At 63.0% G+C, this 112750-nt stretch carries 104 protein-coding genes, 2 tRNA genes and 1 riboswitch (2 of these 107 cut by a window edge); of the genes, 45 read left to right on the top strand and 61 right to left on the bottom strand.

Annotated features, from left to right (window positions below; genetic code table 11):
* The 9 genes in view from LDO29_RS15025 to LDO29_RS14985 are tightly spaced (at most 16 nt apart) and all read left to right on the top strand, a layout consistent with a single transcriptional unit that may run on beyond the window.
* On the top strand, window positions 1-662 hold the 3' portion of the coding sequence (locus LDO29_RS15025; protein ID WP_224080579.1) for an ABC transporter permease. 136 nt of this gene lie to the left of the window's left edge; only the last 662 of its 798 coding nucleotides appear in the window; the start codon falls outside the window, past its left edge; its stop codon occupies window positions 660-662.
* Window positions 662-1882 (top strand): ABC transporter ATP-binding protein, encoded by a 1221-nt coding sequence (locus tag LDO29_RS15020; RefSeq protein WP_224080578.1) that lies wholly within the window; start codon window positions 662-664, stop codon window positions 1880-1882. The genes LDO29_RS15025 and LDO29_RS15020 overlap by 1 nt, the downstream gene beginning before the upstream one ends.
* An 8-nt stretch (window positions 1883-1890) precedes the next feature.
* The gene (locus LDO29_RS15015; protein WP_224080577.1) at window positions 1891-2844 is read left to right on the top strand and encodes a class I SAM-dependent methyltransferase; all 954 of its coding nucleotides are present in this window, start codon (window positions 1891-1893) and stop codon (window positions 2842-2844) included.
* On the top strand, window positions 2841-4226 hold the full coding sequence (locus LDO29_RS15010; protein ID WP_224080576.1) for an FkbM family methyltransferase: 1386 nt from the start codon (window positions 2841-2843) through the stop codon (window positions 4224-4226). Before LDO29_RS15015 ends, LDO29_RS15010 begins: the two co-directional genes overlap by 4 nt.
* The gene (locus tag LDO29_RS15005; RefSeq protein WP_224080575.1) at window positions 4226-8011 is read left to right on the top strand and encodes a glycosyltransferase; all 3786 of its coding nucleotides are present in this window, start codon (window positions 4226-4228) and stop codon (window positions 8009-8011) included. Before LDO29_RS15010 ends, LDO29_RS15005 begins: the two co-directional genes overlap by 1 nt.
* The gene (gmd, locus tag LDO29_RS15000) at window positions 8008-9042 is read left to right on the top strand and encodes a GDP-mannose 4,6-dehydratase (protein ID WP_224080574.1); all 1035 of its coding nucleotides are present in this window, start codon (window positions 8008-8010) and stop codon (window positions 9040-9042) included. The genes LDO29_RS15005 and gmd overlap by 4 nt, the downstream gene beginning before the upstream one ends.
* Window positions 9002-9931, top strand: a complete 930-nt coding sequence (locus LDO29_RS14995) for a GDP-mannose 4,6-dehydratase (RefSeq protein WP_224080573.1) — start codon at window positions 9002-9004, stop codon at window positions 9929-9931. The genes gmd and LDO29_RS14995 overlap by 41 nt, the downstream gene beginning before the upstream one ends.
* An 11-nt stretch (window positions 9932-9942) precedes the next feature.
* Window positions 9943-11052, top strand: coding sequence for a glycosyltransferase family 4 protein (locus LDO29_RS14990; RefSeq protein ID WP_224080572.1), 1110 nt, complete (start codon window positions 9943-9945; stop codon window positions 11050-11052).
* A 16-nt stretch (window positions 11053-11068) separates the two neighbouring features.
* Window positions 11069-12187: a glycosyltransferase family 4 protein gene (locus LDO29_RS14985; RefSeq protein ID WP_224080571.1), complete on the top strand. Its 1119-nt coding sequence runs from the start codon at window positions 11069-11071 to the stop codon at window positions 12185-12187.
* 178 nt (window positions 12188-12365) lie between these two features.
* Here the strand turns inward: LDO29_RS14985 and LDO29_RS14980 are convergent, their stop codons facing one another.
* The 12 genes from LDO29_RS14980 to LDO29_RS14925 form a co-directional block, all read right to left on the bottom strand.
* Window positions 12366-14705 carry a hypothetical protein gene (locus tag LDO29_RS14980; RefSeq protein WP_224080570.1) on the bottom strand — a complete coding sequence of 780 codons (2340 nt, stop codon included), beginning with the start codon at window positions 14703-14705 and terminating at the stop codon, window positions 12366-12368.
* Complete coding sequence (locus tag LDO29_RS14975) at window positions 14698-15642, bottom strand: hypothetical protein (protein WP_224080569.1); 945 nt, start codon at window positions 15640-15642, stop codon at window positions 14698-14700. Before LDO29_RS14975 ends, LDO29_RS14980 begins: the two co-directional genes overlap by 8 nt.
* Window positions 15597-16238: a class I SAM-dependent methyltransferase gene (locus tag LDO29_RS14970; RefSeq protein ID WP_224080568.1), complete on the bottom strand. Its 642-nt coding sequence runs from the start codon at window positions 16236-16238 to the stop codon at window positions 15597-15599. Before LDO29_RS14970 ends, LDO29_RS14975 begins: the two co-directional genes overlap by 46 nt.
* Window positions 16235-17248 carry a glycosyltransferase family 2 protein gene (locus tag LDO29_RS14965; RefSeq protein ID WP_224080567.1) on the bottom strand — a complete coding sequence of 338 codons (1014 nt, stop codon included), beginning with the start codon at window positions 17246-17248 and terminating at the stop codon, window positions 16235-16237. Before LDO29_RS14965 ends, LDO29_RS14970 begins: the two co-directional genes overlap by 4 nt.
* Before the next feature lie 447 nt (window positions 17249-17695).
* Complete coding sequence (locus LDO29_RS14960) at window positions 17696-19378, bottom strand: hypothetical protein (RefSeq protein WP_224080566.1); 1683 nt, start codon at window positions 19376-19378, stop codon at window positions 17696-17698.
* A gap of 307 nt (window positions 19379-19685) precedes the next feature.
* The gene (locus LDO29_RS14955; protein WP_224080565.1) at window positions 19686-20084 is read right to left on the bottom strand and encodes a GtrA family protein; all 399 of its coding nucleotides are present in this window, start codon (window positions 20082-20084) and stop codon (window positions 19686-19688) included.
* Window positions 20084-21079, bottom strand: a complete 996-nt coding sequence (locus tag LDO29_RS14950; protein WP_224080564.1) for a glycosyltransferase family 2 protein — start codon at window positions 21077-21079, stop codon at window positions 20084-20086. The genes LDO29_RS14955 and LDO29_RS14950 overlap by 1 nt, the downstream gene beginning before the upstream one ends.
* A gap of 447 nt (window positions 21080-21526) precedes the next feature.
* Window positions 21527-22747: a glycosyltransferase family 4 protein gene (locus LDO29_RS14945; protein WP_224080563.1), complete on the bottom strand. Its 1221-nt coding sequence runs from the start codon at window positions 22745-22747 to the stop codon at window positions 21527-21529.
* 188 nt (window positions 22748-22935) lie between these two features.
* Complete coding sequence (locus LDO29_RS14940) at window positions 22936-24024, bottom strand: glycosyltransferase family 4 protein (protein ID WP_224080562.1); 1089 nt, start codon at window positions 24022-24024, stop codon at window positions 22936-22938.
* Complete coding sequence (locus LDO29_RS14935) at window positions 24021-25277, bottom strand: oligosaccharide flippase family protein (RefSeq protein ID WP_224080561.1); 1257 nt, start codon at window positions 25275-25277, stop codon at window positions 24021-24023. The genes LDO29_RS14940 and LDO29_RS14935 overlap by 4 nt, the downstream gene beginning before the upstream one ends.
* The gene (locus tag LDO29_RS14930) at window positions 25270-26418 is read right to left on the bottom strand and encodes a glycosyltransferase (protein WP_224080629.1); all 1149 of its coding nucleotides are present in this window, start codon (window positions 26416-26418) and stop codon (window positions 25270-25272) included. Before LDO29_RS14930 ends, LDO29_RS14935 begins: the two co-directional genes overlap by 8 nt.
* A gap of 37 nt (window positions 26419-26455) precedes the next feature.
* Window positions 26456-27742, bottom strand: a complete 1287-nt coding sequence (locus LDO29_RS14925) for an exopolysaccharide biosynthesis polyprenyl glycosylphosphotransferase (RefSeq protein ID WP_224080560.1) — start codon at window positions 27740-27742, stop codon at window positions 26456-26458.
* A 299-nt stretch (window positions 27743-28041) separates the two neighbouring features.
* On the opposite strand from LDO29_RS14925, the gene LDO29_RS14920 reads away from it, so the two are divergent.
* From LDO29_RS14920 to LDO29_RS14905, 4 genes are all read left to right on the top strand, one after another.
* Window positions 28042-29427, top strand: a complete 1386-nt coding sequence (locus LDO29_RS14920; protein ID WP_224080559.1) for a phosphomannomutase/phosphoglucomutase — start codon at window positions 28042-28044, stop codon at window positions 29425-29427.
* Between the two features lie 82 nt (window positions 29428-29509).
* Window positions 29510-30649: a lipopolysaccharide heptosyltransferase I gene (waaC, locus tag LDO29_RS14915; protein WP_224080558.1), complete on the top strand. Its 1140-nt coding sequence runs from the start codon at window positions 29510-29512 to the stop codon at window positions 30647-30649.
* Complete coding sequence (gene waaA / locus LDO29_RS14910) at window positions 30649-31938, top strand: lipid IV(A) 3-deoxy-D-manno-octulosonic acid transferase (RefSeq protein ID WP_224080557.1); 1290 nt, start codon at window positions 30649-30651, stop codon at window positions 31936-31938. The genes waaC and waaA overlap by 1 nt, the downstream gene beginning before the upstream one ends.
* 195 nt (window positions 31939-32133) lie before the next feature.
* Complete coding sequence (locus LDO29_RS14905) at window positions 32134-32901, top strand: DUF4377 domain-containing protein (RefSeq protein WP_396022672.1); 768 nt, start codon at window positions 32134-32136, stop codon at window positions 32899-32901.
* A 184-nt stretch (window positions 32902-33085) separates the two neighbouring features.
* Here the strand turns inward: LDO29_RS14905 and LDO29_RS14900 are convergent, their stop codons facing one another.
* The 9 genes from LDO29_RS14900 to LDO29_RS14860 all read right to left on the bottom strand — a co-directional run bounded on the left by LDO29_RS14900 (window position 33086) and on the right by LDO29_RS14860 (window position 42641).
* Window positions 33086-33643, bottom strand: coding sequence for a recombinase family protein (locus LDO29_RS14900; RefSeq protein WP_224080555.1), 558 nt, complete (start codon window positions 33641-33643; stop codon window positions 33086-33088).
* Window positions 33644-33707: 64 nt separating this feature from the next.
* Window positions 33708-34094 (bottom strand): HepT-like ribonuclease domain-containing protein, encoded by a 387-nt coding sequence (locus LDO29_RS14895; RefSeq protein ID WP_224080554.1) that lies wholly within the window; start codon window positions 34092-34094, stop codon window positions 33708-33710.
* Entirely contained in the window at window positions 34091-34381 is a 291-nt protein-coding gene (locus tag LDO29_RS14890) for a nucleotidyltransferase family protein (RefSeq protein ID WP_224080553.1), read from the bottom strand. Before LDO29_RS14890 ends, LDO29_RS14895 begins: the two co-directional genes overlap by 4 nt.
* A gap of 377 nt (window positions 34382-34758) precedes the next feature.
* Window positions 34759-36267, bottom strand: coding sequence for a TolC family outer membrane protein (locus LDO29_RS14885; protein WP_224080552.1), 1509 nt, complete (start codon window positions 36265-36267; stop codon window positions 34759-34761).
* A 94-nt stretch (window positions 36268-36361) separates the two neighbouring features.
* On the bottom strand, window positions 36362-36685 hold the full coding sequence (locus LDO29_RS14880; protein ID WP_224080551.1) for a rhodanese-like domain-containing protein: 324 nt from the start codon (window positions 36683-36685) through the stop codon (window positions 36362-36364).
* Between the two features lie 13 nt (window positions 36686-36698).
* Window positions 36699-37352: a protein-L-isoaspartate O-methyltransferase family protein gene (locus tag LDO29_RS14875; protein ID WP_224080550.1), complete on the bottom strand. Its 654-nt coding sequence runs from the start codon at window positions 37350-37352 to the stop codon at window positions 36699-36701.
* Window positions 37353-37469: 117 nt separating this feature from the next.
* Window positions 37470-40685, bottom strand: coding sequence for an efflux RND transporter permease subunit (locus LDO29_RS14870; RefSeq protein WP_224080549.1), 3216 nt, complete (start codon window positions 40683-40685; stop codon window positions 37470-37472).
* A gap of 19 nt (window positions 40686-40704) precedes the next feature.
* Window positions 40705-41823: an efflux RND transporter periplasmic adaptor subunit gene (locus LDO29_RS14865; protein ID WP_224080548.1), complete on the bottom strand. Its 1119-nt coding sequence runs from the start codon at window positions 41821-41823 to the stop codon at window positions 40705-40707.
* Entirely contained in the window at window positions 41820-42641 is an 822-nt protein-coding gene (locus tag LDO29_RS14860; protein WP_224080547.1) for a TetR/AcrR family transcriptional regulator, read from the bottom strand. The genes LDO29_RS14865 and LDO29_RS14860 overlap by 4 nt, the downstream gene beginning before the upstream one ends.
* A gap of 240 nt (window positions 42642-42881) precedes the next feature.
* On the opposite strand from LDO29_RS14860, the gene LDO29_RS14855 reads away from it, so the two are divergent.
* From LDO29_RS14855 to LDO29_RS14845, 3 genes are all read left to right on the top strand, one after another.
* Window positions 42882-43169, top strand: a complete 288-nt coding sequence (locus LDO29_RS14855) for a YkgJ family cysteine cluster protein (protein ID WP_224080546.1) — start codon at window positions 42882-42884, stop codon at window positions 43167-43169.
* Window positions 43170-43212: 43 nt separating this feature from the next.
* Window positions 43213-43773 carry a DUF1439 domain-containing protein gene (locus LDO29_RS14850; RefSeq protein ID WP_224080545.1) on the top strand — a complete coding sequence of 187 codons (561 nt, stop codon included), beginning with the start codon at window positions 43213-43215 and terminating at the stop codon, window positions 43771-43773.
* A gap of 63 nt (window positions 43774-43836) precedes the next feature.
* Window positions 43837-44718 carry an undecaprenyl-diphosphate phosphatase gene (locus LDO29_RS14845; RefSeq protein WP_224080544.1) on the top strand — a complete coding sequence of 294 codons (882 nt, stop codon included), beginning with the start codon at window positions 43837-43839 and terminating at the stop codon, window positions 44716-44718.
* A gap of 72 nt (window positions 44719-44790) precedes the next feature.
* Here the strand turns inward: LDO29_RS14845 and trmB are convergent, their stop codons facing one another.
* The 4 genes from trmB to LDO29_RS14825 all read right to left on the bottom strand — a co-directional run bounded on the left by trmB (window position 44791) and on the right by LDO29_RS14825 (window position 48407).
* Window positions 44791-45570 carry a tRNA (guanosine(46)-N7)-methyltransferase TrmB gene (trmB, locus tag LDO29_RS14840; RefSeq protein ID WP_224080543.1) on the bottom strand — a complete coding sequence of 260 codons (780 nt, stop codon included), beginning with the start codon at window positions 45568-45570 and terminating at the stop codon, window positions 44791-44793.
* A 175-nt stretch (window positions 45571-45745) separates the two neighbouring features.
* A complete protein-coding gene (locus LDO29_RS14835) occupies window positions 45746-47098 on the bottom strand; it encodes an O-antigen ligase family protein (protein WP_224080542.1) in 1353 nt (450 codons plus the stop codon).
* A gap of 54 nt (window positions 47099-47152) precedes the next feature.
* Window positions 47153-48142 carry a glycosyltransferase family 8 protein gene (locus LDO29_RS14830; RefSeq protein WP_224080541.1) on the bottom strand — a complete coding sequence of 330 codons (990 nt, stop codon included), beginning with the start codon at window positions 48140-48142 and terminating at the stop codon, window positions 47153-47155.
* Between the two features lie 190 nt (window positions 48143-48332).
* Window positions 48333-48407: transfer RNA gene (locus tag LDO29_RS14825), tRNA-Gly, on the bottom strand.
* 184 nt (window positions 48408-48591) lie between these two features.
* Here LDO29_RS14825 and LDO29_RS14820 point away from each other — a divergent pair.
* Window positions 48592-48972, top strand: a complete 381-nt coding sequence (locus tag LDO29_RS14820) for a DUF5594 family protein (protein WP_224080540.1) — start codon at window positions 48592-48594, stop codon at window positions 48970-48972.
* A 9-nt stretch (window positions 48973-48981) separates the two neighbouring features.
* Here LDO29_RS14820 and LDO29_RS14815 read toward each other — a convergent pair whose 3' ends face one another.
* Together LDO29_RS14815 and LDO29_RS14810 are read right to left on the bottom strand one after the other, a co-directional pair.
* Entirely contained in the window at window positions 48982-49878 is an 897-nt protein-coding gene (locus LDO29_RS14815; protein WP_224080539.1) for an aldose epimerase family protein, read from the bottom strand.
* Window positions 49879-49930: 52 nt separating this feature from the next.
* Window positions 49931-51145 carry a polyhydroxyalkanoate depolymerase gene (locus LDO29_RS14810; protein ID WP_224080538.1) on the bottom strand — a complete coding sequence of 405 codons (1215 nt, stop codon included), beginning with the start codon at window positions 51143-51145 and terminating at the stop codon, window positions 49931-49933.
* A gap of 260 nt (window positions 51146-51405) precedes the next feature.
* On the opposite strand from LDO29_RS14810, the gene LDO29_RS14805 reads away from it, so the two are divergent.
* Window positions 51406-52059, top strand: coding sequence for a glutathione S-transferase family protein (locus tag LDO29_RS14805; protein WP_224080537.1), 654 nt, complete (start codon window positions 51406-51408; stop codon window positions 52057-52059).
* A 22-nt stretch (window positions 52060-52081) separates the two neighbouring features.
* Here LDO29_RS14805 and LDO29_RS14800 read toward each other — a convergent pair whose 3' ends face one another.
* Both LDO29_RS14800 and ubiD read right to left on the bottom strand, forming a co-directional pair.
* Window positions 52082-54097 (bottom strand): acetoacetate--CoA ligase, encoded by a 2016-nt coding sequence (locus LDO29_RS14800; RefSeq protein ID WP_224080536.1) that lies wholly within the window; start codon window positions 54095-54097, stop codon window positions 52082-52084.
* 131 nt (window positions 54098-54228) lie between these two features.
* The gene (gene ubiD / locus LDO29_RS14795; protein WP_224080535.1) at window positions 54229-55758 is read right to left on the bottom strand and encodes a 4-hydroxy-3-polyprenylbenzoate decarboxylase; all 1530 of its coding nucleotides are present in this window, start codon (window positions 55756-55758) and stop codon (window positions 54229-54231) included.
* A 645-nt stretch (window positions 55759-56403) separates the two neighbouring features.
* Between ubiD and LDO29_RS14790 the strand changes: the two genes are divergently transcribed.
* The 3 genes from LDO29_RS14790 (at window position 56404) to LDO29_RS14780 (ending at window position 58611) form a co-directional block, all read left to right on the top strand.
* Window positions 56404-57456, top strand: a complete 1053-nt coding sequence (locus LDO29_RS14790) for a lytic transglycosylase domain-containing protein (RefSeq protein WP_224080534.1) — start codon at window positions 56404-56406, stop codon at window positions 57454-57456.
* Window positions 57457-57872: 416 nt separating this feature from the next.
* Complete coding sequence (locus LDO29_RS14785) at window positions 57873-58385, top strand: antitoxin PaaA2 family protein (protein WP_224080628.1); 513 nt, start codon at window positions 57873-57875, stop codon at window positions 58383-58385.
* Complete coding sequence (locus tag LDO29_RS14780) at window positions 58372-58611, top strand: type II toxin-antitoxin system RelE/ParE family toxin (protein ID WP_253074126.1); 240 nt, start codon at window positions 58372-58374, stop codon at window positions 58609-58611. Before LDO29_RS14785 ends, LDO29_RS14780 begins: the two co-directional genes overlap by 14 nt.
* Window positions 58612-58770: 159 nt before the next feature.
* Here LDO29_RS14780 and LDO29_RS14775 read toward each other — a convergent pair whose 3' ends face one another.
* From LDO29_RS14775 to LDO29_RS14755, 5 genes are all read right to left on the bottom strand, one after another.
* On the bottom strand, window positions 58771-59952 hold the full coding sequence (locus LDO29_RS14775; RefSeq protein WP_224080533.1) for a pyridoxal phosphate-dependent aminotransferase: 1182 nt from the start codon (window positions 59950-59952) through the stop codon (window positions 58771-58773).
* A gap of 102 nt (window positions 59953-60054) precedes the next feature.
* Window positions 60055-60558 carry a transcription antitermination factor NusB gene (gene nusB, locus LDO29_RS14770; RefSeq protein WP_224080532.1) on the bottom strand — a complete coding sequence of 168 codons (504 nt, stop codon included), beginning with the start codon at window positions 60556-60558 and terminating at the stop codon, window positions 60055-60057.
* Window positions 60551-61057 carry a 6,7-dimethyl-8-ribityllumazine synthase gene (gene ribH, locus LDO29_RS14765; protein ID WP_224080531.1) on the bottom strand — a complete coding sequence of 169 codons (507 nt, stop codon included), beginning with the start codon at window positions 61055-61057 and terminating at the stop codon, window positions 60551-60553. Before ribH ends, nusB begins: the two co-directional genes overlap by 8 nt.
* A gap of 65 nt (window positions 61058-61122) precedes the next feature.
* On the bottom strand, window positions 61123-62232 hold the full coding sequence (gene ribBA, locus LDO29_RS14760; RefSeq protein ID WP_224080530.1) for a bifunctional 3,4-dihydroxy-2-butanone-4-phosphate synthase/GTP cyclohydrolase II: 1110 nt from the start codon (window positions 62230-62232) through the stop codon (window positions 61123-61125).
* Window positions 62233-62479: 247 nt separating this feature from the next.
* Window positions 62480-63532 (bottom strand): methyl-accepting chemotaxis protein, encoded by a 1053-nt coding sequence (locus tag LDO29_RS14755; protein WP_224080529.1) that lies wholly within the window; start codon window positions 63530-63532, stop codon window positions 62480-62482.
* Between the two features lie 244 nt (window positions 63533-63776).
* Here LDO29_RS14755 and LDO29_RS14750 point away from each other — a divergent pair, with 244 nt between their 5' ends.
* Window positions 63777-64613, top strand: a complete 837-nt coding sequence (locus LDO29_RS14750) for an alpha/beta hydrolase family protein (protein WP_224080528.1) — start codon at window positions 63777-63779, stop codon at window positions 64611-64613.
* 37 nt (window positions 64614-64650) lie between these two features.
* Here the strand turns inward: LDO29_RS14750 and LDO29_RS14745 are convergent, their stop codons facing one another.
* The 8 genes from LDO29_RS14745 to LDO29_RS14710 form a co-directional block, all read right to left on the bottom strand.
* Window positions 64651-65283, bottom strand: a complete 633-nt coding sequence (locus LDO29_RS14745) for a riboflavin synthase (protein ID WP_224080527.1) — start codon at window positions 65281-65283, stop codon at window positions 64651-64653.
* A gap of 79 nt (window positions 65284-65362) precedes the next feature.
* Entirely contained in the window at window positions 65363-66478 is a 1116-nt protein-coding gene (ribD, locus tag LDO29_RS14740; RefSeq protein ID WP_224080526.1) for a bifunctional diaminohydroxyphosphoribosylaminopyrimidine deaminase/5-amino-6-(5-phosphoribosylamino)uracil reductase RibD, read from the bottom strand.
* A 47-nt stretch (window positions 66479-66525) separates the two neighbouring features.
* Window positions 66526-67083 (bottom strand): GspH/FimT family pseudopilin, encoded by a 558-nt coding sequence (locus LDO29_RS14735; protein WP_224080525.1) that lies wholly within the window; start codon window positions 67081-67083, stop codon window positions 66526-66528.
* Window position 67084: 1 nt separating this feature from the next.
* Window positions 67085-67552 carry a type IV pilin protein gene (locus LDO29_RS14730; RefSeq protein ID WP_396022671.1) on the bottom strand — a complete coding sequence of 156 codons (468 nt, stop codon included), beginning with the start codon at window positions 67550-67552 and terminating at the stop codon, window positions 67085-67087.
* Window positions 67549-69162, bottom strand: a complete 1614-nt coding sequence (locus tag LDO29_RS14725; RefSeq protein ID WP_224080524.1) for a pilus assembly protein — start codon at window positions 69160-69162, stop codon at window positions 67549-67551. The genes LDO29_RS14730 and LDO29_RS14725 overlap by 4 nt, the downstream gene beginning before the upstream one ends.
* Window positions 69163-69416: 254 nt before the next feature.
* Window positions 69417-70013: a pilus assembly PilX family protein gene (locus LDO29_RS14720; protein WP_224080523.1), complete on the bottom strand. Its 597-nt coding sequence runs from the start codon at window positions 70011-70013 to the stop codon at window positions 69417-69419.
* Window positions 70007-70936 carry a PilW family protein gene (locus LDO29_RS14715; protein ID WP_224080522.1) on the bottom strand — a complete coding sequence of 310 codons (930 nt, stop codon included), beginning with the start codon at window positions 70934-70936 and terminating at the stop codon, window positions 70007-70009. The genes LDO29_RS14720 and LDO29_RS14715 overlap by 7 nt, the downstream gene beginning before the upstream one ends.
* Entirely contained in the window at window positions 70933-71097 is a 165-nt protein-coding gene (locus LDO29_RS14710; RefSeq protein ID WP_224080521.1) for a hypothetical protein, read from the bottom strand. Before LDO29_RS14710 ends, LDO29_RS14715 begins: the two co-directional genes overlap by 4 nt.
* A 719-nt stretch (window positions 71098-71816) precedes the next feature.
* Here LDO29_RS14710 and LDO29_RS14705 point away from each other — a divergent pair.
* The 6 genes from LDO29_RS14705 to LDO29_RS28215 are packed head-to-tail and all read left to right on the top strand — an operon-like array spanning window position 71817 to window position 78466.
* Window positions 71817-72368 carry a GspH/FimT family pseudopilin gene (locus tag LDO29_RS14705; RefSeq protein WP_224080520.1) on the top strand — a complete coding sequence of 184 codons (552 nt, stop codon included), beginning with the start codon at window positions 71817-71819 and terminating at the stop codon, window positions 72366-72368.
* Window positions 72359-72946 (top strand): type IV pilus modification protein PilV, encoded by a 588-nt coding sequence (pilV, locus tag LDO29_RS14700; RefSeq protein WP_224080519.1) that lies wholly within the window; start codon window positions 72359-72361, stop codon window positions 72944-72946. The genes LDO29_RS14705 and pilV overlap by 10 nt, the downstream gene beginning before the upstream one ends.
* Window positions 72947-72987: 41 nt before the next feature.
* Complete coding sequence (locus tag LDO29_RS14695; protein ID WP_224080626.1) at window positions 72988-73740, top strand: PilW family protein; 753 nt, start codon at window positions 72988-72990, stop codon at window positions 73738-73740.
* Window positions 73741-74367, top strand: a complete 627-nt coding sequence (locus LDO29_RS14690) for a pilus assembly PilX family protein (RefSeq protein WP_224080518.1) — start codon at window positions 73741-73743, stop codon at window positions 74365-74367. It abuts the gene before it with no gap.
* Window positions 74364-77981 (top strand): pilus assembly protein, encoded by a 3618-nt coding sequence (locus tag LDO29_RS14685; protein ID WP_224080517.1) that lies wholly within the window; start codon window positions 74364-74366, stop codon window positions 77979-77981. The genes LDO29_RS14690 and LDO29_RS14685 overlap by 4 nt, the downstream gene beginning before the upstream one ends.
* Entirely contained in the window at window positions 77978-78466 is a 489-nt protein-coding gene (locus tag LDO29_RS28215) for a type IV pilin protein (RefSeq protein ID WP_290369576.1), read from the top strand. Before LDO29_RS14685 ends, LDO29_RS28215 begins: the two co-directional genes overlap by 4 nt.
* Window positions 78467-78476: 10 nt before the next feature.
* On the opposite strand, the gene nrdR is transcribed toward LDO29_RS28215, so the two are convergent.
* On the bottom strand, window positions 78477-78941 hold the full coding sequence (gene nrdR, locus LDO29_RS14670) for a transcriptional regulator NrdR (protein ID WP_224080516.1): 465 nt from the start codon (window positions 78939-78941) through the stop codon (window positions 78477-78479).
* Window positions 78942-79085: 144 nt separating this feature from the next.
* Window positions 79086-80333, bottom strand: coding sequence for a serine hydroxymethyltransferase (gene glyA, locus LDO29_RS14665; RefSeq protein ID WP_224080515.1), 1248 nt, complete (start codon window positions 80331-80333; stop codon window positions 79086-79088).
* Between the two features lie 126 nt (window positions 80334-80459).
* Window positions 80460-80561, bottom strand: a riboswitch (ZMP/ZTP riboswitch).
* A gap of 154 nt (window positions 80562-80715) precedes the next feature.
* On the opposite strand from glyA, the gene ybgC reads away from it, so the two are divergent.
* The 11 genes from ybgC (at window position 80716) to LDO29_RS14610 (ending at window position 91437) form a co-directional block, all read left to right on the top strand.
* Complete coding sequence (gene ybgC / locus LDO29_RS14660) at window positions 80716-81120, top strand: tol-pal system-associated acyl-CoA thioesterase (RefSeq protein ID WP_224080514.1); 405 nt, start codon at window positions 80716-80718, stop codon at window positions 81118-81120.
* Window positions 81117-81800, top strand: coding sequence for a protein TolQ (tolQ, locus tag LDO29_RS14655; RefSeq protein ID WP_224080513.1), 684 nt, complete (start codon window positions 81117-81119; stop codon window positions 81798-81800). Before ybgC ends, tolQ begins: the two co-directional genes overlap by 4 nt.
* A gap of 26 nt (window positions 81801-81826) precedes the next feature.
* Window positions 81827-82264 (top strand): protein TolR, encoded by a 438-nt coding sequence (gene tolR, locus LDO29_RS14650; protein ID WP_224080512.1) that lies wholly within the window; start codon window positions 81827-81829, stop codon window positions 82262-82264.
* 19 nt (window positions 82265-82283) lie between these two features.
* Window positions 82284-83381: a cell envelope integrity protein TolA gene (gene tolA, locus LDO29_RS14645; protein ID WP_224080511.1), complete on the top strand. Its 1098-nt coding sequence runs from the start codon at window positions 82284-82286 to the stop codon at window positions 83379-83381.
* A gap of 199 nt (window positions 83382-83580) precedes the next feature.
* Window positions 83581-84945: a Tol-Pal system beta propeller repeat protein TolB gene (gene tolB / locus LDO29_RS14640; RefSeq protein WP_224080510.1), complete on the top strand. Its 1365-nt coding sequence runs from the start codon at window positions 83581-83583 to the stop codon at window positions 84943-84945.
* A 23-nt stretch (window positions 84946-84968) separates the two neighbouring features.
* A complete protein-coding gene (gene pal, locus LDO29_RS14635) occupies window positions 84969-85478 on the top strand; it encodes a peptidoglycan-associated lipoprotein Pal (RefSeq protein WP_224080509.1) in 510 nt (169 codons plus the stop codon).
* 23 nt (window positions 85479-85501) lie between these two features.
* Window positions 85502-86260, top strand: coding sequence for a tol-pal system protein YbgF (gene ybgF, locus LDO29_RS14630; RefSeq protein WP_224080508.1), 759 nt, complete (start codon window positions 85502-85504; stop codon window positions 86258-86260).
* A 123-nt stretch (window positions 86261-86383) separates the two neighbouring features.
* Entirely contained in the window at window positions 86384-87064 is a 681-nt protein-coding gene (queC, locus tag LDO29_RS14625; RefSeq protein WP_224080507.1) for a 7-cyano-7-deazaguanine synthase QueC, read from the top strand.
* 32 nt (window positions 87065-87096) lie between these two features.
* Window positions 87097-88218, top strand: a complete 1122-nt coding sequence (locus LDO29_RS14620; protein ID WP_224080506.1) for a YeeE/YedE family protein — start codon at window positions 87097-87099, stop codon at window positions 88216-88218.
* Between the two features lie 61 nt (window positions 88219-88279).
* A tRNA-Lys gene (locus LDO29_RS14615) sits at window positions 88280-88355 on the top strand.
* A gap of 244 nt (window positions 88356-88599) precedes the next feature.
* On the top strand, window positions 88600-91437 hold the full coding sequence (locus LDO29_RS14610) for an EAL domain-containing protein (RefSeq protein ID WP_224080505.1): 2838 nt from the start codon (window positions 88600-88602) through the stop codon (window positions 91435-91437).
* Here the strand turns inward: LDO29_RS14610 and LDO29_RS14605 are convergent.
* From LDO29_RS14605 to LDO29_RS14595, 3 genes are all read right to left on the bottom strand, one after another.
* Entirely contained in the window at window positions 91434-91925 is a 492-nt protein-coding gene (locus LDO29_RS14605; RefSeq protein ID WP_224080504.1) for a DUF3318 domain-containing protein, read from the bottom strand. The two genes, LDO29_RS14610 and LDO29_RS14605, sit on opposite strands and share 4 nt — an antisense overlap.
* The gene (locus tag LDO29_RS14600; protein WP_224080503.1) at window positions 91922-92302 is read right to left on the bottom strand and encodes a phage holin family protein; all 381 of its coding nucleotides are present in this window, start codon (window positions 92300-92302) and stop codon (window positions 91922-91924) included. Before LDO29_RS14600 ends, LDO29_RS14605 begins: the two co-directional genes overlap by 4 nt.
* A gap of 172 nt (window positions 92303-92474) precedes the next feature.
* Entirely contained in the window at window positions 92475-92801 is a 327-nt protein-coding gene (locus tag LDO29_RS14595) for a YqjD family protein (protein ID WP_396022669.1), read from the bottom strand.
* 231 nt (window positions 92802-93032) lie between these two features.
* Here LDO29_RS14595 and LDO29_RS14590 point away from each other — a divergent pair, with 231 nt between their 5' ends.
* Window positions 93033-93671 carry a peroxiredoxin gene (locus LDO29_RS14590; protein ID WP_224080502.1) on the top strand — a complete coding sequence of 213 codons (639 nt, stop codon included), beginning with the start codon at window positions 93033-93035 and terminating at the stop codon, window positions 93669-93671.
* A 122-nt stretch (window positions 93672-93793) separates the two neighbouring features.
* On the opposite strand, the gene LDO29_RS14585 is transcribed toward LDO29_RS14590, so the two are convergent.
* Both LDO29_RS14585 and LDO29_RS14580 read right to left on the bottom strand, forming a co-directional pair.
* Entirely contained in the window at window positions 93794-94999 is a 1206-nt protein-coding gene (locus LDO29_RS14585) for an ISL3 family transposase (protein ID WP_396022668.1), read from the bottom strand.
* A gap of 162 nt (window positions 95000-95161) precedes the next feature.
* Window positions 95162-96355: an acyl-CoA dehydrogenase gene (locus LDO29_RS14580; RefSeq protein WP_224080500.1), complete on the bottom strand. Its 1194-nt coding sequence runs from the start codon at window positions 96353-96355 to the stop codon at window positions 95162-95164.
* Window positions 96356-96583: 228 nt separating this feature from the next.
* Here LDO29_RS14580 and LDO29_RS14575 point away from each other — a divergent pair, with 228 nt between their 5' ends.
* Window positions 96584-97384: an IclR family transcriptional regulator gene (locus LDO29_RS14575; protein WP_224080499.1), complete on the top strand. Its 801-nt coding sequence runs from the start codon at window positions 96584-96586 to the stop codon at window positions 97382-97384.
* A gap of 28 nt (window positions 97385-97412) precedes the next feature.
* On the opposite strand, the gene kynA is transcribed toward LDO29_RS14575, so the two are convergent.
* From kynA to kynB, 3 genes are read right to left on the bottom strand one after another with little or no spacing between them, the layout of a single operon-like run.
* Window positions 97413-98297: a tryptophan 2,3-dioxygenase gene (kynA, locus tag LDO29_RS14570; protein WP_396022667.1), complete on the bottom strand. Its 885-nt coding sequence runs from the start codon at window positions 98295-98297 to the stop codon at window positions 97413-97415.
* An 11-nt stretch (window positions 98298-98308) separates the two neighbouring features.
* A complete protein-coding gene (gene kynU, locus LDO29_RS14565) occupies window positions 98309-99565 on the bottom strand; it encodes a kynureninase (RefSeq protein WP_224080498.1) in 1257 nt (418 codons plus the stop codon).
* Between the two features lie 31 nt (window positions 99566-99596).
* Window positions 99597-100256, bottom strand: coding sequence for an arylformamidase (gene kynB, locus LDO29_RS14560; RefSeq protein WP_224080497.1), 660 nt, complete (start codon window positions 100254-100256; stop codon window positions 99597-99599).
* A gap of 154 nt (window positions 100257-100410) precedes the next feature.
* Here kynB and LDO29_RS14555 point away from each other — a divergent pair, with 154 nt between their 5' ends.
* Window positions 100411-100899: an Lrp/AsnC family transcriptional regulator gene (locus tag LDO29_RS14555; protein ID WP_224080496.1), complete on the top strand. Its 489-nt coding sequence runs from the start codon at window positions 100411-100413 to the stop codon at window positions 100897-100899.
* A 32-nt stretch (window positions 100900-100931) separates the two neighbouring features.
* Here LDO29_RS14555 and LDO29_RS14550 read toward each other — a convergent pair whose 3' ends face one another.
* On the bottom strand, window positions 100932-101492 hold the full coding sequence (locus tag LDO29_RS14550) for a flavin reductase family protein (protein ID WP_224080623.1): 561 nt from the start codon (window positions 101490-101492) through the stop codon (window positions 100932-100934).
* A gap of 333 nt (window positions 101493-101825) precedes the next feature.
* Here LDO29_RS14550 and msrA point away from each other — a divergent pair, with 333 nt between their 5' ends.
* Complete coding sequence (gene msrA, locus LDO29_RS14545) at window positions 101826-102368, top strand: peptide-methionine (S)-S-oxide reductase MsrA (RefSeq protein WP_224080495.1); 543 nt, start codon at window positions 101826-101828, stop codon at window positions 102366-102368.
* A 10-nt stretch (window positions 102369-102378) separates the two neighbouring features.
* Here the strand turns inward: msrA and LDO29_RS14540 are convergent, their stop codons facing one another.
* The 5 genes from LDO29_RS14540 to LDO29_RS14520 form a co-directional block, all read right to left on the bottom strand.
* Window positions 102379-103440: a DUF72 domain-containing protein gene (locus tag LDO29_RS14540; protein WP_224080494.1), complete on the bottom strand. Its 1062-nt coding sequence runs from the start codon at window positions 103438-103440 to the stop codon at window positions 102379-102381.
* Window positions 103437-104672: an SAM-dependent methyltransferase gene (locus tag LDO29_RS14535; protein ID WP_224080493.1), complete on the bottom strand. Its 1236-nt coding sequence runs from the start codon at window positions 104670-104672 to the stop codon at window positions 103437-103439. Before LDO29_RS14535 ends, LDO29_RS14540 begins: the two co-directional genes overlap by 4 nt.
* A 210-nt stretch (window positions 104673-104882) precedes the next feature.
* Window positions 104883-105518, bottom strand: coding sequence for a pyridoxamine 5'-phosphate oxidase (gene pdxH, locus LDO29_RS14530; protein ID WP_224080492.1), 636 nt, complete (start codon window positions 105516-105518; stop codon window positions 104883-104885).
* An 84-nt stretch (window positions 105519-105602) separates the two neighbouring features.
* The gene (locus LDO29_RS14525) at window positions 105603-106808 is read right to left on the bottom strand and encodes an MFS transporter (RefSeq protein WP_224080491.1); all 1206 of its coding nucleotides are present in this window, start codon (window positions 106806-106808) and stop codon (window positions 105603-105605) included.
* 248 nt (window positions 106809-107056) lie between these two features.
* Window positions 107057-109423: an AsmA family protein gene (locus LDO29_RS14520; RefSeq protein WP_224080490.1), complete on the bottom strand. Its 2367-nt coding sequence runs from the start codon at window positions 109421-109423 to the stop codon at window positions 107057-107059.
* 178 nt (window positions 109424-109601) lie between these two features.
* Here LDO29_RS14520 and tcdA point away from each other — a divergent pair, with 178 nt between their 5' ends.
* Entirely contained in the window at window positions 109602-110477 is an 876-nt protein-coding gene (tcdA, locus tag LDO29_RS14515) for a tRNA cyclic N6-threonylcarbamoyladenosine(37) synthase TcdA (RefSeq protein WP_224080489.1), read from the top strand.
* Here the strand turns inward: tcdA and LDO29_RS14510 are convergent.
* Window positions 110474-111052 (bottom strand): AAA family ATPase, encoded by a 579-nt coding sequence (locus LDO29_RS14510; protein WP_224080488.1) that lies wholly within the window; start codon window positions 111050-111052, stop codon window positions 110474-110476. The genes tcdA and LDO29_RS14510 overlap by 4 nt on opposite strands.
* 159 nt (window positions 111053-111211) lie before the next feature.
* On the opposite strand from LDO29_RS14510, the gene LDO29_RS14505 reads away from it, so the two are divergent.
* Entirely contained in the window at window positions 111212-111655 is a 444-nt protein-coding gene (locus LDO29_RS14505) for a bacteriohemerythrin (RefSeq protein ID WP_224080487.1), read from the top strand.
* Window position 111656: 1 nt separating this feature from the next.
* Here the strand turns inward: LDO29_RS14505 and LDO29_RS14500 are convergent, their stop codons facing one another.
* Window positions 111657-112040 (bottom strand): cupin domain-containing protein, encoded by a 384-nt coding sequence (locus LDO29_RS14500; RefSeq protein WP_224080486.1) that lies wholly within the window; start codon window positions 112038-112040, stop codon window positions 111657-111659.
* A gap of 67 nt (window positions 112041-112107) precedes the next feature.
* Window positions 112108-112750, bottom strand: the 3' portion of a protein-coding gene (gene trxA / locus LDO29_RS14495) for a thioredoxin (RefSeq protein ID WP_224080485.1). Its footprint extends 203 nt past the window's final position; only the last 643 of its 846 coding nucleotides appear in the window; the start codon falls outside the window, past its right edge — the gene reads right to left on this strand; its stop codon occupies window positions 112108-112110.

The raw sequence follows: 112750 nt of genomic DNA, 5'->3' as shown, positions 1-112750 counted from the left end.
TCGTTGTCTATACGGTCATTTTTTCGCAGATGATGCGGACGCGCCTGCCGGGGGTGGAAAGTCACCTAGCTTATAGCATTTATTTGTGCGCAGGCGCATTTACCTGGGCTTTTTTTGCCGAAATTATTGGCCGTTCACAGAACGTCTTTCTTGATCAGGCCAATTTGATCAAGAAGCTTAATTTTCCCCGCATTTGTCTGCCGATCATTATCGTGCTTAATGCGGGGCTGAATTTCGTTATTGTCTTTTCTCTTTTTGTTGCCTTTTTGCTGGTGTCGGGAAATTTCCCGGGCTGGGCGTTCGGCTGGTTGTTCCCTGTCCTGGTCATTCAAATCGCGTTTTCCATTGGCCTCGGGATGATTCTGGGCGTTCTCAATGTTTTCTTTCGCGATGTTGGCCAGTTGATGGGCGTGGTGCTGCAGTTCTGGTTCTGGCTCACTCCGATTGTGTACCCGCTAAATGCGCTGCCAGACCTAGCGCGCAAGGCGGTCGAGTTGAATCCGATGACATCCATTGTCAGTGCGTATCAAGACATACTGGTACGCGGACGAGCACCCGACTGGATGAGTCTTGCGCCGGCTACCGCCCTGGCGCTGGTTTTATGCTTCGCCGGCATGCAGCTGTTCCGCAAGCGCTCTGGTGAAATGGTGGATGAGCTTTAATGAGTACGATTTCAGTAGGTCAGGTCGGAAAGGCCTATAAACAGTATCCGACCCGCTGGTCGCGTCTGTTGGAGTGGTTTGCACCATTCGGGCGCGAGCGTCATAGCCTGCGTTGGATCCTGCGCGATATATCGTTTGTCGTGGAGCCGGGCGAAGCAGTCGGCATCGTCGGGGTCAACGGCGCAGGGAAAAGCACCTTGCTCAAGATGATCACCGGCACGACGATGCCCACCACGGGGAGTATCAGCGTTACTGGCCGCGTGTCTGCCTTGCTCGAACTCGGCATGGGTTTTCATCCCGACTTTACGGGGCGTCAGAATGTGCTGATGGCAGGCCAGTTGCTTGGCATGGATACCGGCGAGGTCATGACCCTGATGCCGGAGATCGAGGCATTTGCGGAGATTGGGGATTATATTGATCAGCCGGTGAGAATGTATTCGAGCGGCATGCAGATGCGGCTGGCATTTAGCGTTGCCACTGCGCGGCGGCCGGACGTGCTGATTGTTGACGAGGCGCTCTCGGTTGGCGATGCATACTTCCAGCATAAGAGCTTTGACAGGATCCGAAGCTTCCGTGAGGAAGGCACCACCTTGCTGATGGTGTCGCATGATCGAACGGCGATCCAGTCGATTTGTGATCGTGCGATTCTACTGGATAGTGGTCGTCTGGTGAAAATAGGCAAACCGGAAGAGGTCATGGATTTTTACAATGCCCTTCTGGCTGAGCGGGAGAGCTACGCCATTACGCAGCGCGTGCTTGAATGCGGAACGGTGCAAACGGTTTCCGGCACCGGTGAAGCCGTGGTTTCAAGAATCGAATTGCTGGACAAGCTGGGGCGACCGGTCGAGACGATCGACGTTGGCACGACCGTGACATTGCGAGTGGAAGTCGTGACGCACGCTCCGATTCCCACCTTGGTCCTTGGTTATATGATCAAGGATCGGCTCGGACAACCCATCTACGGCACCAACACTCAGCTGAAAGAGCACATCGTCTCGAATGTCGAGTCCGGGAAGCGTGTGCTTTACCGCTTTGAGTTCCCCGCCAACCTCGGTGAGGGGCATTACTCGATCGCCACATCGGTCGCGAGTTCCGAGAACCATCTGCAGAACAATTACGAGTGGAAGGACCGCGCCTTGATGTTTTCGGTAGTTAACGCCAGCCATCCCCATTTTATTGGCTGTGCTTGGCTGGACCCGTTTGTCACGGTAGAGTACTAGTGGAACTCATGAGCAGGGAAATTCTGAATCGCCTTCTGGCGTATCTGAATATTGCCGTGACCAAACGTTCGACGCTGAGTGCACTGGAGCGGGAACTGGCACGCCTCCAGCAGGCAGAATGCGCACGGGATCAGACCGTCCAAGCCATTGCGCAGCGATTGGAAGGTACCGAATTGGCGGTAGCGTTGGCCCGAAATGAGGGAATCAAGCATCAGATTGCGCTCAAGTGGTCTATTATCGATACGATGGAAGCAAGGGATAGTGGCCGATTACAAGAGCTGACCTGTCCGCTTTGCGACCACGCCGACGTCCGCGCCACATTCGTCGCGTATGAAGGGTTTTGCTCGTTCGGTGGTGGTCGGCTATCGCGCCATCAGTGCCCGCGCTGTGACCTGATTTTCGGTCCTCAGAAAATGCTAACGTTAACCGGAGCCGAGCTAGCCCTGGAGTATCAATGGCACTATCTGGTATATGCCGAAGGCGATTCTACCGAGCAGGAATTGAGAGCATTCCACGCATTGGAACCCCGGCGTGATGGCGTCTACTTGAATTACGGCGCGGGCAGTTGGTCAAGGACGCTTAAAATACTGCGCGGCGAAGGCTGGAACGTGTATGGGTTCGAACCGCACGGTGATGCGAGCCCGGCTGGATCGGAGGTAATTTCGAAACGCGAAACGCTCGCAGGGATGCGCTTCGATGGTATTTTCTCTAATAATGTTCTCGAGCATCTTCGGCATCCGGCAGACGAGCTGCGTGCAATGTCCAATCTGCTGAATGCGGGCGCCCGTATGGTGCATGCAACCCCTTGCTTCGAGTACCTGTACGAATACACCCGCTTTCATCTCTTTTTTTACCTTGGCCGATCCCGCGAGATGCTAGGTCAGCAGGCTGGACTCACTCTCGATCAATTTATCAAGGACGATGAATTCATGGCGTGTGTCTGGCGGAAATCCACACAATGACTTTTCTTTCTTACGCACAGAACTTTGAGGACGTAGTTCTTTGGCGTGCTCTAAAGCATATCGAGGCGGGGTTTTACATTGATATCGGTGCGAATGATCCCACTTTGCACTCCGTCACTCGCGCCTTTTATGAGCGCGGCTGGGCGGGGGTCAATGTCGAACCGGTGAATCAGTTCTTTTCCCGACTGCAGAGCGAGCGCCCGCGTGATGTCAATCTGCAATGCGCAGTGGGAGCCAGGAAAGGCGAGATTACGTTCTATTCCATTCCGGATACCGGCCTGTCGACCATGGACCGCGAAGTCGCGCACACGCACTTCGAAGCCGGCTGGCGCTATACCGAGTCCAATGTGCCGATGCGAACGCTCGCAGATATCTGCGCCGAGCACGTCGCTGACAAGGCAATTCATTTTCTCAAGATCGACGTTGAAGGCGCCGAAGCCGATGTCGTCGCCGGCATGGACTGGAAGCGCTGGCGCCCATGGATCGTGGTGCTTGAGTCCACGCGCCCGCTAAGTCAAGAATCTTCGGGCGTTGAATGGGAGCACACCTTGCTCGCTGCCGGCTATCAGTTTGCCTACTTTGATGGACTGAATCGCTTCTATGTGGACGACAGCCATCTGGATCTGGCCGATGCCCTGAAGACCCCGCCCAATGTGTTCGACGAATTCATGGTGGACTGGATGGTCGACGTGGGGCGCCGCGAGGCGCGCGTTGCCGAATTGCCGGCGGCCCGTCTTGCCGCGGTTCAGGCGGCCTTGCATGAAAAGGAAGGAGAATTCGACGCCCTTCAAGCCTTGTACGCCCGACAAGGGGAGGAACTCAACGTGGCACGTAATCATGCCGGGCGCCTCTCCGCGGAACTTCGCACGGTCCGGCAGGAACTACAGGCTGTGGCGCGGCTGACGGCGGAAATCAGTGCGCTGCGCAACAGCACGTCTTGGCGTCTTACAGCGCCGCTACGGGCAGTGCTCGATACGCTCAGAGGCGGCCGACGAGTACACGCACCGCAAGATGTGCATCGCGCGAGCGAAGCGGCCATGTCGTCCCCTCGCGCCCCGGCATTGTCGGCGCGAGTGCGTCAGCAGGGCATTTCCATTGCAAAGCGTGCGGTCAAGCGAATCGGCCGCGCGGCGATCGGGCACTTGCGCAGTCATCCCACGCATAAGAATCTGCTATTGGGTCTATTGGCCCGACTCCCCAATCTGGAAAGGGCTGCACGAAGGCTCTACGGGTCCCTGAGCGCTCCGGCGGGCGGCTATTTCCCGACTGTCCCGACTGGCAATGAAGGGAATTGGCAAGACATGCCCGCCACCAATCGCTGGATAGCAAGCCGGCTTTTGAGAAAGTCGGCCACGTCGAGTACTGAGGATATGGAGAAATAATGCGGCTCGTCCTGGATCTGCAAGGTGCACAAAGTGCAAGCCGCTTTCGGGGTATCGGGCGCTATTCGCTTGCGCTTGCGGCGGCGCTGGCAGGGCGGAATGCACAGCATGAGCTAATCATTGCCCTGAACGGGCAAATGGCCGAATCCGTCGAGCACATTCGCGCCTCGCTGGACAGCGTGGTGCCGCAGGAGAGTATTCGGGTCTGGTCGGGCCTGCACGATGTCCGCTTTTCCTTGCCTGAAAGTCAGCAGCGCCGATACGCTGGCGAGGCCACGCGCGAAGCGTTTTTGGCAAGCCTGAAGCCTGATCTTGTTCTGGTCAGCAGCCTTTTTGAAGGCTATGTGGACGATGTGGTAACCAGCGTCGGACGCCTGTCGAATTCTCTGCGCAATGCAGTGACAATATATGATCTGGTACCGCTGATTCACAAAGGCACCTATCTGACGGAACCGTCGATCTCTGACTGGTATTATCAGAAGATTGGTCACGCGCGCCGGGCAGACCTTTGGTTTGCCATTTCAGAGTCATCGCGCAAAGAGGGGATCGAGCTACTCGATCTTCCTCCACACAGGGTCGCGAATATTCGTGCCGCCGTGGATTCGTGTTTTCGCAAGATTGCGCTCTCCGAGTCCGATCGCGAACGGCTTGCCGCCCGCTTTGAAATCACGCGGCCGTTTGTCATGTACACGGGCGGAACGGATGGGCGCAAGTTCCTACATGGCCTGATCGAGGCATTCGCCAGCTTGCCGCCCACTAGCCGCGCTGCGCATCAGCTGCTGATTGTTGGCAAACTGACCGAAGGCGAGACTGCGCAATTGCGCAATCTCGCCAAGGCCAACGGCTTGAGCCGGGACGAAATGGTCTTGGCCGGCTATGTCACGGACGACGAACTCGTCGCGCTCTACAACGCGTGCAAGGCGTTCGTCTTTCCATCGTGGCACGAAGGCTTCGGCTTGCCCGCACTGGAGGCGATGGCGTGTGGCGCTGCCGTAATCGGCGCGAACAGTTCAAGCATTCCGGAGGTAATCGGCCGCGAGGATGCCATGTTCCCTGCCCGCGATGTCAGGGGCATGTCGGTCCTGCTTGATCGTGTGTTGACCGATGACGGCTTCCGCAGTGCGCTCCAGGAGCATGGCCTGAGCAAGTCGAAGGAATTTTCCTGGGATGAAACTGCACGGCTCCTGCTGGATAGCGTGGACGCATGGCACGAAGAAAGCGCCGGAGCCAATTGCTGCAACGGCGCCGTTGTCCCCCTGCCGGAAGCGCGGCGCCCCCGGCTGGCTTACGTCTCGCCGCTCCCGCCGGAGCCGACGGGCATCGCGGGCTATAGTGCCGCACTATTGCCGGAGTTGAGCCGTCACTATGAGATCGATGTCATCTGCAATCAGGAAAAAGTGCAGGCGCCGTTGATCAGTGCGGACTGCAATATACGCACCGTCGATTATTTCCAGGCGCATGCGGAAGAATACGACCGGATTGTTTATCAGTTCGGCAATTCCCTTTTTCATGCGCACATGCCGGCGTTGCTGGAGCGTTATCCCGGTGTCACGGTGCTGCATGATTTTTTCCTGAGCGGCTTGTATTCCAATATGGATTCGGCTGGTCTTGCGCGCGATATCTGGCAGAGGCAGCTGTATCATTCGCACGGGTATCTCGCTGCGGTCGAGGGTACCAGGCCTGAAGGCAAGGTGGAGGCGATCTACAAATATCCAGTCAATCTTTCGGTGCTTCAGTATTCCCTCGGCGTCGTGGTGCATTCCGATGTCTCGCATCGGCTGGCTTCGGCATGGTATGGCCGGGAAATCGCCGAGGACTGGCAACATATTCCGCTGTTGCGTAAGTCCGCCAACCAGGCTAACCGGTCGGCCGCACGGTTGCGTCTCGGGCTGTCAGAAGACGATTTCATCGTCGCCAGCTTCGGCATGATCGCGCCGACAAAACTGAACCACCGCGAGCTGTCCGCGTGGCTCCAATCGCGTTTGGCGGCCGATATGACTTGCCGGCTGGTCTTTGTCGGAGAGATGCATGGGGGAGCGTACGGCGCGGAATTGCTGAAGGTGATGGAAGCCAGGGGGCAGGGTCGTGTCCAAGTGACCGGTCTGACTTCCGATCAGGACTATGAGGACTGGTTGGCAAGCGCCGACATTGCCATTCAATTGCGCACGCTTTCGCGAGGAGAGACGTCGGCTACAGCGCTGGATTGCATGAATCACGCACTACCGACGATCGTCAACGCACACGGGTCCATGGCCGATATTCCGACGGGCACGGTTTGGAAACTGGCTGACGAGTTCGCGGATGATGAACTGACCGAGGCTATCGAGAGGCTGTGGGAAGATTCGGCATTGCGGAGGCAACTTGGAGAAAAGGCGCGGGAGCTGGTATGGACGGAGCATTCACCACGAGGGGTCGCTGACCGCTATGTCCAGGCCATCGAGCGAGCCTATGCAACCGACGCGAGGGGGCATTTGCTCGATGCGCTCGCGTGTCAGGGCGGTGATAAGGCAGTCGATCTGCATGAACTGGCGCAGACAATCTCCACGTCACTCCCGCTGCAAGCAGGCGCGCGCCAGCTGCTCGTGGATGTTTCAGCGATCATCCAGCATGATCTCAAGACTGGGATTGAGCGCGTGGCGAGAAGTATCCTGAGCTTCCTGCTGCGTAATCCGCCACCGGGCTTCCGCGTCGAGCCAGTCTACGCAACGGCGGAACGGTCGTATTATTACGCTCGGCATTTCACCATGCAGTTTCTCGGTGCAGCCGCTGCACTGGACGATGAGCCAGTACAGGTAGATGCACAGGATGTATTTCTCGGCCTCGACTGGCACGCCTATTTTGTGCCACAGCAGTCGAAGTTCTTCGCGGACCTGCGCCGGCGTGGGGCGCAGGTGTATTTTGTGGTACATGATTTGTTGCCGATCCGGTTGCCACAGCATTTCCCGCACGGCGCGGCCTCGGCTCATGAGATCTGGCTCGAGGAAGTCGCCCGGAACGACGGTGCACTCTGCGTTTCGCAGGCGGTGGCCTCCGAATTGCATGAGTGGGTCAAGGCAAGCGGAGTGCAGCGCGAGCGACCTTTCCGGATTGGCTGGTTTCATAATGGCAGCGATATTCGCGCGTCGGCGCCTTCCATGGGTATCGATGATGCAATCCGTTCAGACCTTAACTTGATGCGTGCAGCGCCGACAGCCCTGATGGTGGGCACAGTCGAACCGCGCAAGGGACACAGGCAGGTGCTGGCGGCGTTCGACCGACTGTGGACGGAAGGCGCGTCGCTGAATCTTGTCATCGTCGGCAAGGAAGGTTGGATGATCGAGAAGGTAGCGCAGCAGATTACCGGTCATCCGCGCTATGGCAGGAACCTTTTCTGGTACCGCGGCATCAGTGATGAGGCACTGGAGCAGATTTACGCCACTGCGGACGGCGTCATTATGGCATCGGAAGGCGAAGGGTTCGGGCTGCCGCTGGTAGAAGCCGCCGAGCACGACAAGCCAATTCTCGCGCGGGATATTCCCGTGTTCAGAGAGGTCGCCGGCGACTACGCCACATATTTTTCGGACGTTTCACCTGCCGGCCTTTCGAGCGCAATCAAGGGATGGTTGCAGAATGCTCGGATGGGGCTTGCAGCACGCTCGGCAGGCATGCCGAGATCCAGCTGGGCCGAAACCGCAAGCCAGATTGTCTCTTTGCTAACCAATCCGGCGGATTCACATTGGACATATTCCTGGACGGCAAACAAGGCCAGGACTGAAGATAATTTTAGAAAGGGGAATGTTGCATGACTACCGCAATCGTTACAGGCATTTCCGGTCAGGACGGCGCCTATCTAGCGCAATTGCTGCTCGAAAAAGGCTATACGGTTTACGGGACCTATCGCCGGACCAGTTCAGTCAATTTCTGGCGCATCGACGAACTGGGGATCGTGGCGCATCCCAATTTGCATCTGGTCGAATTTGATCTGACGGACCTGGGCACCTGTATCCGCCTGCTTCAGACCAGCGAAGCCACGGAAGTTTATAACCTAGCGGCGCAGAGTTTCGTGGGTGTTTCATTCGAGCAACCCATCACGACTGCCGAGATTACTGGCGTCGGTGCGGCGAATTTGCTCGAGGCGATCCGCATCGTCAATCCCAAGATTCGTTTTTACCAGGCTTCAACGTCCGAAATGTTCGGCAAGGTCCAGGCAATTCCGCAAACCGAGGCAACGCCGTTTTATCCTCGCAGCCCTTATGGTGTTGCCAAGCTATATGCGCACTGGATGACGGTGAATTATCGTGAATCCTATGGAATTTTCGGGACGAGCGGAATTCTGTTCAATCACGAGTCGCCACTACGCGGACGGGAGTTCGTGACGCGGAAGATTACCGATTCAGTTGCCAAGATTAAACTGGGGAAGCAAGACATACTGGAACTAGGAAATCTGGACGCCAAGCGCGATTGGGGATTTGCCAAGGAGTATGTCGAAGGTATGTGGCGCATGCTGCAGGCTGCGGAGCCCGATACTTATGTACTTGCCACCAACCGTACGGAAACCGTCCGCGATTTCGTGTCGATGGCATTCAAGGCGGTCGCCACGCAGCTGGAGTGGAAGGGAACCGCCGAGAACGAAATTGGTATTGATGCGGCGACGGGCAACACCGTGGTACGCATCAATCCCAAATTCTACCGGCCGGCCGAGGTCGAACTGTTGATCGGTGATCCTGCCAAGGCCAGGGAAACGCTCGGATGGGAGCCGAAGACGACGCTTGAAGCGTTGTGTCAGATGATGGTCGATGCGGACCTTCGGAGAAATCAGATTGGATTCTCGTTCTAAGCCTTCACCGAGCGTTCTGGTTACGGGCGCGCACGGGTTCACCGGGTACTACGTTGACGATGCTCTTCGGCAAGCCGGCATGCGTGTGCTGGCGACGTGCGCACACGATGACGGCAGCAACGCGGATGCAATCACACTCGATATCATGGATATCGAGCAGTGCCGCCGTGTCATCGACCAACACCGACCCGACTACATTCTCCATCTGGCGGCAATCAGCTTTGTCGCCCATGCCGATGCCGAAGCCTTTTACCGGGTCAATGTCATTGGCACGCTGAACCTGCTGCAGGCATGTGCGGACACGGATCACACCCCCGCCAAAATCGTCATGGCCAGTAGCGCCAACGTATACGGCAATGCTTGCGAAGGTGTGATTGCAGAGAGCCAGCCGCCGTTGCCGGTGAATCACTATGCCACCAGCAAGATCGCCATGGAGTTCATGGTGCGGACCTGGTTCGAGCGATTCCCGATCGTTATCACGCGCCCTTTCAACTACACCGGACGGGGCCAGGCGAATCATTTCTTAGTACCCAAGATAGTATCGCACTTTCGCAAGCGTGCCCCGGTTATCGAATTGGGAAATCTCGACGTAGCGCGCGATTTTTCCGATGTGCGTACAGTTGCGCAGGCGTATCTTGGCTTGCTCCAGAGCGATGTTGCGGGCGAGATCGTGAATATCTGTAGCGGGCGGCAGCAAACACTGCGCGAAATTGTTTTCGCCATGGAGCAGATTGCAGCGTATCCGATCGAGGTGCAGGTCAATCCTGCGTTCGTTCGTGCCAATGAGGTACGCACCCTAGTCGGTTCGTCGGAAAAGCTGGATCGTCTGGTGCCAAATCTGTTTCGACCGGACTTCAAAGAAACGTTACGCTGGATGTTTGAAAGGTGAATGCGCTTAGAGTGGGGCTGAGTACGGGCACGCTTTATGGAGGGGGACACGGCGGCAAACTGGATGGGATCGGTGTCTACACCGCCGCGCTTGCGCGCACGCTGCCGCGATCCGGTTGCTCTCTGACACAATGTGTCTATCGCGGCCCCGTGCATGGCGCTGGCTTCCCGCACGGAATCGTCGCGTTTCCCAGACCCTTTGCGCAGCAGGCCCTCGCTAGCGCCTTCGGGGCGACGCTGCGGGTAACGGAACACATCGACATTTATCATGCGACCGACTATCGGGTAGTGCGAATGGATTGCCCCGTCGTTGCCACCCTGCATGACGCCGTTCCGCTTCGCTTTCCCGAATGGACATCGCCCCGCCTCCGACGTCTCAAGAACTGGCAGATCAGGCAGGCGGGGCGTACTGCCGATCATGTCATTGCGCATTCACGCGCCTCGGTGGCCGATCTGGTCCAATATTTCAATATTGACGAAGGGAGCATATCCGTCGTCCCATGCGGTGTCGATCGCTATTGGCTGGTGCCACCGGAGGCTGGCGTCACCGAATCGGTATTGAGTCGATACAAACTGCGGTCGGGCTACTTTCTTTTCGTAGGCACATTGCAGCCGCGCAAGAATTTGGGCACTTTGCTGAATGCTTATCTGTCGCTGCCCGAGCGCATTCGTCACGAGCAGCAGCTGGTGATTGTCGGCAGGGCCGGCTGGCGCTGCGACGCCGACGTGGCGGCTATTCTTGCTGCCCAGCGCGCCGGTGAAAGGGTGGTGTGGCTAGCCGACATGGCCAGCGAGGACGAATTGCGCAGCATCTATGTGGGAGCGAGCGCTTTTATTTTTCCATCGCTCTACGAAGGGTTTGGCCTGCCGTTGCTGGAAGCTTTTGCAAGCGGAACACCGGTGATTTGCTCCGATATATCATGTCTGCCGGAGGTTGCTGGCGGCGCGGCGGTGGAGGTCGATCCGCTAGATCCAGAGGCCATAGCTACTGCGATGGCGCTCTTGCTCGAGGATTCAACCTTGCGCGAGAAATGTATCACGCTGGGCAAGGAGAGGGCGGCACTGTTGTCCTGGGAACGTACGGCGAGCGCGACCTTGGATGTGTACCGGACGCTTGTTTGACTTGGCGGAATCCACTATGCGTGTTCTTCACGTATTCAAGACGTATTATCCCGATTCATTCGGAGGCGTAGAACAAGTCATCAGGCAGATCAGCCGTGGTGTGCAGGCTCACGGTGTGGAATCTCGCGTGTTTACATTGAGCCGTTGCGCGGCGGCGGAACCTGTTATTGTCGATGATGGCACGGAGATTCACCGATCCAAGGTTGTCTTGGATGTCGCCTCCACCCCAATGTCGCTGACTGCCATCGACGATTTCCGACGCCAAAGCGAGTGGGCGGATGTCATCCATTACCATTTCCCATGGCCATTCGGGGACATTCTTCATAAACTCGTCCGGCCTGCGAAGCCCGCGCTTGTTACTTATCATTCCGATATTGTCCGCCAGCGGACGTTGCTGAAGCTCTATCGACCGTTGATGCACCATTTCCTTGGGGGGATGGACCGGATCGTCGCGACCTCGCCGAACTACCTAGAGACGAGCGATGTCTTGCTGAAATACAAGGATAAGGTTTCGCTGATTCCAATCGGCATCGACGCAGAAAGCTATCCGACGCCTTCGACTGGATTGGTGGAGAGTTGGCGTAACAAGCTGGGCGAAGGATTCTTTCTCTTCGTTGGTGTTATTCGCTACTACAAGGGCCTGCATATTCTGCTAAAGGCTGCGCAGGGAACGCAATTCAAGGTGGTGATCGTCGGTGCTGGTCCGATCGAAGCCGAACTCAAGGAGCAGGCGGAAAGGCTGGGACTGACCAATGTCCACTTCCTCGGCGCTCTGCCGGATCTGGACAAGATGGCGCTGCTGCAACTATGTGGCGCGGTGGTCTTTCCCTCTCATCTGCGCTCCGAAGCCTTCGGCGTTACGTTGCTCGAAGGCGCGATGCTTGGCAAGCCGATGATCTCGTCCGAGATTGGTACCGGAAGCAGCTTTGTCAATGTGGATGGTGAAACCGGGCTGGTGGTGACGTCCGGGGATGCAGCGGCGTTCCAAGCGGCCATGTGCAAGCTGGATGGTTCCCCCCAATTGGCACGCAGCATGGGCCAGAAGGCGAAAGAGCGTTTTGCCAAACTCTTTACCGCGGACCGGATGGCTGCAGCTTATGCGAAGGTCTATCGCGAACTGACGGCGAAGAAATGATAGCAGGAACACGTCTGCAGAGGTGCGGGGCCGTTCCCCCTAGTACCGCTGCACAGAGGTTATGATAGTTTGGTTGGGTGGTAGGACAGGCAAGTAGTTGTGGTCAACGAGAAGTTCGATGGTGCGAATCTCCCGGGAGGGGTACTTTGGGCGGCATCAAAAGCCCCGATACTGAAATTCAATATTTCGCTAAATCGATGCGCTGAAGGGCAATTCCGAGCACACGAGCATCGGATGACACATTTAATGCCAGTGGTGACGTTGCATTGGGAATGGAAATTAAAATATCTCGGCTACGGATTGCGCCGAGTAGTGGAATCTTTACCTCCATCGCTTCGCTTGAGGTTGCCACAATTCTTGCGTTCCATTGCCACATAGGATCACTGCTGCCAAAAATAACCGAGACAGGTCTTTTTTTGCTGGCACCAAACGCTACAAACGTTAGTACCGCGTCACAATGCTTCACCTCACAGTCTGTGGGTACAGGAAGTGTCAGTTTTCCCGCGCTCTGAGACCAGACACGATGAGCCTCCGGGCTATGCCACCCCTCACGGAGCACATAATGGTTCTCATTGAATCTATCGTCAGCCGAAATTGGATAATTGATTTTTCTAAAGATCTCGCGCATCAGGGCTTGCCTGTTCTCAACGCCGGCAAATTCCGGGCGCAGTCTGATGGTGGAAAATAAACTGGTCTCCGTAATCTCAAGATACGAGAAATCTCTCAGAGCGATAACGAAAGGTCTTAGCTCATTTCGCCGATCAATTGGGCAAAGAAACCTGGGAAGACTGCGAAAGCTCTCTTGCTGCTCCACACTGAGTTGGGCGCTTGTTTCAGCTACGCAGGGCCATAAATGCGACGACCACAACATATGGAAATATGGCAGAATCACCACATCAACTGTTCCATCGACCAGCATTTTCGCCGCCATCTGGGCTTTCGCCGCGTCTAACTCCCCCCCCAGTGCATTCATTTCTGAAGGCCAATTCCGTTGAGCAGTCGCGAGATTTTTATCCCCTCCTATGTTGAAGGTTTTAAATCCGACTCTCGGCGCTAAATAGTTAGCAATAAAGTCGTTGCCCCAAGGAACGAACGCAGTCATTTCTCCTGAAGTGACATATTTACGAAGTTCATCCACAAGCTCGTGATCGATCTGTTGGAACATGCTCCGGTAATCAATCCCAGCGCGTATCCGCTTTTGCAAATCCGGTAGATTGATTAATGTTATGGATGATAACGCTAGAAGAAAAATTGCTCGATTTCTTCTTTCAGTTCGCGATATACATATTATGATGAGAAGCCATAGAGCGAAAATACCCAAAGCGGACCAGCGATAAGAGGCCCGCATAACGTTGAAGCCAGGTAAGTTTTCAGAAATCCATGCGTTACCGGTCGGAATGACTGCGAACTCAGCCGGCATCTGCGCGCTTTGCTCGCGAGGATAACTTAGTTGGAGAGATTCCGGTTTCATCGAGTTGACCTTCAATGAAGGTCCAAGCGCCATGTAAAAACCGAAGATTGCAACAATCAAAACGCCAGTGGAAATTTTGATCTGATGCCTTATGTGATGCCACGCGAGCACGCCGATAACTAGAGCTGGCGATGCAAAGGTTGTCATCCAAACGGACTCATCTCCGAAGTAAAACCCATTTGTTCGCTTCAGACTGAGATTCATCAAATCTGGCAGCCAGAGCACTCCCTTCGTTGGTGCGACAAGAAACGAGATATCTAAACCCCAACCTCTGAAAGAATCAAGCGAATGCGCCTCGAAACTAGACCTGCCGACATAAGTACTGAATAGAAAATAGGCGAGCGAAAAACTTATCACGTGAATTGGAATCGCGATCATTGTTAGCGGTAGCCGAATCGCGGGCCGTGTAATGAACGAATAAAGCAACAAGATACTGGAGCCCGTGGCAAACATCATGAACGTATAGCCGTCCATAAACACGGATACGATAGTGGCCGTAAAATAGAGCGTGATTGCGGTTGGAGCAATCCGCGTTGTCGCTCCATCTTCGATCAGAAATAGCCTGATAGCGGCCAGGAAGTAGTATGACAAAAGTGCTATCCCAACCGACAGCAGGCTGTATCCAGCATGCGCCCAGATGATCGGCATGGTCATCCACGTCAGCCCACCCAGCAGAGCACTCGATCTCGTTGCGCCAAATCGACGTCCTATCCGATAGGCGGAGAACATAGCCAATCCTAACCAAAGCGCAACCATCCCGGAGTAGGCATCAGCTGGCTGCAAGCCAAGTCTAATCAGCAGGCTTGCGGGCCAAGCCCCCGCAAGTCCAAACGCAATTGCTGCAGACCTGGGGACTCCAAAATCATGAGCATAGAAATCGAACGGCGCCCCACCTGCCATGGACTGCGCGAAACCCATGGACCAGACAGCCTGCCCAAGTGTAGGAACCATCAAAAAAGGCACTGCACCGTGCATAAAAAGCACGAAGGCAATTACCAATGCGGCGAAGATCAGCTCCCTAATAGTCCAAGCCTGATTTTTAGACATCGCTTTTTTTTAATGCACAAAATCTTGCTGGAATCGAATAAGTCACAAAGAAAAATATCAGATCGCCAACTACTGTCACCAACCGGCCGAGCAGGATTGCTATAAGCAAGTCCCTGTCAACCACAATATCCTTTAGCAAGAACAGCAGAATCATTTCGCGAACTCCAACACCCGCTGGCGCACCGGGTGTAACCAGTCCCACGAGCCAAGCTGCTATGTAGGCTCCTCCGATCATCAACCAATGTTGCGCACCTAATCCTTTGGTGTCAGCAATCAATTCAAGCAAAGCAACGAAGATCGCTCCGGAAAGCAAAAGGAAGAATATTTGCCAAATAAATGACAGAGTGGGTTGACGGTCGAAAGTGCGGTACAAGAAACCAACAAGGAGTGCGGTATTGACCAGCATAAGCAGCACACCTTTAATTTCGGGGAAATCCGGAAATAAATTCGGTAACAACAGGGGGAGTATCAGCCAGATAGACAGGGTTCCTGCTGACGCTATCAAGCCAAGTTCCCAAATTGTCGATTTAACTAGGATCCCGGCGGATATACCTTCGGCCATGCCAAGAGCTTGACGCCCGGCAAGATGAAAAATGTTACCAGGCACGTATTTGGCCAACTGCGAAATGCCGTAGACCCTGATCGTTCCGAGGCGCGTTGGGGAACAACCGAGATAACGCAAAAGATGCCACCAAGCCAATGCGAGCAGAAAATTTGCTGAACTGTAAATCAAGGAAAACATCGCAATAAAACTCCACACCAGGAGCGTGATCCGCGAGAGATCGAGATCAAGCAAGTAAGTGTGCAGGCGCAATCCGACAAAAACGATACCTATCAACGCCAGAACACTCCCAGCCCCATGAAGAATACGTCGTAGGATTGGAGTCATGGTCAGCGACGAGGGCGACAGAGAAGCATCGTCCAGGGTAATGGGCATCTTGTTTCTATAACGTCAAAATAATTTGAAACCAATTCGACAAAACCACTTTTTGACCAATGCTGGATATGGCCGGGCGTATTACCCCAACGCGTGAGGTACTTGCCTCTGACCATATTTAGCGTACACCACAATGGCTCTCGCGGTACGCTGACGATTAAATGTTGCTTACAAATTCGTTGGAGTGCCTGCAAACCAGCTTCTGGCTTCTCCAGATGTTCCAGCACTTCGCAGCAAACCACAAGGTCTGCACTGTCTTGCGTCGCATCAAGGTCATAGATGCTGCGGGATTCAAAAAGCGCAGGTGACAAACCACAGTTTATGGAATTTGCTCGGGCAATCTCGATAACATCTTTTGAAAAATCACACCCTCTGGCTGATAATCCTTGCTCATTCCAGCGCAGAACCCAATAACCCTCGCCACAGCCAATCTCGTGCATTGACTCTGGCGATGCCTTGCTCACGAATTCGGATAAGGCGGACTCAAAGCCGTTCATTATCCATTTGATGATCGGATTGCGTGAGCCATATTTGTCATAGGAATTCCCGATCACAATGCCATTTTCTTCTGCTCCGCCTGCGATCTTGATGTTCATGATAAATCTCTCGCAAGAATTGTTGATCCTTCAGCCCTAATTTGGTCGCCATCTTCAATCGGTTCGATGCCTCTGTCCTTTGTTAGATTTGCCACCTTAAATCTTATATCTTCTAAGAGCTTCCGATTTGCCGCTAATAAATCTGCGACAAATGCCACCAGAAGAGCCTGGAAGCCGAAGCCCAATAAGACCGACGCCAGGATCAGCGACTGCACATGCCCTTCGCCAAACCCGTTTAGGTAGAACCATAGGAAACGTAAGCCGATAAGAAAACCGATTCCAAAAAGCGCAGCCCCTATAGAGCCAAAAAAACTAAACGGTCGATATATTGCGAAAATTCTAATAATCGTGACAATGCTGCGCTTAATATAGGAGGGAATACTCTTTACGAGACGTGACGGCCGAAGATCCTCATTAACTCTAATCGGTACAGATGTAATGGCCATGTTCTTCTGGCCCGCCTGAATGATCGTCTCCAAGGTGTACGTATAATCGTTAAATACCATCAAGCGCTGAGCGGCAGCTCGATTCATTGCGCGAAATCCGCTTGGCGCATCAGGGATATCTGTCTTGCTTGCAGCACGCACAACCCAGCTACCTATTTTTTGAAGTAGCTTTTTGGTTGGCGAAAAATGTTCAATTGTGGATATTGGACGGGCGCCTATTACTACTTCTGCACGGTGCTGAAGAATAGGCATCACAAGAGCCGGAATGTCTTCGGCGTTATATTGATTGTCCGCATCAGTATTGACGATCACATCCGCTCCAAGATTTAGACAGGCATCCAATCCGGTCATAAATGCCCTAGCCAATCCTTTATTGCGCGGATGTCTAACTATGTGATCTACGCCATGAGCCTTCGCGATCTCTGCTGTATTATCCTGACTTCCGTCGTCTATGATTAGCCACTCAACTGACCTAAACCCATGAATTTTTCGTGGCAAAGATGACAGTGCTACTTCCAATGTTTCTGCCTCATTGAAGCAAGGTATTTGTATTATTAGTTTCATAGCTATGGTGCTTTAAATCGCAAAAAAAAGCGACGTCCTTCGCGAAGAGTCTCTTACGAAGTAGGCCTGGATTGATCCGCAGCGTCAGCGCCTGAGCGATGAACAACTCCTGGTGCTGAGCCGAGCCATTCATTCCAAAGTTTAAGGATACCAATGGCACGCCGGGAATGACCGAGGGACTTCGTTTTCGCGGGGTTGCCGCCCGGAAAGACTCAGGTTGGGCGGCATATGGGCGAGAGTGAGAGCCGGATTCGTCACAAACGACGTCACCGGGTCAGGTATCGAAGCACAAGCCGAAGGTTGGAGGCGAAGTTGCTGGAACGCAACTTCATGCCGGCGGCGCCGAACCAGATGTTTACCTCGAACATCACCTACATATGGACGGATGAGGGCTAGCTGCTTTTTGTGGCCGTGCCGAATCTGATCAATCGCGAAATCGTCGGCTGTTCAGGGCCGACGTAGATCCCCGGCCCGAAAAAGTGCGAAGTCCCCCATGTGCGGCCGTATCGCTGTGTCAGGCACCTTGCCATGCTCGCCAATTGTAAGCACCCATTCCGTGTCTTTCGGAATAGCTGCGGCGGTCAGCGGTGCACCTGGGGGCAGTTCCACGAGCCGAGTCGCCGCATTGTCGATGTAGAATAGCGTCCGGAACAACGATGCCGGTTCAGAGCCGACAACCGTCAATTGCGCGCACTCGTTCTGTGAGAGATAGTGGCGCGTAAACAAGCCTGCATGGTCATATGTATCGGCGCCCAGTCTCCCGCGCATTTCTAGATTTAGTGACCATGCAGTGGACAGCAGGAAGAGCGGGAAAAATACAAATACGAACATGCGCGCGCCGAGCTTGCTGTCAAAGGCCCACATAGCCACTGCGGTTATTCCACACAAGCCAAGGATCCAGAAGTGGCTGGGCGAATAGGTGAAGGCCCGGATCTCCGGCCCATCTACGCTAATTGGCCGGGAAATGTCCAACAGCTTCATGAGCGCAATGCAAGCTAGAATGCCGATTGCCGTCGCAATGAGGATTCGCCAGTGTCGCTTGCTCTTGTCAGGTGCAGGGGTGGAGAGAAACGACGCTGCAACGATGAAGAACAGTGGGAAGATAAAATTGTAGTAGCGCATGTGGAGGCGCTCAAGCACCTCATACGGCCCGCTCCCAACCGCCGTCACGGTGAACACCGACGTAACGATGAGTAGCGATCCCAGCAGCAGCGTAAGATAGAGGACGGCTGCAAACCGTTCATCGCTGGCATCGACACGAGCGAAGTTCCGCGGCGAAAGACAGTGAATCGCCATCGCAATCGGCACGCCGAACATGACAGCAAGAGCCAGCGCATGGCGACCGAACACATGGGCGGAAAGCAGTACGGTCGATATGGCGTGTTTAAGTGCAGTCGAATCGGATGCCATCGACCCATACCGATTGCCAAACACGCTTAAGCCAGCCTTGCCCGCAATCACACCGCCAAGCGTTAGCCTTATGACGACTGCGGAAACGACGACAATCACAACAATCATCACGGCACGACGTAGGCGCTCATCGGGCCGGTCGCACAAGCAACGGTAGGCCGAAAAGAGAGCGATACCCGGCAGAAGAAAAAATGCGTGCGGCTTGACCATTGCCAGCAGCGCGATTAACCCGCCAGTTCCAATGCCGTATTGATAGAGGCTGTTGCGCGGGAATGTGAAAACAAACCACGTGAGCAGCCAGAATGATCCAAAGTACATCGCTTCCGGCATGTAGTACGCCGTGTAGATGTTCAGCGGAGCAAGGATCGTCCCAAGCGCGATCATGCCGGCAAGGCCCTGCGATACTACTCTTCTAGCGCAGAAGTAGACGAAGCACACGCCTAGCATGAAGAATGCGACATTCAGCACTCGTGCGCATCCCAGATAGCCGTCGCCACAATAATTTGTCAAACGGAACAGGCCGAGATAGACATAGTCGGGATCGGACGCGTCAGCAATGTGCTGCAAGCGGCTCAGCAAACTGTAGTGCCATTCATCCGCGAACACAGTCGGATAGAGCCCTGCATTTCTGATTAATATTAGCATCGCCAGCAGCGCGCCAGTGACGATGACGAATCGTTGTGTAAAGATCGACTCAAACTGTTTCGCAAAACTGAACATAGATCGAGGTCTTTGTTTTTGGATGCGTTGCCGTTGCGTTTCATCACAACGAAACGTGGAGTAAAAGAACGTCTATTGCGCAGGCAAACTCTTCATGCCGTTGCTAAGTTTGCTGCTGATATATTGCCTGCAGTGATGTGGCGTCAGTTTAAGCGGCGCAAAGCCTCAGCATTCCTGTGTTGACCGAGTGTCAACAAGCATTTTGAGTTGGTGTAAGCGCCAACAGGGAAATTGAGGAAATGCAAAGATGCGAACTGGGTTCGGTGAACCGAACATGTTGGCGTCATCAAATTCTGGCGCCCGCTTATCAGCTGCGCCGAAACACTAAAAGCTTTGACGCCCCGAAATTCAGGAACATGCCTGCCACCGAGCCGGCTGCCACGGCAATTGACGGGTGCTTGTACGCGAGTGGCAAGCATAAAACGAGTGCAACATAGACGCCGTTGTTGACAGCCCAACCAAGGAGGTTGGCGAACACATAGTGCAACCACTCGTGATGCATCGCCCGCCCACTTGCGCCGAACGTGTAACGCCGATTTAGCCACCACGTTACCGTTGCTGCAACCGGAAACGCGAGCATCTGGGCTAGGAATGGCCGCCCGTCGCGGGCGAGGGCTTCGACCAGTCCAGCGTTCACAATGAATCCCAAGACGCCGACAACGCCGAAACGCAGGAACTGACTAAAGACGTCATCGCGAATGCGCATCACTGGCTCAGCTGGGAGATGTTGAGAATTTCAGCAGCCTGGGCCGTGCTTGCAGGTGCAGCGACGTCATCCATTGAGGACGAGGGATATTGAAGGTAGGAGAGCATGCGAATTTCCCGTCGTCCCCGACTGACAGTGTCGAGCACGGTGCCCGTAACGACGCTGAGGAATGCCATCAGCATGAGGCCCATCGAAAGTACCGCGGTAGGAAGCCTTGGAACGAGTCCAGTAGCAAGATAATGCTCGAGCACGGGCGCAGCGAGAACCAACGAACCTAACGCGAGCAGAGCCGCCAGAGCTCCAAAGAAAAACATAGGCCGCTCATGCCGAACGAGCTTGAAAATGAGCATTAGGATGCGCCAGCCGTCTCGGTAAGTCCGCAGCTTGCTTTCCGACCCTTCAGGACGACCGCGATATGCACCATCGGTATGCGCGACGGGCATCGACAGTTCAAGCGCATGCACGGTCAGCTCGGTTTCGATATCGAAGCCTTGCGACAGAGCGGGAAACGACTTCACAAATCGTCGAGAAAATACCTTATAGCCCGACAACATGTCGTGTACACGGTCGCCGAAGATGTGGCGTACGACGCCGGTTAGCAGTAGATTTCCGAAACGATGGCCGCCTCGGTACGCAGCTTGTTCCGTTTCCCGGCGGATACAGTTAACGAGATCATTGTGCCCCTCGATTGCGAGTCGCAGCATGGCCGGCGCAATACTCGCGTCGTACGTATCGTCGCCGTCAGCCATGATGTAGAAATCCGCGTCAATATCTCGAAACATACGGCGCACGACATGGCCCTTGCCTTGCTGAGCTTCTGTGCGAACGATCGCCCCAGCATCATTTGCGACCGCCACTGTTCTGTCTTTCGAGTTGTTGTCGTAGACATAGATGTTCGCGTCTGGAAGTGCATCGCGGAAGTCGCGAACAACCTTCGCAATCGCTGCTTCTTCGTTATAGCAAGGTAGGAGAACTGCAATCTTTGGTATATGCATGGTGGTGGCGTAATTGCCGCTCGCGAGCTATCGTGATTGAAGCTTGGGCTGCACTATGGTTCGAGTTGAAATCGCTCAGAGCGACGTATCGTCGTATCAGAACGTTGTCTGGTCGACGCTGCGCCTATTGATCGAACAGGTGTCCATGGGGTTTATGAGGGCCCTGCAGACTGACTGTCCGTGCCCAGATCGAGTAAAGTATTCTTATATTGGCAAACTGTTTCGTTCCTCTCGCCTTGCGACGTCTCGCGCTGTCAGCCCCTCTTCGGTGCTGACTCGTCCGATATGATACAACATGGGCATTGGTGCACCTCGGCCATTGCGGACCATGAGTCTGGTTGTCGAATGCATCACTTGCGACTCTGTTCGTCGCAGCATGGCTTTTGTTCGCTTCGTGCCGATCTGCGTGACTGTCGTCGTTCACCTGCGTCCTGCACGCCAATAACGCTATCGGCCGCCATTGCGGCGTTTGAGCTGGTTTATCGCCTCAAGGTAGATATCAACAATTTGAGCTTCGCCGAACCGGGCTCCGACATCCTGCCTTCCGGCCTTGCCCATCTCCCGCAGAGTTTCATCGTCGCTTTGGCACACTTCTAGCAAAGTCGCTGTCAGTTCATCGGAGCTGCGCGCCAGGCAAAGCCTCCCAGTTACACCATCCCGCACCACGTCACGGCATCCGGGTACGTCCGTTGCCACGATTGGCTTTTCCATCGAGGCTGCCTCAAGCAGCGTGCGCGGCACACCTTCGCGATATGACGGCAGGACAACACAATCCGCTTGGGCAATGGCACCTCTGACATCCGGTGCCGTGCCAAGGTATTCAACGAGCCCTTCGCTCTGCCAAGCCAGGAGCTGTGCGCGTGAAATCGCGCTGGGATTCTCGACGTCGGCGGGCCCTAGCAATTGGAACCGGACGTGCGGGTGCTCAGCACAGATGCGGCGCGCCGCCTCAACGTATTCACCAACACCCTTGTCCCATAGCATTCGCGCAATCAAGAGAAATCGAAAGGTGCTGTCTTCATTGGGCGATCGCTGACCTGGGGCGTAGTAGTCAAGATCAATCCCCTCGCTGGGGAGCACAAAGGTCTGTTGCTCCCTGACCAGTTTACGAATCAGGAATTCCCTACGGTCGTCCTGATTGAGGAACCAGACCTGATGGGTCGAGCGCAGGGCCACCCGGTAGAGCGCGCGACCTATACGTGCCACCAGATTGTCGTTGATGAAGACGAAGCCAAGCCCTGTGGTTACTGCAACACAGGGAATGCCGGCTAGTCGAGCTGCCAGCGAACCATAGATATTGGGCTTGATCGTGTACTGGAATATGCAATCGGGCCTTTGCTGCCTGTACAGCCGCGCCAGCTGGCTGAAGCATTTCCAGTCGGCCAGGGGATTGGCGCTCTTTGCGGACAGGGTCAGCGGGTGAAATTCGCAACCAAGCGCTTTGAGAGAATCGGAGGCGCGGTCCGGCGGGGCAATAATGCTGACCCTTGCGCCACGGGCGAGCAAAGCGCGTATAACGCCGCTACGGTACTGTTGGATGGACCAGCACGAGTTCGCTACGAATGCAACATGAGTGCCGTCCAGCCGCCGCTCCTCCGGACTCGCAGCCGCTCCTTCCTGGCCGCCCGGCATATCCAGAGCTGGACGTTCGTAAATACTATTTCGCATCCTTGTCGCAGTCTATTTCGACGGTCAATCCACTGCATGAACAGTCGGTCGTGTAGTTCTGCATCCCTGCCTGCGTGGCTCAAAAGGGATTAAGTTGGGCCGGGCGGATTTTAGCAGAACCCCATGAATACGCTGACGTTACTATTGCTTTGCTTTCATTGGTGCATCTGACCCAATACCGGGATATGTCAGGCGTTTGGAGCCAGTAACAGTCGCTCCCAGCTTTCGAGGATCAGGTCTGGCATATAGCGACGCACAGTGGCGGCTCCGCCCAGCGCAATTTGTTGACGCAGGGTATCATCTGCAACGAGTTGCAGAAGTCGCTTGGCCAATGCCTCGCTGTCGTTCACTGGAGCAAGCAGTGCATTCTTGCCGTCTTGCAGAATCTCGCGTGGCCCGGTTTCACAATCTGTCGATACAACTGGCAGGCCAAAGGCCATGGCCTCGATCAGGACCATGCCAAAGCCTTCATAACGTGAACTCAGGCAGAAGATTTCCGCATCGCTGTACTCGTTCGTAATTTGGCTGGTTGCACCAGGCAGTGTCACAGAATCGCCCAGTTCTAGCTGATCACGAAGCCGTTCCAGCTCAGCCCGGCACTCACCTTCGCCCACAATGCGCAGCTTCCAGCCCGGGTAGGCCATTGCAACTTGTTTCCAAGCAAGCAACAAGACGTCAAAACCTTTTGCCTCGGTCAGGCGGCCTACCGCCAGCACGGTTTTTGAGCCCGCCATCGGGCCTGTCTCAGGTGGCTTGAAGGGCAGGGGATTGGGGATGACTTCGACGGGGTTGGCGGGATTCAGGCACGCATGCCAGCGTGCTCGGTCTCGAGCAGTCAGTACTACCACTTGTTCAAAAAATCGCACCGCCAGCCGTCGTGCGAGGCGCCGGCTGCGCCGTCCCAGGTCTTGGTCAAAATTGCAGTGCTCCCATGCGATCTGCCGCACGGGCAAGCGGAAACAGGCGGGCAGCGTGAAGAGAGCTAGCATCGTGTCCACGCCGATGAGAACGTCAACGCCATGATCTTTTATGTAACGCCGGATCCCAAGTACGGTGGCGGCATACCTTGATTTGAATGACGGCCGTTCGGGGTACAAGGCATTAAGCGTGATGGACGGATCCAGGGTGTACTGGCTGTTCTGGCCCCACAGACAAAGTATTCGCACTTGCCAGCCTCGGCGTGCGAGTCCGTTGGCAATGACTGCGGTAACCCGTTCGGCTCCCGCAAGTGCATCCAGTGTGCCGGTCAGAAAGCAGATTGTCGGACGCGGGTTCATGCGGTTCGCGGCGAGGCTGCGGGCTCGCCGCGGTACAGTAGCAGGAAGCCAATGCCTGCCGCTACTGCCATGGCGTTGCCTGCGATATACCCGAAGACGGCACCCTGTGCGCCAAAGTGAGGAATGGTGGCCAGGTCGACAGCCGCTGTGACAACCAGCACGAGCAGGCTTTTTGCGGCCAGCCAGCCTGGCTTGCGCAGGTGGATGGCAAACAGGGATAGGCCTACGTCAGCGAAGAGCAGGCCGCTTGCAAGGGCGCCTTGTCGAAGCAGGGCCACGGTGGCTTCGAAGCGGCCACCATAGAGGAGATGCACAATCCACGGCGCACTGAAGGCAATGATTGCACCACCAGTCGCGCCTATTGCTGCCATGCCGCCCGCGACGCGCGCCACATTGCGACGTGCCGTGGCCAGCGTCGGTTGCGCATAAATTGCGAGTGGCGCGACGGAGCTGGCGATGATCGTGGCGAGCAGCGCAAAGTTGTCCAGGATTTGCATGCAGGCGGCGTAGGCCCCAAGATCGGGCAACGGCACTCGCGGTTTGAGCAAGAGTTGGTCGATGCGCCTGGCACTGAACATGAGCATCATGCCAATCCAGAATACCGAGCCATTTCGGACCAGACCGGCAACTAGCTCCCGGTCGGGCGATACCGGCTGGCGCGGGCGGCGTTGCAGGTAGTGGCGTACCAGAAGGGCAGCCAGCAGGGCGGATTCGAACACAAAGGCCCACGCATATTCATGAACGGTGTGCGTTTGCAAAAGGTAGAGGGTGCTAATCAATGCGCCTTTCAGCATCAAGGCCAGCAAGCTGAAGGTAACGCCTGCGCGATTATCGGTGTGGGCCTGCATCCAGGCATTAACTACGCCGAATGGTTCACGCAGCAGGATAGACAGTCCGAGAATCGCGGCGATGTGCACTGTGATGGCATCCTGGCCGGTGAGCACGATTGCCACAAGGAGCAGCAGGTAGCCTGCCACGGCGGCAGCCGCCCTTAGTCCGAAGACGTGCGCTAGAAGATGGTATTGCGTCGCGGGTGAAGAGTTGGCGACCAGGCGCGGCACAACGACCTCGCTGCCACAAATGAGTCCGATGGATGAGGCAATGAGGACAAGGGACTGCGCGTACTGGAAGTGGGCGAAACCTTCCGGGCCTACGCCACGCGCGATCAATGCAACAGTAACGATACCGATCGTGACCTGAAGGGCGCGCTCGCCAAGCAGCCAGACCACATTGCGTGCGATCTGTCTACGCATGCCCGGCTTCCTGGCAGGACACTTCGCCCGGGCTGTGGCCCTGAGCGGCAGACAGATCTTGGTACAATCGAATCCATTGCGTTGCAACGTAGGGCAGGCCGTGGGTGGCTACGACGTGCGCCCGTCCTGATGCGACATCCTGTCGCTCGCGCAGGGCCATGCGCATCGCTGCGGCGAGTTCGTCAATATTGGCTGGCGCTACGATGGTGCCAGACGCCGCGAGTAGTGATCGTACGCCGGATACATCGGTCGCAACGACGGCAGTTTCGCAGGCCAATGCCTCGGCAACGACAAGAGGCAGTCCTTCCAGCACAGAAGAGAGCACGAAGACATCACTGGCGTTCATTAGTTCCGGCACGTTGGAGCAGGGGCCGAGCAGCCTGACTACATGAGACAGGCCCAGCGCGGCGGCATGGCTGGACAGTGCTTCCCTGAGGGGGCCATCTCCTGCTATCAGCAGATGCGTGTCGGCAGCGATCTGTGGGTCGCGGCGCAACAGTGCAAATGCCTCGATCAGATGGTGCTGCGCCTTTTCCGGAACGAGCCGCCCGACGTTCAGCAGGATTCTACTGTCCGCACCCAAGCCGAGCGCTCGTCGCGTTTGTACACGGGCATTCGGATCAGGCCGAAAGCGGTCCGTATCAATTCCATTTGGCATGACACGGATCCGGTCTTCTGTCGTCGCGTGGACGTCCAGCATGTACTGCCGGCCTTCTGTGCTCACATGCGTGGTCAGCGAGCACCATTGGTCCGTCAGTCGATACGCCAGCATGCGAAGCCAGCCACCCTCACGCAGGCTATGCGCCGTACAAACCACCGGAATGCGATTGCCCTTGGATCGCCGGGGGCGCATCAGTCGCGCAAAGATATTGGCATGAAACATATGCGCATGAACAATATCCGGACACCAGTCGCCGACCCATTTCCGTACAGCGCGCAACGTGAGAAAGAATTGCAGTGGAGTCTTGCGCAGGTCGACACGGAACAGCGTTACGCCTGGTGGTAGCTCAATTTCCTGCGCGAGGGTAAGACTTACCACGGCTACGTTATGCCCGAGTGCGGTGAACTGGCTGGCCAGATCTGCGACCTGGCGCTCGGCCCCTCCAAGCTTGAGTCCGGTCGTCAGCAACAGAATGCGCATCAAGTCGTAAGGCGGCAGCCAGGTGAGCCGGGTTGCATCAACGTGCCCCGTAACCCGTGAGGAGAGTACGTATGGTCTTGGAAGCAATCAGCAAATCCAGCGCCATCGAGCAGTGCTTGACGTAGTAAAGGTCATAGCTGAGCTTGGTGATCGTTTCTTCGTGGCTGGCAGCGTACCCTTGCTGGACCTGGGCCCAACCTGATAACCCGGGGCGCACGAGATGGCGGTACGGATAGTATGGGATCGTTTCCGAGAAGGAGTCCACCAGCGATGCCTGTTCCGGGCGGGGGCCAATCAGGCTCATCTGCCCAACGAATACGTTCCAGAGTTGCGGGATTTCGTCGAGTCGGTACTTGCGGATAAAGCGTCCGACCCGCGTAATACGAGGATCCCGGTGCGCGGCAAACTGGGCTTCAACATCGGGTATATCCGCCATGCTTCGGAACTTGAACATGGTGAACACCTTGCCATAAAGGCCTACCCGTTCCTGGCGGAAGATCGCCGGTCCGCTGGACTCCAAACGGATGGCGGCTGCGACGATCAGTCCTATGGGAATGGCAATCGGTGCCAGTATCAGGACTGCCGCTATATCGCTTATTCGCTTGAGCGGAGCATAGATAAAGTTCTGGGCATGGTCATCCAGGAAGTTCTCATCTATGTTCGACAGAGCCAGGCGCCCGGTAAGGAGTTCAGCGATGCGCTCCACGGAATAAACGTGAACGTGGCTGAGCTTGAACCGCGCAAGCGCCCGGGTACGTTCCGGGTCAACGGTTGCGCTACGGTCCATCATGAGCCCATCGCAGTTGACGGCTTCGGGCAAAGTGACTATGTGGCGAAACTCTGCGTGTGAGCTTTGCGCTGCACCTGGCATGTCCAGCAGTGTATTGAGGTGCGCGAGCGACTGTGGGTCGCTATAACCAAAAGTGGGAATGTATTGACTGACAAACCGCTTGTAGCCGCTCCAGAGCCACAACAATGTGATCAGCATGCATACCAGCATTGCCCCGCGTGAATAGTCGATGCGAAATGTTGCGCAGACGGCAAGAAGCAGGGCAAAGGGCAGGAGCGTTGCAGGAGCCACCATGTTGTTCCCCTCAAGCGGGGGCATATGCATGGTGCGGTCCAGCAAGCGGTAAGCGATGGCATAGGGGATGACCGACATCGCAATGGTATTCAGGAAAACCTGTGTTACCAGTCCGTGTCGCCTCGCCTCATGGCCTGCCAAGGCAGCTAACCCATAGAACAACAGGCCAAGCCCGGCCCATGCGAGCATGCGGCTGCGGCGGCGGATGGTTTCAGATGACGTTCGCGTTGGCAGCTTCATTTTATGACGCGGGAGCCGCGCCAATGTATGACCAGCCGGTTCTAGGGGGTGCTGCATACAGGAAGGTCGGGACTTGTCGGTTCAAGGCGCTGCGCCCAGTTTGCGGCTTTTTTCTGTTCTGCCGGCCAACCGGGTACGCAGGCGGGATTTGCCTTTGCAACGGGCATACGACCAATAGCAGGGGATTGGGGGCGCATTATAAACCGCCTGTCTCCCGGTCCTTGAACATAAATCCGGCACAATAGCGTCTGAGTTGACTTTCAAATGCGGCGCATAAGCCCGCCAATACGGAACTAGGTATGGTAATCGATCCCTCCATCTTCAAAGCCTACGACATTCGCGGCATCGTAGATAAGACGCTGACCCGCGACGTGGCCCGCCTGATCGGACTGTCGTTCGGTTCCGCCGCCGCCGAGGCGGGTGAGAAGGCCGTAGTAGTCGGCCGCGACGGCCGCCTCTCCGGTCCCGACCTCATCGCCGGCCTGGTCGAAGGCCTCCGCGCCGCCGGCATGAACGTGATCGACCTCGGCATGGTCGCCACGCCAATGGTCTACTTCGGCACCAACATCGAATTGGATGGCGTAAAAGCCACTTCCGGCATCATGGTCACGGGCAGCCACAATCCGCCGGACTACAACGGTTTCAAGATGGTGCTGGCCGGCAAGGCCATCTACGGCGATCAGATCCAGGCCCTGCGCCAGCGTATCGAGGCTGGCAACTTTGCCAGCGGCGCAGGCAGCTACCGCCAATATGATGTGCGCCAGCAGTACCTCGACCGCATCACCGGCGACGTGAAGCTGGCCCGCCCGATGAAGATCGCGCTCGACGCCGGCAACGGCGTGGCCGGAGCCTTCGTCGGCGACCTGTTCCGTGGTCTTGGTTGCGAAGTAACGGAGCTGTTCTGCGAGGTGGACGGCAACTTCCCCAACCATCACCCCGATCCCGCCCACGTGGAAAACCTGCAGGACCTGATGCAATGCCTGCGCGAGACCGACTGCGAACTGGGCCTGGCCTTTGACGGCGACGGTGATCGCCTCGGCGTGGTGACCAAGGACGGCCAGGTCATCTTCCCGGACCGCCAACTGATGCTGTTCGCAGAGGAAATCCTCGGCCGCAACCCAGGCGCGCAAGTGATCTACGACGTCAAGTGCACCGGCAAGCTGGCCCCGTGGATCCGCCAGCACGGCGGCGAACCGCTGATGTGGAAGACCGGCCATTCGCTGGTAAAGGCCAAGCTGAAGGAAACCGGGGCGCCGATCGCCGGCGAGATGAGCGGCCATGTGTTCTTCAAGGACCGCTGGTACGGCTTTGACGATGGCCTGTACACCGGCGCGCGCCTGCTGGAGATCCTGTCGCGCCATGCCGACCCGAGCGCCGTGCTGAACGCGCTGCCCAACGCCAACAACACGCCGGAGCTGCAGCTCAAGTGCGCGGAAGGCGAGCCGTTCACGCTGCTGGACAAGATCAAGGCGAACGCGAAGTTCGAGGGCGCGCGTGAGGTGATCACCATCGATGGCGTGCGTGTGGAGTATCCCGACGGTTTCGGCCTGGCGCGTCCGTCCAACACCACGCCCGTGGTGGTGATGCGTTTCGAGGCCGACAATGACGCGGCGCTGGCCCGCATCCAGGCTGAATTCAAGCGTGTGATCCTGGCTGAGAAGCCGGACGCGCAATTGCCGTTCTGACCAGATGCCGCTGAATGCCGTGGCAGGCCATTTGCCTGAACAAGCCCGTCGCTCCCGCGCAGGCGGGAGCCCAGCGTCTTTCATGGCGCAGGCGGTGACTGAAAGACGCTGGGTCCCCGCCTGCGCGGGGACGACGAGCGCGGCAGTCGGTTATCAGGCCAATGCGGAAGTTGAGGCACGGCGGCCGCTTCCGGCTTCCGTCCCCTTCGTGCTCCCGGCCAATCCGCGCATCCTGGTGGTCAAGGTCTCGTCGCTGGGCGATGTCGTCCACAACATGCCGCTGATCCATGACCTGCGCGCGCGTTGGCCGGGAGCGCAGATCGACTGGGTGGTGGAGGAGGGCTATGTTGACCTCGTTCGCCTGCTGCCCGATGTGGCGCGCGTGATCCCCTTTGCGCTGCGGCGCTGGCGCAAGCGCTTCTGGCAGCCGGCGATCTGGCGCGAGATCGGCGAGGTCCGCGACGCACTGCGCGCGCAGCGCTATGACGCCGTGATCGAAAGCCAGGGGCTGCTGAAGACCGCCGTGGTCGCACGCGTGGCAGCACGGACGACTCAGGCGCCGATTATCGGTCTTGGCAATCGCACGCAGGGGTCCGGCTATGAGCCTGCCGCGCGCCTGCTGTACACCGATCCGGTCCGCGTCCCGCGCCAGGCGCATTCGGTGCGGCGCTCGCGCCTGCTGGGCGCCGCGCTGACCGGTGTGGCGCCGGCCGAGCCGCCGAAGTTCTTTGGTGAGACGGCGCAATCGCTCCATGTGGATGACCCGATCTGGGCACAAATGCCCGCGCGCTATGCGGTGTGCTTCCATGCGACCGCTGGCGCGAAGAAGAAATGGCCGGTCACCAACTGGCATGTGCTCGGCCAGCGCCTGCATGGCGATGGCCTCACCATGCTGCTGCCCTGGGGCAACGAGGCAGAGCGCCGCGCGGCGCAGGAGATTGCGGCCGGCGTGCCCGGCGCGCAAGTGCTGCCGCGCTTCTCGGTGATGCAAGGTTTTGGGCTGATCAATCGCGCCGAGGTGGTCGTCGGCGTGGATACCGGGCTCGTCCATATTGCCGCGGCGCTGTGCCGCCCGACTGTGGAAATCTATACCGCTACCTGGCGCTGGAAAACCGAGGGCTACTGGTCCGAACGGATCGCCAATGTGGGCGACGACGGTGTCGTGCCCACGGTCGATGAAGTCTGGCAGGCAGCTTGCCGCGTACGCGGGGTAGGGGGCTGATGCTGCGCGTCCTGTACAGCCTGCTCTGGGTCGTCATCCTGCCGGTCGCGCTGCTGCGGCTGGTCTGGCGCGGGCGCAAGGAGCCGGGCTATATCCAGCATGTCGGGGAACGCCTCGGCGCCTACGGCCACCTGCCCGCGCAAGGCCCATGGCTGTGGGTGCATGCGGTTTCCGTAGGCGAGACCCGCGCCGCGCAGCCGCTTGTCGAGGCGCTGCTGGCTGCCTATCCGACGCATCGGCTGCTGCTCACGCACATGACCCCGACGGGCCGCCAGACCGGCGCCCAGCTGTTCGGCAAGGAGCCGCGTGTGCTCCAGTGCTACCTGCCCTATGACCTGCCCTGGCTCGTGAGCCGGTTCCTGCGGTATTTCCGGCCGGCTGCGGGCATGCTGATGGAAACCGAGGTCTGGCCTAATCTTGTGCACGGTGCGCGCCGTGCCGGAGTGCCACTGTTTCTCGTCAATGCACGTCTGTCGCCGCGCAGCTTCCGCCGCACAGCACGTTTCGGGCGCGCCGCAGCGGCCATGTACGCGGACTTTGCCGGCGTGCTGGCCCAGACGAGCGGTGACGCCGAGCGCTTCCAGGCGCTGGGCCTCGACGCGGTGCAGATTACCGGTAACCTCAAGTTCGACATGCAGCCGGCGCCGGCCGGTGTCGAGCGTGGCCATCGCCTGCGCCAGACGTTCGGTGGCCGTGCCGTGCTGGCGGCGGCCAGCACGCGGGAAGGTGAGGAAGCCCTTCTGCTGGATGCGTTCTCGCGCTGGCCGCAGCTTGGCGGCGGGACGCCAAGGCCGGCGTTGCTGCTTGTGCCGCGCCATCCGCAGCGCTTTGACGAGGTGGCGGCTATGGCGGAGCGTGCAGGCTTCTCCGTCCAGCGCCGCAGCGAGATGGAAATCGACAACCTGGCCACGACCATCACCGCCGATATCGTGCTTGGCGATTCGATGGGCGAGATGGCCATGTACTTCGCGGCTTCGGACCTGGCCTTTGTCGGCGGAAGCCTGCTGCCGCTCGGCGGACAGAACCTGATCGAATCGTGCGCGGTGGGCACGCCCGTGCTGGTCGGCCCGCATACGTTCAATTTTGCGCAGGCGACGGAAGATGCCATTGCGGCCGGCGCATGCCGGCGCGTAGCGAATGCCGATGAGCTGATGCAGGCCGTGGCCGGCCTGCTGGCCGATTCCGCCGCGCTGACGGATATGCGCACCCATGCACGCACGTTCGCCGGCGTGCACCGCGGCGCCACGGTGCGCACGCTGGCCGCGCTGGCGCCTGCGCTGGGTGCCTGAGCGGCAACGTGCGGCAACTGAGCAGAAGGTGCCGCGAATGGAATTCGCGGCAATGCCCCGGGCTCTAAAGGGGCCTTAACCCGGTGAGCCTGGCAGCCCGACCGCCTGGCTCTCCTTGAACAGGAGCCAAAGTCCATGCAGACCATCACCCGTGATACCTGCCGCCGGCTAGTCCGAAACGGCGCAGCCGTAGTCATGCTGGCCGGCACCCTTGGCGCGTGTGCGACGGGGCCAGCGCCGGATTCCACCGGCGCCACCACGGCCCTCAACCAGACCCAATCCTCCGGCCCGAGCCGCTGGGAACTGATCCGTTGGCAACAGCCCGACGGCACGCCGCGCGATATCCCGCACGGCGACAACGGCCAGCCCATCATCTTCGAATTCAGCGCCGGTATCGACGCCGCACAGGGCACAGTCAGTGGCACGAGCGGCTGCAACCGGTTCACCGGTAGCTATGGCAAGACCGATACCGGTATCCGCTTCGACCGCGTTGCCGGCACGCGCATGGCCTGTCCCCCGCCGCGCATGGAGCTGGAGTCGGCTTTGCTTAAGGCCATGCAGACCCCTTTCCTGACGGTCGGCACCCAGCCGTCGGCGGGTTCCACGGGGCGCCAGATCATCTGGAAGACGGCCAGCGAGGACCTGCTGCAGTTCGTCGAGCGCGAGGGTGTTGGCCAGCGCGGCGCGCGCGTCGAGGCCGCGGGCAGTGTCGAGAAGATCGTCTATATCGATTCGCAGCGCGTCGAATGCACCGGCGTGGGCCGCATGACGTGCTATCGCTGGCGCGAATCGCCGGACGCGCCGTGGCAGCTATGGTATGGCCCGATCGAAGGGCTGGATTTCGAGCCGGGTATCTCGTACAAGTTGCGTGTGCGCGAGTACAAGGTACCGAATCCGCCGGCGGATGCATCGTCGATCCGCTGGCAGTTGCTCAGCGTGGAGTCGCGGACGCGGGTGAATTAGGGTGGTCACCTCAACAAAACGGCCGCATCGCGCTAGCCGTTAACAAAACGTGTTGAAAATCTGAGGAAATCGCCCTGGGATCCGTGCCCAGCCCAGGGGATATCCAAGGCGTCCGCCGACGAAATTCTTGGCAGCAACTCACGTTCGGGGGCGGCCCAGCCCCGAGAACGGATGTCAAAGCACGCTATGCGTGCGCTGAGGCTGGCACCCAGCGGTACAGTGTGGGAATGGATACGCCGAGGTTCTTGGCCACGTCCTTGGGCGGGATGCCGCTGGCCAGCAACTTCTTGGCTGACTCAATCTTGCTGTCGTTCATCTTTGGCTTGCGGCCGCCCTTGCGGCCGAGCTGCCGTGCGATTTCCAGCCCGACGCGAGTACGTTCGATGGTCAGCTCACGCTCCATTTCAGCGAGGCTGGCCATGACGTGGAAGAAGCACCGGCCGGACGGCGTGCCGGTGTCGATGGCGTCGGCCAGACTTTTGAACTGGACACCTTGCTTGTGCAGATCGCCGACCAGATCGACAAGTTGCTTGATGCTGCGGCCCAGCCGGTCGAGCTTCCAGACAACCAGGGCGTCACCCTCGCGCAACAGCTCCAGCGCCTGCGTCAAGCCGGGGCGCTCGGCTCGCGTGCCGCTCACCTTGTCTTCAAAGACCTTCTGGCACCCGGCCTTGGTCAGCGCTTCGCGCTGTAGTTCCAGGTTCTGATCCTGCGTCGAGACGCGCGCGTAACCGATCAACATGGCTTGTCTCTCGCCCGCTCGATGCCCTGACGCGTGCCGATCACTGGCGACTTGTTGTCGTCAGTCATGGTTCTATCCCATGGTCGTTACGGTCCCCGTCTTCGGCATCCTGGCACACGGCAGACAGTTGCTTCAGCAACTCCGGCAGCGCCATCTGCACGGTGTCCCACACCACGTCGAGGTTGATATCGAAGTAGCCGTGGGCGATTCGGTTACGCATGCCGCGCATGCTGCGCCAAGGCACCTCGGGGTGCGCCTTGGTAAACTCAGCATACCCATCCATCACCTTGGTCGCGGCCTCGCCGATGATGATGAGGCTCATGATGACGGCCTGCTGCGTACGTTTGTCCAGCACGAAGTCATCTTTGGCCAACGCTTCCACGAAGCAGCACGCATCTGTCGCGGCCTGCTGCATGTGGCCAAGGTAGTCAGACAGGCGGCTCTCGCTCATACCGGCTGCGCCTCTGCGAGTACCTTCGCCCGAAACTTCGGGGGCAGGTCTGCGGGTGTCAACAGATCGACGTGGACGCCGAGCAGCGATTCCAGCTCGTCTTGCAGGCCGCCCAGGTCGAACAGCGTCGCGCCAGGCAACGCATCGACCAGCAGGTCCAGGTCGCTGCCGTCCCTGTCTGTGCCGCGGAGCACCGAGCCGAAGACGCGTGGGTTCGCCGTGCGAAAGCGGCTCGCCGCGTCGCGGATGGCACTACGCTTGAGATCGAGAGCTTGCGAGGGTCTCATCGCACCTTTCCTTTATCGAAACTCGTTGAAATGGTATGCGATTGAGAATGGCATCTCAAGAACGATTTTCGAGAACGCAAGGCCTTGTTTGGCATCGATGCCGCGGCGCCGATGCTGCGAACGCGCGACACGACGCAGGCAAGGTCATCGACGTCAGGCGACCGATATCAGTCGCCGCTGGGCTGGGAGCAGATCAGCCTGACCGGCCACAAGCGAACGACGTTGCGGCAGGATTGTGGTCGCAACCGTGCTCCTCCGGTGCGGACACGCCAAAGCAAAAGTGCGAGATCAACCGCCATCACGGATCCCGCACTTTCAATGCCTTTTGTTAACGGCTAGCGCATCGCGGCTCGTTTTGTTTTGTCCCACCGTGCCCCTCACGAGCGCGGCGTGCCGCCAGCCAGCGCGTCACGCCGGCCACCCCGGCGTTCGGCCGCTGCAGGCGCGGGCGTTGCCACCGCCCCCACCTTCGCCTTCTGCGGCAACTGGTACATAGCCCCCGGCGCCGACGTCAGCAGCGTATTGATCTGGACGACATCGTCTTCCTTCAGCACCCCCGTCGATGCCTTCAGCCGCAGGCCGTTCATGATCGTGTCATAGCGGGCCTTGGCCAGGTTGGCGCGCGTCTGGAACAACTGCGCCTCGGCGTTGAGCACGTCGATGTTGATGCGCACGCCCACTTCGTAGCCGAGCTGGTTCGATTCCACCGCGCTCTGGGCCGAGCGCTCGGCCGCTTCCAGCGCCTTGACCTGTACCAGGCCGTTGGAAACCCCCGAATAGCTCTGGCGCGCGCTCTGCGCGGCGGTGCGGCGCGCGAATTCCAGGTCGCTGGCGGCCTTGTCGGCCAGCGCCAGCGTTTCCCGCACGCGCGACTGGATCTGGCCGCCGGCAAAGATCGGCAGGGTCAGCTGCACGCCGATCTGCGAGGCGTTGTAGTGGGTCGAGACCACCTGTGTAGCGCTGCCGGTCTGGTTGTTGAACCCGTATGACGCGACCAGGTCGACCGAAGGCAGGTGCCCGGCCTTGGCCTTGTTGGTTTCGCGCTGCGCGGTCTCCAGGTTGTAGCTGGCCAGGTTCACCTGCAGATTGCCGGCTTCCGCCTGTGCGGCCCAGGCGTTGACATCGGGCGGCTGCGGGCCGGGGATCGGCGCCTCGGGGCGCAGGCCCAGCAGGTCGTCGACGGGCTTGCCGGTGATCTGCTGCAGCGTGGCGCGCCGGATCTCCAGGTCATTCTGCGCGGCGATCTCGGTGGAGGTGGCGAGGTCGTAGCGCGCCTGCGCATCGTTGGCATCGACGATGGTGGCGGTGCCGACCTCGAAATTGCGCTTGGCCTGCTCCAGCTGCTCGCCGATGGCCTTCTTCTGCGCGCGCGCCAGGTACAGGTTGTCTTGCGCGGCCAGTACGTCGAAGTACGCCTGCGCGCTGCGCGTGATCAGGTCGAGCTCGGCCTGGTGGAAAGTGACTTCACCGGCCAGCGCGGCCAGTTCGCCCTGCTTGTAGGTTTCCCAGCGGTCCCAGCGGAATAGTGGCTGGCTCAGTTGCAGCTGCCAGTTGTTGTTGTTGAAGAAACGTGTGCCCGAGGTGCTGGGCGAGCCGCCGATCGGCAGCGACGCGGTCTGGTCGAGCTTGGTGCGGTTGGCGCCTGCGGTGCCGACCACCTGTGGCAGCAGCCCGGCGCGCCCCTGCGGCAGCCGCTCGCGCGTGGCCAGCAGCTGCGAGCGTGCACTGGCGAACTGGGCGTCATTGGACTGGGCGTCGCGGTAGACCTGCAGCAGGTCGGCAGCCGAAGCCGCCGGCACCTGCAGCAGCGCATACAGGGGCAGCGCAAAGGACAGCGCAACGGCCAGCCGCATCCTGCCGGTCGCGGCGAAAGGCGCAAACGTCATCACATCTCCAGGTTGCCGGCACAGGCCCGGCCAACGGTCGTTTCTTGTTCGGGTTTGACTTCGCGGGCGGGCCGGCTAGCTGGACTGCGAGCCCTCAGTACTTCGGCATGGCCGGATCCACGTCGCTCGCCCAGGCATCGATGCCGCCGGTGAGGTTGTAGACCCTGGCGTAGCCCTGCCGTTCGAGATACGCGGCCACCTGCATGCTGCGCATGCCGTGGTGGCAGATGCAGACGATGTCCGCGTCTTCGTCGATTTCGGCCGCGCGCGCCGGAATGTCGCGCATGGGGATGTGGGTGATGCCGGGCATGGCGCAGGTTTGCACCTCCCAGGGCTCACGCACATCCAGCAGCACAGGCCTGGCGCGGCTGGCGTCGGCCAGCCACTGGGCCAGTTCGGTAGCTTGGATGACCTGCATGGCGGCTGTGTCCTCAGAACCGGAACTGCGACGGCTGGGCTGCGCCGACCAGCGGCTTGACCGCGGTCTCGAACAGGTTCACGACCTGGTATTCGGTTTCGGACAGGCGCGTGACCAGGCGCGCTTCCATCACCGGCAGCGTGCCGACGAAGGCGGCGATGCGGCCGCCCACCTTGACCTGCGACAGGATCGACTGCGGGATGGCCGGCAGCGAGCCAGAGATGCAGATCACGTCGTACGGCGCGGCAGCGGCCCAGCCGTCGGCGGCGTTGCCTTCGGCCACGTCGACGTTGGTGATGCCGGCGTTGGCCAGGTTCTGGCGCGCCAGGGTCACGAGCTCGGGCACGATGTCCACGGTCAGCACATGGCGCGCGCGGTTGGCCAGCAGCGCGGCCATGTAGCCGGAGCCGGCGCCGATTTCCAGCACGTTCTCATGCTTGCGCACCGCCAGTTCCTGCAGGATGCGGGCTTCCACGCGCGGCGGCAGCATGTTCTGGCCGCCCGGCAGTGGAATCTCCATGTCGACGAAGGCCAGGCCCTTGTAGGCGGCGGGAACGAATTCCTCGCGCTTGACCACCGCCAGCAGGTCCAGGATTTCCTGGTCCAGCACATCCCACGGGCGGATTTGCTGTTCGATCATGTTGAAGCGGGCTTTTTCGAGATCCATCTTGCCATTCCTTACCAATGCCAACCGCTATGTGGGTGCTTGTGTCCGGGCCGCGCGGTGCCACGGCCGGGCAGTCTTGTCAAACCCAGTATTTTAACCTTCCGTGCGCCGTCCGGCTCATTCGGCGCTCCGATGTTTTGCCACTGCCGCTGCGTCGGATTCGGCGGGCAGGCTGGCCGGCGTGGCTGGCTTGCCCTGCCATTGCCGGCGCAGCCATGCCGCGAAATCATCAAGATACGTATAGATCACTGGTACGACCACGAGCGTCAGGATCGACGAGGTGATGATGCCGCCGATCACCGTCTGGCCCATCGGCGCGCGCTGCTCGGCACCTTCGCCGAGGCTGAAGGCCAGCGGCACCATGCCGAAGATCATGGCCAGCGTGGTCATCAGGATCGGGCGCAGCCGCACGCGCGCGGCTTCGATCAGCGCGGCCTCGCGCGAAAGCGGCGCGTGGCCGTCGCCGCCGTCCACATGCCCGCGCCGCGCCTGGTTGGCAAAATCCACCAGCAGGATCGCGTTCTTGGTGACCAGCCCCATCAGCATGATGAAGCCGATGATCGAGAACATATTGAGCGTGGAGCGGAACAGCAGCAGCGCCGCGAACACGCCGATCAGCGTGAGCGGCAGCGAGGTCATGATGGCGATCGGCTGGAAGAAGCTGGCGAACTGCGAGGCCAGGATCATGTAGATGAAGATCACCGCCAGGGCCAGCGCCGACACCGCGTAGCCGAACGATTCATTCATCGACTTGGTCGAGCCGCCAAAGCGGTACTTGTAGCCAGCCGGCCAGGTCATGCCATCCAGCGCGGCCTTGACGTCGCGCGCGACTTCGCCTGCGGAGCGCCCGGCGGTGTTGGCGGTCAGCTCGACCTCGCGGTTCAGGTCGCGGCGGCTGATCTGGTTGGCGCCGGTGGTGGGCACCAGGTCGGCCACCTGCCGCAGCGGCACCATCTTCGGCGTGCCGTCGAGGTTGGTCTGGTTGCTGGCGATCATCAGCGCGTTGAGGTCGGCCAGCCCGGTGCGCGCATCGCGCGGCAGCCGCACGCGCACGTCGTAGTTCTGGTCGTCCGGCGCCCGCCATGAGCTGATGGCATCGCCCGCCAGCAGCGGCCGCAGCGCATTGCCGATCTGCGCGACGCCTACGCCGAGGTCCGAAGCCAGTTCGCGACGGATACGCACCTCGATGGTTGGCCGGTCGTCCTTCATGCTCGAATCCAGGTCCGCCAGGCCGCGGATGGCCAGCATACGGCGGCTGGCCTCCTGCGACAGCCGCCGCAGTTCGTTGAGGTCATCGCCCTGGATCGATACCTGGATCGCCTTCTGCCCGCCGGCGCCGTCGGGCATGCCTACCATGGTCAGCGTGATGCCGGCAATGCCGGTCAGCCGCTCGCGGATCTTTGGGTTGAGCTGCACGGTGGACAGCTTGCGCGCGCGGCGGTCCACCAGCCGCACCGACACCAGCGCGTTGTTGCGTCCGGACGTATTGCCGGCGTTGATCGTCGCATAGGTATAGGCGACTTCGGGGAATGACTTGAGTGCCGCCTCCACCTGCCGCACCTTGGCTTCGGTGACCTCCATCGAGGTGCCGACCGGCGTGGTGAATCCGACCTGCGTTTCGCCCAGGTCGGCGGCGGGTACGAATTCCGTGCCGATCAGCGGCACCAGCGCGAAGCTGCCGAAGAACGTGACGATTGCGATCAGCGTGGTGGCCAGCCGGTGCTTCAGTGCCCAGCCCAGCATGGCGGCGTAGCCATGGCCCAGCGCATCCATGCGCGCCGAGAACCAGTCAAGCAGCCGGCCCACCGTGCGGCCGTACCAGCTTGTCTTGTTGCCGGTGCCGTGGAGGTCGGGGTCGTGCCAGACCGAGGACAGCATCGGGTCCAGCGTGAACGACACGAACATCGAGATCAGCACCGCGGCGACCACCGTGATGCCGAACTGGTGAAAGAAGCGCCCGATGATGCCGCCCATGAAGCCCACCGGCAGGAACACCGCGACGATCGAGAACGTCGTGGCCAGCACCGCGAGCCCGATCTCGGCGGTGCCGTCGAGCGCAGACGTGCGGTGATCCTTGCCCATCAGGTTGTGGCGCACGATGTTTTCGCGCACCACGATGGCGTCGTCGATCAGCAGGCCCACGCACAGCGACAGCGCCATCAGCGTGATCACGTTGAGCGTGAAGCCGCACAGGTACATCACGCCGAAGGTGCCGATCAGCGCGATCGGCAGCGTCAGGCCGGTGATGACCGTGCTGCGCCAGGAGCCGAGGAAGAGGAAGACGATCGCCACCGTCAGCAGCGCGCCTTCCAGCAGCGTGGAGCGCACCTCCTTCACGCTGCTGCGGATGCCGCGGGCCGTGTCGTTGACCACGGTGAGTTGCACGCCGGCGGGTACCAGTTTGCGTACCTCGTCGGCCATGCGCACCAGGCCGTCGACGGTATCGACGGTGTTCTGGCCCTGTGCCTTGACCACGGAGAGGAAGAGGGCGCGCTTGCCGTCCAGCAGGGCCAGGCTTTCCTGCTCTTCCTGGCCGTCGCGCACGTCGGCGATTTCGCCGAGCGTGACCGGCTGGCCCGCGCGGCGCGCGACGATGATGCGGCGGAAGGCATCGGGCGTCGGCACGCGGCCCTTGATCTGCACGACGGTCTCGGTCGAGGACGAGCGCAGTTCGCCGGCGGGCAGCTCCTGGTTCTCGCTGCGGATGGCGTTCATCACCTGGTCGATGCCGATGCCCAGCGCTTCGAGCTGGGCCGGGCGGATGCGGATCTCCACCTCGCGCTTGGTGCCGCCGACGATGTTGATTGCACCGACGCCGCGTACGGTTTCCAGCCGCTTGCGCACGATCTGGTCGGCGATGGTGGTCAGCTCGCGCTGGCTGCGCTGCGCGCCCGGCGCGTTGGAAACGGACAAGTAGAAGATCGGTGCGTCGGTAGGGTCGTAGCGCAGCACGCGCGGCTCTTCGACCTCGTCGCGAAGCTGCGGCCGGATCAGCGCGAGCTTGTCGCGCACGTCCTGCGCAGCCTGGCCCACGTCGACGCTCAGGTCGAACTTGACGACGACGACCGAAGTGCCTTGGTAGGAGTGCGAGAAGATCTCGTCGATGCCGGAAATCGTGTTGACGATCTCTTCGACCTTGCGCGTGACGTCGGACTCGACCGATTCCGGCGCGGCGCCCGGGTACTCGGTCTGCACCACCACCACGGGGAAGGTGATGTCGGGGAACTGGTCCACCGGCAGGCGCTGGTAGGAGAACAGGCCCACCACGATGAACGCCATCATCATCATGGTGGCCAGCACCGGATTCTGGATCGACAGGCGAGTGAACCACATGGCGGGTCGTCCTCAGGCCTCAGGCTTTCACGCGGCGCACCTGGCTGCCGCTGCGCAGCGTGCCGAGGTTGTTGCGCACGATCTCGGTACCGGCGGCAAGGCCCGAGACGATCTCGACCATGCCGCTGCCTTCGTCGCGCACGCCGGTCTGTACGGCACGCTCGGCGAGCATGCCGTTCTCGACCACGTAGACAAAGGCGCGTTCGCCGTCGCTACGTACCGCCGAGGCAGGCACCGACACCACGCCGCTGCGCTCGCCGAGTACGAGCGCGCCGCGCGCGAACATGCCGGCGCGCAGCTTGCCGTCGCCGTTCTGCACGCGCACGTAGACCATGATGCTGCGCGTGCCCTGGCTCACGGCCGGGTTGATGCGCACGAGCGCGCCGGAGAATTGCCCGGCACCTTCCACGTTCAGCTGCACCGACTGGCCTACCGAGGCGCGCGCCACGTCGGCCATCGGCACCGGGGCTTCCAGTTCCAGCACGCGCAGGTCCACCACATCGATCAGGCGCGTGTCGGGCGATACCTTCTCACCAGGCTGCACGGCGCGTGCCGCGACCATGCCGTCGAGCGGGGCCTTGACCACGGTATCGTTCAGCGCCTTCTGCGCCACGGCCAGCCCGCCCCGGGCGGCGTCCAGGTTGGCGTGTGCCACGTCAAGATTGGACCGGTAGTTGTCGAACGCAGTCTTCGAGATAAAGCCCTTGCCGACGAGTTCGCGGTTGCGTTCCCACGTCTGGCGCGAATTCTCGTACTGGCCTTGCGCCGCCAGCATCTGGCCGCGGGCCTGCGCGACCTTGGCTTCGTATTCGGTCGGGTCGATGCGTACGATCACCTGGCCTGCGCGCACGGCCTCGCCTTCGCGCACGAGCACCCGCTGCACCTCGCCCGAGACCTTGGCCTTGACCGAGGCCTGGTTCAGCGCGCGCAGGCTGCCCGACAGCGGCAGCGCGACCTGCAGGTCGCGCGTGCCTGCCCGCACCAGGTCGGACTGCAGGAACTCCACCACGGAAGGCGCCGGGGCCAGTGCGGATGCCTGCGACTGGCGAGCGCTGCCGGCTTTGCGTACCGCAGCGGTGGCGCTGAGTACAGCCACCGTGCACAGCACGGCGATCAGGATCTTCTGGTTTCGCTTCATGGCTTGTCTTGTTGTCCGGCGGCGCCGGGCGCAACCGTATCCGGCTCGTCCGCACGCTGTGCCAGCCGCTGGGCTTCCATCTCGTCGCGGATCTTTTCCCAGACGTAGGGGCCGGATTTCGGCGGCAGCGGGCGGTTGCGTGCCTCGCCAGTCGTCAGCCCGAACAGCAGCATCTCGAGCAGGTTGTCGATGTAGGCATCCGGATCGATTTCCTTGTGCGCGTAGAGGCCGAACGCGCGCTGCCACAACATCAGGAACACCAGCGGCGCGCAGACCAGTGTGGTGGCCGGGTTGGGTGGCAGGGCGCGGAACTCGCCGCGCTCCACGCCGCGCGCCAGCACGCGCGCAAACAGCTCGTCGCCCGGCACCATCACTTCTTCCTGGTAGAAGCGCGCGATATCGGGGAAGTTGCCGGACTCCGCCATGATCAGCTTGGTCAGGCCCGCTACCGGCGTGGCGCCGATCAGTCCCCACCAGCCGCGCAGCAGCTCGCGCAGCAGTTCCGGCGTCGAGCCCTCGAAACGGTCGACCAGATCGGTGCCGCGTGTCAGGGCTGGCACCAGGTTCTCGCGCACCACGGTCTTGAACAGCTCTTCCTTATTGGCGAAGTAGAGATACACCGTCCCCTTGGAGACACCCGCCGCCGCAGCCACGTCTTCCAGCCGCGTCGCGGCATAGCCGCGCTCCACGAACAAGCCGAGCGCGGCGGCGACCAACTCCTGCGGGCGGGCGGCCTTGCGCCGGCTCCAGCGTGGGGCTTCGGCGTCTTTGCGGGGAGCGGAGCGGTCGGTCACGGTTGTCTTGCCGGGTGTTGCCATGGGTGACGAGCAGCGGGGGGCGTAAACGTTAATAACTTATGGGTCAGTAATGTAGGGTGGGTATGCGGTGGGGTCAACTCGGGTTGGCCCTGCCAACGCCGGGAAGCGAGGCACCTATACAACACGTGACTCCGGGTGCGCACGGTGACAGCTGTTCGCGAAGTGGGCGGGCGGTCGGCCTGCATTGGGGCACAATGGCGCCTTTGCCGCCGTCCCGGCATAGCCCGCTGAACCATCGCCATGAGTTGCCAGTCTCACATTGCTTGCCGCGAAGGCTGTGGCGCCTGCTGCATTGCGCCGTCGATCGCGTCGCCGCTTCCGGGCATGCCTGCCGGAAAGCCGGCCGGAGTGCGCTGTGCGCAACTATTGCCGGATGCGAGATGTGCGGTGTTCGGCCAGCCCGAGCGCCCGGCCTTCTGTGGCGGCCTGCAACCATCCGCCGAGATGTGCGGAGACTCGCGCGAAGCGGCGCTGCGCTGGCTGACGCAACTCGAGGTCCTGACCACGCCCGGCGGACCGGACGAGTAAGCGCCACGGGCAGCTTCGCGCAAACCATTCCATCGGAGGCAATATGATCCGGATTTCCCGGCGGCGCTGGTCAGGTGCCATCGCCGCTGCCGTGCTGACCGCCTGGCTGGGTGCCTGCGGTTCGATAGGCAATGAGTACACCTTCTCGCAGCACCAGCTGCAATCGGCACTCGAGCACAAGTTCCCGTTCAGCAAGCGCTACCTGGAACTGTTCGACATCCAGCTTGCCAACCCGCGCCTGACGCTCGACCCGGCACGCAATCGTGTCAACCTGCAGTTCGATGCCATCGTTGACAACAAGTTGTTCTTCCGTCAGGCGCTGGCGGGCCGGTTCGCACTGGATAGCGGGCTACGCTACGACGCGCCGAGCCGCTCTGTCGTGCTGCAGGACCCGGAGGTGCAGCAGTTCGACGTACAAGGCCTGCCCGGCCAGTATTCGCGGCAGATCAACGCGCTGGGCGGCATCCTGGCGGAACAGCTGCTGCAGGGCTACGCGCTCTACACCTTCCGGCCGGACCAGCTGCGCGTTGCCGGAACGGATGTCGAGCCCGGTACAATCACCGTCTTGTCCGACGGCATTAACGTCAAAATCAATCGCCCCTGAGCCATCAAGCTGGCATCGCCCGGTCAACATCGGGCATGTCCCCGCCAAAATAATCCCATCCGCATGGACATCGCACTTGCCCTGAAAGCCGTGATCCTCGGCATCGTCGAAGGACTGACCGAGTTTCTGCCCATTTCCAGCACCGGCCACCTGATCCTGGCCGGCCAGTTGCTGGACTTCAACGACGAGAAGGGCAAGATCTTCGAGATCGTGATCCAGTTCGGCGCCATCCTCGCGGTTTGCTGGGAGTTCCGCCAGCGCATCGGCAACGTATTGAGCGGGCTGACCACCGACCCGACGGCACAGCGTTTTGCCATCAACGTCATCGTAGCGACGGTGCCGGCCATCGTGCTGGCGCTGGTATTCGGCAAATGGATCAAGGCCCATCTGTTCAACCCGATCACGGTGGCGCTGGCTTTCATCATCGGCGGGGTGGTGATCCTGCTGGCCGAATGGCGCGACGGCCGCCGCGGCATGGTGACTGGCCCGCGCGGTAACGCTTTGCTGCAGGCCGCCAAGGCCGGTGCGCCGCGCATCGAGTCCGTCGACGACCTGAACTGGCGCGATGCCGTGAAGGTCGGCATCGCGCAGTGCTTTGCGCTGGTGCCGGGCACGTCGCGCTCGGGCGCCACCATCATCGGCGGCATGCTGTTTGGCCTGTCGCGCCAGGTGGCGACAGAGTTTTCTTTCTTCCTGGCTATCCCGGTGATCTTCGGGGCGACGGTGTACGAACTCTACAAGGCGCGCGCCTTGCTGTCCGCGGACGATCTGGGCATCTTCGGCGTTGGCTTTGTCTTTGCCTTCCTGTCGGCCTTTCTCTGCGTGCGCTGGCTGCTGCGCTTTGTCGCCACGCATGACTTCAAGCCGTTCGCGTGGTACCGCATTGCGTTCGGTGCCATCGTGCTGGCCACGGCCTACACCGGGCTGGTGTCCTGGCACGCCTGATACGGCGGATGCAGAAAGCAAAAAGGCGTGGCCACCGGTGCCACGCCTTTTTGTTGATGCCGGTCGAGCCGTTCAGCCGCGCTTGCGGAACACGACATCCCAGACGCCGTGCCCGAGCCGCACGCCGCGGCGCTCGAACTTGGTGATGGGCCGGTATTCCGGCCGCTCCGAAAAGCCATCGGCCGCTGAGGACGTGTTCTCCAGCGCAGGCTCGCCCGCCAGCACTTCTACCATCTGGTGGGCGTACTCTTCCCAATCCGTGGCGCAGTGGATATAGCCACCCGGCTTCAGGCGCGTGGCCAGCAGCTTCACGAGCGGCGGCTGCACCAGCCGGCGCTTGTTGTGGCGCTTCTTGTGCCACGGGTCGGGGAAGTAGATATGCACCCCGTCCAGGCAGTTCTCGGCAAGCATGTGCGCGATGACTTCCACCGCATCGTGCTGGATGATCCGGATATTCCCGATGCCGCGCTCGCCCGCCAGCTTGAGCAGCGCGCCCACGCCGGGCTCGTGCACTTCACAACCGAGGAAGTTGTCCTGCGGGCGCAGTTGCGCGATATGCGCGGTGGTCTCGCCCATGCCGAAGCCGATTTCCAGGATGGCTGGGGCCTTGCGGCCGAATGCGGCTTCCCAGTCCAGCGGTTGGGGTGCGTAAGGCACCAGCAGGCGGGGGCCGACTTCATCGATGGCGCGCTGCTGTCCGGTGGATGTGCGGCCGGCGCGCTTGACGAAGGAGCGGATGCGTCGCGGATGGGCGACGCCTTCAGGGTCGTTTGTGGATGGTGCTTCAACGTTCTGGGTACTCTGAACGTCTTTAGCGGAGATCGGTTCGGTACTGGGGTCTTGGGCAGGCATGGCAACAAGAAAGCCGCCGGGCGGATCACTGGAGGTCTGGCGACCAGTGGCTCAGGCGACTTACGGGATGGGATGCGCTGCGATGGCCATGTGGCGGTAGGCCTTCGCGGCAAGCAAGTTGTTCAAAACTGAAGCAGTCCGTTTTTGGGGCGGGCTGCGGTGTCGAAATGGAATTCTACCTGATGGGCAGCACCTTCCCGGCGGCGCCTTGTGCGGCCGCCATGGTGGTCTTTTTCTTGTCGATGAAGCTTATGAATGTGGCAATGCCCACCGCGTAGAAGGGGAAGACTTCCCACCAAAGGAATACCACATCGGTCAAGCCGAGCACAAAAATGCCGCCGCACAAGGAGGCGCCCATGCAAGCCGCGGCTCGGACTTCCCTGTCGCGATGCCTGAGATCGCGCGCGAAATAGTAGGCAGGCACCAGGTACAAGGCCAGCAGGGCGGCAATGCCAAACAAGCCCAGTCTGGCGGCATTGAACAGGAATTCGTTGTGCGAGTGGACATAAACGGCAGCCGACGGCGTAATGATCTTCCGATTTGCCAGATCTGCAAGGGCGTCGCGATATTTATCGACACCCACACCGAAAACCGGATGCTCGCGGAAGATCACGACGGACCCGTGCCATAGCTGAAAGCGGAAGCCAATCGAGGTGTCAACATTGCTTCCGGTTACGTACTGCTCGATATCGTTGCGTGCGTCGGCGATCCGATCTTTGACCAGCTTGGCCTGGCTCATGGCGGCGATAAGCGCAAACGCAATCAGGACTGCCACAGCAAGCTTGCGGCCCTTCGCCAGAATTCCACTGGAGAACAGTGCAATGGCGCCGAACAGCGGTATGGTTATCCACGCCCCGCGTGATTGGGAAAGGTAACTGCCATACAGAATAGCCGCAGCCGCCAAGACTTTAATAAGGATCTGAGCCTTGTCCTGTCTGGAGTTCCAGGCAAGTGAAAACAAGCTGTACGTTCCCAGCACCATCGCCATTTCAATAAAGATGGTGATGGGTATAAAGTCCGTCAGGTACCTGTTTTGCCCTCCGTGGCTGAGTACCTGAATCTTGATCGTCGACAAGATCGCGCCGGCTACGAAGGCCCATTGCAAATGACGCAAATACCGGAGTGGTATGCGAGAAACGGCCCAGAGCACCAACGCAAAAAGCGCAAGTCGCGATGGCGCATCAATGCTTCGGCTTGAGAACTGCAGCCTCGATATCTCGTTCGCCATTACCGCCAGCATTGGTGCTGCCATTGCGAGCGCAAGTGGCCAATAGCGCCTTACTTGGCTGACAAATAGCTGGCTCTCCGATTTCCAGCGGTAGATCAATACCGCAAGGCCCAGCACAATCAGCAGGCCGTACAGCACGCCGGCCGCGCGATCGACGATCAGCGCGAGGACGTAAAAGGCGGCAAGGACGAATGCGGCAATTCGGGCCATGACACGGAATACCGCAGTGTCCCTTTCCATGGAAGCAAAGCCCGGCAATGAAGCGGGTGAAGTGAGGCTTTGATCGAGTTGTTGAGTCATTCTCTTTTTGGTCTGCACTTGCTTGCGTAAAACGGTAGTTCGCAGGCGTATACCTTATGAGGATTTCAGTTTCTGCATCAGCCGCGATCTCAGGTAGCGGCAATGCCAGTAGACGCCTTCGGCAATACGGTGTTGTGTGATCAGGAACTTGGAAAACAGTTTCAGTTCTCGTGCGGTTCCCGGTCCGTCAAGCGGCGATTCCGCCCATGGCGAGCGGGACTGGATGTCCGAGAACAATTCCCGGATGTCATGCAGGCACCAGCTATGCCACGGCTTTACCGGGCCGGTGAAGTGCATGAAAACGTAAGGCTGTGAGACGTTCAGCCTGGTCTCGCCGCGTGTCAGATAGTCCACGAGGTGATATCGATAGTTCCACTTGGTATCGATATATCTGATCCGGCCATCCAGCGCGATGTTGAGGGCATCCTGGTCCGCAAATCTCATGTCCAGCGTCGTGAGCGCCTTCAGCGCGACCTGCTGGACGTTGGCGGCAATCCAGTTCTGCACATCTATGTACATGACACCGGCATTGAAGTAGTGGCCGTGTTTCAGCCCCAGCGCCGGAATCTGCGTCTTGACTGTGGTGTCTTTCTCATCGGCGACCGCCGCGGCGATGTGGTCTCCGAGATCGATGGCAAGCAGGTCGGACAGATCGCCAAAGCAAAGGAGATCGGCATCCAGGTACAAAACCTGGTCCGCAATGCCGCTTAGCCTCGATGGAATCAGCAAGCGGATGAAGGTGCCCAGCGAATGCTTGCTGAAGCAAGGGAACTGGCGGAATTCGTCGAGAGTGGTCGTGTCGAGCAGATGGAGCTGGACGGTAACGCCATGCTGCTTCTCGAGCTTCTCCAGCTTTTCGCGATTGTCTGCCGTGATGGAGAAAGCGAAAACATGGAAAACGAATTCCAGTCCCGGATTGTTTTCCACAACGGACGTGATGGTCACGCCCATGCCGCGATAGTAGCCAGCGTCCACGCCGAATGCCACGTGGACCGGTTTGTTGTCGGAGCGCGGGACAGATACATCTCGCAGTTCAGATGGCACTTGTCATCCTCGGGTAATAGGCGAGCCGTGTGGAGTATGAATAACTCCGGTGGCAAGGCAGGGATGCGAAAGCGGACAAAAATCTACCTCGAGTGACGAGGTTGACCGCGCGTGAGACAACGAGTGTCTCGTCTGCCCACTATTAATTGGCCGGCGCAGGGCCTGGGTGCACAGCCTAGGGGCTTGGCTGTGGAGCGGGCGATGGGAATCGAACCCACGTCTTTAGCTTGGGAAGCTAAGGTAATAGCCATTATACGACGCCCGCTTTGGCATGACTCTGGCATGACTTGGGGGCGAATTCTAGCACGATTTGCCGGCCACCCCTGCAATGCAGCATACGATCGACCAGGCGATTGCCCGATGATGCGGCCGCACATTATGCTTGACTGCGAGGAGACTTCCTCCAGTCCGCGCTCCGCAGGCACATACATAAAGATTAAGGACTCACCTTGACCACTGACTTCATCGCGCGTTTCGAAGCAGACTGCATCCCGCGCATCGTCGATGCGATCGTCCGCCTCTATCCGCACCGGTTGCAGGTGGAAGTCCTGCCGGGCACCCTGGCCGGCAGGCCTGCCCGCGTCCGCATTCGGGGCCAGGGGGCGGTGGAGCTGCAGCGTTTCCCGCATCCGCTGGATGTCACGCTGGCATGGGATGGGCTGGAGGTCGAGGCCCTCTTTGCAGACGGCGGTGCGCAGCGCTTTGCCGGTTACCTGGCAGCACTGCCGGCCAAGCTAAGGGCCTGGCAGGAGCCGCGCCAGCTTGACTGGAGTTCACTGTCGCAGGCGGACCCGTCGATCCTGATCGGCGGGCTCGATTTCGAACACTGAGGCGGTGACCTAGTCCACCCGCAGGCGGCAGACGGCGATCTCCTGCTCGCCCGGCGCCAGCCAGCGCAAGCCCTGGCCGTGGTGGATGGCGTCCGGCAGGCCGAGCCATGGCTCGACGCAGTAGAAGTCCGAGTCCGCGCTTTCCGACCATGTGGTGACCGCATGCCACGCGATGCTGCCCGGCACGTCGAGGTCGATCGATAGTGTTCGGCCCGGCATCGCCAGGGTGGCGCGGCCGGCGTTCCGCAGCACATGGAAGGTGTCTTGCAACCGGGCGTCGTCCAGTGCATACGCCGGTTCGCCTGGCGCAGGGTCGGTCAGGCGGCCATCGGGCTCCTGCCGCACCCGTACCGTTGCCGGAAGCAACAGCCGGCAGTCGCGCCGCAGTGCGGCAGGCAGGCCGAAATAGAAATGGTGGCCGGCATAGTAGGGCAGGCGCGTGTCGCCAGTGTTCTCCGTGTGCAGCGCAACCTCCAGCCCGCTGTCGATCAGGCGGTAGCGTGCTTCGAAGCGGAACGTGTACGGATAGCCGGCTTGGGTGTCGGATGACGATTCCAGCACCATGGCAATGGCATCGTCGCTGTCAGCGGTAACGGCGAAGGGCAGGTCGCGTGCAAAGCCGTGCTGCGGCAGCGCGTGGACGGTGCCATCCGCGCCGCGCCAATGGCCAGCTTCGCCATCGACAAAATGCCGCCCGATGAACGGGAACAGCAGCGGATTGCCGCCACGGATCTTCGCCGGCCGGCGCCAGTCGGCCTGATCGGGCCAGTAGAGGATGTCTTCCCCGCGCAGGACCCAGCGCACCAGCCGTCCGCCATGCTGCGGAGCCAGTAGCAGGTAGTTTTCGTCGTGGCCGATGCGGACCAGGTCCTGGTCCTGGAATCGCTGGAATTGTCGGGATGCCATGCTTTGTCCGGTAATGGACTGCGCATTGTATTCGCCGTGGCTGCCAACTACTTCATTCATTCATGTAGATCGTGTCTCGGACCAGCGGATAGACCTGGGTTTCCCACCGCCTGCCGTTGAACACGCCATAGTGGCCTACGCCGGTCTGCACATGGTGCATGCGCATGTACGGGCGCAGGCTGTCGCACAGGTCCTGGGCCGCCATGGTCTGGCCGATGGCGCAGATGTCGTCGCGCTCGCCCTCCACGGTCAGCAGCGCCGTGCGGTGGATGGCACGCGTGGAAACGCGCCGTCCGCCCACTTCCAGCAGTCCTTGCGCCAGCAGGAAGCGCTGGAACACCATGCTGACGGTTTCCAGGTAGAACTCCGCCGTGAGGTCCATGGTCGCGAAGTATTCGACGTAGAAGTCCTGGATGGCGTCCGCCTTCTCGTGCTCGCCGCGCGAGCGCAGCGCGTGCATCTCGCGCAGCGCCTGCTCGTGCCGTTCCAGGTTCATGCTCATGAAGGCGAGGAGCTGGACAAAGCCCGGGTAGACCCGGCGCAGCCCGCCGGCGAAGCGCAGCGGGACGAAGCCGATCAGCGTGCTCTCGAACCACTCGATCGGCCGGCTGGTGGCCAGTTCGTTGACCTTGGTCGGATTGACGCGCGCATCGATCGGGCCGGCCATGAGCGTGAGGCTGGGCGGCTGGGCCGGGTCGTTGTCCTCGGCCATCAGCGCGGCGGCGGCCAGCGCGGCGACGGTGGGCTGGCATACAGCCACCAGATGCGTGCGCCCGCCCAGTGCGCGCAGGAAGGTGATGAGGTGATTCACAAACTCGTCGAAGCCGAAGCGTCCGGCAAGCAGCGGGATGTCGCGCGGATTGTGCCAGTCGGTAATGTAGACGTCATGGTCGGCCAGCATAGTCTGCACGGTGCCGCGCAGCAGTGTGGCGAAGTGGCCGGACATCGGGGCGACCAGCAGCACGCGGGGCTGCCCGCCGATGCCGTGGCGGCGGAAGTGCAACAGCGAGCAGAATGGCGTACGCGTCACCACCTCCTCGGAAACCTGCACAGGCAGCCCGTTGACGACTACGCTGTCAATACCGAAGGCAGGCCGGTGGTGGGTCAGGCGCGCCAGCGCCAGGATCTCGCAGGCGGCCCAGAGCGAGCGCAGTGATTCGCTGCCGGCGGCCCGGGGGTTTGTGGCAATCATGGACGCGGTGAGATCGGCCAGCGTACAGCCCGGTTGCATCATGTCCGCGTAGGTCTGGTACGCCTGGTACAGCATGGCTTGCCTCCCGTGATTCCGTGGACCCGGTATCCGCAATATATATGCCATCCGCATGAATGGTGGCACAAACTTTGCGCGCGGCACCGCCAGGGCAGGCGGAATGGGCCGCAGGTGGTGTGGCAGCCGCCTGGAAGGTGCTGCTGGCCGGCAGTGGGCGGACGGGCCTCACGCTGGTGCCAACCCGCTGCACTGCATGGGTGCGTAATGCCGGATACGCGGCATCGTGCGGATCGTCCCGAAGGCAACAAGGAGGCGAGATGGGCAAGACCACACTCACCATCAGCAGCAAGACCTATTCGTCGTGGTCGCTGCGCGGATGGCTGCTGGCACGCTTTGCCGGCCTGGAGTTCGAAGAGGTGCTGGTGACCCCGGACGACCCGGCGGTGCGCGCCGAAATCCTGCTGCTGTCGCCGTCGATCCTGGTGCCGTGCCTGCGCCATCAGGGCGTGACCGTCTGGGACACCCTGGCGATTGCCGAATACCTGAACGAGATCCGTCCCAAGGCGGGGCTGCTGCCCGACGACCGCACTGCGCGTGCGCATTGCCGTGCCATCTGCGGAGAGATGCATTCGGGCTTCGCCGCCTTGCGGGCGGCGTTGCCGATGAACCTGAAGGGGCATTTCCCCGGACTGAAGGTGTGGTCGCGCGCGCAGGCCGATATCGACCGCATTGTCGCCATCTGGACGGACTGCCTGACACGCTACGGCGGCCCCTACCTGTTTGGCGAGCGCACCATGGCGGATGCCATGTATGCGCCGGTGGTGACGCGCTTCGTTACCTACGGCGTAATGCTGGATCCGGTGCCCGTGGAGTACTGCAAACAGATCCTGGCCATGCCCGAGCTGCAGGAGTGGATCGCCGCGGCCCGCGAGGAGCCCGACGAGATCAGCGAACTCGACGTGGAGTTCTGATGCTTGCCGGGCGTTCGCCGCTTCAGGCCGGGGCGGACTCTGCTTGCCGCGCCGCAAGGTATTGCGCGGCGTAACCGAAATACCAGTCGAGGCTGTCCGGGTTGGCCATGGCATCGCGATTGGCGATGCTGTGCGGCGCGTGCCCCAGCAGCAGCTTCTTGATCGGCACTTCCATCTTCTTGCCCGAGAGCGTGCGCGGAATCGATGGTGCCTGCAGGATATCGTTGGGTACGTGCCGCGACGACAGGGCCTCGCGGATGCGCGCGCGCAGCGTGTCCCGCAGCGCATCGTCCAGCACGTGCCCCTCGCGCAGCACGACGAACAGCGGCATGTATGACTCCCGGCCCAGGTACTCGAGATCCACCACCATGCTGTCCAGCACCTCGGGCAGGTCTTCCACCACGCGGTACAGCTCGCTGGTGCCCATGCGGATGCCGTGCCGGTTGATGGTGGCGTCGGAACGGCCATAGATGATGGCGCCGCCGCGCGCGGTGATCTTGATCCAGTCGCCGTGGCGCCAGGCACCCGGGAAGGTGTCGAAGTAGCTGTCGCGGTAGCGCTTGCCGTCGGCATCGCCCCACAGGAACAGCGGCATCGACGGCATCGGTTCGGTGCACACCAGCTCGCCGACCTGGTCGATCAGGGCCTGGCCGTTGTCGTCGAAGGCTTCCACCTTTGCGCCGAGGCAGCGGCACTGCATTTCGCCGGAATACACCGGCAGCAGCGGGCAACCGGCGACGAAGGAACCAGCGAAATCGGTGCCGCCCGACATCGGCACCAGCCAGATGTCGCTGCGCACGTGGCGGTAGATCCAGTCGTAGGCTTCCACCGGCAACGGCGAGCCGGTCGAGCCCAGTCCGCGCAGTCGGGATACGTCGGCAATGCGTGCCGGCTCGACGCCGGCTTTCATGCAGTTGGTGAAGAAGGCCGCGCCGGCACCGAACACGGTGACGCGCGCGTCGTCGACGAAGCGCCACAGCACGCCGGCGTCCGGCCATGCCGGGTTGCCGTCATACAGCGCGATGGTGGTCCCGAGCAGCAGTCCGGCGACCTGCGCATTCCACATGATCCAGCCGCTGCTGCTGTACCAGTGGAAGACATCGTCGGGGCCGAGGTTGTTGTGGAACGCCATCAGCTTGAGCTGCTCGATGACGATGCCGCCGTGGCCGTGCACGATCGGCTTGGGCATGCCCGTGGTGCCGGACGAATAGACGATCCACAGCGGGTGGTCGAAGGGCACGGGTTCGACGGCCAGCGGCACGCGGTCGGCCAGCACGTCCTGCCACGCATGTGCGCGTACGCCGTCGCGCACACGGATCCGGTTGCCGGTGTGCGGCACGATGACGACGTCCGTCAGCGAGGGCAGCGCGGCAACCAGGTCCGCCACTACCGGGGCGCGGTCATAGTCCTTGCCGCCGTAGCGGTAACCATCCACCGCAATGAGCACTTTCGGTTCGATCTGGCGGAAACGGTCGATTACCGCCACCTGGCCCATGTCCGGCGCGCAGCCCGACCACACTGCGCCCAGGCTGGCGGTGGCGAGGAAGGCGACGATGGTGGCGGGAATGTTCGGCAGGTAGCCGGCCACGCGGTCGCCGCGCTGTACGCCCATCCCGCGCAACGCATGCGCCAGCGATGCGACCTGCGCTTCGAGCGCGTCCCAGCTCACATCCTCCAGCGGACGATTCTCTCCGGCGTGGCGAATGGCTGCACGCTGGCGGGCGGGGCCTGTACCGGCATGGCGGAACACTTGCTGCACGTAGTTCAGGCTGGCGCCTTCGAACCAGCGCGCGCCCGGCATCACGCGCCGATCGAGCACGCGCTGAGCGGGCGTGTCGAAGCGCACGTCGAAGTACGCGCGCACCGCATCCCAGAACGCTTCGATCTCGGTGACGGACCACTGCCAGAGGCTGGCGTAGTCATCGAACACGAGCCCCCGCTCGCGCTGCAGCCATCGCATGAACTGCGTTAGCTGGCTGCCGTCGCGGAAAGCGTCGGACGGTGTCCACATCAGGTTCCCTTCTGCGAGGGTGGTCATGTCTCCTCCTTGCGCCCGTCTGTCGCGGGTATCGGATGGTGTGGTCGAACGGCGCGGCGTGGGTGCATGGGTGCATGGGTGCATCGCGCGCCGCTCCGCGGTTCAGCCTGACATGATAGCGGGGCCTGGGCTCATGCGCCGGCAGGGTGGTCGAATAGCGTGGCCATCATGCCGTCCACCTTTGCCTTGACGGCCGGGTCCATGCTGATGGTGCGGCCCCATTCGCGCGTGGTTTCGCCGGGCCACTTGTCGGTGGCGTCGATGCCCATCTTGGAGCCCAGGCCGGACACCGGCGAGGCGAAGTCCAGGTAGTCGATCGGCGTGTTTTCTACCAGCACGGTGTCGCGTGCCGGGTCGACGCGCGTGGTGATGGCCCAGATCACCTCCTTCCAGTCGCGCACGTCCACGTCGTCGTCGACGACCACGATGAACTTCGTGTACATGAACTGCCGCAGGAAGCTCCATACGCCGAACATCACGCGCTTGGCATGGCCGGCGTACTGCTTCTTCATGCGCACCAGCGCCATGCGGTAGCTGCAGCCTTCAGGGGGCAGGTAGAAGTCGGTGATCTCCGGGAACTGCTTCTGCAGCAGCGGCACGAACACCTCGTTGAGCGCCACGCCGAGCACGGCCGGCTCGTCGGGCGGCTTACCCGTATAGGTCGAGTGGTAGATCGGGTCGCGCCGCATGGTGATGCGGTCGATGGTGAAGACCGGGAACCAGTCCTGCTCGTTGTAGTAGCCGGTGTGGTCGCCGTAGGGGCCTTCGAGCGCATGCTGGTAGCCAGATGGATGCGCCGGGTCGGGCTGGATATGGCCTTCCAGCACGATTTCGGCCGACGCCGGCACGCTCAGTTCGGCCAGCGTCGGCGTGAGGCACCCGGCCAGCGCCGTGCGGCTGCCGCGCAGCAGGCCGGCGAACTGGTATTCCGAGAGCGTGTCCGGCACAGGCGTGACCGCGCCGAGGATGGTGGCTGGGTCGGCGCCAAGCGCCACGGCGATCGGGAACGGCTTGCCGGGATTGGCCAGCGCGTGCTCGCGGAAATCGAGCGCGCCGCCGCGGTGGGCCAGCCAGCGCATGATGACCTGGTTGCGGCCAATTACCTGCTGGCGGTAGATGCCGAGGTTCTGGCGCTTCTTGTGCGGGCCCTTCGTGACGACCAGCCCCCACGTGATCAGCGGCGCGGCGTCGCCGGGCCAGCAGGTCTGGATTGGCAGGCGGGACAGGTCCACGTCATTGCCTTCCCAGACGATCTCCTGGCAGGCGGGGCTGCTGACGCGCTTGGGCGCCATGTCCCAGACCGACTTGGCCAGCGTGAACAGCTTGCCGGCCTCGCGCAGCCCGCGCGGCGGCTCCGGCTCCTTCAGGGCCGACAGCACCCGGCCGATGTCGCGCAGATCTTCGAGCGATTGCGCGCCCATGCCCAGCGCCACCCTGTGTGTGGTCCCGAACAGATTGGCCAGCACTGGAACGCTATAGATGCCGTCAGGGCTGCCAAAGCCCGCCGGACGCTCGAACAGGACAGCCGGCCCGCCCGCGCGCAGCAGGCGGTCGCAGATCTCTGTCATCTCCAGGCTGGGGGACACCGGCGTGCTGACGCGCCGCAACTCCCCCAGTTGCTCAAGCTGGTTGATGAAATCGCGCAAGTCTTTGTATTGCATAGTGAATTCAGGTCTGGTGCGGCACTGCGGCAGAGCCGGAGCGCCCCTATGATGTGTGTCACGATACACACGCGCAGGCGTCCCGGCAAAAAAAACGATTATTTGCGTCGACGCAAATTGTAAGTTTTTTAAGCGTGCAGGCGCCGCCGGAATCGAGCCGGGCCTATGCCCGGCCTACGATTCCCGGTGACTGAGTGACGTTTGCCAGACCTCGCAGGTCTTGTTACTAATAACAAAAAGTATTGTTATTGATGATCGTTATTCTTGACTGGGTATAAAAGCGTTCCTACAATCGCGTCTGCTCGATGGAGTGTTGCGTCGCGACATGGAATTTCCCCTTGTGTCAAGGGGTGCACATAGAAATTTGTGAGCAGAAGATTCCTCCATCCAGACCGGTAGTGCAGGCCCGGCATACACGAGGCCCGACCGGTCACCCTCTGGCGATTGCCGGAGCGTTTTGAGTTGTCCGTGGCAGGGCGCGTTCCCCCAAGAGCGTGCCCTGTTTCCAGTTGGGCGCATGGGGAGCGCCCACCAACAGATGCTGGTTGCCACTGCTAGGCGGCGCAGCATCCTTACTTGAGTACGTTGAGATCGGGTGCGTGCAGCTGTCTGGGCGCGCGCAGCGGGCAACGGATGGAGGTAAGCATGAGCGGTTGGAAAACCCTTCATCTTCCCGGCATCGGGCGGGCATTGCAGGTCCGCCTCAGAAAGCCGGTACCCGGAGTGAATCGGTCGTTTCAGTTTCGATTTGCGCATCCGGTCGCGGGCCGCGCCTTGCGCGGGGGCCGCACAACTTTGAAGTACGCGCTGAACAGCCTCGGCGTGATATCGGTCGTTTCGGCCGTCTCGCTGTCGTTGAGCCAGGAATGGCGCACCACGCTGGCTGCCTTGCTGGCCGGCGACGAAGCACCGGCCGTGCTGGTGGGCGCAGCAGCGCCCGCCATTGCCAGCACCGCCGTGCCGCCAAGTTCGGCGGACGTGGCGGCGGCCAAGCTCGGCTATGGCCGCGCCGGCCTGCCGACCGTGTCGGGCGTGGATGAATGGAGCGTGGCGGCAGCGGCCAAGGTGCCATCCGTGGCTCACCTGGCGGCCCAGATTCCGGTGACCCGCGTGGCGCTCGACGCCCGCAACACCACAACGCTCGGCACTGCGCGCGAACAGGCGGCCGTGGCCGACTACATCGCGCGCAAGTATCGCGTGGCGGCGCAGGCCACCGCGCAACTGGTCAAGGCAGCCTACCTGACCGGCCGCGAGGTCGGTATCGATCCGCTGCTGATCCTGGGTGTGATCGCGATCGAGTCCAGCTTCAATCCGTATGCCGAAAGCGGTGTCGGTGCGCAGGGCCTGATGCAGGTCATGACCAAGGTGCACCAGGACAAGTACGAGGCCGTCGGCGGCGTGACCGCTGCGCTGAATCCGTACGCCAACATCAAGATCGGCGCGCTGGTCCTGAAGGACTGCATCGCCCGTGCCGGTTCGCTCGAAGGCGGCCTGAAGTACTACGTGGGCGCCACCAGCAATACCGACGGCGGCTACGGCGCCAAGGTGCTGGCCGAACGCGCGCGCCTGCGCCAGTTGCTGGGCGTGCGTGTCGTGGACGCGCAGGCCGGGAAGGCTGCCGAAGGCAAAACGCAGGCGGAGCGCCACCAGAACGGCGAAAAGCTGGAGGCAGCGAGCAATACGCAGCAGAGCGCTTGAGCTGACGCTTCCCCTTCAGGCGAAAAAGCAACCCCGCGGGGTTGCCGTTAACAAAATCTGTTGGAAGCCTGAAAAAATCGCTCTATGATCCTTGTCCGCCCAAGGTCACTCCACAAAGGCTGCTGACGAATTCGTCAGCAGCCTTTGTTTTGACAGCGTCTCGCACGTCACTTCACTGGATCCGCCGCAAGGATCGACGCAACGCCGCAGTTTCTGCTGTGGCCTCGCAGTAACAAACTCCCGCAGAATGGCATGTTGGTGCATGGGGAGTACACCCTGGGGGCATTTCCTCAACTCGAACGCCTCTTGGTACGGAGAAGCTGCGCTTCTTGGCCAAGGCGGTCCTCGGCTACAAAGACATCATCTATTTTGCTTGAGTGTTCGCGCGCACAGTGATTTATGAGTCACTATTTTTGGTGATCTCCCACGTAGTATTATTATGCGTGGAACATCGATCTATTGAGGATGTCATCAAAACACTCGACGTCTCGCAAGCAACAGCCGCCGCCCAGGCGGGCGGGATTCTGTCGGCCATTCTCCGTGCCGAAGGCGGCCATTTTCTCATTGAATTCGAGACCCGCGCCGCAGGTCCTGCCACCTTGGTAACTAGCAATGCCCGGCGCCCACGTTGCTTTCGCAACCCACTGAAGGCCCTTGAGATAATTCGGACGCTTGGCGTGCAGAGTGGCCGGTTTTCACTTGAGGGTTGGCGTCCCGATGAGTCGGACGCTGATCGCCCGGTTCGTCCTGACCGCGCTCGAGCCTTGAAGGCAACGCACGAGCGGGCTGCCGCTTATGACGATTGGATCCGCTCGGAAGTGCAGGCTGCCATTGACGACCCGAGTCCAGCCATTTCGCATGGCGAAGTGATGTCTGACGTGCGCGCAGAGATCGCGGCCATGCGAAAGGGCAAACGTGCGAGAACTTGAATGGAAGAAGTTAGCTCGCCGCGACTTGCTACGGATCGTCCGCAAAATTGGTGAAGACAACCCGGACGCTGCAGAAGCCTTTGCTGAGATGGTTGACGCAAAGGCACTGGCGTTACCTGAGCGACCGGAGATGTACCGGGCGTCTAAGCGCGTACCAAACACATGCCGAGATGGTTGTTCATCGCAACTACATCATCTTCTACCGCGTGAGCGCCCCGCGTCGTAACTATCCTACGCATCAAGCATGCTCGGCAGCAGTGGCCACGGGCATAGCCTAAACAATGAGTGCAGAAGATGGCGCTTGCCTCTTCCTGCACTTTTAACAGATTTTGTTAGCGGCTAGCCCCGCGGGTTGCTTTTTCTTTTGCCCGCACCGCTCGGCGGATCAGCGAAACAGCTTCTGCAGCCTTGCCATCGCCTCCTCGATGTTCTGGCGCGAGGTCGCGTACGAGATCCGGATGTAGTCGCGCGCCGTGTGGGGCCCGAAATCCTGGCCTGGCACCATGACTACGCCGGCGTCATGCAGCATCGCCTGCGTCAGCTTGTCGGCATCGCCAGCGGCGGGGTGGTTGACGCCGCGGCAATCCGCATAGACATAGAAGGCACCATCGGGCATGACCGGCACGTGCAGGCCGAGCGATTCCAGCGCCGGCACGATCAGGTCGCGGCGGCGGCGGAATTCGGCCTTGCGCTCGTCATAGATGGCCATGGCCTCGGGCGTGAAGCAGGCCAGCGCGGCATGCTGGGCTACGGCCGACGCGCAGATGAAGAGGTTTTGCGCCACTTTCTCGAAGTCAGGCACCAGCGCGTCCGGTACCACCAGCCAGCCCAGGCGCCAGCCAGTCATGTTGAAGTACTTCGAGAAGCTGTTGACCGTCACCACGTTGTCGTCCAGGCCCAGCGCCGATACCGGCGGCGCGTCGTAGGACAGGCCCTGGTAGATCTCGTCGAGGATGGCGAAGCCCTGGCGGGCGCGTACTGCCTGCAGGGTGCGCGCGAGTTCGCCGGGCAGGATCGACGTGCCAGTCGGGTTTGACGGCGAGGCCAGCAGCACGCCGCGCGTACGCTCGTTCCAGTGCGCTTCGACCTGCGCAGCCGTCAGCTGGAAGCGCTCGGACGGGCCGCTCGGGATCATCCTTGCGGCGCCGTCGAAGGCAGCGACGAAATGCCGGTTGCAGGGGTAGCTCGGATCCGGCATCAGCACCTCGGCCCCGATCTCCACCAGCACCGCGCAGGCCAGCAGCAGCGCGCCCGACGCACCGGCCGTGACGATCACGCGCCGCGCCGGGATCTCCAGCCCGTACGTTGTCTTGTAATAGCTGGCGATCGCCTCGCGCAGCGCGTGGATGCCCAGTGCGCCCGTGTATTGCGTGACGCCGCGCCGCATGGCGGCTTCCGCCGCACGGACCACTGGTTCGGCGGCCGTGAAGTCGGGCTCGCCAATTCCCATATGAATGATGTGCCGGCCGGCGCGTTCGAGCTCATTGGCCTGCTTGGCCAGTTCCATGACGTGGAAGGCGTCGATATTGGCGAGGCGGGAGGCGGTGGCGAGGCGCTGCAGGTCCATGGCAGTTCAGCTACGCCCGTTCCCGGGCGGATGGTGGAAGTGAAAACACCCGCATCAGCGGGTGTCGTATCCGTTGCGGCACGGGCATGGCAGCCCGGCGCATCAGCGGCGGGCGGCGACCTCGGCCGAGCGCACCTGGGCGGCGAGCTTGTCCAGCACGCCGTTCACGTACTTGTAGCCCTCGACACCGCCGAAGGTCTTGGTCAGTTCAACGGCTTCGTTGATGACGACCTTGTAGGGGATGTCGACGCAGTGCACCAGCTCGTAGCTGCCCACCAGCAGGGCGGCACGCTCCACTGGCGAGAGTTCGTCGACCTTGCGGTCCAGGAACGGCTCGAACGCGGCGGTCAGGCGGGCCTCTTCGCGCACGGCGCCGTTGAGCAGCGCGTCGAAGTGCTCGCGGTCGGCCTTGTTGAAGCCCTGGGCGTCATGCAGGTGGGCCTGGATTGCGCCGATGTCGTTGCGGTTCAGCAGCCACTGGTACAGACCCTGCAGGGCCAGTTCGCGCGAGCGGCGGCGCGCGCTCTTGGGCGGGGCCTTCGCTTCGGCGCGGGCGGCGGGCTTGGCGCCAGCCGCCGGCTTGCCGGTTTCAGGCGTATCACTCATCGTCGTCCTCGTCTTCATCGTCGCCGTCGTGGTCGCGCAGCGAATCCAGGGCGACGACCAGGTTGGCCATTTCCACGGCGGCACGGGCGCAGTCGCGGCCTTTTTCGCGCGTGCGGGCATGGGCCTGCTCATCAGTGTCGACGGTCAGGATGCCGTTGGCGATCGGCACGTTGAAATCCAGGCCGACACGGGTGATGCCCGCGCCGGACTCATTCGAGACCAGCTCGAAATGGTAGGTTTCGCCACGTACGACAGCGCCCAGCGCCACCAGTGCGTCGAACTGGCCGCTTTCGGCCATCTTCTGCAGTGCCAGCGGCACTTCCAGCGCGCCGGGGACGGTCACCACCAGGGTGTCTTCGCCTTCGACGCCGAGCTTTTCCAGTTCGGCCACGCAGGCTTCCAGCAGTTCGGCGCAGACCGGCTCGTTGAAGCGAGCCTGCACGATGCCGATACGCAGGCCTTCACCGTCGAGGTTGCTGGGGTAGAAGCCGTGATCCATTGTTCAGTTCTCCAGGGTTCGGGGGTGGCTGCCACGGCCATGCGTGGCAGCCAGGATATTCGGTCTCAGTCAACCTGCCCGTTCATGGGCTGGTAGCCGGTCACTTCCAGGTCGTAGCCGGTCATGCTGGGCATGCGCTGCCTGGCTGCCAGCACGCGCATCTTGCCCACGCCCACATCCTTCAGGATCTGCGCGCCCATGCCGTAGGTGCGCAGGTCCGGCTTGCGGCGCGGGCGGTTTTGCGGTTCGTCCAGCGCGGTGAACTGGGTGAACAGCTGTTCGGCCGAGTCGCCGCAGTTGAGCAGCACCATCACGCCGCTTTCAGCCTGGGCGATCGCCTCGAGGGCCGCCGGCATGCTCCACGAATGGGTGGTGCGCGACACCTCCAGCAGGTCGAGCACGGACAGCGGCTCGTGCACGCGCACCAGCGTTTCTTGCGTCGGCGTCGGCGTGCCCTTGACCAGCGCCAAGTGGGCGTGGCCGGTGGGCTTGTCGCGGTAGACGATGCTGTGGAAGGTACCGTACGGCGTTTCCATCGAGCGCTCGCCCACGCGCTCGACGATGCTTTCGGTACGGCTGCGGTAGTGGATCAGGTCGGCGATGGTGCCGATCTTCAGGTCGTGTTCCCGCGCGAACTCGATCAGGTCGGGCAGGCGCGCCATGGTGCCGTCGTCCTTCATGATCTCGCAGATCACGGCGGCAGGCGTCAGGCCGGCCAGTGCGCCAAGGTCGCAGCCGGCTTCGGTGTGGCCGGCGCGGATCAGCACGCCGCCGGGCTGGGCGGTCAGCGGGAAGATGTGTCCCGGCTGCACCAGGTCGGACGGCTTGGCGTCGCGGGCGACGGCGGCCTCCACGGTGCGGGCGCGGTCTGCCGCGGAAATGCCGGTCGTTACGCCCTCAGCGGCCTCGATCGAGACGGTGAAGTTGGTGCCGTGCTGGGTACCGTTGCGGCTGACCATCGGCTGCAGGTTCAGCTGGCGGCAGCGTTCGGCGGTCAGCGTCAGGCAGATCAGGCCGCGGCCATGTTTGGCCATGAAATTGATCGCCTCCGGCGTGACGAAATCGGCAGCCAGGACCAGGTCGCCTTCATTCTCGCGGTCCTCTTCATCCACGAGGATGACCATGCGGCCGGCACGGATGTCGGCAATGATGTCTTCGGTACGGGCGATTGTCATGGCTGCTGGGCGGCAAAAAGGGGCGGAAAGGCGGCCAGCTGGCGGGCGGCCGCTTATACACAATGCGGTGGATCGCTGCGGAGTGTGCGTCGGGCCGGCCATGGGGTGACGGCCGGGAGCTCGCATCGTCAAACCGGATATTGTACGCCAAGGCAGGCAATGCGGGAGCGTGCCCATGCCTGGTGGCCGGACAGCCGGGCCCCGCGCGGCGCTAGAGGCACCGCGCGGGAAAACCAACGGTTCCGCTTCAGTGGCGGGCGGCTTGCCGCGGATCGTGGACGATTACGCCACACCATCCCATGCCAGGGTAGGTTTCGTAGCCCGGCGTGCGGGCGAAGGCGACCAGCCGGCCGGCATTGTCCGTGTAGAAGCCTGACGGGGCATTGCCGTCCTGCAGCGGGAACACTTCATCCAGTACGCCGGCACCGTCCGAGGCGGCGATCACGCGGCGCCCGGAATCAAGCAGCAGGCAACGGGTACCGCGCCATTCTTCCTGGGACAGCCGCACGTTCTTCACCACCGCGGCCGCCTGCGGCGCCCAGTCAAAGAAAATGGCCAGCACGCCGACCGGCTCGCCATCGGCCTTGCCGTCGGCGCGGATGGCGGTGGCATAGGTTGCCACTTCGGACTGGTTCAGGAAGCGCGACACGGCAACGTCGTGCGCGATGTAGTCCTGGCCCGACGCCGTGCCCATGGCGCGGCGGAACCAGTCGACGCCGGAAACCATGCGCCCGGCCAGGCTGCCGTAGGTGCCCGGGCGGCCATTGGCCAGCACGCGGCCGTGCGCATCAATGACCCACAGGTCCAGGTAGACCGTATAGCTGTCCAGGATGACGCCGAGCCGCTTGCTGGCCCAGGCGGAGGCGGCGGTATCAGCCTGCGCCGCGGCGGCGACGATGGCCGCATCGGTGGCCCACCAGCGCACATCGCAGGAACGCTCGTACAGGTTGCGGTCGATCAGTTCGATCATGTTCAGCGCCATGTCGGCGAAGCGCTGGCCCTGGTGGTCGCGCATCTGCCGGATCATGGCGTCGCCGAGTTGTGTGAGTTCGGCGATGGAGCCCGCAAGTTCGCTGGTGAGTTCCCCGGTGATGGCCGAGATGCGCTCCGATACCTGCTTGACCTGGCTGGCCACTACGCTGAAGCCGCGTCCGGCATCGCCAGCGCGCGCGGCTTCGATCAGCGCGTTCAGCGCCAGGAATTTTGTCTCGCGGTTGATTTCCGCAATGCCCGAGATCTTCCGGTCTGCGACGCGGCCGACATGATGGGACAGTTCAACGATGCGATCCGCGCTTGCCAATTCTCTTTCCTCCCTTGCTCATTGTTCTTGCGGACGCCTGTGGTGGTGGGTGTGACGTCCAGGCTTGTTGCGATCTGAGCAAGACTTGTGCCAATAATTGTGCACTTTCTGGTGCAGGTTGACGTTGCTGTGCGCTATAGGGAGCGTGGCGGGCTATAGTCTGTTTTGCCGGCCGCGCCATTTGCTGCATGAGCCACGCGTGCCGACGCCAGTCGAACAAGCAAGAAGAAGGCGGAGAACGACAATGAAAGCACTCGCGGCAGCATTGATCCTTGGCATGAGCATGCCGGCCGGCGCACAGGAGGGCGGCGGGCTGGAGGAATCCGTCACGACCGTGGCCTTGCCCGGCGGCTCGGACCTGAGCGTGGTGGTGAGCAAGCAGCCCGCCAGCAAGCCGGCGGTGGCCGCGCTGCTGTTCCCGGGATACCCGGGCGTGCTGCGCGTGCAGAACGATGCCGGCAAGCCGTCCTTCCAGTTGCGCGGCAATTTCCTGGTGCGTGCGCGCCGGCACCTGGTCAGCGACAAGATGCTGACGGTCATGGTCGACTGCCCCAGGGCGCGCTGGGAAAGCTGTGACGATGCCTACCGGACCTCAGACCAGTACGCGCAGGACATCGGCGCGGTCATCGACAAGGTCAAGGCGGACTATGGCGTGAGCAAGGTGTACGTGGTCGGCACCAGCTACGGCACCGTGTCCAGCGCGTTCCTGGCGCTGAAGCTCGGCGGCCGCATCGATGGCGCCGTGCATACGGCCACGTTCACCGACCCGCGGACGGGCCGTCAGGCCCATGGCACGCCGATGCGCGATTTCAACTGGGGCGCGGTGACGGTGGACCAGCTTTTCGTCCACCACAAGGACGACCCCTGTCCGCTGACCCAGTACCGCAGCATCGTTGCCCGCAAAGGCAACGCGCCGCTCGTTACCGTACAGGGCAGCAAGGGCGCGCGCGGCGAGCCATGCGACGCGTTCTCGGCGCATGGCTTTGTCGGGCGCGAGCGGCCGGTGATGCTGGCGATTTCCGACTGGATCCTGTCGCGCAAGGTGCAGGAGACCGTCGGGGCGGATAACAGTGAAGACTAGACGCAGAAAGGGGCGCTGAGCGCCCCCGCGTGCAACCTTACCGTTCCGACGCAGACGCCGACAGCATCCGCTCCACATACCGCGCAATCAGGTCGATCTCAAGGTTCACGCGGCTGCCGGGCTTGAGTTCCTGCAGCGTGGTGACTTCCACCGTGTGCGGAATCAGGTTGATCGAGAACACGCAGCCATCGGCCTCGTCGCTGACACGGTTGACGGTCAGCGACACGCCGTTGACCACGACTGAACCCTTGTATGCCAGATATCGGCCCAGTTCGCGCGGGGCACGCACACGCAGTTCGTGCGATTCGCCCACCGGCGCAAAGTGCACGACTTCGCCCAGTCCGTCGACGTGGCCCGAGACCAGGTGCCCGCCGAGCCGGTCTGCCAGCCGCAGTGCCTTTTCCAGGTTGACGCGGCCGGCGCGTTCCAGCCCGACGGTCTTGTCCAGCGATTCGCGGGAGACTTCGACGTCGAAGCTGTCGGCAGTCATGGCGATCACCGTCATGCACGCGCCCTGGATGGCGATGCTGTCGCCGATGGCCACGTCCGTGAGATCCAGCCCGCCGGCTGCGACGTGCAGGCGCACGCCGGCGTTATCGGCGTTATCGGCGGCGCCGAGCGGGGTGACGGTCTCGATGCGGCCCACGGCCGCCACAATGCCAGTAAACATGATGCGTTCTCGAAAGTTCGGAGTCTGGTAACCGGCGCGGCAGCCGCGCCGTCGGTAAATGTCAGATGTCAGATCGGGGTCAGGCGTCGTTGCGGCGCGCGATCAGGCGCAGGTCCTCGCCGATCTGGCGCACATCGTGCCAGCGGAATGTCGCCGCATCCTGCAGCCGGGACAGCGGCGGCAGGTTGAACATGCCCTGCGCGTCGCCGAGCAGCCTGGGGGCCAGGTAGATCAGCAGTTCGTCGGCGCAATGCTCGCGGATCAGCGAGCCATTGAGCTTGAAGCCGGCCTCGACATGCAGTTCGTTGATGCCGCGCCGGCCCAGTTCTTCCAGCATCTGGCGCAATTCGACCTTGCCGTGCGGGTTCGGCAACACCACTACCTCGGCGCCGCGGGCCTCGAGCGCGTGGCGTCGTTCACGGTCGTCCACCGCGCAGAACACCAGCACCGGCTTGGCAAAATCGCCACTGTCAGGCGTCAGGATGCGTGCATCCAGCGACACTTCCAGGCGAGAGTCCACCAGCACGCGCTGCGGCTGGCGTGGCGTCGGGATGGCGCGCACGGTCATCTGCGGATTGTCGTCGCGTACCGTGCCGATGCCGGTCAGGATGGCGCAGGCGCGCGCGCGCCAGGCATGGCCATCGTCCCGCGCGGCCTGCCCCGTGATCCACTGGCTGGTGCCGTCGTGCAGGGCCGTGCCGCCGTCCATCGATGCCGCCACCTTGACCCGCACCCACGGCAACCCGCGCGTCATGCGCGACACGAAGCCGATGTTCAGGTCGCGGGCTTCCTTTTCCAGCAGGCCGCAGCGCACGTCGATGCCGGCGTCGCGCAGCCGCTGCAGGCCCCGGCCCGATACGGAGGGATTGGGGTCTTCCATTGCCGCCACCACGCAGGCGATACCGGCCCGCACCAGCGCCTCGGCGCAAGGGGGTGTGCGGCCGAAGTGGCTGCATGGCTCCAGCGTGACATAGGCCGTAGCGCCGGCCGGGTCGATGCCACGCGACTGCGCATCCTTCAGTGCCTGGATCTCGGCGTGGTCCTGGCCGGCCGGCTGGGTGAAGCCCTGGCCGATGATCTCTCCATGCTTGCTCAGCACGCAGCCGACGCGTGGGTTGGGGGTGGTGGTGAACATGCCTCGCGCGGCAAGCGCGAGCGCTTGCTGCATGGCGGCGTGGTCGGAATCGGAAAACATTTTGCCGGTGACTCTTGCCCGCTGGGCGTTTGGTGTGCGTGCCGCTGTCAGGGCGGGGCGGGTTCGCCCGATGCCTCGCAGTCCTTGTCATGCCCGGGCGTGCAAAGACGGATGCGTCCTTGCGCTCCCATGCGAACCTGGCGCTGCTCGCCGCGGCAGCTGAGCGTGAAAGTGGCGGCCTGAAATCCGCCTTGCTCAGACCGAGAGTATCCCACAGCTGCGAAACGCAGGATGTTGCTGGCACGCGTGGTCTGGCGCAGGGCGACGGACAGGCATGGCGCATCGAGCTGGACCACCGACAGGACGATGGCTTCCTGTCCTGATCGCCGGAGCCCGTTCGTGGCCGCCAGCTGCCAGCCCTGATCCAGCGTGACGTTGCCGTCGAGCGGCTGCAAGGCGACTTCGACCCGCCGCGCCATGGCTGTGCTGCGTGCCAGCGCCAGCGAGGCAGCCAGCCGGTCCGCGGCAATCGTCACCTGCTGCCGAGCCATCAGCACATCGGCAGCGTGATAGGTAACCGCCCCAAGTACCGCGATGATCGACAGGCAAACCAGCAGTTCTGCCAGCGTGAAGCCATGTCGCCGATAAAGTGCCGATAGAGGCATATCAACAGTCGGGTTTCGATTGCGCTGCCTGCGTTGTGCCCGCCGGGAGATTCAGCCGTTGGCCTGTGCTGCGCAGGATGAGTACGCCGCAGCGGTGGTCCGGCACGACTGGCGTCGCCCGGACTTCGACACAGGCATCCAGGCCGGCCTGCGGGCATGCGGCGGCCGTGATGAGGTGGCGGGGATCGGCCCCGGGCGGCACTGGCCGGGGCCAGTTCCCTGCGGCGATGTCGCTGCCCGGCTGCAGCGCGAACGTCGTGGCCGCCATGGCATGCTGCTCAAGTTCCAGCATCGCCGCGACCAATTCCGCCCGTGCCTGCGTGCGCCAGCCGCGTGCAAGGTACTGATCCCATGCCGGTACGGCGAATGCGGCGAGGATCGCCAGCATGGCAATCGTGATCAACAGCTCGACAAGGCTGAACGCCCGTTGCGTCGAGGCAATGCGCTCTGCGGGATGTCGGGGCTTCACGGACTGTCCTGCTGAATGGGTGCCATGATCTCGCGCCAGCTGATGCGGCCGGTGCGGCGTGTCGCGACGGTTGTCGACAGCGGCCGGGCGGACGTCCGGTCCACGGACCACAGCGTGACCGTGTGAGCTTGTGCGCCACTGGCGCCCGCGGGCTGGTGCGGGGCCGGTCTTGGGGCACTGGTCAGGACGAAGCTACCTTCTGGCGCTGCGGCCTGTCCGGTCACGAAAGCCTGCAGCGGTGCGCCTTCATGGGCACGACCAGCGGATTCGCCGGTCGCCGCCAGCACAAGGTAGGCGCGCTGAGAGCCGTCGGCAGCGTGGGTCGTGAAGTGGAGGTACCCGGGAAACACTTCGCTCAGCGCGTCAAGCTGTTCCCCGGCATTTGGCAGCGTCAGGCGCCAGCCGGCCTGGGAAGCTGCGCTGCCTTGTCCTGGCATGGCGCGCAGCAGGAATCCTCCGTCGGCAGGCTCGGCCACGATGCGGGTCAGGGCTCCGCCCGGCCGGGAGGGAATGGCCGCGATTTCGCCGCCCTGACCGTACACGATGAGCGGTGAAGCGGAAGCGCCCAGCGGCAACGGCGGCTCTGCGTGATCCGGCCTGGCGGCTACCGGCAGCCTGTGCCGGCACGTCGGGGTTCCCGAAGTGGGAAGTCGCGTGGCATCGGCCAGCGGAAAGTGCCAGAGTTGGCCGCTATCGTCGGTGGCATAGATGGCCAGCGTCCTGCCTGTCATGTCGCTCAGGATGCTGACGCCGGTGAGCTCCGATGTCACGGGCGCGCCGGTGCAGTCGCGCTCGGGCAGCGGCCACGTCAGCACCGAACTGCCCGTGGACTTTTCCAGCGGTATCAGTGCCAGTCCCGGGCGGGACACTGCGCCATCAGCACGTCCTTCCTGCGTCGTGACGGCGAACCACTGAAGCCCTTCATCGCTGGCAAAGGCTGCGGCGCGAACCGGGCCACGGGCGGAAAGCGGCAGGGTAGCCGTTGCGGCCAATTCCCACAGGAGGCGGATTGGCGCGGGATCCGTCGGGTTGGTGATATCCAGCGCGAATACGCCGGGCGCGCTGTTGCCCTTGTCCATGGCGGGGATGCCACACAGCAGCACAGTGCGCCATTCCCGATGGATGACGACATCCGCGGCCTCCGGGCGTGGGCATGGTACGGGCGCGAGTGCGCCCTTCGGGTCGGACATGGCGGCTGCCTGCGGCAGCAAGGCCCGCGGCAGGTAGCCGACAAGCTCATTGCCGCTGACCGCGTTAAACCCGTGCAGCAACGCATCCGTGGTGCCAAGCCAGACCATATGCGGCCGCGTGCGATGGCGCTCCCGGAAGGCGGCGTGGCCGGCTTTGCCTGGTTGCCAGGCCGGCGGGGGAACCACAAGCACGCGCGTGCCACGGGCATTGGCCATGCGGGTCTCGCGCGGGCGCAAGGCGGTGTTGCTGCGATCACCGTGCAGCCACGCCAGCTTGTCCTGACCGGATACGCCGTCGCTCGTGCTCTGTGCCACCGCGTGCTGACTTGCCGCATCCAGTGCGGACCACTGTAGCGGGACCAGGCGCTCCGAATCCGTGCCTGCGGGTGCGATGGATGTGTAAAGGCGCCGGGAAGCCATCGAACTCGCATCAAGCGATGCGCCGGCTTCCCAGATCGCCGCGTGAGGTACCGCCCCCGGGGTTTGCGGTTGCAGACTCCATCCGAGCGCATACAGGCGTCCGGTCCAGGGGTAAGTGCCATTCCGGGGCAGGTACGCCAGTGGAAGATTGCCGGCGGGAACCTCCGCAACCGTGGCGGCCAACGCCGGCCAGGGCAGCGGCAGAAGCCAGGCGAGGGCGCAGGCCAGGACCCACACGATTGCGCCCTGCGGTCTCATGGCTGGATCACGCTCTGGACCACGGCCGTCGTATCCCGGCTCCGGCCGAAGCCGATTGCCGTGATGCGGAAGCGCGGCATGGCTGGCCGCACACCGTATCCGCCTGTGACCGCGGCGTCGCCGATCCACTCGGCAACATAGCGTGGCGGGATGGGCGTGCCGGCGATGCCTTGCTGCAGCATCGGCAGCGCATTGCCGGTGAACGTGCCGAACGGCACGCCGACGTCATCGGCGTGCCCCGTGCCTGACAGCCACGCCTGCCATATGGGCATGCCATCAGGAGCCGGAACGCAGATTCCGGCCTGCATGCCTTTGCCGCAAGTCCCGCTTGCCGGAAATGGATCGAGACGGTCTGGCGGGCCGCTGCCCGACGCCGCAGCCATCAGATCGGCTTCGCCGTCCAGCAGCGCCACTTCGGCAGCCCGGAAGGCGATTTCCCGGTCGAGTTGCAAGGTGGCGAGCTGACGGGTGGAAAGCAGGAACTGCAGCGTGGCGGCAGCAGTGAAAGCCGCGAGCAGCAACAGCGTCGCAGCGAACAGCAGCGTCGCGCCTCCATGCATCCGGCGGATGCGGGCCATGGGCGGGGCTAGCATAGTGTTTCCTGACAGTGTGGAGCGTTTCGCAGGCGGATGGTCGTGGCGAAGATCCGCCAGGTGTTCCGGCTATGGCCCGGCAGCCTGTCGATGACGTCGGCCATGGCATTGTCGACATGCGCATTGGCGGTGGTTGCCGGCATGCCCGCCGGGGTGGCGCCGCTCCGCTCCAGCCTGAGTGCCAGTGCTACCTGCACCGCCACTACGCGGCTCCATGCGTCGTCACCCATGGCGGTGACCTGATCCGCGCGCAGGAAGATGTCGGGTTGCCTGCCGCCGCGTCGATTGATGCCGTAGCGAACCTGCATCGACTCCACGCCGCGCACCATTGCGCCGGATGTCCAGCCACTGTCGTCGATGCGCCCGTTGCGTCGTGCCGGGTAGCGGCATAGCAACTGAGGTTCGCCATCGCTTGCGGTGGCCACGTAGACGAGATTTGCCGCAACGTAGCCCGCGTTGGCGGATGCCTCGGCGCCTTGCGCGGCAACGGCATAGCCGCTGCAGTCGATCATCGTCTGGTCGGGCATGCTGGCGTCGCGCGGCTGGCCGCTGCCGTTGAAGCGGACCAGCAGCGCGTCGCTGCCCGCGATACCAGGTTTGCCGCAGCCTGGTACGGCTGCCATGGACGGCTGGCCACAATCGTCCGCACCGCTTATCGCGGGCGGGGCTGCCTTGCCGGCCGGATCGGGAAGCCAGCCGCTTTGCCGGATCAGGATGGAGAGTACGTTCAGCGCACGCTGTCCGCGCTCCTCCAGCAGGGCCCGCTCCGCGGTGGCGAGATAGGCTGCGCGGCATAACAGGAACGCCGTGCCGGCGACGGCTGTGACCACAAGCCCCAGTGCGAGGCCGACCATCATCTCCGTCAGGGTGAAGCCGTTCGCTCGTGGATGGCGGCGATGGCCATTTGCAAGGCGCGATCTCATGGCTGCAACCACAGCGCGATGCCGAGCAACGTAGCCGATGACCCTGGCTCTCCGATCGCCAGTCTGGCAATGGCCAGCTTGCCGGCGCGCGGGCAGATGGACTGCCCCATATCCGGCAACGCGGGACAGCCTTCGGCCGAGACCGGAATGGATCGGTTCATGGGTGCCACCTCCAGCCCTGAGGTCTCCACGAATTCCCCGGCGGTTCGCATTGCCAGGGCGAGTTGTTCATGGCCACGCAGCCACCCCAGTCCAGTGGCCGCGAGGCTGGCCAGCGGAATCAAGCCAATGCTGACAACCAGCAGGGCACAGAGCGATTCGGCCAGGGCATGGCCGCGGGCGGCACGGCAACAGGGCGATGGAGTGCAAGGCAGCATGGCGTGTCCGCGGGGGTGACAGTGAGGCCGTCAACGTATCGTCGGTCGCGCTCCCGATTCGTGGGCAAACGTAGCGAGACTGGCAAATTTGGTTGCACGACGTCGCTGTTGCGAGGCTCCGACATTTGGGAAATGTCCTCTTGCCAAGTGCTATTGACATCTCATGGCGAATTCCCCCACCATGGCGGGGTATCGTCAGGGCCGCATTCTGGTAGACATTTTTGCAACATGCGTCTGCCAGCTTTGACCAGCCCACAGAATCACACAGAAATCAAAAGAACATATTCGGGTGGGTTGCAGTGCTGCTCCGCAGAGAGGGCCTGCCACCGCAACGGTTTTTACCGGGGGTCATATGAGCGGGGTCATCTTCAGGCATTACTTGAGGGCATTGCCGGTCGGCGTCCGGTTGCGCTGACATGGACTGCCTTTCGCGTACCCGGTTGGCCGGGGGCGGAGGGCGTTTGCCGCTTGCGGGCCGCGCGTACGGGGCCGGCGTTGGCGGCATGCGCGCCTTGCGCCCACGGACAATCCGGCTGCTTCGCGGCTTTACGCTGATCGAACTGATGGTAGTGGTGACGCTGGTCGCCATCACGATGTCGTTCGCCGTTCCCTCGTTCCAGGGATTCCTCGACCGCGCCCGCACCGATGCCGCGGCAGCCGAGCTTGCGGGGCTGCTGTCGCTCGCGCGCAGCGAAGCCATCCGGCGCAATGCGCCGGTGACGATTTGCCGCGCCACGGCTGCGAATTCCACGACCTGCGCGCAGGACGCGCTGGCGGACTGGTCGGGCCGCTGGATTCTTTTCCAGGATACGGACAATGACCAGGTGCGCGCGCCCGCCGAGGAGATCATCCGCGTTCACGAAGCGGTCAATGCCGGCCTGGCCGTGTCGCTCGCCGCGCCCGTGCGGTCGATTCAGATCACTTCTCGCGGCTACCTGTTCGCGGACAGTGCGCTGGCTTTCCAGGTCGCCGCTTCCAGCTCGGATCGCCGCAACCTGAATGTCTGCGTGTCCCGCGCGGGCCGTGTCGACCAGAGGACGGCAGCATGCGGCTGAACATGCGTCCCACCCGGCGCCAGTCCGGTGCCAGCCTGATCGAAGTGCTGATCACGCTGGTGCTAATCGCCATTGCCTTGCTCGGCATGCTGTCGTTGCAGTCCGCATCGTTGCGATACCGCGCGGGCGCCAGCGTCCGCTACAGCATCGTCGACGCCGCCACGGACCTTTCCGAACGCATTCGCGCCAATGCGTCGGGGCTTGGCGAGGGGAGCGATTTCAACGCGTACCTGGCCGCGTTGAGTGTGCAGCCGCCCGCGGCGCCCGCAAAAGATTGCAGCAAGGTCGTGTGCGACGGCAACGAGTATGCAGCCTGGGACGTCGCGCAATGGTGGACATTGTTGACGACGCAATTGCCGGGTGCTGGCGTGGCGTCCTGGACATCGCCGGACGTCAGCGCGGCTGCCGGGACCATTCCGGCCGGTTTCGTCAGCTATCGCCTGGAGCTGTACTGGAAGGATCCGTCGACATCCGATGTGTCGGTTGGCTGTTCGAAAGTAGCGACGGACTATTTCATCACGCTGCCTGGATTCGACGCCAGGGGGGTCACATGCGCCACCATTACCCTGCGGCCCTGAGACGGCGTCGTTCCAGCCATGGGCGCTCGCTCGTGGAAATCATGATCGCGATCGTGATCGGCTTGTTGCTGCTGATCTCGATTACCGCCTTCTACCTGACCGCCCAGCGTGGCAGCCGCACGCAGGAAGGCTTGCGCAGCGCCGATGACGGCGCACGCTGGGCCTTGTCCGTCATGGGCGAGCAGTTGCGCCTTGCCGGCCTGGGCCGGGTGGACCTGTCATTGCTGGGGGCCCGCCCCGTGACGTTCGATGGGGCGCCGGTGCAGGGATGCGACGGCGGATTCTCCAATGTTTCGACGGGTGCATGCATCGCGGCGCCCAACAGCAACCCGGACGCCATTGCCGTTCGCTACCTGCGTATCGACGGGTCCCTGTCCAGCACGACGGACTGCAACGGCCGCACCATCCCGGCGGCACGAGCCATGGCGGAGAACGCCTTCTACCTCGCCGGCAATACCCTGATGTGCCGCGGGTCGGACCAGAACACCAACGCACTGTCGACGCCGGAGCCCATTCTCGAGAACGTGCAGGACCTGCAGCTGACCTATGGGCTGGCGCAGGACGCGGACTCGGCAAACGTGACGCAATACATGCCGGCAAGCGGCATGGTCGCGGCGGACTGGAACCGCGTGGTCAGCGTGCGCGTATGCCTGCTGGTGTTCGATGCCGCGCCGGGGAACGCCGATGTCGCCACGACGTACCGCGATTGCAACGACGCGGTCCAGAACATCGCCGACGGCAGGATGCGCCGCCGTTTCTATAGCAGCTTCGCGCTGCGCAACCGGGTGGGATAGATGAGCAAGCGTGCGGGAAACCTCCGGCTTCCGAGGCCGGGCGGCAGGCGCAATGCGAAGGGCGTGGTGCTGGTGGTAGCGCTGGTCCTGATCGTCGTCATTTCGCTGCTGGCCGCGTGGAGCATGCGGGGCAGCCTGTTCGACGAGCGCCTGGCCGGCAACAACCGCGACCACCAGGTGGCATTCCAGGCGGCCGAACTGGGCCTGCGCTTCTGCGAGGGGATCGTCGTCACCGGGCAGCCTGCAGCCCTGTTCAACCGGATGTACCGCAAGGACATGAGCAGCACGGTGAACGCCGGTGCGCCTCCGGTCGACAGCGCGGGCAATCTCAAGCTTGGTTATCTGGATGCCAATGGCAGGCAGTTCTGGGAAGTGCCGTCCAACTGGGACACCAGCGTGAACAGCGAGCCGAACACCAATGTCATCGTGGTTCCCGCGACGGACGGCGTAACGCTGAGCGAAGCCGCCGCCACGCCCAGATGCTTCATCGAGGAAATCCGCACGCCGTCGCGCGTGCGCAATCCGCAGACCGGCATGCCGATCAATATCCACTATCGGATCACCGCGATGGGCACCGGCATCAATGCCCAGACCCACGTCACGCTCCAGTCGGAGGTACGGCAATGACAGGCTATACCAAAGCGTTTCGCAAGGCTGTGGCGGCAGCCCTGGCGGGGCTGATGGCCCTGTCGCCCGTCTCGACCAGCCTTGCTGCGGTGTCGCAGCAGCCGCTGATCTTCGCCACTTCGATCGCGCCCAACGTCATGTTCACGCTGGATGACTCGGGCTCGATGATGTTCGAGATCACGCCCGAGAGCCTGTCGCCGAACGGAACGGAGACGAGCTGGGACCTGACGCCAACCCGCGGCAGCTGGCTGATCTACACGTTTCCGCTGCCGTCCGGCGGACGCGTCTATTCGAGCAACGGGTCGTACTACCAGGATGACAACGCGTCGGTTGTCAATTTCAGCAGCGGATCGCTTGCAGCCGCCCGGTACCGGACGGCTGCGCTCAATGTGTCCTATTACAACCCGGATGTCACCTACCGCCCATGGTACGACCCGTCCGGCAACCTGAAGAACGCCGATCCGGCAAAGGCCTACTACAACCCGCTCATGACCGGCAACGGCTATCTTGACCTGACTCAGGACAAGACCGTCAAGACCTACTGGCTGGACGACGATGGCAAGGGCTATTCCTACAAGAGCGTTACCTTCTACCCGGCCCTCTACTATCGCTATGACACGTCGCTGTCGGGCTGCAACAACAGCACATCAAGCCTGAAGTGTTTCAGGCGTGTGGAAATCCGCACGAACGCCACGTATCCGCAGAGTGGCAAGCGTACCGATTGCGCGGCGGCCGGCTACTGTACGTACAGCGAAGAAATTCAGAACTTCGCCAACTGGTTCCAGTACTACCGTTCGCGAATCCTGGCCATGCGGGCCGCGGTGGGGCAGGCCTTCTCGTCGCAGAACGAGTCGATCCGGGTCGGCTACACCACCATCAATGACGGTACGCGGTCGGGCACCGGCTCGTATGCGGGCATCAAGCGGCCGGTAGCGGCGTTTGACACGTCCAGCAAGTCCGCCTTCTACCAGGACTTCTACAGCCTGGACATCACCGCGAACGGCACGCCGCTGCTGGGCGCGATGGATACCGTGGGCAAGTACTTCAAGAGCAATGCACAACCATGGATGGAATCAGCGGGCAGGCCTGAAAGCGCGTGCCGTGCCAGCTACCATATTCTTTCCACTGACGGGTACTACACCGACAATACGGACGTTGGCGACGTGGACAGCACCAAGGGCTCCAGCATTGCGCCCGTCTCCGGCACCGCGTACCAATACTCGCCGAAGAACCCTTACAAGGACGGCTACAGCAATACGCTCGCGGACGTGGCCATGAAGTACTGGGTCAACGACCTGCGCAACACCGAGAACCGCGTGCCGACCAACGCGCGCGATGAGGCCTTCTGGCAGCACCTCGTCACCTTTACGCTGGGGGTGGGCGTGAAAGGCACGCTGGAGTCCGCCCCTGCCAACCAGCCAGCCAATCCCGACACACCGCGGGCCGACGTGCTTTCGTCGATTCTCGACAAGCTGAAGGCCGGCACCTTGTCCTGGCCCAAGGCGTCTACCAGCGACCAGACCAAGATCGACGACCTGTGGCACGCCGCCGTGAACTCCCGTGGCGACAACTACAGTGCGGGCGATGCATCGGGGCTGACGGCAGCGCTGACCAACGCACTCTCGCAGATTGCCTCGCGCAGCGGCTCGTCGTCTTCGGCAGCCACCAATTCGACCACGCTGAACACCGACACAGCCCTGTTCCTGACGCGTTTCCGTTCCGGCGCCTGGACCGGCGAGCTGCTGTCGCAGAGCTACAATCCCGGTGACCAGGCCTTCACCACGCTGAACTGGAACGCATACCAGAATGTCCCCGCCGCTGCCAGCCGCAAGATCTACACGTGGTCGCCGGGCGGCACCACACCGGTCGGCAAGCCATTGACGTGGAGCAGCGACACTGACACTTCCTTGTCCTCGACGCAAAAGACCGCGCTGGGCGGTGACAAGGCCATCGTGGCCTACCTGCGCGGCGACACCACGCTGGAGAAGCGCAACGGCGGCAAGTACCGCGACCGCGTGACCGACAACGGCCGCGGCGTGCTGGTGTCGAATGTCCTTGGCGATATCGTCAATTCCTCGCCGATCTATGTGAAGGCTTCCGATTCGGGCTACGACTTCCTGAAGGCGACGGAAGGGCGCAGCTACTTTTCTTTCCTGGCCAACAATCGCGTCAATCGCCGCGCCATGATCTACGTGGGCGCGAACGACGGCATGCTGCACGGGTTCGATGCGCTGACCGGCGTCGAGACATTCGCCTACATGCCGAACCAGGCGATCGTCGGCAGCAACGCGGTGAAGGCGCTGGCTTCGCCGGACTACATCCATCGCTTCTTTGTCGATGCGACGCCTGCTGCCGGGGATGCCTATTTCCAGCGTACGGGCGAAACCGCGGCGAGCTGGAGGACGGTGCTAATCGGCGGCATGGGTGCGGGCGGCAAGGCCATGTTTGCGCTCGACGTCACCGATCCGGCGAACTTCGATGCCAGCAAGGTCATGTGGGAGATTTCGGCCGATACCGAAACCGATCTCGGCTATACCATCGGCACGCCCGTCATCGGGCGCCTGAACAGCGGGAAGTGGGTGGCGATCTTCGGCAACGGGTACGAGAGCGCGTCGGGCAAGGCAGTCCTCTACGTCGTTGACCTGGCCAATCCGTCCGGTACCGGCGGTATCCGCAAGATCTACGCGGACCCGAAGGAGACCGCTGCAACGGGCAACGGCAACGGCCTTGGCAGTCCGGAAGTCGTGTATGACAACAACCTCACCATCCAGGCTGCCTATGCCGGCGACCTGAAAGGCCGGATGTGGAAATTCGACCTTTCCGATACCAATCCCACTGCGTGGGCGGCGCGCATGGGGACCACGCCGGGCGTCCCGCTGTTCACGGCCGTCGACGGCGTGAATACCACACCGCAGGCGCAACCGATCACAGCCGCGCCTACCGCGCTGATCAATCCGAAGGATCCGAACAAGGGGTTCCTGCTGACGTTTGGCACCGGCCGCTTTTACGATACGGCGGATTCGGGAGCCACCGGCTACAACTCGGTGTACGGGGTATGGGATGATCAGGCGACGTCGGTCACCCGCTCGATGCTGCAGTCTCAGACGCTGGCCTTGGCCACCATTACCGTGGGCGACACGCCGCGCACGCTGTACACGCTCAGCGGCAATACCGTTGACTACACCAGGCAGAAAGGCTGGCGCATCGATCTGCTGACCCAGGGCGAGCGCGTGGTCGTGAAGCCGAAGGTGGATGCGGAGCGCCTGGTGATCACGACGCTGACGCCGTCCACCGACGAGTGCGTAGGCGGGATCAGCTCCACCCTGCTGGACTTCTCCGCGCTGCATGGATCCGCATTGAGCTATTCGGTGCTCGACGTCAACAGCGACGGCAAGATCGATGCCTCGGACAAGGTGACGGGCGCCAACAACAAGGTTCTCGTCGTATCGGGCGTGTCCCAGCAAGGCAATTTCGGCTCGACCATCTTCCTGGGCGGAGGCGAGGGCAACAAACACCTGAAAGTTGCCAGCGCGACGACCGGCGAGGTCATCAGCGTGGTCGAGCAGGGCAACATCGCACGCAACCGGCTTTCCTGGAGGCAGATCTCGCAATGAACGCACGAATCCCGCCGCGCCGTCGTCATGCCGGCTTCAGCCGGGCCGGACGGGCGCGCGGCATGACGCTGATGGAGCTGATGGCCGTGGTGGCCATCCTCGGCATCCTTGCCGCAATTGCCATTCCCAACTATACGGAGTACGTGCGCCGTGGCTACCGGGCCGACGCGCGTGGCATGATGACCGAAGCAGCGCAACTGCTGGAGCGGTTCCGTTCGGTCAATGGCCGCTACAACCAGGACGCCGGCGGTACTGCCTTTGCATTGCCGGCGGCCCTGCGGACGTCGCCGCGCGACAGTGCCAGCGTTCGCTACAACATCTCGATCGTCGCGAATTCGCTCACCGCCAATGGCTATGTATTGCAGGCCGTTCCCGTGGATGCCGCCGATGCCTGCGGAACCTACACGCTGGACCAGACCGGCACACGATTGAATGCCGTCGGCGCCAACCCCGCGGCGTACCTGCAGAATTGCTGGGAGCGCTGAGCGCAGGACGCTAGCGCTTGCTGTTCCCGGACGTTACCTCGGCAAGCACATCCGAAAACTCGGCCACATCCTCAAAGCTGCGGTACACCGAGGCAAAGCGGATATAGGCGATCTTGTCGAGCTTGCGCAGTTCGCGCATGACCAACTCACCGATCTGGCTGCTGGGAATTTCCTTCTCGCCAAGCGCCAGCAGTTTTTCTTCGATGCGGGTGATGGCCTCGTCGATGGCTTCGGCCGAAACAGGCCGCTTGCGCAGCGCCAGGCGCATCGAATCCTTCAGCTTGGCGCGGCTGTAATCCACGCGCGAGCCGTTCTTCTTCACGATGGCCGGGAAGAACAGTTCGATCCGCTCGTAGGTGGTGAAGCGGCGGTCGCAGGCTTCGCAGCGCCGGCGCCGGCGTACGGCATCGCCGTCTTCCGACATGCGCGTGTCGAGCACCTGGGTATTGGAATGTCCGCAAAAGGGGCATTTCATGCCTGACCACCTTCAGATTTGAGCCCCGCCCGCCTTGGTATCTTGTCCTTCTGTGGCAGCAGGGTGGGTTGGCGAGGCCCGCAAGCGGCACGGCGGCGCGCCTGCGGGGCTGCCGGCCGCCCTCGCGGGCGGCCTTGCGCGGCATCAGCCGTAGACCGGGAAACGCTTGGTCAGTGCCGACACCTGCTCGCGCACGCTGGCGATGTTGCCGGCGTCGTGCGGGTTGTCCAGCACGTCGGCGATCAGGTTGCCGACGATGCGCGCTTCTTCTTCCTTGAAGCCACGCGTGGTCATGGCCGGCGAGCCGACGCGGATGCCCGAGGTCACGAACGGCTTTTCCGGGTCGTTCGGGATGGCGTTCTTGTTCACCGTCAGGTGCGCTTCGCCCAGGATGCGCTCGGCTTCCTTGCCGGTGATGTTCTTGGCGCGCAGGTCGACCAGCATCACGTGGCTCTCGGTGCGGCCCGAGACGATGCGCAGGCCGCGCGCGATCAGCGTTTCGGCCAGCACGGCGGCGTTCTTGACCACCTGTTCCTGGTAGGCCTTGAATTCCGGCGTCAGCGCTTCCTTGAAGGCCACAGCCTTGCCGGCGATGACGTGCATCAGCGGACCGCCCTGGATGCCAGGGAAGATCGACGAGTTGATGGCCTTTTCATGCTCGGCCTTCATCAGGATCACGCCGCCGCGCGGGCCGCGCAGGCTCTTGTGCGTGGTCGTGGTGACGAAGTCGGCGTGCGGCACCGGGTTCGGGTAGACGCCCGCGGCGATCAGGCCGGCATAGTGGGCCATGTCGACCATGAAATAGGCGCCGATCGACTTGGCGACCTTGCTGATGCGCTCGAAGTCGATGCGCAGCGCGAAGGCCGAGGCGCCGGCGATGATCAGCTTCGGCTTCTTTTCCAGGGCGAGCTTTTCCAGCGCGTCGTAGTCGATGTCTTCCTGCGCGTTCAGGCCGTAGCTGACCACGTTGAACCACTTGCCGCTCATGTTCAGCGCCATGCCGTGGGTCAGGTGGCCGCCTTCGGCCAGGCTCATGCCCATGATGGTGTCGCCCGGCTTCAGCACGGCGAAGTACACGCCCTGGTTGGCCTGCGAGCCCGAGTTCGGCTGCACGTTGGCGGCTTCGGCGCCGAACAGCTGCTTGACGCGGTCGATGGCCAGCTGCTCGACGATGTCAACGTATTCGCAGCCGCCGTAGTAGCGCTTGCCGGGATAGCCTTCGGCGTACTTGTTGGTCAGTTGCGAACCCTGTGCGGCCATCACGGCCGGCGAGGTGTAGTTTTCGGAGGCGATCAGCTCGATGTGGTCTTCCTGGCGCTGGTTTTCCTTCTGGATGGCGGCAAAGACCTCGGGGTCGATCTGGTCGATCGTATAGCGGCTGCGTTCGAACATGGCGAAACTCGTCTGAAAAAAGGGAATCCGATTACTGCATCGGGGTAGGGCGCGCGGGGAAAGCGATTGGCGACCGGCACCGGCGGGACTGCGTGAACCGTCGGCGCAGGGCGCACCCTGCTTCCCATTCGCTGCCCAGGCGAGCGGCAGGCGCTTGAAACTTCACGCCAGAGAACTTGCGCTTCCTCGTGGTAGTACCCACTGACATCGCCAGTCGCGCAAGGTGGAATGGTTGGGTGCAGTTTAGCGTGAGGCGGGGATTTGCCGCAAGCCGCGGCAGATCCCCGCAACGCCATGCCCGGCGCGGCCCGCAACTTGCTGTTGCAAACTCGTCCTGCGGGTTTACACGAAAGCCGTCTTGCTCTCCGTTACAATCGCGGCCATGACAAACTTTGTCTGGATCCTGCGGGTGTACTGGGAAGACACCGACGCGGGCGGCGTAGTGTTCTACGCCAACTATCTCAAATTCTTCGAGCGCGCCCGAACCGAGTGGCTGCGCTCGCTTGGTGTCGAACAGCAGGCGCTGGCCGATGAGGCCGGCGTGGTGTTCATCGTCCGCAGCACGGCAGTGGACTACAATGCGCCCGCCCGGCTCGACGACCAGCTTGAGATCCGCACGCGCATCGAACGCGTTGGACCGGCCTCGGTGCAGTTCGCGCAAGAGGCATGGCGCGGCGAGACCTTGCTCGCCAGCGGCCAGATTCGCGTTGGCTGTGTCGATCGAAGCACTTTCCGTCCGTCTCCTATTCCCGCCCCTGTCCTGGCTACCATCAAGACCGCCCGATGAATCCCGTGACCGTCACGCAAGACCTGTCGATCATTTCGCTGGTGATCCACGCCAGCCTGCTCGCGCAGGCCGTCATGGCGCTGCTGCTCGTCATGTCGCTGTTCTCCTGGACCTATATCTTCCGCAAGCACCTGGCGCTGCGCTCGGCGCGCACGCAGACGGAAAGGTTCGAGCGCGACTTCTGGGCCGGCGGCGACCTGCAGGCGCTATATAACAGTGCGGTGAACAACCGGCACAATACCGGCGCGCTCGAGCGGATCTTCGAGTCGGGCATGGGCGAATTCCTCAAGGCACGCGAGCGCGGCAACGAAGCGAGCGCACTGCTCGACGCCGCCCGCCGCGCCATGCGTGCGGCATACCAGCGCGAAATGGACGTGCTGGAATCGCACCTGCCGTTCCTGGCCTCGGTCGGTTCGGTCAGTCCTTATATCGGCCTGTTCGGTACCGTGTGGGGGATCATGAATGCATTCCGTGGTCTGTCGAATGTGCAGCAGGCGACGCTTGCATCGGTGGCCCCCGGCATCGCCGAGGCGCTGGTGGCGACCGCCATCGGCCTGTTCGCGGCAATTCCGGCTGTGATCGCCTACAACCGCTACGCTACCGAGATCGACCGCCTGGCGATCCGGTTCGAAAGCTTCATGGAAGAATTCCTGAACATCCTGCAGCGGCAGACCCGCTGACCGACTGAACGCCCAGGAGCCCAGCAATGGCATCCATTCAGCGCCGCGGCGGATCGCGCCGCCGGGCCAGTGCCGAGATCAACGTCGTGCCCTACATCGACGTGATGCTCGTGCTACTGGTCATCTTCATGGTGGCGGCACCGATCGTCAGCCCCGCCGTCGTCGATCTGCCGACCGTGGCCAATGCCACGCCGCAACAGAAGGCCCCGCCGATCATCGTGACCGTGCACGAGGACGGTGCGCTGACCGCGCGCGGCAAGGACAACGCCGGCAATTCGTTCGAGCGCAAGCTCGACAAGAACGGCCTGCTCGATTTCGTGCACCAGCGCCAGAACGAGAACCCGGACCAGCCGGTGGTGATTGCCGCCGACCGCTCGGTCAAGTACGAGTCCGTGCTCGACGTCATGTCCGTGCTCAAGGCCGATGGCATCAAGCGCGTCGGCCTGATGGTGAAGTCCAAGTAGAACGCGCCGCCTGCGTGAGATGCCTGTCCGAATGCCTCGCCCCATGACGACCGCTGCCGCCTATCCTTACCAGCCGGTGAAGGAGCGGGGAACCCTGCGTTCCTTCCTGCTCGCGCTCTTCATGCACCTGCTGCTCGGCATCGTGCTGTACTACGGCGTGCATTGGCAGAGCAGCACGCCGGTCGGCTCGGAAGCAGAGCTCTGGGACGAGATTCCGGCCACCACCGCACCGCCACCACCGCCTGCGCCACCCGAGCCGGTGGTCCAGCCACGCCCTGTGCCGCCGGCGCCCGAGGTGAAGAGCAAGGTCGAGGAAGACGCCGATATCGCGCTGGAGCGCCAGAAGCGCCGCGCCGCCGAGCAGGCCGCGCGCGAAGAGGCTGCGCGCAAGGACGCGGCACGGAAGGAAGCGGAACGCAAAGAGGCCGAACGCAAGGAAGCCGAGCGCCAGGAGGCGCAACGCAAGGAAGACGCAAAGAAGAAGGCCGCCCAGCAGGAGCAGCAGCGCCGCGAGCAAGCCGAGCGCGAGCGCAAGGAAGCCGATGCCAAGGCCAGGGCGAAGGCGGATGCCGAGGCCAGGGTGAAAGCCAAGGCAGAGGCGGAGGCAAAGGCCAAGGCCGACGCGCAGGCAAAGGCAAAGGCCGAGGCCGATGCCAAGGCAAAGGCGGAAGCTCAGGCGAAGGCCAAGGCGGATGCCGAAGCCAAGGCCAAGCGTGAAGCCGCCGCCAATGCGCAGCGCAAGAGCGAACTGGCACGGCTGCAGGCCATGGCCGGCGGCGGCGCGGGTGGCCAGGGTGGTGGCGGTGTGGGCAGCGCCGCCGGTGCGGGTGCCGGCGGTGGCGGCAAGGCTTCCCCGGGCTATGCCGACCGCGTGCGCCGCCGCGTCAAGCCCAATATTGTGTTCACCGAAGACGTGCCGGGCAACCCGACCGCCGTGGTGTCGGTGCAGCTCGCGCCGGATGGCTCGCTGATGTCCGCGCGGCTGAGCAAGTCGAGTGGCAATTCGGCGTGGGACAACGCTGTCCTGCGCGCCGTCGAGCGCTCGGACCCGCTGCCGCGCGACGAGAACGGCAAGGCGCCTGCGAGCTTCACCATCACTTTCCGTCCCAAGGACTAAGTGACCCAGGCGCCATGAATTGCAACATAATGCAACCTTCATTAACCGGTGCCAGTCCCACCGCTACCATGACAGGTTGCCTGACGCGGCCGGCAGCGTGCGATGCGCACGTGGAACGGGCATGCGCCGTGCGCATCCACGCCTGTTCTGCTGTCTGCCTGCCGTGCCCGACGAATCCTGAAATCGACTGAGGAGCAGCATGCGAAAGCTTTGGGCCCCCAACTGGCTGTCCGCGAAGCGGCACCACGCAAACCAGACTGCAAGCCGAGCCGCAAACCGGCTCGTCGGCCGCCACGCGCTGATGGCCTGGCTGGCCGCCGCGCTGGCCTTGTCCGCCGGCGCCGCACAGGCGCAACTAAACGTTGAGATCTCCGGGGTCGGCGCGAGCCAGTTCCCCGTCGCCACCGCAAACTTCCAGGGCGAGGCGCAGGCCCCGCAGAACCTCACTGCGATCATTCGCAGCGATCTCGCGCGCAGCGGCCGTTTCCGCAACGTCGATCCGGGCGGCGCCACGGTGGCCGAGTCGGCCAATGTCGATCTCGGCAGCTGGAAGAGCCGCGGCGCCGATGCGTTCGTCGCCGGCAGCGTGACACCTTCGGGCAGCGGCCAGTACGAGGTTCGTTTCCGCCTGTACGACACCGTCAAGGGCCAGAGCCTGGGCGGCCTGGCGTTCAACGTCAACCAGGGCCAGCTGCGCGTGACGGCCCACAAGATCGCCGACTACATCTACGAGAAGCTGCTGGGCGAGCGCGGCGTGTTTGCGACGCGCCTGTCCTACGTCTCGCGCGTCGGCAACCGCTACCAGCTCCTGATCTCCGATTCGGACGGCCAGAATTCGCAGGTCGCACTGACCAGCAACGAGCCGATCATCTCGCCGTCGTGGTCGCCGGATGGTCGCCGCGTGGCCTATGTCTCGTTCGAGGCCAAGAAGCCGGTGGTGTATGTGCACGACCTGGCCACGGGCAAGCGCACGCTGGTGTCGAACCAGAAGGGCAACAACAGCGCGCCGTCGTGGTCGCCCGATGGCCAGCACCTGGCCGTGGCGCTCTCGCGAGATGGCAACACCCAGGTGTACCAGGTCAATGCCGACGGTTCCGGCGTCCGCCGCCTGACCCGCAGCAGCGCGATCGACACCGAGCCGCAGTATTCGCCTGACGGCAAGAGCATCTATTTCACCAGCGACCGAGGCGGTGCTCCGCAGGTCTATCGCATGCCGGCAGGCGGCGAGGAAGCGGGCGGCGCGCAGCGCGTGACTTTCAAGGGCAGCTACAACGTGAGCCCGCGGATCTCGCCGGACGGCAAGTACCTGGCGTACATCACGCGTGCGGGCGGCTTCAAGCTGCAACTGCAGGACCTGACCAACGGCGACGTCACCTCGCTGACCGATACGGCCAATGACGAAGCGCCGAGCTTTGCCGCCAACGGCAAGTACATCCTCTACGCCACCCGCCAGGGCGGCCGCGCTGTCCTGGCGGCGGTGTCCACTGACGGGCGTACCCGGCAGGTTCTGTCCCTCCAGTCCGGCGATGTCCGCGAGCCGTCCTGGGGTCCTTTCATGCAATAACGCGATAACAGGAGTCTCTCGCCATGCCCCAACTGATGACCAAAACCCTTGCCGTTGCCGCCCTGCTGGCCCTGGGCGCCTGCAGCTCCGGCGTGAAGCTGGACGATACCGCCAATGCCGGCGCAAAGGGCGGCACTGGTGCCGACGCCCGTACCGTGCAGCCCGTGGATGTCTCGCGCGACCCGCTGAACGACCCGAACAGCCCGCTGGCCAAGCGCAGCGTGTACTTCGATTTCGACAGCTACAGCGTCAAGCCCGAGTACCAGAGCATGCTGGGCCAGCACGCCAAGTACCTGGGCTCCAACAAGGGCCGCAAGATCCTGATCCAGGGCAACACCGACGAACGCGGCACCAGCGAGTACAACCTCGCGCTGGGCCAGAAGCGCGCCGAAGCGGTGCGCCGTTCGCTGGCGACCATGGGGGTGCCCGACAACCAGATGGAAGCCGTGAGCCTGGGCAAGGAAAAGCCGAAGGCAACGGGCCACGACGAGGCCGCCTGGGCTGAGAACCGCCGCGCCGATATCAACTACTGATCTGATCCGCGTACAGGCCATCCATGAAAGCACGCGTTTCCACCCTGTTGTGGCTTGCCGCCGTTTCTGGCGCGGCCATGCTGCCCCTTGCCCCGGCCCGTGCCGGCGTGTTCGACGATGACGAGGCGCGCCGTGCGGTCCTCACCCTGCGCGACCAGTTCAACGGTTTCCAGGCGACCGCCACGCAGCGCATCGAGCAGAACAGCCGTACCACGATCGAGATCCAGAACCAGCTGGAAGGCCTTCGCCAGGAGGTCGCCCGGCTGCGCGGCCAGAATGAGGTGCTGCAGAACACGGTGGATGCGCTGCAGAAGCAGCAGAAGGACTACTACGCGGACCTGGATGCGCGCCTGAAGAAGTTCGAGCCGCAGCAGGTCACCGTGGATGGCCGCGAGGGCACGGTGCAGCCGAACGAGAAGCCCGAGTATGACGCCGCGCTCAAGCAGTTCCAGGCCGGCGACTTCAAGGCCGCGGGCAATTCCTTTGCCGCGTTCGTCAAGAAGTACCCGCAAAGCCCGTACCTGCCGCTGGCACAGTACTGGCTCGGCAACTCCCTCTATGCGCAGCGCGACTACAAGGGCTCGACCGCGGTGCTGCAGAACATGCTGCAGGCGAACCCGACGCACCCGAAGGCGCCGGATGCCATGATCGCCATCGCCAACAACCAGCTCGAGTCCGGCCAGAAGGCCGCGGCCCGCAAGACGCTGGAGCAGGTGGTGGCCAAGTATCCGGGTACCGAAGGGGCGCAGGCCGCCTCCAACCGGCTCAAGACCCTGAAGTAAGCCTGGCCGGCACCGGACAGAGATTGCAGGGCCCGCTAAACGCGGGCCCTTTCTCTTAGTCGCGCTAAAATACGCGATTCGCCTGCAATTTTCGTGTGCCGCCTGCGCGGCGCGACTGCCATCATGACCAAACGCGCCATTGTCCTGCTTTCGGGCGGGCTTGATTCCGCCACCGTTCTCGCCATGGCCAAGGCCCAGGGCTTCGAGACCTATGCGCTGTCGATGCGCTATGGCCAGCGCCATTCGTCCGAGCTGGAGGCCGCCAAGCGCGTGGCCAGCGCGCTCGGCGCCGTCCGCCACGAAATCGTCGACCTTGACCTGCGCCGCTTCGGCGGTTCCGCGCTGACCGACGACAAGCTCGAGGTGCCAACTGACGGCGCATCGTCGGGGATCCCGATCACCTATGTGCCGGCGCGCAACACCATCATGCTGTCGCTGGCGCTCGGCTGGGCCGAAGCCGTCGGCGGGCGCGACCTGTTCTTCGGCGCCAACGCGGTGGACTATTCGGGCTACCCGGATTGCCGCCCCGAGTATGTCGCGGCCTATGAGACGCTTGCCAACCTCGCCACCAAGGCGGGCGTGGAGGGCGACCGGTTCCGCGTACATGCGCCGATCATCGACATGACCAAGGCCGAGATCATCCGCGCGGGCATTCGCCTCGGCGTGGACTACAGCCTGACGGTGTCGTGCTACCAGGCGGACGATGACGGCCGTGCCTGCGGCGTCTGCGATTCCTGCCGCATCCGCCGCGCCGGCTTCGAGGCGGCCGGTGTTGCCGACCCGACCCGCTACCAGAACGCCTGAGCACGCCACCAGCCCCATTCACTGCCCCCGACATGCCCGAGATCGATATCGCCGCGCTTTCGCGCACCGTGCTGCTGAGCACTTTCGTCCTGACCTTCCTGTTCGGCGCCATCCTGCAGCGCACGCATTTCTGCACGATGGGTGCGGTCTCGGACATCGTCAACATGGGTGACTGGAGCCGCATGCGCATGTGGGGCCTGGCCATCGGTGTGGCCATGATCGGCACCGGCGTGCTTGCCTGGGCCGGGCTGATCGATCCGACCAAGACCATCTACGCCGCGAGCAAGCTCGGCTGGCTGTCGGCACTGGCCGGCGGGCTGATGTTCGGCTTCGGCATGGTGCTGGCGTCGGGTTGCGGCAGCAAGACGCTGGTGCGCATCGGCGCGGGCAACCTCAAGTCGCTGGTAGTGTTCGTATTCCTGGGGCTGTCGGCCTATATGACGCTGCGCGGACTGTTCGGCGTGGTGCGCGTCAACACCGTGGATGCCGTGTCGGTGACGCTTGCTTCCACGCAAGACCTGCCTTCGCTGCTGTCGCAGGGCACTGGCGTGGCGCGCGGCGCGCTGCAACTCGGCCTGGGCCTGCTGCTTGGTGGCGCGCTCGTGGTGTGGGCGCTGGCCGCACGCGGTTTCCGCACATTCGACAACGTGCTTGGTGGCGTCGGCGTCGGTCTGATCATCGTCGCCATGTGGTACGTCTCGGGGCACATCGGCTATGTGGCCGAAGATCCCAATACGCTGGAAGAGCTGTTCGTAGCCACCAACAGTGGCCGCATGGAAAGCCTGAGCTTCGTCGCTCCGTACGCCTATACGCTCGACTGGCTGATGATGTTCAGCGACAAGAGCAAGGTGCTGACCGTTGGCATCGTCAGCGTCTTTGGCGTGATTGCGGGTGCGGCGGCCTATGCGCTGGCCACGCGCAGCTTCCGCTGGGAAGGGTTCGGCAATGCGGAAGACGTGGCCAACCACATGATCGGCGGCATCCTGATGGGTGCCGGCGGCGTGACGGCGCTCGGGTGCACGGTCGGGCAGGGGCTGTCGGGGGTGTCGACGCTGGCCATCGGCTCGTTCATTGCGCTGGGTGGCATCCTGGCGGGCGCGGTGCTGGCGTTCCGCTACCAGATATGGCGTCTTGATCGCATGGCATTCGCCTGAGTCGGCGCCTATGCTTGACACATCCGAAAGTGTGTCACTATAATCGCCGTTCTGTTTTTTCGGGTCGTTAGCTCAGTCGGTAGAGCAGCGGACTTTTAATCCGTTGGTCGCGTGTTCGAGTCACGCACGACCCACCAGTATTTCGAAGGGCCTGTGGCGCAAGTCACAGGCCCTTTTTGCTTGTGCCACGCACCGAATTGCGCCGCCGTTGCTCACCACACGGACGCCGTTCTCAAGCCATTCCCCTCTGGAGTGTGGAGCGGCCCGTAATAACCTTTTCGAGTTAGAGACTTCATTGCCCCCGCAACGGACAATCGACCGTGTCCCGGGCAGCATTGGTGGTGCCGCCACGCCGTCAGCGCCCCAACCGTCGGAAGTCCTATGCGGCAAGCAGGCAAGTCTCTGCCGGGCGATGCGCATGCATTGCGCGTTATCTGGCCGTTCGTTCCCGTGGTCGTTGCGCTGGCGCTGTTTACCATCGCCAGCGTGGATGTCCTGTCCGCCGTGCGTGCCTTTGCCGCGGGCGAAAGCGAATGGTCCAAGGGCCAGAAGAACGCCGTCATGCATCTGCTGCGTTATGGCGAGGATCGCGACGAGGCCGATTTCCAGGCCTACCTCTCGGACATCGCCGTTCCGATGGGCGACCACAGGGCGCGTATCGAGCTGGACCGTGACCAGCCCAACTACGAGGTGGCGCGCGCCGGCTTTCTTGCCGGTGCGATCCATTCCGACGACATACCGGGCATCATCCGTCTCTACCGCAATTTCCGCCATGTCGAGGAGGTCGAAGCGGCGATCCGGATCTGGGCAGACGGTGACCGCGAGATCGCGGCCTTGAATGAACAGGCGATGGTGCTGCGGCAGCTGACCTTGCAGCCCGGCTGCGGCATCGCATGCGTCGACCCGGTGCTGCGCGGCATCGTGGCCATCGATGCGCGGCTGACGCCGCTGGAATCGGCGTTTTCGCGCCAGTTGGGCAAGGCGTCACGGCGCGTCACGCGCTGGCTCACCGTCGGCGTCGTTGTCGTGGCGGTCGGGCTGCTGCTGTCGGCGATCCTGTTGTCGCAAGGACGGCTGCGGCGCGAGCGGCGCCTGCGCGAGGCCCTGGCAGAGAGCGAGGAGCGCCTGCAACTGGCCGTGGGCGGCAGCAACGATGGCTTGTGGGACTGGGATATGCGCAGCGGCAGATTGTATTTCTCGCCGCGCTGCGCGCAGATGCTTGGATTCGAGCCAGATGCCTTGCCGCATGCGCGAGAAACGCTGCTCGGCCTGCTCCATCCCGCTGACCTTAATGCATTCGACGACCAGCTCGCACGGCATCTGCGCCGTGGCGAGCCCTACGACGCCGAGTTCCGGCTGCGTACGAGCGGCAATGGATATCTGTGGGTACGTGCGCGCGGCCGGCAGGTACGCGGCGATGACGGACGGGCCACGCGCATGGCCGGTTCGCTCACTGATATTTCGGAGCCCAAGCGTTACGAGGCTCAACTGTTCGCCGAGAAGGAGCGTGCCCAGGTTACGTTGCAGGCGATCGGGGAGGCCGTGGTTACCACCGACGTCTGGGGGCGCATCGAATCGCTCAATCCGGCCGCCGAAGCGCTCACGGGCTGGCGCGAGGAAGAGGCGCGGGGAAGGCCGCTCGAACAAGTATGTGCCCTGTGCGACGAGGGGAGCCAGTCGCCGCTGCGCAACCTGGTCGGACTGGCGCTGCAACAGCGCTGGTCGGGCACGACCGCCTTGCTGGCCGGCCGAGGCGGGCGCATGGTGGCCGTGAAGCCATCGGTCGCATTGATCCGTGACCGCGCGGCGCAGGCCATCGGCGTCGTCGTGGTGCTGCATGACGTCAGCCAGGAGCGCGAGCACGCCGCCCGGCTGGCCCATGAGGCGAGCCATGATGCGCTGACCGGCCTGGCCAACCGGACCGAATTCGAGCGCCGCCTGGCGGCTGCCATCGCGCGGATCCGGGATACCGGTGGCACGCACATGCTGATGTACCTCGACCTGGACCAGTTCAAGGTTGTGAACGATACCTGCGGCCACGCCGCCGGCGATGAGCTGATCCGGCAAATGGCGGCGGTCATGCGCGTCCAGCTACGCAAGGGCGATACGCTGGCGCGGCTGGGTGGCGACGAATTCGGCATCCTGCTTGAGCATTGCACCGCGCTGGACGGCGAACGGCTGGCCGAGGCACTGCGGCGCGCGGTGGCCGGGTTCCGCTTCACGCACCGGCAGCGCACGTTCGCCGTCGGGGCCAGCATCGGCCTGGTCGCGCTGGATGGCGGCACCGGCGGCGTGGCCGAAGCACTCAGCGCTGCCGACGCCGCCTGCTACGTGGCCAAGGAGAACGGCCGCAACCGGGTGCAGGTCTACCATCCGCAGGACAGTGTGGTGCAGGCGCGCCACGGCGAGATGGAGTGGGTCAGCCGCGTGCACGCGGCACTCGCTGCCGGACGGTTCTGCCTCTACGAGCAGGAAATCGTCGCACTGTGTGGTGACCGGCGCGCCGGGCGCCATGTCGAGCTGCTGCTGCGCATGGTGGACGAGCGCAACCAGCTCGTGCCGCCCATGGCATTTGTACCCGCCTGCGAGCGCTATAACCTGATGCCGATGATCGACCGCTGGGTCGTCGAGACCGCGTTTGACGCGCTGGCGCGACGACGGGCGGAAGCGCCCGACGATATCGCGCTGTGCGCGATCAACCTGTCAGGATCTTCGCTGGCCGATGTCCGCTTCCCGGCGTTTGTCCGCGAGCAGGCGCGGCGCGCCGGCATCGCGTTGAGCGGCATCTGTTTCGAGATCACCGAAACCGCCGCGATTTCCAACCTGACGCAGGCAGCGGACTTTATCGAGGAGATGCAGGCGCTCGGGTGCGTGTTTGCGCTGGACGACTTTGGTGCCGGCATGTCGTCGTTCATCTACCTCAAGCACTTGCCGGCGGCCTATCTGAAGATCGATGGCAGTTTCGTGCGAGAGATGCTCGACGATCCGGTCAACCAGGTGATGGTGGAAGTCATCCAGCGCATGGGCCATGCGATGGGCAAGAAGACAATCGCGGAGTATGTGGAGAGCGAGGCCATGCTGGCGCGCCTGCGCGAGCTTGGCGTGGACCTGGTGCAAGGGCACTACATTGCGCCGCCCGTGCCGTTTGCCCCCAGGCCGCGCCCGGCGCCCGCTGTCATTGACGACGGGCTGGATCTGGTTGTCCCGGTGCCGGGCTAACGTACGAGCGGGTCGCGGAAGCCGGTGTCCAGCGGTGCCTTGGCCGGCCCGGTGTCAGCGGGGGGAACTGCCTGGCTCTTGGCCTGGCGCCACGTGTTGTAGGCCCAGTAGGCGGCACCGGCGGCGACGCCAAGCTTGGACGCTTTCCACGTCCAGCGCAGCAGGGGTGTGCGCCGCAGCAGCGGGAGCGCGAGCGTGACGGCAGTGCTGAGCAGCGGATAGTCATGCGCCAGGCCCAGTACCTTCATCCACGAGCCCGGCCGTACCGCGCGCGGCAGCCAGTTGGCGAAGCTGCCCAGGCGCCTGGCCCCACCTCGGACCTCGTGCAAGGCCTTCAGCAGGTCGTGGCGCTCCAGCTCGGCACGCGTCAGCAGCAGTTCCTTGCGCACGTCGAGCGGCAGGCGCACTTCGCGCGCGTAGCGCACGGGGCGAAGGTGCTCGCGGCGGGGCGGCTTGCCGGCGCCCGGCGCGGATTCCGGAGTGTTCATCGGCGCAGGGTCTCCCGGTCTTTGTCGATTTCCGCCAGCGTTGCCTCGAACATCGGCGGGGCGGTGCGCACCAGGTGGCGGGCGAATGCCAGGCAGCCGGCCGACAGCACCAGGTAGGCGACCACCAGCGCGACCAGGGCCTGCCAGCGGTAGGTGTCCCAGAACAGGATGGCGATCAGCGCGGTGAAGGTCACCAGCGCAATGCCGAAGAAGACCAGGCCGAAGCAGGCCAGCAAGCCGACCTTCATCAGCCGGGCACGCTCCTCGGCAAATTCGACGCTGGCGAGCTCCAGGCGTGTCTGGATCATCGCAACCAGCGAGCTGGCCAGGTTGCGTACGGACTCGAGCAACTTGGGGGAGGAAGAGGGTTCGCTCATGCGGCTCCGGCGAGGAAGCGGCGCGCCGGCATTCGCCGGCCGCGCCTTTCAGCGGGCGAAGCCCGGGAGGCACAAGCCATCGTGCTCCGGCCCGGGCTAAGGGCAGCCCGTACGCGGTGACGGGCAATGCCTGTGTTGCCGCGGCGCCAGCGCGCCGCGAGCGGGGCCAGTCTTACTTGCGGTTCAGCAGCAGACCGATCAGCAGGCCCACGCCGGCTGCGACGCCGACCGCACGCCACGGGTGATCGTGCACGTAGTCATCGGTCGCGCGCGCGGCTGCCTTGCTCTTGGTGACCACGGCGTCTTGCAGGTCCTGGGCCTTTTCCTTGGCCTGCTTCAGCAGGCCCATGCCACGCTCGCGCAGTTCGGCAGCCTTTTCGCCGGTGGTCGACGCCGCTTGCTTCAGCAGTTCTTCGGCGTCGGACAGAACGGTCTTGACATCGCTCATCAGTTTCTCCTGTTTGCGGGCGGTTGGTTCGTATTGTGCGGTTTCTGACATTTTGCCTTGATTGCGAGAGTAACGGCACGTCTTGTCTGTTACTTAGCATATGTGGCGGGTACCCGTGGTTTCAAGACCACGTCGCCATCAAGGGCATGTCGTGCTTCATCGCTGCGCACGCCCGGGCGCAGCGCTATATGACTGGGAGTGATTTTGTAGTGACTTTATATTCGTTTGGGTTCGATCGCAATCCAGATACTCTGGTTCCACGCTTTTTTCAGGAGACAGAGCATGGCATTGCGTCTGGGCGACCTCGCCCCCGACTTCGAGCAGGATTCCAGTGAAGGCCGCATCCGCTTCCACGACTGGCTGGGTGAGAGCTGGGGCGTGCTGTTTTCGCATCCGGCCGACTACACGCCGGTGTGCACCACGGAACTGGGCCTGACTGCGAAGCTCAAGGACGAGTTCGCGCGCCGCGGCGTGAAAGCCATCGCACTGTCGGTGGACGGCGTCGAGTCGCACAAGGGCTGGATCCAGGACATCAACGAAACGCAGTCCACCACGGTCAACTTCCCGATCCTGGCCGACGGCGACCGCAAGGTTTCGCAGCTGTACGACATGATCCACCCGAACGCGAACGAGACCCTGACGGTGCGCTCGCTGTTCGTCATCGACCCGAAAAAGAAGGTTCGCCTGATCATCACCTATCCGGCCAGCACCGGGCGCAACTTCAACGAGATCCTGCGCGTCATCGATTCGCTGCAGCTCACGGACAACCACAGCGTGGCCACACCGGGCAACTGGCAGGACGGCGACGACGTGGTGATTGTCCCGTCGCTGAAGGACGAGGCGGTGATCCGCGAGAAATTCCCGAAGGGCTACAAGGCCGTGCGGCCTTACCTGCGGCTCACGCCGCAACCGAACAAATGAACGCGGCCCCGCATGGTGCGGGGCCGGCGTTCAGAACAGGTGTTTTATCGACGGGGGCAGCCTCGTCGTCTCCTTGGTAGTGTGCTTCGCCCGGCCTCGCAGCCGGGCTTTTTTTAGGTTCTTCACCGATTTCCGGGGAAGGCCGCCCGGATCTTCAGGAAGAAGTAATGGTCATCACGGAAGCCATAGGCCATCCGTTTGATGACCTTGATCCGGTTATTGATGCCCTCCACCAGATTGGTTCCCAACGGCCAGCGGCTATGAGCCAGGATGCCTGGCAGGTATGGCTTGAGGCGTTTGGCGAACAGGCACAGAGGTGCGATGCCGCTGGCCATTGCTCGCTCGTACCACCCTTGCCAGAAACGTCGGGCGTAGCCGGGATGCCGGTATGTCCAAAGCGTCTTGAGATCGTCCTTGAGCACGTAGACAGTCATCAGCGCTTGGTTGGCAGCCAGTATTTCATCAAGCCGGATCTGATCGGCCTCACGGGTGACGTTCTCCCGATTGCGCAACAGCAACCAGCGAGAAGACTTCACCACCTTACGGGCGGCCTTGTCGCCGCGTAGCCGATTAGCCTCATCCACCCTGACGCGGTCGATGACTTCACGACCGTACTTGGCCACCACATGGAACAGGTCATAGACAACCTCCGCGTGTGGGCAGTGCATCCGCACTTCAAGGTCGTAGGCGGTATTCATGTCCATCACCGCGGCACGAAGCCGGGCGCAGCCTTCAGGGCCAAGCAACTCGAAGAAGGGCCGGATTTCCTCTCGCGAACGCCCGCGCCCAACCCAGAGGACCCGCTTGCTCGATGGCTCGACGATGACCGTGGCATAGCGATGGCCTTTCTGGATAGCAAACTCGTCCATCGCGATCACGGTAACGCCTTTCAGGTCGACCGGCCCCAGTTCCCGCTCCAGATGGCGCAGGTCGATCCGTTTGACCGTCGTCCAGGCCAATTGGTAGAAGCCCGCGACATGGCGCAACGACATGACCTTGCACAGTCGCGCTACGCTGGCGGCTAGCCGCGTTGTTACCCGCGCATAGGGTGCGAGCCAGTCCAGGCGCTCCAGCTTCGGGCCACATTGCCGGCACGCCAGACGAAGTCGAGGGACTATCAACTCCACCGGAATATCGAACACTGGTAAATCCCGCACGCGCCGCTCTACCCGGTCGTGGATACTGCTAACGCGGCGACCACAGCCATCGCAGCACCGCCTTCGGCGCTCTTTAGGTTCCAGCCGGATGATGCAAATACGCTGCCCGTTACGGGTCTCTTCCCAGCTATCGCACATGCGATAGCCTTCCCAGCAGCCGAGCTGGGCCATACAATTGTGCAGGGCCAACCTCCACCTTCCTGATTCTTGTTGTGTCGCAACTCCAAGATAACAGTGGTGGGCGTGTTGGCCTTTTTGTTTCTAAACGGTCACGCAGATCGGCGAAGAACCTTTTATATAGCGGAGTACCTGTCCACAAGGGATCGGCTTCGATCAGAAGAAAGCCTGCAGGCCGGTCTGGGCGCGGCCCAGGATCAGCGCGTGGATGTCATGCGTGCCTTCGTAGGTGTTGACGACTTCCAGGTTCACGACGTGGCGGATCACGCCGAACTCGTCCGAGATGCCGTTGCCGCCGAGCATGTCGCGTGCCACGCGGGCGATGTCCAGCGATTTGCCGCACGAGTTTCGCTTCATGATCGAGGTGATTTCCACCGCCGCGGTGCCTTCATCCTTCATGCGGCCCAGGCGCAGGCAGCCTTGCAGGGCCAGCGTGATCTCGGTCTGCATGTCGGCCAGCTTCTTCTGCACCAGCTGCGTCTGGGCCAGCGGGCGGCCGAACTGCTTGCGGTCCAGCGTGTACTGGCGGGCGGTATGCCAGCAGAATTCTGCGGCGCCGAGCGCGCCCCAGGCGATGCCGTAGCGGGCCGAGTTCAGGCAGGTGAACGGACCCTTCAGGCCCTTCACGCCCGGCATGATGTTCTCTTCCGGCACGAAGACCTGATCGAGCACGATTTCGCCGGTGATCGACGTACGCAGGCCGACCTTGCCGTGGATGGCCGGGGCGCTCAGGCCCTTCCAGCCCTTTTCCAGGATGAAGCCGCGGATGTCTTCCTTGCCGTCGTCGCCGGCCAGCTTGGCCCACACCACGAACACGTCGGCGATCGGCGAGTTGGTGATCCACATCTTGGCGCCGGTCAGCTCGTAGCCGCCGTCGACCTTCTTGGCGCGGGTCACCATTGAGCCCGGGTCCGAGCCGTGGTTCGGCTCGGTCAGGCCGAAGCAGCCGATCCACTCGCCGGTGGCCAGCTTGGGCAGATACTTCTGCTTCTGTGCTTCGGTGCCGAATTCATAGATCGGCACCATCACCAGCGAGGACTGCACGCTCATCATCGAGCGGTAGCCCGAATCCACGCGCTCGACTTCACGTGCGATCAGGCCGTAGCTGACGTAGTTAAGGCCCGGGCCGCCATATTGCTCGGGGATGGTCGGGCCGAGCAGGCCCAGTTCGCCCATCTCGCGGAAGATTTCCACGTCGGTCTTCTCATTGCGGAACGACTGGAGCACGCGCGGCATCAGCTTGTCCTGGCAATACGCCGCGGCGGCGTCGCGGATCATGCGCTCATCGGCGGTCAGTTGCTGGTCCAGCAGCAGGGGATCGGCCCAGTGGAATTCGGCGTTGGCAGCCATGCAGGTCTCCTTTGGTAGAGCGGGGGCACCGCTGCCAGGCGCTTTGTGGCGCGCCCGCCTCAGCGGCAATCCAGGGAATCGGTGGAATTTTTAAGTTCCGCATTGCGGAACTGTGTTCCGTTGAATTAGTATATCGCAATGCGTTCGCCATGCAAGCGGGATGAACACCGGTGTGTTCGATTGTCGCGCGTGGCGCCGGAACTCCCGGACGCTCTACAGGAGCCAGCCTTGAGCAGCCTTTCTCCCGACACCACTCCCGCCGCGGCGCGCGAGAGCGATCCGAACTTCGTCACCGCGCTGGCCCGCGGCCTGGAGCTGCTGCGCTGCTTCCGCACCGGCGAGGCCATGCTGGGCAACCAGGACTTCGTGCGTCGCACGGGCTTTCCAAAGGCCACCGTCAGCCGGCTGGCAGGCACGCTGGTGCAGCTCGGCTACCTGCGCTATGACGAGAGCCTCGGCAAGTACGCGCTGGATGCGGGCGTGCTGGCGCTCGGTTACGCCTATCTCTCGGCCTCTGACGTGGTTGCGCTGGCCCGGCCGCATATGCTCGCGTTTGCGCAGTCGTACGGGGTATCGGTGTCGCTCGGCAAGCGCGAGCGCATGGAGGTGACCTATCTGGAGTCGATCCGTAACGACGCTGGCGTGATGCTGGGGCTCGGTGTGGGGTCGAGGCTGTCGCTGGTGTCGAGCTCGATGGGGCGCGCCTATCTGGCCGCGTTGCCGTCGGCCCGGCGCGAACGCGTGCTGGCAGAGTTCAGCCAGGCCTTTCCGGAGCAATGGAAGCAGCAGGAAACGCCAACGCGTGTGGCGCTTGAAGAGGCGGAACGCCGCGGCTACGCGTCGTCGTTCCGCGACTGGCATCCGGCCATCCATGCCTGTGCGGTGGCATTCCGGCCGGTGGGGGAGAAGGAACTGCACATGCTTAGCTGCAGCGCATCGTACGGGACCGTGGCAGAGTCCGTGTTCCACGAGACGCTGGCACCGGCGCTGAAGGCGCTGGCCGCGCGGCTGTCGGACCCGGCCGGCTGAGGCCGGACCTGCCGCCGGAGGTTGCGGCTTACAGGTCCGTGCGCAGCTTCCACAGCTCCGGGAACAGCACTACATCGAGCATCTTGCGCAGGTAGCTGACACCTTCCGTGCCGCCGGTGCCGCGCTTGAAGCCGATCACGCGCTCGACCGTGGTTACATGGCGGAAGCGCCATTGGCGGAACGAGTCCTCCAGGTCGACAAACTTCTCGCCCAGCTCGTAGAGCTCCCAGTGCGCGTTCGGATTCCGGTAGACCTCGAGCCACGCGGCTTCAACAGAGGCGTTGTAGGCGGTCGGCTGGGTCCAGTCGCGCTCGACGCAGCCGGCGTCGATGGCAAAGCCGCGGCGTACCATCAGGCGGATGGCCTCGTCATACAGCGACGGCGTCTTCAGTGCCGTTTCCACCAGTGCCAGGTGCTCCGGCCGGTGCGCATGCGGACGCAGCATGGCCGCGTTCTTGTTGCCGAGGATGAACTCGATCTCGCGGTACTGGTACGACTGGAACCCCGACGACATGCCCAGGTAGGGGCGCATCGCCGAATACTCCGGCGGCGTCATGGTGGCCAGCACGTTCCAGGCCTGTACGAGCTGGTCCATGATGCGCGACACGCGCGTCAGCATCTTGAAGGCCGGCGGCAGGATGTCTTCACGCACCGATTCGCGCGCGGCGCGCAGCTCGTGCAGCATCAGCTTCATCCACAGCTCGGTGGTCTGGTGCTGCACGATGAAGAGCATCTCGTTGTGGTCCGGCGAGAGCGGGTGCTGTGCGCTCAGGATCTGGTCCAGGCCCAGGTAGTCGCCATAGCTCATGTCCTTGGCGAAGTCCATCTGCGCGCCATGCCAGTTGTCGCCCTGCTCGTTCTGCCCTTTCTGTCGCGCAGCGTCCGACATCGGGCATCCCTTGAATTCGTTCATGGTGTCTCCGCTCAGGTCACTGCGCCGCGTGCGTGGAAACGCTCGGCCCGGTAGGTTTCGGTGTCCAGCACATCGCGCAGCGTTTCCACTGCGTCCCAGACTTCGGTGAAGCTCGTGTATAGCGGCGTGAAGCCGAAGCGGATGATGCGCGGCTCGCGGTAGTCGCCGATCACGCCGCGCTCGATCAGCGCCTGCATCACGGCATAGCCTTCCGGGTGTTCGAAGCTGACTTGGCTGCCGCGGCGCGCGTGCTCGCGCGGCGTGACCAGCGTGAGCGGATGGTGGCGGCAGCGTTCTTCCACCAGCGCAATGAACAGGTCGGTCAACTGCAGCGACTTGGTGCGCAGGGCAGCCATGTCGGTCTGCGCGAAGATATCGAGGCCGCATTCGACCATCGCCATCGACGTGATCGGCTGCGTGCCGCACAGGAAGCGGCGCACGCCATCGACGGGGCGGTATTGCGGCTCCATCGCGAACGGCGCGGCATGGCCCCACCAGCCCGACAGCGGCTGCCAGAAGGCATCGCGCAGCGCGGGTGCAACCCAGACAAAGGCAGGCGAGCCCGGGCCGCCGTTGAGGTACTTGTAGGTGCAGCCGATCGCGTAGTCGGCGTTCGACGCATTCAGTGCCACCGGCACGGCGCCGGCCGAATGGCACAGGTCCCACACGGTCAGCGCGCCGCGCGCATGGGCCAGTTCGGTCAGCGCGGCCATGTCGAGCATCTCGCCGCTCTTGTAGTTCACGTGCGTGAGCATCAGCACGGCGGTGTCGGCGCCGACGGCGGCGTCGATCTCGGCCGGCGAGTTCACCAGGCGCAGCGAATAGCCCTGCTGCAGCAGGTCGGCCAGGCCTTGCGCGATGTACAGGTCGGTCGGGAAGTTGCTGGCTTCGGACACGATCACCTTGCGCGACGGATCGCGCATGGCCTGCACGCGCAGCGCGGCGGCCAGCACCTTGAACAGGTTGATCGACGTGGTGTCCGTGACCACCACTTCGTTCTCGCCGGCGCCAACCAGCGGGGCCAGCTTGTTGCCGAGGCGCTGCGGCAGTTCGAACCAGCCGGCGGTATTCCAGCTGCGGATCAGGCCCGTGCCCCATTCCTCGCTGACGACTTCGGCGGCGCGGGCGGTCGAAGCACGCGGGCGGGCACCGAGCGAATTGCCGTCGAGATAGATCACGCCATCAGGCAGCGCGAACTGTTCGCGCAGCGCGCGCAGGGGGTCTTGCTGGTCGAGCAACTGGCATTGCTCGCGGGTGAGTGCGGTCATGTCGGAAAGATACAGAGGATTGCGGGGGTGTTCAGTCCAGGCTGCGCAGCACGGCACGCACCGGGCTGGCGTCGAGCCCGGCAAAGCGCAGCGGCAGCGCGATCAGTTCGTAGTCGCCTTCGGCGACGGCATCGAGCACCAGCCCTTCCAGGATGGCCAGGCCATGGCGGCGCACGGCCTTGTGCGCGTCCATGGTCTTGGATTCCTGCGGGTCCAGCGACGGCGTGTCGATGCCGATCAGCTGCACGCCGTGCGCGGCGAGCAGCGCGATCGTTTCGGGGGCCACGGCGCAGAAGCCGGCGTCCCATTGGTCGAGTGGCGCGCGCTCATAGGTGCGCAGCAGCACGCGCGGCGGCAGGGTGTCCAGCGCGTGCTCCACGTGGTGCGGCGCCACGACCGGCGCCGCGCCCACGCAATGAATCACGCGGCAACGCCCGAGGTAGGGCTCCAGCCCCACGGCGCCAATCGGCGCACCGTCCGCCGCATAGTGCAGCGGCGCGTCCGCATGCGCGCCGGTGTGCGGCGACAGCGTGATGCGGCCCACGTTCACCGGGCAGTGCTCATCCATCTGCCAGGCCGTTTCCTGCTGGAACGGCGTATCGCCAGGCCACACGGGCGTGGCGGGCGAAAGCGGCGGGCTGATGTCCCACAGCTTGCGGCTGTCGGTGGGCGTGGCGGGGCGGTTTGTCATGTCTGCACGGCTGCCGCAGGGCGGCGCCGATGTCGTCCTCGATGACGGCATGATAGTCAAAAAAACCAGCAAGAGGCTTGCGAAATCCACTGTATAAAGGTGATGATTTCGCATAAAATTCGAATAATTGTATGAGCAGCGCTGAAATATTCGAATGAATCTTGATCCTATCGATCTGCGCATCCTGGAGTGCCTCCAGGAGCACGGCCGCATCAGCAACCAGGACCTGGCCGACCGCGTGGCCCTGTCGCCGTCGGCGTGCCTGCGCCGGGTGCGGCTGCTGGAGGAATCCGGCGTGATCGGCGGTTACCGCGCGTGGTTCGACGCCGAGCGTCTGGGGCTGGAGCTGGAGGCGATCGTGCAGGTCTCGATGCGGCACGATGTGGAAGGCTGGCACGACACCTTCATCGCGGCGGTGCAGGCATGGCCCGAGGTGCTGTCGGCCTACATCATCACCGGCGACAGCAACTACATCCTGCGTGTGCAGGCGCGCAACCTGAAGCACTACTCGGATTTCATCGTGAACCGGCTGTACCGCACGCCTGGCGTGATGGATATCCGCTCCAACATCGTGCTGCAGCGGATCAAGACCGACAGTTCACCACTGGCCGTGCTGAGGGCCGCGGATCCCGCGGGAAGTTGAACGGTGGGGCTGAGGGCGGCGCGCTGCGGCCGTCAGTCTTCCAGTGGCGTGGTGGTCGAAAAGATGCCGTTCTGGAATACCAGTGGCGGCTCGTGGCTCTCAAGCACGCCACAGCGCTCCACCTCACCGACGAAGATGATGTGGTCGCCTTCGTCGTAGCGGCTGCGGTTGTGGCATTCGAACCAGGCCAGCGCATTGCTCAGGATCGGCAGTCCGTTTTCGGACAGGCGGTAGTCCACGCCGGCGAAGCGGTCCCCCTTGAGCGTGGAGAAGCGCTTGCACAGGTCGAGCTGCGACGCTGACAGCACGTTCACGATGTAGTGCGAGCCGTCGCGGAACATGGGCAGGCTGTTGGCACGCATGGCCATGCTCCACAGCACCAGCGGCGGATCCAGCGACACGGAATTGAACGAACTGGCCGTGATGCCGATGAACGGGGGGGCTCCGGCCGCCACGGATCTGGCACTCGCACGCGTCGTAATGACCGTCACGCCGGTCGCGAACTGCGACAGCGTGCGGCGGAAATGCAGCGAATCGAAATCCGGCGAAGCGGCCTGGCCGGCCTCCCGCGGCGGGGCTTCAGGCATGCCCATCGCAAGGGCTCCACTGGCGGTCATGATGATTCATAGTTGGGGGTCGCGGCGACAGGGACAAGATCAGGCCAGGTGCGTGCTGGCGTCGGTGTGGCAGGCAACGTTGGCGGCGAGATACTTTCGGGCCCGCGCCTCGATGTCGCGCCATGCAACGATGTGTCCTATCGGCGGCAGATTCTTGAGAATTGTAACGGGTTTGGAAAGCCGCTGCGCTGGCGGGGCAGCAATAGTGCTCGCCCGGCCTGGATAACCCGCAGGCAAAGTGCCTTATCTGCGCTTATGCTTGAGGTCGATACCTTGACACAACGGATGGATTCCGGGGGAGCGGCGAACATGGAACACGGACTGGATACGGCGACGCTGGGTGGCGGATGCTTCTGGTGCCTGGAAGCGGTGTACCAGCAGGTGAACGGCGTACGCGCGGTGGAGTCCGGCTACACCGGCGGCCACGTGAGCCACCCGAGCTACCAGCAGGTCTGCGAAGGCGACACCGGCCACGCCGAAGTCGTGCGCGTGACCTTCGATCCTGCAGTCATTACCTACCGCGAGATCATCGAGATCTTTTTTGCTATCCATGACCCGACTACGCTGAACCGGCAGGGCAATGACGTGGGCCCGCAGTACCGCTCCGTCATCTTCACCCATTCCGAGGCGCAGCGCGCCGTGGCGGAGTACGTCATGCGCGAGCTGGTCGCCGGCAAGGCCTTCGACGCGCCCATCGTGACGCAGATCGAGCCGGAACAGCCGTACTGGCGCGCCGAAGTCAGCCACCAGAACTACTACCAGGACCATCCGAGCCAGGGCTACTGCGCCTTCGTCATCTCGCCCAAGCTGGCCAAGTTCCGCGAGAAGTTCGCGAGCAAGCTGCGCCGCTAGCAGCACGCGTTCACAGGCGCGCCGCGATCGCTTCGGCCAGGCGCACGCACGTCAGGGGCGCCGAGCCCTCCGCCTTGTTGCTGATGATGACGGTCGCGCTTTGGCCGGCGCGCAGCGTGCGCGCGACCAGGTCCGCGATGGCATCGCGCGTTTCGGGGTCTTCGTCCACCAGGCGATTGAACGGCGAATAGATGGACTCGGCGACCTCGTAAGGCCGCCCGGCGTGGAGCATCCAGCGCAGCACGAGCGGACCCGGCGCTTCGGCATCCATCAGGGCCTGGGCAGAAGCCTGGCGGTGCACCGGCGGCAGCCGGTCGCGTGCCGACAGGCAGAAGCGCACGCCGTGTTTGCGCAACAGCTTGATGTAGCGCGGCGTCAGCAGGCCGGGGTCGCGCATCTCCACGGCGTAGCAGGCGTGCGGCGTGATGGACGGATCCAGCGGCGGCAACGCGGAAAGGAAGCCGTCGAGCCGCTCGATGAAGGCCGCGCCATCGTTCGCCAGGCTGCCCAGGGGAGAAAGCTGGAACAGCAGCGGCCCGCACTTGGCGCCCAGTCCGCTGGTGGCCGGCGTGATGAAGTCGCGGATTGCGATCTCCGCGTCGAGGAAGGCGGCATTGGCCAGCCGCCCGACGCCGTCCGACCCGCGCAGCCACGCATCGCAGACGCTGGCAGGCGCCTTCACCAGGAAGCGGAACGGCTCCGGTACTTGCGCCGCATAGGACAAGTAGTCTGCGAGCGGGATCGGGCCGTAGAAGCCACGGTCGATGCCGGCCGCGCGCAGCAGCGGATGCTGCGAGTACGCGGCTAGGCCCTTGCGCGAGAGCAGGCTGTCGCTGTATTCGCCGTCATAGACAAGGCCGTTCCAGCCGTTGTAGGACCACGACGAGGTGCCGAGATAGAGGTTGATCGGCAGCCTTTTCGCCAGCGCATGCAGGGAGGGATCCAGCCGTGCCGGCAGGACGGATTTGCCGCGGGTGGGTTGGCTTGATGTGCCAGTGGCGCCGCCATCGGCGGCGCGCGGTTCCGGCGGTGAAGCTGGCGGAAGCAGTTCGCCAAACAGGTCTTCAGTCAATCGTTCTGGCCAATCGGGTGGTCATAGATATAGCGGCGCGACCAGGGGATGCCCGACGACGGCTCGCCCGCCTTGTGGCACACGACCTGGTAGATCGACATCTGGTCGGTGTCGAAGGCGTGCGCGCAGCCGGCCAGGTAGACGCGCCAGATGCGGTATTTCTTCTCGCCCACGATGTCGCGGATGGCGCTGGCGCGCGCTTCGAAGTTGTCGGCCCAGTGCCGCAGGGTCTGCGCATAATGGCGGCGCAGCAGCTCCACGTCAAACGCTTCCAGTCCGCCTTCCTGCATGGTCTTGAGCACCAGCCCGATATGCGGCAGCTCGCCCTGCGGAAACACATAGCGGTCCATGAACCCGGAGCCGTCCATCGGCGCATCGCTGGGGTCGGGCAGCGTGATGCCATGGTTCATGGCCACGCCGTTGTCGGCCAACAGTCCGCGCATACGTCCGAAATAGCCCGTGAGGTTCTTTTTGCCCACATGCTCGAACATGCCGACGCTGGTGATGCGATCGAATGTGCCGGTGATGTCCCGATAGTCCTGCAGGCGGACCTCGATGCGGTCTGACAGCCCGGCTGCCCTGACGCGTGCGGTGGCCAGGTCGAACTGGTTCTGCGACAGCGTGATGCCGACGCAGCGCGCACCGAATTTCTGCGCGGCGCGCAGCACCAGCGCGCCCCAGCCGCAGCCGATATCCAGCAGCGTCTGGTCCGGCCGCAACCGGATCTTGGTCAGGATGTGGTCGATCTTCTTGAGCTGCGCCGTGGCCAGGTCTTCATTGCCATGCTCGAAATACGCACAGGAATAGACCATGTTCGGGTCCAGCCACTGGCTGTAGAACTCGTTGGACACATCGTAGTGGTACTGGATGGCGTCCTTGTCTTCCTGCTTGGTATGCGTGAAATGATGGGCCACCTTGGCCAGCGCACCGCCGGCGCGCCGCTTGGCCGCCGCCGAGAAGCGGTAGCCGACATCGATGATGTCGGCCAGTTTGCCATCGAGGTCGATCTTTTCCTGGACATAGGCTTCGCCGAGATTGTCCAGGCTCGGGGTGAGCAACAGGGGCAGGGCGCCTGCCTCGCGCACCGTCAGCGTCACGTTCGGCTTGTCGAAACTACCGAGGGGGTATTCGCTGCCGTTCCACAGGCGTAGCTTGACGGGCAGGTTGGCGTGCTCGCGCAGGTCGGCGATCCAGTTGTCCAGTTGCTTGTCGAGGGCTTGCTTGAAGAACATGCGCGTTACCTCCTGTCGTTGCGGCACACGTGACGAACGAAGGCGCCGGACGAAGACAGCAGGGCAGTCGCTGCCCGGCGCGGCCTGGTCGCGGTAGCGGGGCGTGTTCAGGCGATCCGCGTGAGCGTCGCAGCACGCGGTGGCTGACACGGTCCCAAAGCGACGCTTATCCCACTTTAGGACAATTCGCCGACTTGTGCCGCGTACCCGTCATGGCGACAGCCGCACGATCTTCCAGCCGGCGGCGTCCTGCCGATAGGCGATGCGGTCATGCAGCCGAGACGGCCGGCCTTGCCAGAACTCGAGTGCGGTCGGAACCAGACGGTACCCGCCCCAGTGTGCCGGCCGTGGCGGGTTCTCGCCGAACTTGGCGCGGTACTCGGATTCGCGTTGCTCGAGCACATCGCGCCCGGGGACTTCCTTGCTCTGCTCCGAGGCCCAGGCACCCAGGCGCGAGCCCAGCGGGCGCGAAGCGTAGTAGGCGTCGCTCTCGTCGTCGGCGACCTTTTCGACCTGGCCTTCCACGCGTACCTGGCGCTCCAGTTGCACCCAGTGGAACAGCAGCGCCGCGCGCGGGTTGGCGGCAAGGTCGAGTCCCTTGCGGCTTTCGTAGTTGGTGAAGAAGGTAAAGCCCTTCTCGTCCATGCCCTTGAGCAGGACGATACGGGCCGACGGCTGGCCGTCGGCGTCGACGGTGGCCAGCGTCATCGCGTTGGGCTCGGGCAGCTTGGCGGTCACGGCCTCGTCGAACCAGCGTTTGAACTGGGCCATCGGGTCGGCCGCCACGTCCGATTCGTTCAGCGAGCCCAGGACATAGGTACGGCGGAGGTCAGCGAGTTGAGTCATGTCGCAATCGGTTGGAATCTGCCGGAAATCCGGTTGATTTGAGTATAGCGAATGCGCCGCAAGCCGCTTTTGTGTGCCGGCAAATCAATGCGTGGGTGGAGAGAGCTCCGCCGGCGCGACGCGCGACTGCCGCCGCGAATAGATACCGGCCATGCTCATGGCGCCAGCCATCGAAAGGAAGATGGGCAGCATGCCCAGTGCCGTGCCGACCACGCCGAACGTGAGCGGCCACACTACTTGGCTGGTATTGAGCACCGCCGAACGCAGTCCCAGCGCCTCGCCGGCACGGCCGCTGGGCGAGGCGGTATGGAGGATGTTCATGACATTGGGCTGGGCACTGCCAAGCGCCAGGCCGAGGATGAAGGCCAGACCGCACATCATCCAGAAATGGGTGACGAACGGATAGATCAGGTAGGCCGTCGCACCGATCATCAGCGCGATGCGGATGATCTTCCACTCCGACAGCCGGCGCGACACCAGCGGCATGGCCACGCGAATGGCGAAGGTGGCGATCGCGAATGCGCCCAGCACCCAGCCGATCGACGACGGCGACAGGCCGATGCGCGATCCCTGGATGGGGATCAGGAACGCGTGCAGGTCCCAGGCGGCCGACAGTACCGCGCTGGCGATAAAGACGGCGCGCAGTTCCGGATACTGCAGCAGGTCAAGCGTGGAGCGGCGGCTGCCATCTTCGATGGCGATGCGCCCGGCATTGCCGCCTTGCGCGGGCAGGCGCGGACGCACCCACTGCAGTCCGGCCTGGCCGGCCAGCGCGACGGCGACCAGTACCAGGAAAGCGGGCCGGAATCCGGCGTGCTCGATCACATAGCCCATCACCACCGGCCCAAGCGTGCCCGACACCGACAAGCCCAGTGCGTGCAGCGTGTAGTTGCGCAGACGGGTGTCGTTGGTGGAAACCTGGCCGATCAGCAACTGCATTGCCACCTGGACCAGCATGAAGCCCACGCCGATCAGCGCGCAGGAGAAGTACAGCGCGGTAATCTCCTGCCACATCGCCGGAAGCAGGGTGCCGGCCACGACCATCAGCGAGCCCGCCATCATCGGCTTGCGCGGGCCGATCTCGTCAATGCGCTTGCCCGCACGGATCGCGAGCAGCATGGGCAGCAGCGCATAGAGCGACATCAGCAAGCCCAGCGTAACAGTCGACGCCTTCAGGGAAATGGCAAGCAGCGATACCACCACGCGGCTGGCATTGAACGCCACGTGATTGCACACCGTCAGCGCGATCAGCCAGCTGATCGGCGGGACGGCGGCATGGGGCAGCGTCATGGGGGCGGGCGGCGAATTGGGTTCTTGTTGCCGGCTTGCAACGGACAACAAAAAACAAGGGCGGCCACAGGCCGCACCTTCGGAAGGGCGCCGTTGCCGGCACCTGGAGTGTGCCATTTGTTTGATACATCTTGTAAATGGCCGTTTAATTATGCGCCGGCTGTGGGCCTGGCACAACGCCGATTCGCGACAACCGGGCAATTCATGCACAAGTGTTGTGAATTTGCAGCGTCGGCGGTGCAAGGGCGTCAACCGCCCTGATACAGCTCGGCGTCATTCGCCGGGCGGTTGGCCGGCGCCGCGGGCTGGCGCGCGGGCGAGCGGGCGCCGTCGGCAGTCTGCTGGCCCGGTGCGGCATGGCCTTCCTGCGCCTGCTGGGCCTGCTTTGCCTGTTCGGCGGCGCTCCCCTGTCCCGGCTTGCGCAGTTCGGCGGCGACTGCGCTGGCCGCGTTCGGGGCTTTCGGGTCACGATAGGCCTTGCCCGGCGGCGGCGCGGTCGGCCGTTTGCGCAGGTCCGCCAGCAGGCGGCCGCACTGGTTTTCCTTTGACGATGACAGGTCGACCAACGGCACCACGGCCGTCGCCACGGGCGCAAGCAGCGCCAGCGTTAGCGCACCGCCGGCGCGCAGCGCGAGCACGCCGATATCGGGGCTCACGCGCGGCTGCTTCAGCGTGCCGCCCACATACAGCGGCGAGCGCAGCGAGAAGATCCGCACGCCCTTCGAGTCCGGATGGATCGTCATCGCCAGCTTTTCGCTGTTCAGGTCGATGGCCCCTTCGGCAGTGATTTCTGCGTCCTGGGTATCGAGCACGAACGTGCGCGCCCGCGCGATGCCATTGGTGAAGGCGAAGTCGCTCACGCCGCAGTTGATCTGCACGGGCTTGTCGCCGAACAGCTTGGAAATGATTACGCTGCCGACGTTCAGGCCCATGGCTTCCAGCAGGAACTTGCTCACGGTGCCGTTTTCCACCAGCAGCCTGGCTTCGCCGTTGGACGATCCCAGCAGCGCCGCCACCGAATTGCCGGCCGCCGACAGCCTTGCGCTGCCGTTGATCTCGCCGATGCTGGCCCGCATCGATTCCACCGTCGGGAACAACTGCTTGAGCTTGAGGTGGTCCGCGCGCATGTCGACCATGGCGCCCATCGGTTCGCGCTTGCCTTCGAGCCGGATGGTGGAAACGAGGTTGCCGCTGGCAATGCCGAAGTTCAGGGGGTCGAGCAGCAGGACCGCATCCTGCAGCTTCAGGTGCGTCACCAGATTCGTGATCGGCAGCCGCTCGTCGCGGATGATCCGCTTGCCGGTGAAGCGGACGTCGGCATCGATGCTGTCCCAGCGCTCGGTGCGGAACGGCGCCACCGGCAGCGCCTTCCCGGCAGGCTGGCGCACGTTGCTGTCCGGCGCCGCCTTGCCCGGCTGCGCATTGGCGCCGATCAGCGGTGCCAGGTCCACGAAGCGCAGCTCATTGGAGACCAGCTCGCCCGCCAGCAGCGGCCGCGGTGCGCGCTGCGTGAACGTCAGCGTGCCACTCAGGTCGCTGCCGCCGACGCGGCCGGTGAAGCCGCGGTACGCGTAGACCGAAGCCCCCTTGCGGATCGTCGCCACGAGCCGGCCGCGCGTTTCGTACGGCGGCGTGGACGGAAGCACGATGCCCGTGAGCGCGTACAGCTTGGCCATGCTGTCGCCCTGCAACTGCAGGTGGACGTCCAGCGCGGCAAGGTGCGCGGGGTTGGCCAGCGTGCCTTCGATGACTGCGCGTGTCGCGCCGACGCGCACGTCGGCTAGCAGCGGGAAGGGCACGTTGACATTGCGCAGGCTCAGCACGTTGCCGGCCTTGCCGCTGGCACTGATGGTCGCGTCGTTGTACCGGCCGCTGGCCTTCCAGCGCAGGCCATAGCGCTGGTTGCCGGCAACGGCATTGGCCGGCGGTCCGGACGCGGGCGGCGCGCTTGCCGCGGCTGGTGTGGCGGGTGTAGCTGGCGCGGATTCGCTGGCGGGCGCCGAGGCGTCCGGCGCGACCAGGGCGCCGTCGCGCGCCTTGTCATACAGCGCGCCATCGCCCATGGTGTCGACCATCGCCTGCAGCTCGATCTTCTGCGCCTGGTCGGACAACGCCAGGTTGCCGCGCGCGAGCACCACTTCACCGATGTCCAGATGCCAGGAAGAGGTCCCGGATTCCGGGCCGGTGTCGAAGGTCCAGTTATTGCGGTTGTCGGCCAGCCGTTCGAGCCACACGGCAGGGCTGTCGATCACGATGGTGGGTACCGCGATCTCGTGCGCCAGCAACGGCACCGGGCGCAGCACGAAGATCAGCTCGCGTACCGTCGCGATGTTCGGCGCCTTGGCCCAGTCCGGGTTTCCGATGGTGATGTCGCGTGCCGACAGCCGGGGCCATGGCACGAGGGTGTGCCAGCCGGTTTCCCCCTCCGCGGTGCGCCACGTGACGGTAAGGTCGCCATTGATCGCGAACGGGCGGCCGATGGCTTCCGACACGCGCTCGTTAAGCCAGGGCTTCACGCGGTTCCAGTCGAAGGTCAGGATCAGGATGACCAGCAGGGCAATCAGCAGGATCGGCGTGAGCACTGTCCAGAGAATTACCTTGCGGCGCACCGGCATGGCTTGTCTCCTGTGGAGGGCACCCGGCGCCGGTAATCTGTGCGGCGGACGGGGCACTACGTCTATTGTATAGTTGCGCGCTTCGCTTACCTGTCGGGGAGTGGCTGACACGGTGGCGTGCGCGGCATGCCATGCCTGTACGTTTTTTCCGCCCGATTCCCCAGCACTGACTGCCAGCATGAACGACGCTGCCTACCCACCGCCCCACCTGCCGGGCTTGCCCGAGCCGCTGACCCACGAAAGCCCGGCCGACGACGACTACCACCGCCGTTTCGGTGGCGTCGCCCGGCTTTACGGCAATGCCGGGCTGGCGCGGCTGGAAGCTGCCAGCGTCTGCGTGGTGGGTATCGGCGGGGTTGGCAGCTGGTCCGCCGAGGCGCTGGCGCGCAACGCCGTCGGGCGCATCACGCTGATCGACCTGGACCATATCGCGCTGTCCAATACCAACCGGCAGATCCACGCACTCGGCGATGCGTACGGGCGCGCCAAGGTGGAGGCCATGGCCGAGCGCATCGTGGCGATCAACCCGCGCTGCCGGGTCACGCAGGTCGATGACTTTGTCACCGCCGACAACGTGGCCGAACTGCTGGGCACCGGTCACGACTACGTCATCGACGCGATCGATGCGGTGCGGGTCAAGACCGCCATGCTGGGCTGGGCGCGCCGCCAGGGCGTGCCGGTTATCACCTGCGGTGGGGCCGGCGGCCAGTTCGACCCGACGCGCGTGCGCGTCGACGACCTCGCGCGCACCATTCAGGATCCGCTGCTTTCCAAGGTGCGCGCAAGCCTGCGCAAGGACTGGGGCTTTACGCGCGACCCGAAGAAGAAGTTCGGCATTGCCGCGGTCTATTCGGACGAGCCGCTGCAATACCCGGAGCCCGAGCAGCAGGCCTGCGAGATCGACGAAGCACCGCCGGCCGCCGCGGCGGCGCCTGCGGCGGGTCCGCAAGGGCTGGCCTGCGCCGGCTTCGGCTCCTCGGTGGCCGTGACCGCGGTGTTCGGTTTCGTGGCGGCTTCGGCCGTGATCGGCGCCATCGCCAGGGGCAAGGCCTAGGCGCTCAGCGCGCGCAGCAGCGCTTCCGTCTCCGCCTGACCGGGTGTGAGGTTATTGAAGTAGATCAGCTCCGGGTATTCCGCGGGGTCCGGCATGAAGCGGCGCGTGCGATAGGCGTCCCAGTGCGCCAGCTTGTAGGCGTCATTGGGGTTGCCACGCCGGATGATGCGGGCATGGGCCTCGTCTTCCGGCAGGTGTACCCACACGATGCGGACAGCGGTTTCGACTGGGATGTTCAGCCAGGCCGGATCATGAAGCTGGTGGGCTTTTATCTCGCGCGACAGCGGTCCGATCACCAGCACGCTGATGCCAAGGGCCAGGTTTTCCCGCGCGGTGTCGAGCAGGCCCTGGTATTCGGGATCGCGCAGGTTTTCCAGGTAGGCCGGGCTGTCCCGGTCGTTCGGGTCGCCGGTGATGGCCGCCATGGCGGCCGCGCTGTAGCGGCCGTACAGCGTGTCCTTGTCGAGCAGGCAGAACGGCTCGCCGGTGGCCTGCATCAGCGGGCCGATCAGGCGATGCGCCAGGGTGGACTTGCCGGTGCCGGCATGCCCGCAAAAGAAGATCAGTCGTGGCATCGAATAGGGCTTGGCTCAGGGGTGCCGCCGGTGGCGGCGTAACATGAAGCATAACCTCCCGCGCGAACCGGGCGGATTTGCGCAAAATCAGATGCCGCGGGACTGAATTCGGTATCCTTTCCGTTTCTTTCCATGCTGCCCGCCGCGCCAGCCCCTTCCATGGATCCCAAAGACCAGCATTCCACCGACGGCCTGCCTGCCCACCTGCTGCTGGGCGAGCCGGTCACCGACGCCACGCACGCGGAATTCGTGCAGTTGCTGGATGCCGCCGCGCGCGCTGACGACGCCGGTTTCCTCGCGGCCATGGACGAATGGGTCGAGCATACCCGCCATCACTTCGCTCAGGAAGAGTCGTGGATGGAAGCCATGGGGTTCGGCCCGCGTCATTGCCATGCCGGCGAGCACAAGCAGGTACTGGCCGTTGCCGAGGCCGTGCGCGACAAGGTGGCCAGCGACGGGGAGCTGGATCTTGGCCGCCGCCTGGTGGCCGAGCTTTCGGGGTGGTTCGATCATCACGTCAAGTCGATGGACGCCATGATGGTCGAGCACATGCGCGAGAACGGCTTCACGCTGATCGAGGCGCCGGCAGGCCAGCCGGCCTGATTCAGGCGGGCCGCGCCGCCTCGCGGTCAATCACCACGAAATACTTGCGCACCGGCTCCAGCACTTCGAACAGGCCAGTGAAGCCGGCCGGGATGACGCATGCGTCGCCCGGCCCGAACTCGTTGGCCGTGCCGGCATCGTCGCGGATGCGGATGCGGCCGCTGATCACATGGAAGAATTCTTCCTTGCCGGCCGGGAAGGCAATGCGCCAGGCGCCGGGCTCGCACGCCCAGATGCCGCAGTCGAAATCGCCATGCCGGGCGCTGTAGTGCGTCCAGGTGGTGCGGTCGGGATTGCCGGCGACGAGGCGGTCTGGGCGCGGCCGGTCGTGGGTGGGCGCGGGCGCGTCGGCTTGGAAATCGATCAGGCGCACGGATGCTGTCATGGCGGGAATGTCGGGCGGGATGCCGGAAATCAGGGCCGCCAGTTTACCGCGCCATGGCCGACGCCCGTCAGTTGAGCGAGGTGCTCAGCTCCCTGCGCCAGCGCGACACCACTTCGGGCTGGTCGGCCAGCATGTCGAACACCGAGATCATGGTCTTGCGGCCGATATCGTCTTCAAAGCCGCGGTCCGTGCGCACGATCGCCAGCAACTGCCCCAGCGCGGGTTCGTACTGCTGGCGGGCGATCAGCAGCCTTGCCAGGTCAAGGCGGGCCGGCAGATCGCGCGGGTCCGCCGCGACGCGGCTCGCCAGGGTTTGCTCGTCGGGCAGGTCGGCCACGCCCTTCATGGCTTCCACACGGGTGCGCAGGGCGGCGTAGACGTCCTCCTGGGCGGCTTGCGGGGACAGCCTGGCGAACTCGGCTTCCGCCTCGGCGAGCGCATTGTCGTCGAGCAGGAAGCTGATATACGCGAAGCGCGCGGCGTCCGACCCCGGATCCAGCGCCAGCGCTGACCGAAAGGCATCGCCGGCAGCCTGCCGGTCGCCAGCGGCGGCCAGGGACAGGGCTTCGTCCAATGCCAGTTGCGCGGGGTTTGGCGTGAGGCGCGACAGGAACTCGCGCAGGCCGGATTCCGGCAGCACGCCGATGAACTGGTCCACCGCCTGACCATCGGCGATAGCCACCACATGGGGGATGCTTCGCACGCCGAAA

It is taken from the genome of Cupriavidus laharis (genome assembly GCF_914271435.1).
Classification (GTDB): domain Bacteria; phylum Pseudomonadota; class Gammaproteobacteria; order Burkholderiales; family Burkholderiaceae; genus Cupriavidus; species Cupriavidus laharis.
The sequence above is the reverse complement of the archived record's forward strand: the minus strand, read 5'-3'. Positions and strand labels throughout refer to the sequence as shown.

What these genes read in the sequence shown, in the direction of transcription:
- LDO29_RS14955 (WP_224080565.1), bottom strand. Translation starts at nt 20,084, where the DNA reads ATGCGCATTCGCGATGACGTCTTTAGTCAGTTCCTGCGTTTCGGCGTT.
- LDO29_RS14980 (WP_224080570.1), bottom strand. Translation starts at nt 14,705, where the DNA reads ATGTCTAAAAATCAGGCTTGGACTATTAGGGAGCTGATCTTCGCCGCA.
- tcdA (WP_224080489.1), top strand. Translation starts at nt 109,602, where the DNA reads ATGAACGACGCTGCCTACCCACCGCCCCACCTGCCGGGCTTGCCCGAG.
- LDO29_RS14845 (WP_224080544.1), top strand. Translation starts at nt 43,837, where the DNA reads ATGGACATCGCACTTGCCCTGAAAGCCGTGATCCTCGGCATCGTCGAA.
- LDO29_RS14695 (WP_224080626.1), top strand. Translation starts at nt 72,988, where the DNA reads ATGATCGCGATCGTGATCGGCTTGTTGCTGCTGATCTCGATTACCGCC.
- LDO29_RS14715 (WP_224080522.1), bottom strand. Translation starts at nt 70,936, where the DNA reads ATGAGATCGCGCCTTGCAAATGGCCATCGCCGCCATCCACGAGCGAAC.
- LDO29_RS14735 (WP_224080525.1), bottom strand. Translation starts at nt 67,083, where the DNA reads ATGCCTCTATCGGCACTTTATCGGCGACATGGCTTCACGCTGGCAGAA.
- pal (WP_224080509.1), top strand. Translation starts at nt 84,969, where the DNA reads ATGCCCCAACTGATGACCAAAACCCTTGCCGTTGCCGCCCTGCTGGCC.
- tolQ (WP_224080513.1), top strand. Translation starts at nt 81,117, where the DNA reads ATGAATCCCGTGACCGTCACGCAAGACCTGTCGATCATTTCGCTGGTG.
- LDO29_RS14525 (WP_224080491.1), bottom strand. Translation starts at nt 106,808, where the DNA reads ATGACGCTGCCCCATGCCGCCGTCCCGCCGATCAGCTGGCTGATCGCG.
- LDO29_RS14805 (WP_224080537.1), top strand. Translation starts at nt 51,406, where the DNA reads ATGGGCAAGACCACACTCACCATCAGCAGCAAGACCTATTCGTCGTGG.
- LDO29_RS14950 (WP_224080564.1), bottom strand. Translation starts at nt 21,079, where the DNA reads ATGCATATACCAAAGATTGCAGTTCTCCTACCTTGCTATAACGAAGAA.
- LDO29_RS14850 (WP_224080545.1), top strand. Translation starts at nt 43,213, where the DNA reads ATGATCCGGATTTCCCGGCGGCGCTGGTCAGGTGCCATCGCCGCTGCC.
- nusB (WP_224080532.1), bottom strand. Translation starts at nt 60,558, where the DNA reads ATGAGTGATACGCCTGAAACCGGCAAGCCGGCGGCTGGCGCCAAGCCC.
- LDO29_RS14960 (WP_224080566.1), bottom strand. Translation starts at nt 19,378, where the DNA reads ATGTTCAGTTTTGCGAAACAGTTTGAGTCGATCTTTACACAACGATTC.
- LDO29_RS14810 (WP_224080538.1), bottom strand. Translation starts at nt 51,145, where the DNA reads ATGCTGTACCAGGCGTACCAGACCTACGCGGACATGATGCAACCGGGC.
- LDO29_RS14930 (WP_224080629.1), bottom strand. Translation starts at nt 26,418, where the DNA reads ATGCGCATTCTGTTGCTGACGACCGGACTCAAGCTTGGAGGGGCCGAG.
- LDO29_RS14505 (WP_224080487.1), top strand. Translation starts at nt 111,212, where the DNA reads ATGGATCCCAAAGACCAGCATTCCACCGACGGCCTGCCTGCCCACCTG.
- LDO29_RS14895 (WP_224080554.1), bottom strand. Translation starts at nt 34,094, where the DNA reads ATGAGCGAGAGCCGCCTGTCTGACTACCTTGGCCACATGCAGCAGGCC.
- ribH (WP_224080531.1), bottom strand. Translation starts at nt 61,057, where the DNA reads ATGGATCACGGCTTCTACCCCAGCAACCTCGACGGTGAAGGCCTGCGT.
- LDO29_RS14610 (WP_224080505.1), top strand. Translation starts at nt 88,600, where the DNA reads ATGCGGCAAGCAGGCAAGTCTCTGCCGGGCGATGCGCATGCATTGCGC.
- LDO29_RS14710 (WP_224080521.1), bottom strand. Translation starts at nt 71,097, where the DNA reads ATGAACCGATCCATTCCGGTCTCGGCCGAAGGCTGTCCCGCGTTGCCG.
- ubiD (WP_224080535.1), bottom strand. Translation starts at nt 55,758, where the DNA reads ATGCAATACAAAGACTTGCGCGATTTCATCAACCAGCTTGAGCAACTG.
- pilV (WP_224080519.1), top strand. Translation starts at nt 72,359, where the DNA reads ATGCGGCTGAACATGCGTCCCACCCGGCGCCAGTCCGGTGCCAGCCTG.
- LDO29_RS14550 (WP_224080623.1), bottom strand. Translation starts at nt 101,492, where the DNA reads ATGGGCATGCCTGAAGCCCCGCCGCGGGAGGCCGGCCAGGCCGCTTCG.
- LDO29_RS14510 (WP_224080488.1), bottom strand. Translation starts at nt 111,052, where the DNA reads ATGCCACGACTGATCTTCTTTTGCGGGCATGCCGGCACCGGCAAGTCC.
- gmd (WP_224080574.1), top strand. Translation starts at nt 8,008, where the DNA reads ATGACTACCGCAATCGTTACAGGCATTTCCGGTCAGGACGGCGCCTAT.
- kynA (WP_396022667.1), bottom strand. Translation starts at nt 98,297, where the DNA reads ATGAACGAATTCAAGGGATGCCCGATGTCGGACGCTGCGCGACAGAAA.
- LDO29_RS14890 (WP_224080553.1), bottom strand. Translation starts at nt 34,381, where the DNA reads ATGAGACCCTCGCAAGCTCTCGATCTCAAGCGTAGTGCCATCCGCGAC.
- trmB (WP_224080543.1), bottom strand. Translation starts at nt 45,570, where the DNA reads ATGCCTGCCCAAGACCCCAGTACCGAACCGATCTCCGCTAAAGACGTT.
- LDO29_RS14775 (WP_224080533.1), bottom strand. Translation starts at nt 59,952, where the DNA reads ATGGACCTGCAGCGCCTCGCCACCGCCTCCCGCCTCGCCAATATCGAC.
- ribBA (WP_224080530.1), bottom strand. Translation starts at nt 62,232, where the DNA reads ATGACAATCGCCCGTACCGAAGACATCATTGCCGACATCCGTGCCGGC.
- LDO29_RS14935 (WP_224080561.1), bottom strand. Translation starts at nt 25,277, where the DNA reads ATGCGTAGACAGATCGCACGCAATGTGGTCTGGCTGCTTGGCGAGCGC.
- LDO29_RS14860 (WP_224080547.1), bottom strand. Translation starts at nt 42,641, where the DNA reads ATGGCAACACCCGGCAAGACAACCGTGACCGACCGCTCCGCTCCCCGC.
- tolA (WP_224080511.1), top strand. Translation starts at nt 82,284, where the DNA reads ATGCCTGTCCGAATGCCTCGCCCCATGACGACCGCTGCCGCCTATCCT.
- pdxH (WP_224080492.1), bottom strand. Translation starts at nt 105,518, where the DNA reads ATGACTCAACTCGCTGACCTCCGCCGTACCTATGTCCTGGGCTCGCTG.
- LDO29_RS15010 (WP_224080576.1), top strand. Translation starts at nt 2,841, where the DNA reads ATGACTTTTCTTTCTTACGCACAGAACTTTGAGGACGTAGTTCTTTGG.
- waaA (WP_224080557.1), top strand. Translation starts at nt 30,649, where the DNA reads ATGCTGCGCGTCCTGTACAGCCTGCTCTGGGTCGTCATCCTGCCGGTC.
- LDO29_RS14940 (WP_224080562.1), bottom strand. Translation starts at nt 24,024, where the DNA reads ATGAACCCGCGTCCGACAATCTGCTTTCTGACCGGCACACTGGATGCA.
- LDO29_RS14900 (WP_224080555.1), bottom strand. Translation starts at nt 33,643, where the DNA reads ATGTTGATCGGTTACGCGCGCGTCTCGACGCAGGATCAGAACCTGGAA.
- LDO29_RS14620 (WP_224080506.1), top strand. Translation starts at nt 87,097, where the DNA reads ATGCCCGAGATCGATATCGCCGCGCTTTCGCGCACCGTGCTGCTGAGC.
- tolR (WP_224080512.1), top strand. Translation starts at nt 81,827, where the DNA reads ATGGCATCCATTCAGCGCCGCGGCGGATCGCGCCGCCGGGCCAGTGCC.
- LDO29_RS14790 (WP_224080534.1), top strand. Translation starts at nt 56,404, where the DNA reads ATGAGCGGTTGGAAAACCCTTCATCTTCCCGGCATCGGGCGGGCATTG.
- msrA (WP_224080495.1), top strand. Translation starts at nt 101,826, where the DNA reads ATGGAACACGGACTGGATACGGCGACGCTGGGTGGCGGATGCTTCTGG.
- LDO29_RS14590 (WP_224080502.1), top strand. Translation starts at nt 93,033, where the DNA reads ATGGCATTGCGTCTGGGCGACCTCGCCCCCGACTTCGAGCAGGATTCC.
- LDO29_RS14865 (WP_224080548.1), bottom strand. Translation starts at nt 41,823, where the DNA reads ATGAAGCGAAACCAGAAGATCCTGATCGCCGTGCTGTGCACGGTGGCT.
- LDO29_RS14920 (WP_224080559.1), top strand. Translation starts at nt 28,042, where the DNA reads ATGGTAATCGATCCCTCCATCTTCAAAGCCTACGACATTCGCGGCATC.
- queC (WP_224080507.1), top strand. Translation starts at nt 86,384, where the DNA reads ATGACCAAACGCGCCATTGTCCTGCTTTCGGGCGGGCTTGATTCCGCC.
- ybgF (WP_224080508.1), top strand. Translation starts at nt 85,502, where the DNA reads ATGAAAGCACGCGTTTCCACCCTGTTGTGGCTTGCCGCCGTTTCTGGC.
- LDO29_RS14580 (WP_224080500.1), bottom strand. Translation starts at nt 96,355, where the DNA reads ATGGCTGCCAACGCCGAATTCCACTGGGCCGATCCCCTGCTGCTGGAC.
- kynU (WP_224080498.1), bottom strand. Translation starts at nt 99,565, where the DNA reads ATGACCGCACTCACCCGCGAGCAATGCCAGTTGCTCGACCAGCAAGAC.
- LDO29_RS14500 (WP_224080486.1), bottom strand. Translation starts at nt 112,040, where the DNA reads ATGACAGCATCCGTGCGCCTGATCGATTTCCAAGCCGACGCGCCCGCG.
- glyA (WP_224080515.1), bottom strand. Translation starts at nt 80,333, where the DNA reads ATGTTCGAACGCAGCCGCTATACGATCGACCAGATCGACCCCGAGGTC.
- LDO29_RS14685 (WP_224080517.1), top strand. Translation starts at nt 74,364, where the DNA reads ATGACAGGCTATACCAAAGCGTTTCGCAAGGCTGTGGCGGCAGCCCTG.
- LDO29_RS14720 (WP_224080523.1), bottom strand. Translation starts at nt 70,013, where the DNA reads ATGCTAGCCCCGCCCATGGCCCGCATCCGCCGGATGCATGGAGGCGCG.
- LDO29_RS14855 (WP_224080546.1), top strand. Translation starts at nt 42,882, where the DNA reads ATGAGTTGCCAGTCTCACATTGCTTGCCGCGAAGGCTGTGGCGCCTGC.
- LDO29_RS14600 (WP_224080503.1), bottom strand. Translation starts at nt 92,302, where the DNA reads ATGAGCGAACCCTCTTCCTCCCCCAAGTTGCTCGAGTCCGTACGCAAC.
- LDO29_RS14985 (WP_224080571.1), top strand. Translation starts at nt 11,069, where the DNA reads ATGCGTGTTCTTCACGTATTCAAGACGTATTATCCCGATTCATTCGGA.
- LDO29_RS14745 (WP_224080527.1), bottom strand. Translation starts at nt 65,283, where the DNA reads ATGTTTACTGGCATTGTGGCGGCCGTGGGCCGCATCGAGACCGTCACC.
- LDO29_RS14690 (WP_224080518.1), top strand. Translation starts at nt 73,741, where the DNA reads ATGAGCAAGCGTGCGGGAAACCTCCGGCTTCCGAGGCCGGGCGGCAGG.
- LDO29_RS14965 (WP_224080567.1), bottom strand. Translation starts at nt 17,248, where the DNA reads ATGAAACTAATAATACAAATACCTTGCTTCAATGAGGCAGAAACATTG.
- LDO29_RS28215 (WP_290369576.1), top strand. Translation starts at nt 77,978, where the DNA reads ATGAACGCACGAATCCCGCCGCGCCGTCGTCATGCCGGCTTCAGCCGG.
- LDO29_RS14605 (WP_224080504.1), bottom strand. Translation starts at nt 91,925, where the DNA reads ATGAACACTCCGGAATCCGCGCCGGGCGCCGGCAAGCCGCCCCGCCGC.
- LDO29_RS14725 (WP_224080524.1), bottom strand. Translation starts at nt 69,162, where the DNA reads ATGGCTTCCCGGCGCCTTTACACATCCATCGCACCCGCAGGCACGGAT.
- LDO29_RS14705 (WP_224080520.1), top strand. Translation starts at nt 71,817, where the DNA reads ATGCGCGCCTTGCGCCCACGGACAATCCGGCTGCTTCGCGGCTTTACG.
- LDO29_RS15020 (WP_224080578.1), top strand. Translation starts at nt 662, where the DNA reads ATGAGTACGATTTCAGTAGGTCAGGTCGGAAAGGCCTATAAACAGTAT.
- LDO29_RS14875 (WP_224080550.1), bottom strand. Translation starts at nt 37,352, where the DNA reads ATGGATCTCGAAAAAGCCCGCTTCAACATGATCGAACAGCAAATCCGC.
- LDO29_RS14835 (WP_224080542.1), bottom strand. Translation starts at nt 47,098, where the DNA reads ATGACTCAACAACTCGATCAAAGCCTCACTTCACCCGCTTCATTGCCG.
- LDO29_RS14535 (WP_224080493.1), bottom strand. Translation starts at nt 104,672, where the DNA reads ATGTTCTTCAAGCAAGCCCTCGACAAGCAACTGGACAACTGGATCGCC.
- LDO29_RS14905 (WP_396022672.1), top strand. Translation starts at nt 32,134, where the DNA reads ATGCTGGCCGGCACCCTTGGCGCGTGTGCGACGGGGCCAGCGCCGGAT.
- LDO29_RS15015 (WP_224080577.1), top strand. Translation starts at nt 1,891, where the DNA reads ATGAGCAGGGAAATTCTGAATCGCCTTCTGGCGTATCTGAATATTGCC.
- LDO29_RS14995 (WP_224080573.1), top strand. Translation starts at nt 9,002, where the DNA reads ATGCGGACCTTCGGAGAAATCAGATTGGATTCTCGTTCTAAGCCTTCA.
- LDO29_RS14970 (WP_224080568.1), bottom strand. Translation starts at nt 16,238, where the DNA reads ATGAACATCAAGATCGCAGGCGGAGCAGAAGAAAATGGCATTGTGATC.
- LDO29_RS14880 (WP_224080551.1), bottom strand. Translation starts at nt 36,685, where the DNA reads ATGCAGGTCATCCAAGCTACCGAACTGGCCCAGTGGCTGGCCGACGCC.
- LDO29_RS14975 (WP_224080569.1), bottom strand. Translation starts at nt 15,642, where the DNA reads ATGCCCATTACCCTGGACGATGCTTCTCTGTCGCCCTCGTCGCTGACC.
- LDO29_RS14925 (WP_224080560.1), bottom strand. Translation starts at nt 27,742, where the DNA reads ATGAAGCTGCCAACGCGAACGTCATCTGAAACCATCCGCCGCCGCAGC.
- LDO29_RS14885 (WP_224080552.1), bottom strand. Translation starts at nt 36,267, where the DNA reads ATGACGTTTGCGCCTTTCGCCGCGACCGGCAGGATGCGGCTGGCCGTT.
- LDO29_RS14945 (WP_224080563.1), bottom strand. Translation starts at nt 22,747, where the DNA reads ATGCGAAATAGTATTTACGAACGTCCAGCTCTGGATATGCCGGGCGGC.
- nrdR (WP_224080516.1), bottom strand. Translation starts at nt 78,941, where the DNA reads ATGAAATGCCCCTTTTGCGGACATTCCAATACCCAGGTGCTCGACACG.
- LDO29_RS14800 (WP_224080536.1), bottom strand. Translation starts at nt 54,097, where the DNA reads ATGACCACCCTCGCAGAAGGGAACCTGATGTGGACACCGTCCGACGCT.
- waaC (WP_224080558.1), top strand. Translation starts at nt 29,510, where the DNA reads ATGGCGCAGGCGGTGACTGAAAGACGCTGGGTCCCCGCCTGCGCGGGG.
- LDO29_RS14520 (WP_224080490.1), bottom strand. Translation starts at nt 109,423, where the DNA reads ATGCCGGTGCGCCGCAAGGTAATTCTCTGGACAGTGCTCACGCCGATC.
- tolB (WP_224080510.1), top strand. Translation starts at nt 83,581, where the DNA reads ATGCGAAAGCTTTGGGCCCCCAACTGGCTGTCCGCGAAGCGGCACCAC.
- LDO29_RS14595 (WP_396022669.1), bottom strand. Translation starts at nt 92,801, where the DNA reads ATGTCAGAAACCGCACAATACGAACCAACCGCCCGCAAACAGGAGAAA.
- LDO29_RS14585 (WP_396022668.1), bottom strand. Translation starts at nt 94,999, where the DNA reads ATGGCCCAGCTCGGCTGCTGGGAAGGCTATCGCATGTGCGATAGCTGG.
- ribD (WP_224080526.1), bottom strand. Translation starts at nt 66,478, where the DNA reads ATGTTTTCCGATTCCGACCACGCCGCCATGCAGCAAGCGCTCGCGCTT.
- kynB (WP_224080497.1), bottom strand. Translation starts at nt 100,256, where the DNA reads ATGACAAACCGCCCCGCCACGCCCACCGACAGCCGCAAGCTGTGGGAC.
- LDO29_RS14555 (WP_224080496.1), top strand. Translation starts at nt 100,411, where the DNA reads ATGAATCTTGATCCTATCGATCTGCGCATCCTGGAGTGCCTCCAGGAG.
- ybgC (WP_224080514.1), top strand. Translation starts at nt 80,716, where the DNA reads ATGACAAACTTTGTCTGGATCCTGCGGGTGTACTGGGAAGACACCGAC.
- LDO29_RS14870 (WP_224080549.1), bottom strand. Translation starts at nt 40,685, where the DNA reads ATGTGGTTCACTCGCCTGTCGATCCAGAATCCGGTGCTGGCCACCATG.
- LDO29_RS15005 (WP_224080575.1), top strand. Translation starts at nt 4,226, where the DNA reads ATGCGGCTCGTCCTGGATCTGCAAGGTGCACAAAGTGCAAGCCGCTTT.
- LDO29_RS14750 (WP_224080528.1), top strand. Translation starts at nt 63,777, where the DNA reads ATGAAAGCACTCGCGGCAGCATTGATCCTTGGCATGAGCATGCCGGCC.
- LDO29_RS14815 (WP_224080539.1), bottom strand. Translation starts at nt 49,878, where the DNA reads ATGGCATCCCGACAATTCCAGCGATTCCAGGACCAGGACCTGGTCCGC.